This window comes from Limosilactobacillus reuteri subsp. reuteri (assembly GCF_000016825.1).
GTDB classification, from domain to species: Bacteria; Bacillota; Bacilli; order Lactobacillales; family Lactobacillaceae; genus Limosilactobacillus; species Limosilactobacillus reuteri.
Genome location: NC_009513.1, coordinates 1,776,199 through 1,891,541 on the forward strand (window position 1 = coordinate 1,776,199; position 115,343 = coordinate 1,891,541).

At 37.9% G+C, this 115,343-nt stretch carries 121 protein-coding genes, 2 pseudogenes, 1 riboswitch and 1 other annotated feature (2 of these 125 only partly in view); of the genes and pseudogenes, 43 read left to right on the forward strand and 80 right to left on the reverse strand.

Annotation, left to right across the window (positions count from 1 at the left end; translation table 11 throughout):
• From LREU_RS08950 to LREU_RS08990, 9 genes are all read right to left on the reverse strand, one after another.
• Positions 1 to 520: the 5' portion of a cobalt-precorrin-4 methyltransferase gene (locus LREU_RS08950; protein ID WP_003669146.1), read on the reverse strand. 242 nt of this gene lie to the left of the window's left edge; only the first 520 of its 762 coding nucleotides appear in the window; its start codon is at positions 518 to 520; its stop codon lies off the left edge, out of view.
• A 16-nt stretch (positions 521 to 536) separates the two neighbouring features.
• A complete protein-coding gene (locus LREU_RS08955; RefSeq protein ID WP_003669148.1) occupies positions 537 to 1,091 on the reverse strand; it encodes a decarboxylating cobalt-precorrin-6B (C(15))-methyltransferase in 555 nt (184 codons plus the stop codon).
• On the reverse strand, positions 1,084 to 1,686 hold the full coding sequence (locus LREU_RS08960) for a cobalt-precorrin-7 (C(5))-methyltransferase (RefSeq protein WP_003669150.1): 603 nt from the start codon (positions 1,684 to 1,686) through the stop codon (positions 1,084 to 1,086). Before LREU_RS08960 ends, LREU_RS08955 begins: the two co-directional genes overlap by 8 nt.
• Complete coding sequence (gene cbiD, locus LREU_RS08965) at positions 1,683 to 2,834, reverse strand: cobalt-precorrin-5B (C(1))-methyltransferase CbiD (RefSeq protein ID WP_003669151.1); 1,152 nt, start codon at positions 2,832 to 2,834, stop codon at positions 1,683 to 1,685. Before cbiD ends, LREU_RS08960 begins: the two co-directional genes overlap by 4 nt.
• The gene (locus LREU_RS08970) at positions 2,815 to 3,498 is read right to left on the reverse strand and encodes a cobalt-precorrin-8 methylmutase (protein ID WP_011953574.1); all 684 of its coding nucleotides are present in this window, start codon (positions 3,496 to 3,498) and stop codon (positions 2,815 to 2,817) included. Before LREU_RS08970 ends, cbiD begins: the two co-directional genes overlap by 20 nt.
• 5 nt (positions 3,499 to 3,503) lie before the next feature.
• Positions 3,504 to 4,463, reverse strand: coding sequence for an adenosylcobinamide-phosphate synthase CbiB (gene cbiB / locus LREU_RS08975; RefSeq protein ID WP_003669155.1), 960 nt, complete (start codon positions 4,461 to 4,463; stop codon positions 3,504 to 3,506).
• A complete protein-coding gene (locus LREU_RS08980; protein ID WP_003669156.1) occupies positions 4,460 to 5,824 on the reverse strand; it encodes a cobyrinic acid a,c-diamide synthase CobB in 1,365 nt (454 codons plus the stop codon). The genes cbiB and LREU_RS08980 overlap by 4 nt, the downstream gene beginning before the upstream one ends.
• Positions 5,824 to 6,912 carry a threonine-phosphate decarboxylase CobD gene (gene cobD, locus LREU_RS08985; protein WP_011953575.1) on the reverse strand — a complete coding sequence of 363 codons (1,089 nt, stop codon included), beginning with the start codon at positions 6,910 to 6,912 and terminating at the stop codon, positions 5,824 to 5,826. Before cobD ends, LREU_RS08980 begins: the two co-directional genes overlap by 1 nt.
• A 344-nt stretch (positions 6,913 to 7,256) precedes the next feature.
• Positions 7,257 to 8,225 (reverse strand): IS30 family transposase, encoded by a 969-nt coding sequence (locus LREU_RS08990; protein ID WP_003667110.1) that lies wholly within the window; start codon positions 8,223 to 8,225, stop codon positions 7,257 to 7,259.
• Positions 8,226 to 8,353: 128 nt separating this feature from the next.
• Here LREU_RS08990 and LREU_RS08995 point away from each other — a divergent pair, with 128 nt between their 5' ends.
• Positions 8,354 to 8,920, forward strand: coding sequence for a cob(I)yrinic acid a,c-diamide adenosyltransferase (locus LREU_RS08995; protein WP_003669160.1), 567 nt, complete (start codon positions 8,354 to 8,356; stop codon positions 8,918 to 8,920).
• Between the two features lie 47 nt (positions 8,921 to 8,967).
• Here LREU_RS08995 and LREU_RS09000 read toward each other — a convergent pair whose 3' ends face one another.
• A complete protein-coding gene (locus LREU_RS09000; RefSeq protein ID WP_003669162.1) occupies positions 8,968 to 9,810 on the reverse strand; it encodes a GNAT family N-acetyltransferase in 843 nt (280 codons plus the stop codon).
• A gap of 21 nt (positions 9,811 to 9,831) precedes the next feature.
• Positions 9,832 to 10,281: a flavodoxin gene (locus tag LREU_RS09005; RefSeq protein WP_003669164.1), complete on the reverse strand. Its 450-nt coding sequence runs from the start codon at positions 10,279 to 10,281 to the stop codon at positions 9,832 to 9,834.
• Between the two features lie 106 nt (positions 10,282 to 10,387).
• Between LREU_RS09005 and LREU_RS09010 the strand changes: the two genes are divergently transcribed.
• On the forward strand, positions 10,388 to 10,816 hold the full coding sequence (locus LREU_RS09010) for a EutP/PduV family microcompartment system protein (RefSeq protein ID WP_003669166.1): 429 nt from the start codon (positions 10,388 to 10,390) through the stop codon (positions 10,814 to 10,816).
• Here the strand turns inward: LREU_RS09010 and LREU_RS09015 are convergent.
• From LREU_RS09015 to LREU_RS09115, 21 genes are all read right to left on the reverse strand, one after another.
• Positions 10,809 to 11,366 (reverse strand): cadmium resistance transporter, encoded by a 558-nt coding sequence (locus LREU_RS09015; protein WP_003669167.1) that lies wholly within the window; start codon positions 11,364 to 11,366, stop codon positions 10,809 to 10,811. The two genes, LREU_RS09010 and LREU_RS09015, sit on opposite strands and share 8 nt — an antisense overlap.
• Positions 11,363 to 12,007, reverse strand: coding sequence for a histidine phosphatase family protein (locus tag LREU_RS09020; protein WP_003669169.1), 645 nt, complete (start codon positions 12,005 to 12,007; stop codon positions 11,363 to 11,365). Before LREU_RS09020 ends, LREU_RS09015 begins: the two co-directional genes overlap by 4 nt.
• A 96-nt stretch (positions 12,008 to 12,103) precedes the next feature.
• The gene (locus LREU_RS09025; RefSeq protein WP_003669170.1) at positions 12,104 to 12,898 is read right to left on the reverse strand and encodes a tyrosine-protein phosphatase; all 795 of its coding nucleotides are present in this window, start codon (positions 12,896 to 12,898) and stop codon (positions 12,104 to 12,106) included.
• A 72-nt stretch (positions 12,899 to 12,970) separates the two neighbouring features.
• Entirely contained in the window at positions 12,971 to 13,318 is a 348-nt protein-coding gene (locus tag LREU_RS09030; protein WP_003669173.1) for a BMC domain-containing protein, read from the reverse strand.
• A 15-nt stretch (positions 13,319 to 13,333) separates the two neighbouring features.
• A complete protein-coding gene (locus tag LREU_RS09035; RefSeq protein WP_003669174.1) occupies positions 13,334 to 14,518 on the reverse strand; it encodes an acetate/propionate family kinase in 1,185 nt (394 codons plus the stop codon).
• Positions 14,519 to 14,541: 23 nt separating this feature from the next.
• The gene (locus LREU_RS09040) at positions 14,542 to 15,663 is read right to left on the reverse strand and encodes a 1-propanol dehydrogenase PduQ (protein WP_011953576.1); all 1,122 of its coding nucleotides are present in this window, start codon (positions 15,661 to 15,663) and stop codon (positions 14,542 to 14,544) included.
• A 17-nt stretch (positions 15,664 to 15,680) separates the two neighbouring features.
• Positions 15,681 to 17,114: a CoA-acylating propionaldehyde dehydrogenase PduP gene (gene pduP / locus LREU_RS09045; RefSeq protein WP_003669177.1), complete on the reverse strand. Its 1,434-nt coding sequence runs from the start codon at positions 17,112 to 17,114 to the stop codon at positions 15,681 to 15,683.
• Between the two features lie 2 nt (positions 17,115 to 17,116).
• On the reverse strand, positions 17,117 to 17,590 hold the full coding sequence (locus tag LREU_RS09050) for a GlcG/HbpS family heme-binding protein (protein ID WP_003669179.1): 474 nt from the start codon (positions 17,588 to 17,590) through the stop codon (positions 17,117 to 17,119).
• A gap of 2 nt (positions 17,591 to 17,592) precedes the next feature.
• Positions 17,593 to 18,180 carry a cob(I)yrinic acid a,c-diamide adenosyltransferase gene (locus tag LREU_RS09055; protein ID WP_011953577.1) on the reverse strand — a complete coding sequence of 196 codons (588 nt, stop codon included), beginning with the start codon at positions 18,178 to 18,180 and terminating at the stop codon, positions 17,593 to 17,595.
• Positions 18,181 to 18,200: 20 nt separating this feature from the next.
• Positions 18,201 to 18,473, reverse strand: coding sequence for a EutN/CcmL family microcompartment protein (locus LREU_RS09060; RefSeq protein ID WP_003669182.1), 273 nt, complete (start codon positions 18,471 to 18,473; stop codon positions 18,201 to 18,203).
• Entirely contained in the window at positions 18,461 to 18,964 is a 504-nt protein-coding gene (gene pduM / locus LREU_RS09065) for a PduM family microcompartment protein (RefSeq protein WP_003669184.1), read from the reverse strand. Before pduM ends, LREU_RS09060 begins: the two co-directional genes overlap by 13 nt.
• A gap of 31 nt (positions 18,965 to 18,995) precedes the next feature.
• Complete coding sequence (locus LREU_RS09070) at positions 18,996 to 19,640, reverse strand: phosphate propanoyltransferase (RefSeq protein WP_003669186.1); 645 nt, start codon at positions 19,638 to 19,640, stop codon at positions 18,996 to 18,998.
• A 28-nt stretch (positions 19,641 to 19,668) separates the two neighbouring features.
• The gene (locus tag LREU_RS09075) at positions 19,669 to 19,959 is read right to left on the reverse strand and encodes a BMC domain-containing protein (protein WP_003669187.1); all 291 of its coding nucleotides are present in this window, start codon (positions 19,957 to 19,959) and stop codon (positions 19,669 to 19,671) included.
• Between the two features lie 12 nt (positions 19,960 to 19,971).
• Complete coding sequence (locus tag LREU_RS09080) at positions 19,972 to 20,541, reverse strand: BMC domain-containing protein (RefSeq protein WP_003669190.1); 570 nt, start codon at positions 20,539 to 20,541, stop codon at positions 19,972 to 19,974.
• A 7-nt stretch (positions 20,542 to 20,548) separates the two neighbouring features.
• Positions 20,549 to 20,932 (reverse strand): glycerol dehydratase reactivase beta/small subunit family protein, encoded by a 384-nt coding sequence (locus LREU_RS09085; protein ID WP_012390622.1) that lies wholly within the window; start codon positions 20,930 to 20,932, stop codon positions 20,549 to 20,551.
• Positions 20,895 to 22,745 (reverse strand): diol dehydratase reactivase subunit alpha, encoded by a 1,851-nt coding sequence (locus LREU_RS09090; protein ID WP_003669194.1) that lies wholly within the window; start codon positions 22,743 to 22,745, stop codon positions 20,895 to 20,897. The genes LREU_RS09085 and LREU_RS09090 overlap by 38 nt, the downstream gene beginning before the upstream one ends.
• Before the next feature lie 30 nt (positions 22,746 to 22,775).
• The gene (locus tag LREU_RS09095) at positions 22,776 to 23,291 is read right to left on the reverse strand and encodes a diol dehydratase small subunit (protein ID WP_012390623.1); all 516 of its coding nucleotides are present in this window, start codon (positions 23,289 to 23,291) and stop codon (positions 22,776 to 22,778) included.
• A 12-nt stretch (positions 23,292 to 23,303) separates the two neighbouring features.
• Positions 23,304 to 24,014 carry a propanediol/glycerol family dehydratase medium subunit gene (locus tag LREU_RS09100; protein ID WP_003669197.1) on the reverse strand — a complete coding sequence of 237 codons (711 nt, stop codon included), beginning with the start codon at positions 24,012 to 24,014 and terminating at the stop codon, positions 23,304 to 23,306.
• A 17-nt stretch (positions 24,015 to 24,031) separates the two neighbouring features.
• On the reverse strand, positions 24,032 to 25,708 hold the full coding sequence (locus tag LREU_RS09105) for a propanediol/glycerol family dehydratase large subunit (protein ID WP_003669198.1): 1,677 nt from the start codon (positions 25,706 to 25,708) through the stop codon (positions 24,032 to 24,034).
• Between the two features lie 24 nt (positions 25,709 to 25,732).
• Complete coding sequence (gene pduB, locus LREU_RS09110; protein WP_003669200.1) at positions 25,733 to 26,449, reverse strand: propanediol utilization microcompartment protein PduB; 717 nt, start codon at positions 26,447 to 26,449, stop codon at positions 25,733 to 25,735.
• A gap of 97 nt (positions 26,450 to 26,546) precedes the next feature.
• Positions 26,547 to 26,828 (reverse strand): BMC domain-containing protein, encoded by a 282-nt coding sequence (locus LREU_RS09115; RefSeq protein WP_003669201.1) that lies wholly within the window; start codon positions 26,826 to 26,828, stop codon positions 26,547 to 26,549.
• Positions 26,829 to 27,081: 253 nt separating this feature from the next.
• On the opposite strand from LREU_RS09115, the gene LREU_RS09120 reads away from it, so the two are divergent.
• Positions 27,082 to 28,161 (forward strand): helix-turn-helix domain-containing protein, encoded by a 1,080-nt coding sequence (locus tag LREU_RS09120; RefSeq protein WP_003669203.1) that lies wholly within the window; start codon positions 27,082 to 27,084, stop codon positions 28,159 to 28,161.
• Positions 28,162 to 28,201: 40 nt separating this feature from the next.
• On the opposite strand, the gene eutJ is transcribed toward LREU_RS09120, so the two are convergent.
• The 3 genes from eutJ to LREU_RS09135 all read right to left on the reverse strand — a co-directional run bounded on the left by eutJ (position 28,202) and on the right by LREU_RS09135 (position 30,908).
• Complete coding sequence (gene eutJ / locus LREU_RS09125) at positions 28,202 to 29,035, reverse strand: ethanolamine utilization protein EutJ (RefSeq protein WP_003669204.1); 834 nt, start codon at positions 29,033 to 29,035, stop codon at positions 28,202 to 28,204.
• Between the two features lie 84 nt (positions 29,036 to 29,119).
• A complete protein-coding gene (locus LREU_RS09130; RefSeq protein ID WP_003669206.1) occupies positions 29,120 to 29,827 on the reverse strand; it encodes an MIP/aquaporin family protein in 708 nt (235 codons plus the stop codon).
• Between the two features lie 169 nt (positions 29,828 to 29,996).
• Positions 29,997 to 30,908: a hypothetical protein gene (locus LREU_RS09135; protein ID WP_225349843.1), complete on the reverse strand. Its 912-nt coding sequence runs from the start codon at positions 30,906 to 30,908 to the stop codon at positions 29,997 to 29,999.
• Between the two features lie 92 nt (positions 30,909 to 31,000).
• On the opposite strand from LREU_RS09135, the gene LREU_RS09140 reads away from it, so the two are divergent.
• Entirely contained in the window at positions 31,001 to 31,840 is an 840-nt protein-coding gene (locus LREU_RS09140; RefSeq protein WP_003669209.1) for a sugar phosphate isomerase/epimerase family protein, read from the forward strand.
• A gap of 2 nt (positions 31,841 to 31,842) precedes the next feature.
• Positions 31,843 to 32,961: an AI-2E family transporter gene (locus LREU_RS09145; RefSeq protein WP_003669211.1), complete on the forward strand. Its 1,119-nt coding sequence runs from the start codon at positions 31,843 to 31,845 to the stop codon at positions 32,959 to 32,961.
• A gap of 149 nt (positions 32,962 to 33,110) precedes the next feature.
• On the opposite strand, the gene LREU_RS09150 is transcribed toward LREU_RS09145, so the two are convergent.
• The 5 genes from LREU_RS09150 to LREU_RS09170 form a co-directional block, all read right to left on the reverse strand.
• Entirely contained in the window at positions 33,111 to 33,836 is a 726-nt protein-coding gene (locus tag LREU_RS09150; protein WP_003669212.1) for a B3/B4 domain-containing protein, read from the reverse strand.
• 23 nt (positions 33,837 to 33,859) lie between these two features.
• Entirely contained in the window at positions 33,860 to 34,312 is a 453-nt protein-coding gene (locus tag LREU_RS09155; RefSeq protein ID WP_003669214.1) for a MarR family winged helix-turn-helix transcriptional regulator, read from the reverse strand.
• Between the two features lie 67 nt (positions 34,313 to 34,379).
• Entirely contained in the window at positions 34,380 to 34,961 is a 582-nt protein-coding gene (locus tag LREU_RS09160) for a DUF1836 domain-containing protein (protein ID WP_003669215.1), read from the reverse strand.
• Positions 34,924 to 35,448: an NAD(P)H-binding protein gene (locus tag LREU_RS09165; protein ID WP_003669217.1), complete on the reverse strand. Its 525-nt coding sequence runs from the start codon at positions 35,446 to 35,448 to the stop codon at positions 34,924 to 34,926. Before LREU_RS09165 ends, LREU_RS09160 begins: the two co-directional genes overlap by 38 nt.
• Positions 35,449 to 35,465: 17 nt before the next feature.
• Complete coding sequence (locus LREU_RS09170; RefSeq protein WP_003669219.1) at positions 35,466 to 36,329, reverse strand: P-loop NTPase family protein; 864 nt, start codon at positions 36,327 to 36,329, stop codon at positions 35,466 to 35,468.
• A 157-nt stretch (positions 36,330 to 36,486) separates the two neighbouring features.
• On the opposite strand from LREU_RS09170, the gene LREU_RS09175 reads away from it, so the two are divergent.
• A complete protein-coding gene (locus LREU_RS09175) occupies positions 36,487 to 37,830 on the forward strand; it encodes a hemolysin family protein (RefSeq protein ID WP_003669221.1) in 1,344 nt (447 codons plus the stop codon).
• A gap of 111 nt (positions 37,831 to 37,941) precedes the next feature.
• The gene (gene nrdI, locus LREU_RS09180) at positions 37,942 to 38,409 is read left to right on the forward strand and encodes a class Ib ribonucleoside-diphosphate reductase assembly flavoprotein NrdI (protein ID WP_003664939.1); all 468 of its coding nucleotides are present in this window, start codon (positions 37,942 to 37,944) and stop codon (positions 38,407 to 38,409) included.
• Positions 38,410 to 38,458: 49 nt separating this feature from the next.
• On the opposite strand, the gene LREU_RS09185 is transcribed toward nrdI, so the two are convergent.
• Positions 38,459 to 38,884, reverse strand: coding sequence for a VOC family protein (locus tag LREU_RS09185; protein WP_003669223.1), 426 nt, complete (start codon positions 38,882 to 38,884; stop codon positions 38,459 to 38,461).
• Positions 38,885 to 39,050: 166 nt separating this feature from the next.
• Here LREU_RS09185 and LREU_RS09190 point away from each other — a divergent pair, with 166 nt between their 5' ends.
• The 5 genes from LREU_RS09190 (at position 39,051) to LREU_RS09210 (ending at position 46,025) form a co-directional block, all read left to right on the forward strand.
• Entirely contained in the window at positions 39,051 to 40,229 is a 1,179-nt protein-coding gene (locus LREU_RS09190) for a CynX/NimT family MFS transporter (RefSeq protein ID WP_003669225.1), read from the forward strand.
• Positions 40,230 to 40,511: 282 nt separating this feature from the next.
• The gene (gene zwf, locus LREU_RS09195; protein WP_011953580.1) at positions 40,512 to 41,993 is read left to right on the forward strand and encodes a glucose-6-phosphate dehydrogenase; all 1,482 of its coding nucleotides are present in this window, start codon (positions 40,512 to 40,514) and stop codon (positions 41,991 to 41,993) included.
• 143 nt (positions 41,994 to 42,136) lie between these two features.
• A complete protein-coding gene (gene gndA, locus LREU_RS09200) occupies positions 42,137 to 43,573 on the forward strand; it encodes an NADP-dependent phosphogluconate dehydrogenase (RefSeq protein ID WP_011953581.1) in 1,437 nt (478 codons plus the stop codon).
• A gap of 110 nt (positions 43,574 to 43,683) precedes the next feature.
• Entirely contained in the window at positions 43,684 to 43,950 is a 267-nt protein-coding gene (locus tag LREU_RS09205; RefSeq protein ID WP_003669228.1) for a hypothetical protein, read from the forward strand.
• A 122-nt stretch (positions 43,951 to 44,072) separates the two neighbouring features.
• Entirely contained in the window at positions 44,073 to 46,025 is a 1,953-nt protein-coding gene (locus LREU_RS09210; protein WP_003669231.1) for a sugar MFS transporter, read from the forward strand.
• 229 nt (positions 46,026 to 46,254) lie between these two features.
• Here the strand turns inward: LREU_RS09210 and LREU_RS09215 are convergent, their stop codons facing one another.
• Entirely contained in the window at positions 46,255 to 46,719 is a 465-nt protein-coding gene (locus tag LREU_RS09215) for a universal stress protein (RefSeq protein WP_003664953.1), read from the reverse strand.
• 213 nt (positions 46,720 to 46,932) lie between these two features.
• Here LREU_RS09215 and LREU_RS09220 point away from each other — a divergent pair, with 213 nt between their 5' ends.
• Positions 46,933 to 47,403 carry an Lrp/AsnC family transcriptional regulator gene (locus LREU_RS09220; protein WP_003669232.1) on the forward strand — a complete coding sequence of 157 codons (471 nt, stop codon included), beginning with the start codon at positions 46,933 to 46,935 and terminating at the stop codon, positions 47,401 to 47,403.
• Positions 47,404 to 47,451: 48 nt separating this feature from the next.
• On the opposite strand, the gene LREU_RS09225 is transcribed toward LREU_RS09220, so the two are convergent.
• Positions 47,452 to 48,765 (reverse strand): cation:dicarboxylate symporter family transporter, encoded by a 1,314-nt coding sequence (locus LREU_RS09225; RefSeq protein ID WP_003669233.1) that lies wholly within the window; start codon positions 48,763 to 48,765, stop codon positions 47,452 to 47,454.
• Positions 48,766 to 49,014: 249 nt separating this feature from the next.
• Between LREU_RS09225 and LREU_RS09230 the strand changes: the two genes are divergently transcribed.
• Entirely contained in the window at positions 49,015 to 49,641 is a 627-nt protein-coding gene (locus LREU_RS09230) for a DedA family protein (RefSeq protein ID WP_003669234.1), read from the forward strand.
• Between the two features lie 14 nt (positions 49,642 to 49,655).
• Here the strand turns inward: LREU_RS09230 and LREU_RS10690 are convergent.
• The 4 genes and pseudogenes from LREU_RS10690 to LREU_RS09250 form a co-directional block, all read right to left on the reverse strand.
• Positions 49,656 to 50,786: pseudogene (locus LREU_RS10690) on the reverse strand (IS30 family transposase).
• Between the two features lie 199 nt (positions 50,787 to 50,985).
• Positions 50,986 to 51,978: a LacI family DNA-binding transcriptional regulator gene (locus LREU_RS09240; RefSeq protein WP_003669237.1), complete on the reverse strand. Its 993-nt coding sequence runs from the start codon at positions 51,976 to 51,978 to the stop codon at positions 50,986 to 50,988.
• Between the two features lie 37 nt (positions 51,979 to 52,015).
• The gene (locus LREU_RS09245) at positions 52,016 to 53,467 is read right to left on the reverse strand and encodes a UDP-glucose--hexose-1-phosphate uridylyltransferase (RefSeq protein ID WP_003669241.1); all 1,452 of its coding nucleotides are present in this window, start codon (positions 53,465 to 53,467) and stop codon (positions 52,016 to 52,018) included.
• 26 nt (positions 53,468 to 53,493) lie between these two features.
• Positions 53,494 to 54,672 (reverse strand): galactokinase, encoded by a 1,179-nt coding sequence (locus tag LREU_RS09250; RefSeq protein ID WP_011953582.1) that lies wholly within the window; start codon positions 54,670 to 54,672, stop codon positions 53,494 to 53,496.
• A 194-nt stretch (positions 54,673 to 54,866) separates the two neighbouring features.
• Between LREU_RS09250 and LREU_RS09255 the strand changes: the two genes are divergently transcribed.
• Genes LREU_RS09255 through LREU_RS09270 form a run of 4 tightly spaced genes read left to right on the forward strand, consistent with a single transcriptional unit; the run spans position 54,867 to position 57,428 of the window.
• Complete coding sequence (locus LREU_RS09255; RefSeq protein ID WP_003669243.1) at positions 54,867 to 55,835, forward strand: SGNH/GDSL hydrolase family protein; 969 nt, start codon at positions 54,867 to 54,869, stop codon at positions 55,833 to 55,835.
• A gap of 29 nt (positions 55,836 to 55,864) precedes the next feature.
• Positions 55,865 to 56,647 carry a tyrosine-protein phosphatase gene (locus LREU_RS09260; protein ID WP_003669244.1) on the forward strand — a complete coding sequence of 261 codons (783 nt, stop codon included), beginning with the start codon at positions 55,865 to 55,867 and terminating at the stop codon, positions 56,645 to 56,647.
• A 36-nt stretch (positions 56,648 to 56,683) separates the two neighbouring features.
• Positions 56,684 to 57,190 (forward strand): YbhB/YbcL family Raf kinase inhibitor-like protein, encoded by a 507-nt coding sequence (locus LREU_RS09265; RefSeq protein ID WP_003669245.1) that lies wholly within the window; start codon positions 56,684 to 56,686, stop codon positions 57,188 to 57,190.
• Positions 57,191 to 57,203: 13 nt separating this feature from the next.
• Positions 57,204 to 57,428 (forward strand): hypothetical protein, encoded by a 225-nt coding sequence (locus LREU_RS09270; RefSeq protein ID WP_003664967.1) that lies wholly within the window; start codon positions 57,204 to 57,206, stop codon positions 57,426 to 57,428.
• A 195-nt stretch (positions 57,429 to 57,623) separates the two neighbouring features.
• On the opposite strand, the gene LREU_RS09275 is transcribed toward LREU_RS09270, so the two are convergent.
• Together LREU_RS09275 and LREU_RS09280 are read right to left on the reverse strand one after the other, a co-directional pair.
• A complete protein-coding gene (locus LREU_RS09275; RefSeq protein ID WP_003669248.1) occupies positions 57,624 to 57,950 on the reverse strand; it encodes a hypothetical protein in 327 nt (108 codons plus the stop codon).
• Between the two features lie 23 nt (positions 57,951 to 57,973).
• On the reverse strand, positions 57,974 to 59,095 hold the full coding sequence (locus LREU_RS09280) for a hypothetical protein (protein WP_003669249.1): 1,122 nt from the start codon (positions 59,093 to 59,095) through the stop codon (positions 57,974 to 57,976).
• A 106-nt stretch (positions 59,096 to 59,201) separates the two neighbouring features.
• On the opposite strand from LREU_RS09280, the gene greA reads away from it, so the two are divergent.
• Together greA and pnuC are read left to right on the forward strand one after the other, a co-directional pair.
• A complete protein-coding gene (greA, locus tag LREU_RS09285) occupies positions 59,202 to 59,699 on the forward strand; it encodes a transcription elongation factor GreA (RefSeq protein WP_011953583.1) in 498 nt (165 codons plus the stop codon).
• Positions 59,700 to 59,950: 251 nt separating this feature from the next.
• Positions 59,951 to 60,703, forward strand: coding sequence for a nicotinamide riboside transporter PnuC (pnuC, locus tag LREU_RS09290; protein WP_011953584.1), 753 nt, complete (start codon positions 59,951 to 59,953; stop codon positions 60,701 to 60,703).
• Between the two features lie 193 nt (positions 60,704 to 60,896).
• Here pnuC and LREU_RS09295 read toward each other — a convergent pair whose 3' ends face one another.
• Complete coding sequence (locus LREU_RS09295; protein ID WP_003669253.1) at positions 60,897 to 61,739, reverse strand: aldo/keto reductase; 843 nt, start codon at positions 61,737 to 61,739, stop codon at positions 60,897 to 60,899.
• 79 nt (positions 61,740 to 61,818) lie between these two features.
• Here LREU_RS09295 and LREU_RS09300 point away from each other — a divergent pair, with 79 nt between their 5' ends.
• From LREU_RS09300 to cysK, 6 genes are all read left to right on the forward strand, one after another.
• Positions 61,819 to 62,538: a response regulator transcription factor gene (locus LREU_RS09300; RefSeq protein WP_003669254.1), complete on the forward strand. Its 720-nt coding sequence runs from the start codon at positions 61,819 to 61,821 to the stop codon at positions 62,536 to 62,538.
• Positions 62,531 to 63,511: a sensor histidine kinase gene (locus tag LREU_RS09305; RefSeq protein WP_003669255.1), complete on the forward strand. Its 981-nt coding sequence runs from the start codon at positions 62,531 to 62,533 to the stop codon at positions 63,509 to 63,511. The genes LREU_RS09300 and LREU_RS09305 overlap by 8 nt, the downstream gene beginning before the upstream one ends.
• A 112-nt stretch (positions 63,512 to 63,623) precedes the next feature.
• Positions 63,624 to 64,379 carry an ABC transporter ATP-binding protein gene (locus LREU_RS09310; protein ID WP_003669256.1) on the forward strand — a complete coding sequence of 252 codons (756 nt, stop codon included), beginning with the start codon at positions 63,624 to 63,626 and terminating at the stop codon, positions 64,377 to 64,379.
• Positions 64,379 to 66,307 carry an ABC transporter permease gene (locus tag LREU_RS09315; RefSeq protein ID WP_003669258.1) on the forward strand — a complete coding sequence of 643 codons (1,929 nt, stop codon included), beginning with the start codon at positions 64,379 to 64,381 and terminating at the stop codon, positions 66,305 to 66,307. The genes LREU_RS09310 and LREU_RS09315 overlap by 1 nt, the downstream gene beginning before the upstream one ends.
• A gap of 240 nt (positions 66,308 to 66,547) precedes the next feature.
• Positions 66,548 to 67,375 (forward strand): homoserine O-acetyltransferase/O-succinyltransferase family protein, encoded by an 828-nt coding sequence (locus LREU_RS09320; RefSeq protein WP_003669259.1) that lies wholly within the window; start codon positions 66,548 to 66,550, stop codon positions 67,373 to 67,375.
• Positions 67,376 to 67,380: 5 nt separating this feature from the next.
• Complete coding sequence (gene cysK / locus LREU_RS09325) at positions 67,381 to 68,304, forward strand: cysteine synthase A (protein WP_003669261.1); 924 nt, start codon at positions 67,381 to 67,383, stop codon at positions 68,302 to 68,304.
• Positions 68,305 to 68,520: 216 nt separating this feature from the next.
• Here the strand turns inward: cysK and cls are convergent, their stop codons facing one another.
• The 9 genes from cls to LREU_RS09370 all read right to left on the reverse strand — a co-directional run bounded on the left by cls (position 68,521) and on the right by LREU_RS09370 (position 77,970).
• On the reverse strand, positions 68,521 to 70,014 hold the full coding sequence (gene cls / locus LREU_RS09330; RefSeq protein ID WP_003669264.1) for a cardiolipin synthase: 1,494 nt from the start codon (positions 70,012 to 70,014) through the stop codon (positions 68,521 to 68,523).
• Between the two features lie 75 nt (positions 70,015 to 70,089).
• Complete coding sequence (locus LREU_RS09335; protein ID WP_003669266.1) at positions 70,090 to 71,250, reverse strand: MFS transporter; 1,161 nt, start codon at positions 71,248 to 71,250, stop codon at positions 70,090 to 70,092.
• Between the two features lie 101 nt (positions 71,251 to 71,351).
• Positions 71,352 to 71,864 (reverse strand): O-acetyl-ADP-ribose deacetylase, encoded by a 513-nt coding sequence (locus LREU_RS09340; protein WP_003669268.1) that lies wholly within the window; start codon positions 71,862 to 71,864, stop codon positions 71,352 to 71,354.
• Positions 71,861 to 72,481 carry a helix-turn-helix domain-containing protein gene (locus LREU_RS09345; RefSeq protein ID WP_003669269.1) on the reverse strand — a complete coding sequence of 207 codons (621 nt, stop codon included), beginning with the start codon at positions 72,479 to 72,481 and terminating at the stop codon, positions 71,861 to 71,863. Before LREU_RS09345 ends, LREU_RS09340 begins: the two co-directional genes overlap by 4 nt.
• A gap of 143 nt (positions 72,482 to 72,624) precedes the next feature.
• Positions 72,625 to 74,529: a M13 family metallopeptidase gene (locus LREU_RS09350; RefSeq protein ID WP_003669271.1), complete on the reverse strand. Its 1,905-nt coding sequence runs from the start codon at positions 74,527 to 74,529 to the stop codon at positions 72,625 to 72,627.
• Positions 74,530 to 74,602: 73 nt separating this feature from the next.
• The gene (locus LREU_RS09355; protein ID WP_003669272.1) at positions 74,603 to 74,896 is read right to left on the reverse strand and encodes a hypothetical protein; all 294 of its coding nucleotides are present in this window, start codon (positions 74,894 to 74,896) and stop codon (positions 74,603 to 74,605) included.
• A 3-nt stretch (positions 74,897 to 74,899) separates the two neighbouring features.
• Complete coding sequence (locus LREU_RS09360) at positions 74,900 to 76,192, reverse strand: vWA domain-containing protein (RefSeq protein WP_003669273.1); 1,293 nt, start codon at positions 76,190 to 76,192, stop codon at positions 74,900 to 74,902.
• Positions 76,189 to 77,334 carry an AAA family ATPase gene (locus LREU_RS09365; protein ID WP_003669274.1) on the reverse strand — a complete coding sequence of 382 codons (1,146 nt, stop codon included), beginning with the start codon at positions 77,332 to 77,334 and terminating at the stop codon, positions 76,189 to 76,191. Before LREU_RS09365 ends, LREU_RS09360 begins: the two co-directional genes overlap by 4 nt.
• Positions 77,335 to 77,337: 3 nt before the next feature.
• The gene (locus LREU_RS09370) at positions 77,338 to 77,970 is read right to left on the reverse strand and encodes a DNA-3-methyladenine glycosylase (RefSeq protein WP_011953588.1); all 633 of its coding nucleotides are present in this window, start codon (positions 77,968 to 77,970) and stop codon (positions 77,338 to 77,340) included.
• Between the two features lie 62 nt (positions 77,971 to 78,032).
• Here LREU_RS09370 and LREU_RS09375 point away from each other — a divergent pair, with 62 nt between their 5' ends.
• Positions 78,033 to 78,404, forward strand: coding sequence for a DUF488 domain-containing protein (locus tag LREU_RS09375; RefSeq protein WP_003669276.1), 372 nt, complete (start codon positions 78,033 to 78,035; stop codon positions 78,402 to 78,404).
• 291 nt (positions 78,405 to 78,695) lie between these two features.
• Here the strand turns inward: LREU_RS09375 and LREU_RS10495 are convergent, their stop codons facing one another.
• The 4 genes from LREU_RS10495 to LREU_RS09390 are packed head-to-tail and all read right to left on the reverse strand — an operon-like array spanning position 78,696 to position 80,847.
• Positions 78,696 to 78,869: a hypothetical protein gene (locus LREU_RS10495; RefSeq protein ID WP_003669277.1), complete on the reverse strand. Its 174-nt coding sequence runs from the start codon at positions 78,867 to 78,869 to the stop codon at positions 78,696 to 78,698.
• A 2-nt stretch (positions 78,870 to 78,871) separates the two neighbouring features.
• Complete coding sequence (locus LREU_RS09380; protein WP_011953590.1) at positions 78,872 to 79,555, reverse strand: NAD(P)H-dependent oxidoreductase; 684 nt, start codon at positions 79,553 to 79,555, stop codon at positions 78,872 to 78,874.
• A 5-nt stretch (positions 79,556 to 79,560) separates the two neighbouring features.
• Complete coding sequence (locus tag LREU_RS09385; RefSeq protein ID WP_003669279.1) at positions 79,561 to 79,881, reverse strand: DUF7671 family protein; 321 nt, start codon at positions 79,879 to 79,881, stop codon at positions 79,561 to 79,563.
• A 30-nt stretch (positions 79,882 to 79,911) separates the two neighbouring features.
• On the reverse strand, positions 79,912 to 80,847 hold the full coding sequence (locus LREU_RS09390; protein ID WP_353527390.1) for an Lreu_0056 family protein: 936 nt from the start codon (positions 80,845 to 80,847) through the stop codon (positions 79,912 to 79,914).
• Here LREU_RS09390 and LREU_RS10720 point away from each other — a divergent pair.
• Positions 80,774 to 80,926, forward strand: a complete 153-nt coding sequence (locus LREU_RS10720; protein WP_353527391.1) for a hypothetical protein — start codon at positions 80,774 to 80,776, stop codon at positions 80,924 to 80,926. The genes LREU_RS09390 and LREU_RS10720 overlap by 74 nt on opposite strands.
• Positions 80,927 to 80,975: 49 nt before the next feature.
• Here LREU_RS10720 and LREU_RS09395 read toward each other — a convergent pair whose 3' ends face one another.
• Complete coding sequence (locus LREU_RS09395) at positions 80,976 to 81,968, reverse strand: Rpn family recombination-promoting nuclease/putative transposase (RefSeq protein ID WP_003669281.1); 993 nt, start codon at positions 81,966 to 81,968, stop codon at positions 80,976 to 80,978.
• 227 nt (positions 81,969 to 82,195) lie between these two features.
• Here LREU_RS09395 and LREU_RS09400 point away from each other — a divergent pair, with 227 nt between their 5' ends.
• On the forward strand, positions 82,196 to 82,480 hold the full coding sequence (locus LREU_RS09400; RefSeq protein WP_011953591.1) for a hypothetical protein: 285 nt from the start codon (positions 82,196 to 82,198) through the stop codon (positions 82,478 to 82,480).
• A 186-nt stretch (positions 82,481 to 82,666) separates the two neighbouring features.
• On the opposite strand, the gene LREU_RS09405 is transcribed toward LREU_RS09400, so the two are convergent.
• The gene (locus LREU_RS09405; protein ID WP_003669285.1) at positions 82,667 to 83,746 is read right to left on the reverse strand and encodes a DHHA1 domain-containing protein; all 1,080 of its coding nucleotides are present in this window, start codon (positions 83,744 to 83,746) and stop codon (positions 82,667 to 82,669) included.
• Between the two features lie 135 nt (positions 83,747 to 83,881).
• Here LREU_RS09405 and LREU_RS09410 point away from each other — a divergent pair, with 135 nt between their 5' ends.
• Together LREU_RS09410 and brnQ are read left to right on the forward strand one after the other, a co-directional pair.
• Positions 83,882 to 85,117 carry a DUF2325 domain-containing protein gene (locus LREU_RS09410; protein ID WP_003669286.1) on the forward strand — a complete coding sequence of 412 codons (1,236 nt, stop codon included), beginning with the start codon at positions 83,882 to 83,884 and terminating at the stop codon, positions 85,115 to 85,117.
• 63 nt (positions 85,118 to 85,180) lie between these two features.
• Positions 85,181 to 85,420 (forward strand) — a binding site (T-box leader).
• A gap of 51 nt (positions 85,421 to 85,471) precedes the next feature.
• Entirely contained in the window at positions 85,472 to 86,857 is a 1,386-nt protein-coding gene (gene brnQ / locus LREU_RS09415; protein ID WP_003669288.1) for a branched-chain amino acid transport system II carrier protein, read from the forward strand.
• A 72-nt stretch (positions 86,858 to 86,929) separates the two neighbouring features.
• Here the strand turns inward: brnQ and LREU_RS09420 are convergent, their stop codons facing one another.
• The 4 genes from LREU_RS09420 to LREU_RS09440 form a co-directional block, all read right to left on the reverse strand.
• Entirely contained in the window at positions 86,930 to 87,523 is a 594-nt protein-coding gene (locus tag LREU_RS09420) for a glycoside hydrolase family 73 protein (RefSeq protein ID WP_003669289.1), read from the reverse strand.
• Positions 87,524 to 87,599: 76 nt separating this feature from the next.
• On the reverse strand, positions 87,600 to 88,379 hold the full coding sequence (locus LREU_RS09425) for a putative ABC transporter permease (RefSeq protein WP_003669291.1): 780 nt from the start codon (positions 88,377 to 88,379) through the stop codon (positions 87,600 to 87,602).
• 40 nt (positions 88,380 to 88,419) lie between these two features.
• Positions 88,420 to 89,961 carry an ABC-F family ATP-binding cassette domain-containing protein gene (locus LREU_RS09430; protein WP_003669292.1) on the reverse strand — a complete coding sequence of 514 codons (1,542 nt, stop codon included), beginning with the start codon at positions 89,959 to 89,961 and terminating at the stop codon, positions 88,420 to 88,422.
• A gap of 941 nt (positions 89,962 to 90,902) precedes the next feature.
• Entirely contained in the window at positions 90,903 to 91,112 is a 210-nt protein-coding gene (locus LREU_RS09440) for a hypothetical protein (protein WP_003669295.1), read from the reverse strand.
• 284 nt (positions 91,113 to 91,396) lie between these two features.
• Between LREU_RS09440 and LREU_RS09445 the strand changes: the two genes are divergently transcribed.
• Positions 91,397 to 92,293 (forward strand): DUF3278 domain-containing protein, encoded by an 897-nt coding sequence (locus LREU_RS09445; RefSeq protein WP_323058802.1) that lies wholly within the window; start codon positions 91,397 to 91,399, stop codon positions 92,291 to 92,293.
• A gap of 30 nt (positions 92,294 to 92,323) precedes the next feature.
• Positions 92,324 to 92,503 (forward strand): hypothetical protein, encoded by a 180-nt coding sequence (locus tag LREU_RS09450; protein WP_003669298.1) that lies wholly within the window; start codon positions 92,324 to 92,326, stop codon positions 92,501 to 92,503.
• A 69-nt stretch (positions 92,504 to 92,572) separates the two neighbouring features.
• Here the strand turns inward: LREU_RS09450 and LREU_RS09455 are convergent, their stop codons facing one another.
• Positions 92,573 to 92,797: a hypothetical protein gene (locus tag LREU_RS09455; protein ID WP_003669299.1), complete on the reverse strand. Its 225-nt coding sequence runs from the start codon at positions 92,795 to 92,797 to the stop codon at positions 92,573 to 92,575.
• A gap of 397 nt (positions 92,798 to 93,194) precedes the next feature.
• Between LREU_RS09455 and LREU_RS09460 the strand changes: the two genes are divergently transcribed.
• From LREU_RS09460 to LREU_RS09490, 7 genes are all read left to right on the forward strand, one after another.
• Positions 93,195 to 94,187, forward strand: a complete 993-nt coding sequence (locus LREU_RS09460) for a C40 family peptidase (RefSeq protein ID WP_003669301.1) — start codon at positions 93,195 to 93,197, stop codon at positions 94,185 to 94,187.
• Positions 94,188 to 94,561: 374 nt separating this feature from the next.
• The gene (gene trpX / locus LREU_RS09465; protein ID WP_003669303.1) at positions 94,562 to 95,557 is read left to right on the forward strand and encodes a tryptophan ABC transporter substrate-binding protein; all 996 of its coding nucleotides are present in this window, start codon (positions 94,562 to 94,564) and stop codon (positions 95,555 to 95,557) included.
• Positions 95,554 to 96,453 carry an ABC transporter permease gene (locus LREU_RS09470; protein ID WP_003669305.1) on the forward strand — a complete coding sequence of 300 codons (900 nt, stop codon included), beginning with the start codon at positions 95,554 to 95,556 and terminating at the stop codon, positions 96,451 to 96,453. Before trpX ends, LREU_RS09470 begins: the two co-directional genes overlap by 4 nt.
• On the forward strand, positions 96,446 to 97,210 hold the full coding sequence (locus LREU_RS09475) for an ABC transporter ATP-binding protein (protein ID WP_003665035.1): 765 nt from the start codon (positions 96,446 to 96,448) through the stop codon (positions 97,208 to 97,210). The genes LREU_RS09470 and LREU_RS09475 overlap by 8 nt, the downstream gene beginning before the upstream one ends.
• A gap of 67 nt (positions 97,211 to 97,277) precedes the next feature.
• Positions 97,278 to 97,841, forward strand: coding sequence for a cadmium resistance transporter (locus LREU_RS09480; RefSeq protein WP_003669306.1), 564 nt, complete (start codon positions 97,278 to 97,280; stop codon positions 97,839 to 97,841).
• A gap of 47 nt (positions 97,842 to 97,888) precedes the next feature.
• Positions 97,889 to 98,221 carry an ArsR/SmtB family transcription factor gene (locus LREU_RS09485; RefSeq protein ID WP_003669307.1) on the forward strand — a complete coding sequence of 111 codons (333 nt, stop codon included), beginning with the start codon at positions 97,889 to 97,891 and terminating at the stop codon, positions 98,219 to 98,221.
• 228 nt (positions 98,222 to 98,449) lie between these two features.
• Positions 98,450 to 99,772: an MATE family efflux transporter gene (locus LREU_RS09490; protein WP_003669308.1), complete on the forward strand. Its 1,323-nt coding sequence runs from the start codon at positions 98,450 to 98,452 to the stop codon at positions 99,770 to 99,772.
• 70 nt (positions 99,773 to 99,842) lie between these two features.
• Here the strand turns inward: LREU_RS09490 and trxA are convergent, their stop codons facing one another.
• The 3 genes from trxA to LREU_RS09505 are packed head-to-tail and all read right to left on the reverse strand — an operon-like array spanning position 99,843 to position 101,856.
• A complete protein-coding gene (gene trxA, locus LREU_RS09495) occupies positions 99,843 to 100,160 on the reverse strand; it encodes a thioredoxin (protein WP_003669309.1) in 318 nt (105 codons plus the stop codon).
• 1 nt (position 100,161) lies between these two features.
• On the reverse strand, positions 100,162 to 100,917 hold the full coding sequence (locus LREU_RS09500) for a TerC family protein (protein WP_003665044.1): 756 nt from the start codon (positions 100,915 to 100,917) through the stop codon (positions 100,162 to 100,164).
• Positions 100,918 to 100,935: 18 nt separating this feature from the next.
• Positions 100,936 to 101,856, reverse strand: a complete 921-nt coding sequence (locus tag LREU_RS09505; protein ID WP_003669310.1) for an RluA family pseudouridine synthase — start codon at positions 101,854 to 101,856, stop codon at positions 100,936 to 100,938.
• 146 nt (positions 101,857 to 102,002) lie between these two features.
• On the opposite strand from LREU_RS09505, the gene LREU_RS09510 reads away from it, so the two are divergent.
• Positions 102,003 to 102,920, forward strand: coding sequence for a magnesium transporter CorA family protein (locus tag LREU_RS09510; RefSeq protein ID WP_003665048.1), 918 nt, complete (start codon positions 102,003 to 102,005; stop codon positions 102,918 to 102,920).
• Positions 102,921 to 103,098: 178 nt separating this feature from the next.
• Here LREU_RS09510 and LREU_RS09515 read toward each other — a convergent pair whose 3' ends face one another.
• On the reverse strand, positions 103,099 to 104,532 hold the full coding sequence (locus LREU_RS09515) for a C69 family dipeptidase (protein ID WP_003669311.1): 1,434 nt from the start codon (positions 104,530 to 104,532) through the stop codon (positions 103,099 to 103,101).
• 165 nt (positions 104,533 to 104,697) lie between these two features.
• Positions 104,698 to 104,796, forward strand: a riboswitch (purine riboswitch).
• A 104-nt stretch (positions 104,797 to 104,900) separates the two neighbouring features.
• Here LREU_RS09515 and LREU_RS09520 point away from each other — a divergent pair.
• Together LREU_RS09520 and nhaC are read left to right on the forward strand one after the other, a co-directional pair.
• Positions 104,901 to 106,229: a nucleobase:cation symporter-2 family protein gene (locus LREU_RS09520; protein WP_003669313.1), complete on the forward strand. Its 1,329-nt coding sequence runs from the start codon at positions 104,901 to 104,903 to the stop codon at positions 106,227 to 106,229.
• Between the two features lie 311 nt (positions 106,230 to 106,540).
• Positions 106,541 to 107,926: a Na+/H+ antiporter NhaC gene (gene nhaC, locus LREU_RS09525; protein ID WP_003669314.1), complete on the forward strand. Its 1,386-nt coding sequence runs from the start codon at positions 106,541 to 106,543 to the stop codon at positions 107,924 to 107,926.
• A gap of 280 nt (positions 107,927 to 108,206) precedes the next feature.
• Here nhaC and hisS read toward each other — a convergent pair whose 3' ends face one another.
• The 6 genes and pseudogenes from hisS to LREU_RS09555 form a co-directional block, all read right to left on the reverse strand.
• Entirely contained in the window at positions 108,207 to 109,508 is a 1,302-nt protein-coding gene (gene hisS, locus LREU_RS09530) for a histidine--tRNA ligase (protein ID WP_003669315.1), read from the reverse strand.
• 328 nt (positions 109,509 to 109,836) lie between these two features.
• Positions 109,837 to 110,361: a histidine decarboxylase maturation protein HdcB gene (gene hdcB, locus LREU_RS09535; protein WP_003669316.1), complete on the reverse strand. Its 525-nt coding sequence runs from the start codon at positions 110,359 to 110,361 to the stop codon at positions 109,837 to 109,839.
• A gap of 240 nt (positions 110,362 to 110,601) precedes the next feature.
• On the reverse strand, positions 110,602 to 111,537 hold the full coding sequence (hdcA, locus tag LREU_RS09540; protein WP_003669317.1) for a histidine decarboxylase, pyruvoyl type: 936 nt from the start codon (positions 111,535 to 111,537) through the stop codon (positions 110,602 to 110,604).
• A 256-nt stretch (positions 111,538 to 111,793) separates the two neighbouring features.
• A complete protein-coding gene (hdcC, locus tag LREU_RS09545) occupies positions 111,794 to 113,248 on the reverse strand; it encodes a histidine-histamine antiporter (protein WP_011953593.1) in 1,455 nt (484 codons plus the stop codon).
• Positions 113,249 to 113,396: 148 nt separating this feature from the next.
• Positions 113,397 to 114,781: pseudogene (locus LREU_RS09550) on the reverse strand (ISLre2-like element ISLre2 family transposase).
• A gap of 414 nt (positions 114,782 to 115,195) precedes the next feature.
• Positions 115,196 to 115,343 carry the final stretch of a YfcC family protein gene (locus LREU_RS09555; RefSeq protein WP_003669322.1) on the reverse strand. The gene runs 1,406 nt beyond the window's last position, so the window shows 148 of its 1,554 coding nt (coding positions 1,407–1,554); its start codon lies beyond the right edge, outside the window; the stop codon is at positions 115,196 to 115,198.

Sequence of the window (115,343 nt, forward strand, 5' to 3'; positions counted from 1 at the left end):
CAACTTTCTTAATGCCTTGAACAGACAAGAAAATTACCATTGAAGTTTGATGTTGTGCTAACGATTTTAAGGATTCCTTCTCTGGCACAGGTGTCCGTCCTGCCATACGCGTAATAATTACACTCTGCGCTACTTCGGGAACCGTATATTCCACGCCCATGCTTGACGCCGCACCAAGGAATGAACTAACACCAGGAACGCATTGATACTCAATATCCCGTTTTTTCATTTCTTCAATTTGCTCACGAATCGAACCATAAATTGAGAAGTCACCAGTTTGTAATCGTACAACTGACTTCCCCTCTTTTACTGCTTCTTCCATTCGGTCCACAATATCGTCTAGTGTCATTTTGGCACTATCATATTTTTCAGCATCTGCTTTACAGTAATTCAATAGGTCCTTATTAATTAACGATCCAGCATAGATTACAACATCAGCTGCTGCCAATAACTTGTATCCCTTTAACGTAATAAGATCTGTTTCACCCGGACCAGCTCCTACAAAACTAACAATTGCCATAATTAATCAATCCTTTCTATTTTTTAGCATTAACAATAATTGTTGGATTGTTTGGTTTAAAGAAATGTCCTTTCCCTAATTGGTGCCAACGCAATACACCAACCTCAACCATTTCAATTTCCTTGAAGCCAGCTGATGTTAATAACTTTTCGACTTGCATTGCGTTTTCAAACAAAATAAAGTTCAGGACTATTGTTCCGTTAACATTTAAATGTGTACTAGCAAACTTAACGATTCCATCTAATTGCGCTCCACTACCACCAACAAAAATTGCATCATATTTCTGATTAGGAATATCTTGGGGAGCGATTCCCTTGATTAAGTTGATATTATGTAAGTTAAACTTATTAATATTTTGTTTGATAATATCAATCCCGGCATTGTTCATTTCAATCGCTGTTACATTTAAGTTTGGAAACTCGCGAGCTGCTTGAATACTGATACTACCTGTTCCAGCCCCAATATCAAGGAAGGTATTCTTATCATTAAGTTCCAATTTATCAATACTGATTGCTCGAACTTCTGATTTTGTCATCGGAACCTTATTTCTTAAAAATTCATCATCACGCATTTGTAATAATCACCACATTCATTTCATATCTTCGTTGCTCAATCGTTGTTTCATCGTATTGCGTTATTTTTTCATCTGGATAGCTTAGCCGTTCTCCAACATAAATTTTGCGGTGCAATCCCCGCTTTTTAATCTCTTGCCCAATTTCAAATGGTCCTAGTTGCTGGTCAGTAACCATGCCGACTTTAGAATGTTGTAATAAGAAATCGAAATCAGGGGTTCGCCCATGACTACTTGTCAAATAGCAATCATTCATTGACAATTCCAACTGGTGGAACATGTACTGAATAGAACTAATTCCAGGAATAATTTTTATTTTTTGATTATGGATGTTAGCAGTTATCCAAGTTCCAATTCCATACAACAGTGGGTCTCCCGATGCTAATAACACATTATTTTGTTCTGGATGTTCTTCAAAATAAGTCTTCAAGGCCGCTAACCGTGGTAAGGCCATTTTTTTACTAGCAGGAACTGCAGGAATTGTCATTAATTGCCGTTTTGAACCAATCACAATATCGGCTTTAGACAAATATTTTGTCATCCCCTGCAAACGATAATTTTCATTACCAGGACCAATTCCTAATACCACTATCATTGCCACTCATCCTTAATCTCTTGTACTGGTTTACTTGCCGCTAAAAAACCACTTTCTCGTGAAAAAATCACTGCATCAATCTCAATATGTGGTTCTCGATGTGCTAAAAGTTTTTCTGTCCGCTTTTTAATTTTGTCAACAATAATTTGGTAAACATCCTGATAGCCAGCTTGATTAATAAGCTTAATCATAGAAATAGTAGTTAAGCAGTTATTAATTTTTTGCAAAAATTCAGTCGGCACGCCACCCATTAACGCAAGATTTGCAACCATAATCTCTGCTCGTGCATCAGCATCTTTGCTATGAGTTGAGAAAATTCCTGCAGCAACTTTGATCATTTTGCCAAGATCACCAACGATTAAAACTTTATTGAACTTTAATCGTTGTGTTTCATGGAGAACATAACCAACAAAGTTACTCATTTGGACAATCTTGTCATCAGCAATTCCTAGCTCATCTTTAGCAAAATCTTCTCCATAATTTCCCGGTACTAAAACAATTGCTTTATCGCCCCGTTTACGATGAATATTCATTTCAATTGAAATTGAATGTTTCCAACTTGATTCAGACATTGGAGTAACGACCCCACTGGTTCCTAGAATGGAAATTCCACCAACAATTCCAAGTCGCGGGTTGTAGGTTAATTTGGCTATTTTTTCGCCTTCTGGTACAGAAATAACAATATTTGCACCAAGATTAGATCCTAGCTCTTTTCGTGCCGCTTCTTTAATCACTCGCCGCGGTGTAGGGTTAATCGCTGGTATCCCTGGCTTATTCGCTAATCCTTCTTTAGTTACGCGCCCAACTCCTTTTCCACCATCTAAATGAATTTCATCATCAGAACGTAAACTAACTTTGGCAAAGATGAGTGCTCCATCTGTTGCATCTTGATCATCACCACCATCTTTTTTTATGGCGCAACTGGCTGCATTTTTATCAAAGTCAGTTTGCTCAACATCAAAGATTGCAATCTTTCCATTGGCAGCATGAACAGTAACCGTTTCTTGTGGTTCCTGATTCAGCAAAGTCCTAATAGCAGCTACAGTTGCCGCGGTAGCAGTAGTGCCAGTTGTAAAACCCTTTCGTAATTTTCGCCCATTGTAATAAACAAAATTATCCTCAGAGTTATTATTTGGTGTGACGGCCATACTCATCACCTAAATTCTTAATATCCATGTTATACATCACTGCATTAATAAGGGCTGCGGCAAGATTACTCCCGCCTTTTCGCCCTAGAGCAGCAATTGCTGGTATATTTGATTCATATAAAGCTTGCTTACTCTCAGCAGCCTCAACAAAGCCAACTGGAACACCAATTACAGCAGCCACTTTAAGCTGCTCATCATTAACGAGTTCAATGATTTTACAAAGAGCAGTTGGTGCATTTCCAACAATAAATATCTTTTCTCGTGGATCGTTAGCAGCAATTTCAACAGCCGCCATTGAACGAGTAATCCCCTTTTCTTGGGCTAATTGAATTACACGCGGGTCCCGGATTAAGCAATGATAATCAACACCTAATTTATCAAGGCGCCGTTTGTTAATTCCTGATAAAGCCATTGTAGTATCGGTATAGATAACACCATGATTTAATATGACATGTTTTAATTTATTTAATACATCATGCGTAAATTTTAAATTTTTCAAATAATCAAAATCTGCTGTCGTATGAATTGCCCTTTTGATTACTGCTTCTTGTAATGGACTATCAAATTTATAATGCGGATCAATTTTGTCGATCTCTTCTTGAATGATTTGAAAACTTCTATCCGTTATTTTATGAGGTACTGTAATATAGCTTTCTTTTTCCATTTTCTTCACTTCCAAACTATTAAGAATCGTATAAGTTCAAATCCACATAATCCCAGGAATGATGTAAGGTACAACATTGTAATCGTTCTTTTTAAATGCCAATTTGCAGCAATTACAAGATGATCATTACCGATGTAAGGCTTTTTAACCAATTCGCCAAAATAATAATGTGGACCACCTAATTGCAAATGTAAGGCACCTGCAACAACAGCTTCACTAAAAGCACTATTAGGACTTAGATGCTTCTCACAATCACGTTCACCTACAGCAATTGCCTCCCGAGTGTCATCACGTAACAACCAACTGCTAATAATCAGTAGTAACCATGTGATTCGTGCTGGAACATAATTTGCAATGTCATCAATTCGGGCAGATACCTCCCCAAAAGCGCGGAATTTTTCATTCTGATAACCAATCATCGAATCTAAAGTATTTATGGCTTTATACATTATTCCTAAAACTGGACCACCAATTACCAAAAAGAACAGTGGCGCGATTACACCATCACTAGTATTTTCGGCAACTGTTTCAATCGTTGCTTTTGTTACCTCTTCAGCACTTAATTGATTAGTATCACGTCCTACAATCATCCCCACCTGCTGGCGAGCTTTATTTAAATTATTTTGTTGAAGACTTTTCATAATTTTTTCTGCTTCAATTGCCAATTGACGCATAGAGAGGCAAGTATAGCAAAGGTAAGTTCCAACGATCATATAGAGATAATAATTAATTGCCGCAAATCGCATCAATATATATGTAATTAATCCTGACCCACCAACCGTTATTAGCCAAGTCAAAGCGCCAAACCACTTCTTTCTTTTCGTTGAATAGTTTGAACGATTAAATTTCTTAGTTAGGTACGCGATTAAATGACCCATTGCTTTAACTGGATGCGGCCACGAATGAGGGTCACCAAGTAAAAAATCAAAAATGAATGCTAGTATAACCATTATTAGGATATTCATTGCACATCAGCTCCTAAATTATTTAAAAACTGTATGAATAGCTTTGGATTCTGATAAAAATGAACATGTAGATAACTGGCAAAAGTTTTTCTAATCTGATAACCTCCCGACCAAGTATCAACAATTTGGTTATCACGAACCTTTTTCATAAGCAAAACTGGCTTTAATTGCTGATCTAATTGCTTAAACATAGAATGATGAAATTCATGACCAACAATCTTTTGCCCTCTATTCCCTAACATACAATCTACTTGGGTATAAGCTTCACAGTAACCAAATCTTTTAAGTCGCGGTGTCATCTCACTCATACCATCAAAAATTCCTACCATTGGAAATTCATTTTCTCCTTGCTTTAATACCTTGCCAAGATACATTAAGCCACCACACTCTGCATAAATTGGCTTATTTGCTTGCGAAAACTCATAGACTTCTTTCTTTAAGAATTCATTAGCTGCCAATCGGGAGGCAAACTCTTCAGGATATCCGCCACCAAAGTACAAAGCATCTACATCCGGTAAATGATTGTCAGAAATTGGGCTAAATGGAATTAACTCTATGCCTGTTTTTTCAAGAAGGTGAATGTTATCAGCATAATAAAAATTAAATGCTTTATCTTTCGCAATTCCTAGGCGAAGTCTTGTTTTGGGAATATTAAATGGATCAACAACTTTCTCACTAACCGAGGTAGCTAATGATAGTAGTTTTTGCAAATCAACATGGGCCTTTACATCTTCAGCAACCTTAGCAATTTTTTTATCAACATTCGGCAACTCATCATCAGGAACTAACCCTAACTGTCGAGAAGGTAAGCTGATGGTTGAGTCATGAGGTAAATAACCCAAAATTGGGAGATCGAGGTAACGATGAATCGCCCCAGCAATTAGTTTGTAATGATTTTCACTCATCACATTATTAATGATGACTCCCTTTATCGGTACCTTTTTATCAAAGTCAATAAAGCCCTTTAAGATTGCTGCAGCCGATGTCGATGTTGCTCTAGCATTAATAACTAAAATAACTGGGATATTTAATTGTTTAGCAATACTAGCTGTTGAATAAGCATCTTTATCCGTTCCTAAACCATCATAGAGTCCCATAACGCCTTCAATAATTCCTAAATCAATATTTTCCGTATTAGCAGTAAAAAGATAGTTCAAAACTTGTGGATCAGGTACAAGATAGTTATCAAGATTTCGAGTTGGACGATTAGTTATTCTTGTATGAAATTTTGTATCGACGTAGTCTGGACCAACTTTATACGATTGAATTGTATATTTTTCATTCAAAGCTTTTAAAATGCCTAAAACAGCAGTAGTTTTTCCAGACCCACTTGTTACACCAGCAATTAGAACTTTTTTCATTACAGCTCACGTCCTAACACTTGTTTTAATGTCTTGACTAATAGAATATTATCTTGTGGGCCCTTAACTGCCACTCGATAGTATTGTCGGCCCAGCCCAGCGTAATCATCACATTGGCGAATCAAAATACGGTGACGAATAAGCTTTTCTCTTAATTCCAAATCATTGCTTTTAAATAAAAAGAAGTTAGTAGCACTTGGAAAAACCTTTATTTCAGGTATTGCTTGTAACGCTTGATATAGTGCAGGTTGCTGAATATTTAACCAATCATGAGTTAATTTAATATATTTTTTTGCTCTAAACATATTTTGACCAAAAACATCCGCAATCCCATTTACCGACCAAGTGTTTTCTTGAACTTTAAGTAAAGTCTTTAATTTTTTATTTTTTGTAATACAATATCCCAATCTTAATCCTGGAATTGCAAAAAATTTAGTAGCCGCCCGGATAATATAAACACGGTCGTCAGCTTCAAGTTCATTAATAAGACTTTCTTGTTCGTTAACAGTTAGGTCAATAAAGGCTTCATCCAAGATCAAAAGGCGATGATGTTGATTACAAAAGTTAACTAAGTTCCGAAGATCTTTTAGTGCTATTATTTGACCAGTTGGATTGTTAGGACTTGCTAAACAAATAATTGTAATTTCACGATGCGCTTTTAGTTGTTCAATCATCGCCTGTACATCACATGAAAAATTATTTTTTTCGTATAATTGATAATGGTGAACTTTTATTCCAACACGCTTAAAAAGTCGCTCATATTCACCAAACGTAGGCGCTAGGACTAACGCATCCGTTGCCTTTTCTGCTCGAATTGTCTCATCCAAGACTTCCGATGCTCCATTACCGACAAACACATCATCACTATTGACATTAAAATGATTAGCGATTGCTGCTTTCAATTCTGGATACTCTGGATTTGGATAGACTTCAATATTAGCAAATGATTGAACTAATACGTTCCATAAATCTGACGGAAACCCCAGAGGATTAATATTTGCACTAAAGTCTTTAACCTCTTCAATAGGAATATTCAATTGAGTAGCAACTTGCTCGATATTCCCACCATGATGAATATTATTTTTCAAAAAATCACCTACTAAAATCAAAGAAAACGTTTTCTAACTTTTTCACCTATAAAATTACGATGTTTAACTTGATAGTTCAATACTTAACAACGCATAAGACGAATAAGCGATATTAGTGTTTGAATATGTAAAAAAAACATTAACTATCTTTTCTTGCAGTCCTTATTTTGGTGTTTTTTTGTTATATTATTTGTATTTTTTTATAATTTCGCTTTTCAATTAGTATTCAGTTCTTGTAATAGTGATTTCTTTGCTGGATTTTGAAAAAATTAGTATTATTTAATAGATTATGATGAAAGCGTTATTATAATCTGCCTTTTTAAGACCCGAAATGTCAATTTAAATTAGAAAAAAGTTGAAAGCTGTTCTTCTGTGACATAACTCATGAATACTTCTAGTGGTGTACGATAATTAAGAGACTTTCGTGGGATATTGTTGCGACGGTGCATTAGCTGAGTGACTAGTTCGTTTGGTAAATGGCGAAAATCTAGCTTTTTGCTAAGACCGTCACGACGCAAGATGCCGTTATTATTTTCGTTTAACCCTCGTTGATTGGGAGCACCGACTTCCGCAAAATAGGTATGAAGATCATACTTATTGGCTATCTCTCGCCATCCAGCAAATTCTTTCCCATTATCAAAAGTAATTGATTTAACAAAGTGACGTGGCAGTTTAGCGAGCCATTGGTCAAGCTGGCAATTCACTGCTTCGTCTGTTTTATGATGAATATTAAGGACAATCATTACTTTGGATTGTCGCTCTACTAGCGTCATTACCGCTCCGCGGTGAGCTTTACCTTGAACTGTATCAGCTTCAAAGTGTCCAAATTCATGTTGGTAATGCGGAAAATCACGATATCGTTGATAGATACTGCGTCCTAATTGGCCAGCTTTACCACGATGTTCCACATAGCCATTGGGATGGCGTTTTCCTTTCATCGGTAGCTGTTTAACGGAAAAGCCATACTGATTGCGGGCAAACATGCGATAGAGGGTGCGCATACTGCAACTAATCGGGTGTTCATGACGACCAATAATAGTATCAGGAGTCCAACCAGCCTTGATTTGTGCATGGATATAGTTAACCTCGATAGTTGGCAGTTGGGTCTGCTTCCGACCACAACGACGTTTATGACGCTGATAAGTCTGAAGATATTGGTCGATGGTTTTACCGTTATTGAGGAAACGATAAACACGATAGATGGTTTCTTGACTACGTTGAAGTAATTTAGCGGCCCGATAAGCTTTAGTGCCTTGATACCAAAAATCAGCTATGAGAGTTAATTCGCGTGTGGTAAGATGTTTATAGGTCATTTGTGATTGCCTTTCTTTTGATTAGGGATACTCAAAAGTCTATCACAAATGGCTTTTTATTTTTTCTAACTTAATTTTACAAACAGCGAGATAAAATAAAGCAAAATAATTGAGAGGACAGATAAGCAGTGAAGATTTATACAAAAAATGGTGATAAAGGGCAAACTAGGATTATCGGCAAACAAATTCTCTATAAAAATGATCCACGGGTCGCAGCATATGGTGAAGTTGATGAATTAAATTCTTGGGTTGGTTATACAAAATCTTTAATTAATTCGCATACTCAAGTACTATCCAATGAATTAGAGGAAATCCAACAGTTATTGTTTGATTGTGGCCATGATTTAGCAACGCCAGCAGATGATGAACGTCATTCTTTTAAATTTAAACAAGAACAACCAACAGTTTGGCTAGAAGAAAAAATCGATAATTATACTCAGGTTGTTCCAGCAGTAAAGAAGTTTATTCTTCCTGGCGGCACTCAGCTAGCATCTGCTCTTCATGTAGCACGAACTATTACTCGACGCGCTGAACGTCAAATTGTTCAATTAATGCGTGAGGAACAAATTAATCAAGATGTGCTAATTTTTATTAACCGTCTTTCAGATTATTTTTTTGCAGCAGCTCGGTATGCTAACTACTTAGAACAACAACCAGATATGTTATATAGAAACAGTAAAGACGTTTTCCGCTAAAGGTATTTATACAAAAAAGAACCGAGATTTTTTCATCTCGGTTCTTTTTATGGTTCTACAATATTATTGAATTGTGGACGAGTTTCAAGATAACTTTTAGCGAATGGGCAGTTAGCTTTTAACTTACTATCAGCTCCTTCAACCAGCCACATTAGTAAGGTCATAATCTCATTTGCTAATCCCTGACCACGATATTTCTCATTAACTTGAACTTCTTCAATTGCAATAATCTTATTTTTTAGATTTCTTAACTCAATTGTTGCAATTTTCTCGCCATCATCATTTAGTAAAGCTAGTTCTCCAGGTTGATAACTAAACTTATAAGTCATATCGACACACGATTGATGTGACAAGCTACTCTCATTGATAAATTGCTCAAAACTCTTAATATCATCTCGTAATCTTTTAGCTAATTTTGGATCATGATTATCACCATTTTTAAAGACTGATTGAACATTACTAATTGCAATCGTACAATTCATTACTTTCATTCCAAGGTAGCGGAGCACTTGATGAAGATGGGCATTCGCTATTATTCCACCTTTTTCTCCAGCTGAATCAGTAATCACCAAAACAGGTTTTCCTACCAAATGTTGATTTGGCGAAGGAACAGAGAGAATATCTAGTGCATTCTTTAATCCACCAGGTAACGAATAATTGTATTCCTGCGTCACTATTAATAACGCATCAACACTATCAACTGCTTTACGAAAAGCGTTCCATTCAATTGGCGTATTTTGATGTTCAAAATCAGGATTGTAAAATGGCAACATGGAATATTTCAGTTCCACAAATTGTAAGTTACTTGGTAATGAAGTAAAATACTCCGCAATTTTTCTACTATAAGAATTGACACTTAGACTACCAATTAATACGCCAACCTTTACCATTTTATCATCCCTTCTCTATATTTACTTTGAGGCAGTTTTTACTAACCCTTCTGCAAACTTGTTCAAACGCTCTATATCTTCTTCATATGGTTCAAGATCAATTTTTACTTTTTCTGCTCCTGACGTGGCACCAGCTTTCTTGAAGGCATCATCAAAATGATCCACAGTCGTATTGAAATACTCTCCATAAAATTTATCACCGGAACCAGCAACGCCATAGACTTTGCCAGTTAAATCTGTTGATTGTAAATCATCATAAAAATCAAGCCCTTCTTCTGGCATTGCCCCCTCATCATATGTATAAGCACAAACAACTAAAATGTCAGCCTTCATAAAATCTGCTACATCAGTTTGTGATATCTCAGACTCTGTCACTTTAACATTTAAATTAGTCAAACTATCACATACAATGTTTGCTACTTCCTCATTATTACCAGTCATCGTGGCATAAACTACATGTGCTGTTAGCATCTATAATTCCTCACTAATCTTTTTTTATCTATGGCTATGTGTAACCGCTTTTATTATAATACAGATAAATAGTATATTTTTGTAGAATTGGTGGAGGTATTTAATTATGAAACGAACTATGTTTATCGGAGCAATAGCATGTGGTAAAACAACCCTTACTCAACGATTAGAAAATCAACAAATTAAATATAATAAAACACAAGCAATTGAATTTTCATCAAATATTATTGACACACCAGGAGAATATATGGAGCATCATAATATGATGAGCACGTTACGTGTAACCTCGATGGATGCTGATATAGTTGTTTTATTACAAAGTGCGGTTGACAAACGACTTGTTTTCCCGGCTGGCTTCTGTTCAATGTTTTCGAAACCTACTTTAGGTGTAGTTACAAAGATTGATCTTGTAAAAGACCCTGCCGACATTGAATATTCCAAGAATCTTCTGTTAAGCGCTGGGGTAAAGAAGGTAATTCCTGTTTCGGCAGTTGAAAATATTAATATCGATAAATTAGTTGCTGAACTTAATTAAAAATTCTAATAAGGTGATTAATTAAATGACTATTCCAAATAATATATAAACCCGCTAAAACATAAACAATTTTGCTTCCAAAATTACCATATTTTTCCAACAAATATGCCACAGGTTTTATTAAAACAAATTGTTTTCCTAATAGAATTAATAGGACTGAACAAATTTCAAAAATTATTCCTACGTATATAATCTGACTCCAACTAAGGTTAACCACCAATGGAATATAAACAGCAAGATTATCTCCACCAAGGCTTAAACAAAACAGAAGTAATGAGAGAAAACTTGTATTAGTTGTCTTTTTTTCGTCATCCTGTTCAAAAAGCGCTATAAAGATTAAAATAATGCCCATAAATCCTGTAATCCAATCTGGAAATAGAAATGCTAGCCCTTTTCCTAAAATTACCCCAAAGATCCATAAAATAAGCGTTGCTACTCCAAAGCCAATAATCGGTAACCGGTAATTATAGTTTCGTAAAAGAAATAATAGTGCAATAAACGTATCAATATTAAGTCCCACAAATATCAAAAGAATTGTAATAAGACTCATAATATCATCGTCCCTATGAACGGTCGATTATAATAACATATTCGTTGCTGCTTTAATGCCGGATTCAATTGGATCTTACTAATACTTAGATTATTGGGATTTTTGAATGAAGTCCCATCAATATTCTCAAGACACAACGAAATGATATTTTTTATTATCCAGCCATGTGTAATTATTAAAATATTTTGTTGTGGATACTTATAAGAAGTATCCAATAAAAATGACCATATTCGTGCACGAGCATGTTCAAAGTTTTCGCCTTGATTTATCAAAATTGAATGTGGTCGCACGTCATTCGTTTCAACATCAAAATACATCGAATACTGTTGCTTTAATTTACTAATATCTGCCCCATTCCATTTACCGTAAGATATTTCTGCTAGACGTTCATCAACCTGCAACTTAATATTAGTCGTAGCACAAATTATTTGCCCCGTTTTTACTGCTCGCCTTAACGGACTTGTATAGACATAATCAATTTGATTATTATCAAACAATTTTTGATAATTCGCTGCTTCCAGCATTCCCTGTTTGGTCAGACTTGTTAATCTATCATTTAATGTACCTTGGATATAATTTAATCGATTAGCATAGGTTTCCCCGTGACGAATTAAAAAAAAGTTGTCATTATTACCATCCACCTATAAGAATTATGTATGTTAAAGAGGCTATTCAATTCTAGCCTCTTTTTTAGCCATTATTATATCAATGGCTTTTAATTTTTACTAAGCCTAAATTCACTTTGTCAGATATAAGTATCTTAGTTGTTCAACCATTGAATCACTGATTTGTAACACATCTTTTAAGTAAGAGGTCATTCCACCATATTTATTATTAATAAGAGAGATTGCTTGATCATAATAACACCTATTTGCTGTTGAAAGATCGTAAATTGAGTGAAGATAATTATCACCTAGGTTATTTTTTATAGCATAACGTAATCGTTCTTTTATCCTTTTTGTTGATGCTTTATTAGTTAAAATATAATCTTGATAAATTATATCTACTGGAACTTGTAGAAGACTTAGTAAATAAATTGCTCCTAAACCAGTACGGTCTTTCCCCGCAGAGCAATGAAATAAAACACCACCCTGCGCTGAATGTAGGCATAATTTTTTAATAAAGGTGTGAAATGCTTCTTGTGCTTTCTCATCAGTGACAAATTGACAATATACTTCCATCATGCGATTAAAACCCGCTTGTGGATCCTTTGAAAAACTTTTTCGTGCTTCAGCAATACTAATATTACTTTCAGTAAGGTCATTCTCAAAGACCGGTATCCGAATATAATTCATCAATGATGTTAATTGGTCGGGATAAAAAGCTACTTCGGAAGTTGAACGAAAGTCAATAATTGTCCTAATACCATATCCATAAAGTTTTCTTTGCTCATTATGTGTAAAATAGGAGAGATGCGCAGAACGAACAAGATTATTCCATTTCAGACTTTCGCCATCAATAGTTCTATAACCACCAAGATCTCGAAAATTAAATCCATTTTCAAACGCTAGAATTCGCTGATGATTCGCCATATTGCATCTCCCTCCTTTCTAAAAAGTGTATTCATCTACTACACGTTAGCGTAAATGAATACACTTCTAATGTTATGTTCGTGTAATTTCAGGAACATCAAACCCCAGTAACGTTTGTAGCTTATCAACCACATGACGCAAAGCTGATTCAATTTCAGAAACTTCTCCCACAATTACAACCGAGCCACTAAATCGATCAATGAACCCTAGAGTAACATTACTCGACTTTGTAGCAATATCCCCAGCGATAATTGAGGCTTCACTTGGCGTTATTGTCAAAATACCAAGCGCATTTTTAGGAGTTTGTATCCCTAATTTCTCATAAATGTCTGGCGTAGGGTTAGCAACGATATGTGCTAATGTTACCTGTTTACCCGGAACATATTCTTGAATTGTCCGTTTGATATCCTGCCTAGCCATAGTATCATCCCCATTTTATTGCTGAGTTACATTCATTACATCACGGGCAATAATTATTTCTTCGTTAGTTGGAATAACAGCTATTTTAACCTTACTATCAGGTGCTTCAATGCTTAGCTCATTATTTTTATTTTTCTCTTCGTCAATTTTGACTCCAAGATAGTCTAAATTCTTACAGATCTGACTTCTAATATAAGCAGCATGTTCACCAATTCCGGCTGTAAATACTAATGTATCCAATCCATCAAGATCCGTTGTATATGCTCCAATATATTGTTGAATTGAATGTACAAATACATCTAAAGCTAATTGTGCCCGTTCGTTACCGTTTTTAGCCGCACTTTCAATCTCACGTTCATCATTAGAAATCCCAGATAAGCCTTTAAGCCCTGAGTCTTCATTCATTATTCGACGCATTTCATGTGAATCAATATTGAGTTCTTCTTCAAGAAAAGGAATAATTTCTGGATCAATATCTCCACATCGCGTTCCCATCACTACACCTGCTAACGGAGTAAAGCCCATTGAAGAGTTAACCGACTTTCCATCTAAGATCGCCGAAACGCTTGATCCATTTCCCAAATGACACGTGATCATACGACGAGTCTTTTCTTTACCAAAAAGTTCACGCGCTTTTTCTGACACATACTGATGTGAAGGGGCATGGAACCCGTAGCGCCTAATTTGATACTTTTCATAAAACTCATATGGCAAAGCATACATATAAGCTTTCTTAGGGATTGTATGATGAAATGAATTATCGAAAGTAACTACTTCCTTGGCATCTGGAAGAAACTTTTCAAAGGCTTTTATCCCTGCTAGTCCATTTGGATTATGCAGAGGTGATAACACCTTCAATTCATCAATCCGTTTTTCAACTTCTGGAGTGACTGCCACTGCATGAGTATAGTAACTTCCGCCATGAGAAATCCGGTGACCAACACCATAAATTTCTGACTTATCCTTAACAACCCCACTAGACATTAAAACATCAATAATATGGTCAATTGCCTCTGAGTGGTTTTTTAAAGGGATTTGTCTTGTCTCGTTAGTTTTATCAGTTTTATATGAAAGCTGACTTGTCGAAGAACCAAGATTTTCAGCAGAACCACTAATTAATAGTTTCTCCTCTGGCATCAAGTAAAGTTTGAACTTAATTGATGAACTACCAGAATTAATTGCAAGTATTTTTTTTGACATCAAATCACTCCAAATAAACTAAATTAACGAATTATTGCTTCGTAAACCATCTTCAGATCATTATCTGAAGGAACAACTGGATTGCCAGGGAATGTTGCATCTTTCTTCGCATTTGCAACAACAGTATCAGCTAATTCTTCAGCTTTAGCAGGATCAACACCGAATGCTTGAAGAGTCATTGGACAATTCATTTGTCGTGCCATTTCCCTAATTTTAGCAATTAGTCGCTTTACTGCAAGACGATCGCCTACTCCAGGAGCAGCAATTCCAGCTTTCTTAGCAGCAATTGCAAACTTATGCAATGCCTCTTCACTATGTTCAGCATTATATGCGATAACATATGGCAAGAGCATTGTATTTGCTAAACCATGGGGAACGTGGAAATTAGCTCCCAATTGATGCGCAATTGAGTGGCAAATCCCTAATCCAGCAATATTAAATGCAGTTCCGGCAATATTTGATGCTTCATGAACAATCTTACGAGCATCCACATTATCGCCGTGACGATAACACTCAACTAAATGTTTAATAACGGCATCAATTGCTTCTTCTGATAATGCAACTGTGAATAAATTTGCATCCTTAGCAACCAAAGATTCAAGTGCATGTGTTAAAACATCCATTCCTGAATATGCAGTTACACTCTTAGGAGCAGTCATAACTAGTTTAGGATCTAGTAAAGCACAATCAGGTGTCAAATAATCTTCCAAAATAGGAATTTTACGATGTTCTTTCGTATCAGAAATAACCGCAGTATTCGTAACTTCTGAACCAGTACCACTCGTTGTTGGAATAGCAATATATTCATTGATCTTGCACTTGCCCAACTTTTCACCAAAGAAACGAATTCCCTTACCAGTATCCAAAGCTGATCCGCCACCGATACCAATCACAATTGTTGGTTTAAGTTTAAGGAATTGTTGAACCCCTTCCATAATCTTATCTAGTGGAGGATCGGGGACAACATCAGAGAAAATTTCACACTTATTATTATCCTTAATGTGACTCTCAATTTCTTTTAAGGTATCACTACCAGGCAAGAAAGAATCACAGACTAATAAAATACGTTCATTATTAAGTGTCTCTAGTTCTTTCAAACTATCTGTTCCCGAATAAATCCGGGTTGGCATACTATATTTTTCCATTGGAATTATGCCTCCCATTAATACCAGTTACGTACTGAGAATCCTTGTGGTGAGTTCAAACGAACCCGACGAGTAAATGTTCGTGCAGTACATGTTCCTTCACCAGTTGGCGTAGCAATTGTTAATGCTGAAGCACCTGAGTGAGCTCCATTATCTGCAACACCTGTACCAACATAGGATGGGCCATTAACAACAAAGATTGAACATTGCATCCGGTGAGCAGCATTATTAATATGCTTAAGGTTATTGGAATGAATAGTAGCTGTGTGATGGTTACCTTTTTCAACTTCAACAGCAGTCTTCAAAACATCATCAAATGTTGGACAAGAAACAACTGGTAAAATTGGCATTAACATTTCAGTCATTACTAATGGATGTTCCTTAGGAAGTTCACAAATAATTTCAACTGGGTGGCCTGTGTAAGGAATATTAGCTTGGTCTAAGATATAAGTTGCATCCTTACCAACAAATTTACGATCAGGAGCACCATTTTCTTGGATACACATATCAGCTAATTTATCGGCTTGTTCACGGTTAACTACAAAGGCACCTTCATCTTGCATCTTACGAATTAATTCATCTTTAATGCTACTTTCTGCAACTACTTCCTTTTCAGCAGTACATAAAATATCATTATCAAATGAAGCAGATGTAATGATATTATGAGCAGCTAAATCAATATCAGCAGTAGCATCAACCATTGCAGGAGGATTACCAGGACCAGCACCAACCGCTTTCTTACCACTGGTCATTGCTTGGTGAACAACAGCTGGGCCACCAGTTACTGCTAACATTGCAATGTCGGGGTGCTTCATCATTTGTTGAACTGATTCAATTGTTGGTGTTTCAATACTTACAACTAAATTATGAAGGCCTGTTGCATCTGCAATAAAATCGTTCATCTTTTCAATTGTCCAGCGAGTAACATTCTTTGCGCCAGGGTGAGCACCAAAGTAAAGAGTATTACCACCGGCAAGCATCATGATCGCATTAGCAATTACAGTTTCTGAAGGGTTTGTACTTGGGCCAACCGCACCAATAACACCATATGGTAACCGTTCATACATAACCATCCCACCGTCACCGTTTTCTACAACTGGTTCAAGAATCTCGGGACCAGGAGTGTTGTACAAGGCATTGTTTAACTTAGCAATTTTGGCCTCTACTGTTCCCATTCCTGTTTCTTCTTTGATATCTTTAGCCATTTTTTCAATATATGGGCGGAATCCTTCCTTAATGGCATCAATCACTTGTTGGCGAACAGCAATTGGCTTATCCCGATATATTTCTTGAGCAGCTTTTGCAGCAGCAATTGCATCATTGACATTAGTGAAAATTCCGCGATGACCATTATCAGTAGTAGCTGCAACGTTTGCACTTGAAGAGCTGGCATTATCTAGTTCTTCGGCAAGAATTTTGCGTACAGCACTTTCAATATCATTAATCTGCATATCTACTTACTCTCCTTCAAAAATTCTGCAACAGCAGCTTCACAAATTGATTGATCTTCTTCAACCAATCCACCACTAACACCAATCGCTCCAATAATTTCATCGTTAATCTTCAATGGAATACCACCTGCAAAAGATGCTAACTTACCATCAAGCATTGTTTCCATTTGATATAATCCGGCACCTGGTTGGATATCCTTACTAATATCCTTGGTAGGTTCCTTCATTGCTAATGCTGACCATGCCTTTTTAGGAGCTAAAGTACAACTTACTAAATTAGCATTTGGCATATGGTAGCTCATTTGCAATACTTGATCAGCTTTCATAATAGCAATTGTTACTCCAACACCCAATTCATTAGCACGAGCTACAGCCGCATCGATTACTTTTTCCATTTTGTGCCGATCAAATAGATTTTTAGAAGCATTATTCTTGATTACGTTTTCAACAATCTTACTAATTTGTTCCTCGTTCATTCTTAACGCACATCCTTTTCTTCTTGATAACGTTTGTAAATTTTTAACACGTCATCAGTTACACTATTTAATAAATCTTCATAGTCTTCATCACGCGCTACAATATATAAAAAATCCGACAAACGATTAATATATCTTTCTAGCTCTGGACGAAATTTTACATTCTTTGATAGCCGCACAAATAGTCGCTCTGCACGACGACAGATTGTTCGACAAATATGAAGTTGTGCACCCGCAGTACTCGAACCAGGTAAGATAAAACTATGAACAGGTGGCAGTTTTGATGTATATTCATCAATAACCTTTTCAAGTTTTCGAGTATCTTCATCAGTAATAATCTTACTTTTATCAGTAAAATACTGCCGTTTTTCTGTCGCTATCTCACCTTGAAGGAAAAACATTTTATATTCGATCTCTTGTAAAAGCTTCTTATTACGTTTACTTTCACAGAATTTATCTGCCAAACTAATATTAGCGTTTAATTCATCAAAAGTTCCATAAGTTTCAACTCGTAATGAATCCTTAGGTACCCTCGTTCCATCGAATAAACTTGTTTCTCCCTTGTCACCACCTTTTGTGTAAATAGCCATTTTGATGCCTCCAATGCACACTACTTATCAAAACGGTCAATTATTCCAACTATCGTACAGTCATTAACGTCCCTTACTTGATCCTCATCACGCTCTTTATCAGCACGTCTTGCACCAGCACCACGAACTATTAATACATTATCACCAATCCCAGCATTTACTGTATCAGCGGCAACTTGTTCAAATCGAACTGGTTGTTGGTCGGAATTAATCTGTTGAACTATCATTAGTTTCTTTCCAACTAAGGATGGATCCTTTTGGGTTGCAACAACACTACCTACTACTCTCGCCATATACAATTTTCTTCAGTCCTAATCTTTATTTTAATTTTTTTATAGTTACAGATATCAAGTGCTTCATCTGTAATATGTTGCTTTTGATATCTAACAAGAATCGATTTATCTGGTTTAGCAGCTATCTCTTCTCTGGTAATAATCCGATTATAACTGGCAATTACTGGCGATTCGTTATTTACAACAAACAAGATCGGCCAGTCCAAAATCATCATCCGTGGAATAAAATTAACCATCTGTTCATTAATTAAAAAGTAAAATTTAACATCATAGCTAATTCCTTCTAACACCCATTTAACCCAAGCGTTAGTCTTTTCCATTGAATATAAGTCCGTTATTAACTCAATCGAAATATCTTTTAGAATAACTTTTCCGTTTCTCAAAAAAATCTGTTCACTAGGCGGGGCAACTTGATGATTAAAAGTAACTTCAACGCTCGTATGCTTTCGTTCTTCTAATCGTTGCATAACCTGTTGTACTAGGTTATCCATCTATTCACCCCCTTATTAGTTTCTCAAAAAGTTAGTTTTTCTTCTTGATAATAACTTTTCCGAAAGAATTATTACCTAGTCCGACATTAGCTGCATTGGCTTCATCAGTATCAATATGCATTTCAAGGACAAAGTCTTCACGAGGGCGAGCAACTACGTCATCAAAAATGGTTTTACGTCCACCATCGCCATCTACTTCAACCTGCATTGAATCACCGAGCTTTACGCCAAAGCGCTTGGCATCTTCTAAACTCATGTGGATGTGTCGCTTTGCAACAATTACACCTTGAATTTCAATTTCCGCATATGGTGACCGAACCTTAATTGAAGGGGTGCCATCAAGATCACCAGACATTCTAATTGGAGCATCAATTCCTAGTGTAAAGTTTTCTGAACGGGCAATTTCTACCTGTGAGTGTGAACGGTATGGCCCCATTAGACGAACATGTTCAATGGTGCCTTTGGGCCCGATCAGATCAACAGTTTGCTTTGCAGCAAAGTCCGCATGTTGACGAAGTTTCTTTAGCATTTCAATCTTTTGACCAGGGAATAGCTTTTGAAAGTCTTCTTCCGTCAAATGTACATGGTGATTTGAAACACCAATTGGAACTAGGTTAGGATTAAGTGTTTCTCTAACAATCGTCCGGATAAGTGTTCTTAAATGTTCTTCATCCATACGTAATCTTCCTTTTTATTAAAATTTTCTATTCAGCGTCTGAATCTGATCCACCTGGTAAAATCTTTTCAACTTCTTCATGTGGACGAGGAATTACGTAAGACGATACAACTTCGCCGACACCTTCAGCAGCTTGTACACCAGCATCAACGGCAGCCTTTACAGCACCAACATCACCACGAATCATAACAGTTACCAATCCACTACCAATCTTTTCTTGGCCAGTTAATGTTACATTAGCAGCCTTTACCATTTGATCAGCAGCTTCAATAGATGCAACTAATCCGCGTGTTTCAATCATTCCTAAAGCGTTATTCATAGTTATTTCCTCCTACTTTTTCTTTAATTCATTGTAATGGATACACTTCTTATGCGGTTCTCCTAATTTCCGTGGACATTTTGGATCTCCACACATATTGCATGTGACTTCATTATCATTAGAGTTGGTATCTTGTTTATCATTAGACGAATCCGAAGCTTCGATTTCATCTTTGCCCTCTAATGATCGCTCAGTTTGAACACTAGGTTCAGCAGAATTTTCACTATTCTGTACTATCTCTTCTTTAATTGAAGATGGTTCAGCAACCTTTTCCTTTTCAGCAATATTTTGCTGCTTTTCTGGATTTGGTTGCAATAAATCTGTTTTGCCCAAGGAGTTCAACCCTATTGCTGGACGCCCTATTATCGCTGACGTTACATATACATCAGGTAAATAGTCTTTTACAGCTTGAACCGCAACAGTTATAGCTGATAGTTCACCAGAAACTTGTAAGGTGACCCATCCATTACCTTTCGTATTTTGAATACTACTAAGTTCAACATCTGCAGTTTTTAGCATCCTGTCAGCAGCCACAATAGCGCCAGATAATCCATTACATTCTACATAGCCCAAAGACTTCATAATTAAATCACCTGTTTGCCATTTCCTTAAAAGGGATTCCTTTTACTAATCTCGCTGCATTTGCTCCTAAAATTCGTAATTGCTTTTTATCATTGATTGTCATATCAAATAAAGGCTGATTTTCTTTTAAGTTCTTATAGTGAACAATAAAATGATCTCCTTCAAAAGCAATTCCTACAGATAGCCTTGATGCAAGAGCTGATTGGTATGCTCTTTCAACAGTATCATTTATATTGATTTTACGAACTGAGACTGGGATCTGTTCTTCTTCAATTCCATAAAAAAGTGGCTTGACACTATCTGGAATCGTTATTCCATTTTCTAGTCCGACGACAATCGAGGGACGTTGTGAATCATCGTTGTTCATAACGCTTCCTTCTTTCTTCGCCATACCTTAAAATCAATCCAGTTGCAACGGCATTTCGTGGTCCTTCAACTCCACGAACATTTCCTCGACCAGCAACTAAATTAAAGTGTGCTAATTCATCTGTAACAAGTTGTGGAATTTCAAAGTCTAAGGCTGAACCACCGACAATTACAACAAACGGAATATCACGAATATTTCCAGTTGGACTAACATACTTAAGTGCCCGTAAAGCGTTCGTAACAAATACTCGTTTCTTTGCACTTTGACGCACTAATTTAATTTTTTCAATGCTTGGATTCCCAGTTACTGGTTCGTATCCATCTGGTTTAATTACTACAACTTTGGCAAACAGTGATGATGGAAGCGGATCTTTAAAGAATTGAACCGAACCATCCTCATGTCGAATTTGAAAAAGGTTTTCTACCTTTGCTAATGGGTAGCGTTTGATGTCTTCTGCAAGATGAATATCATTCAATCCTAATTCAGAATTAATAATCATCGTTACCATATCACCAGCACCAGCTAAGTGAATTGCAACTGTATTATTTTCTTTATTAATGATTGAAGCATCTGTTGAGCCAGCACCTAAATCAAGGATTGCGATTGGCTTATCTGTTCCTGGAGTTGTTAATGCTCCACGAATTGCAGATTCAACTTCAGCACCACCAATTTCAACCTTTGTATTAAATTCTTTTTCAATAAGTTTAGCAATAACTTCCATTTGAAGATGATCTGACTTAACCATTGCTGCGATCCCAACTGCTGATTCATTTGAGAATTCACCAGCTAGACCGCCTCGAACTTCAACTGGTACTTGAGTATCAACAGCAAGTAAATCTTGAATAGCAATTTCATCATTTTTCTTTCCTGTAAGATCTGCCATTGTTTGACGAACATTTTCCAACATTCCTCCAACATTGGTTCCAGACTCACCAGTTATATTGTTAATATGGCGGAAACTAGAAACCTTTTTCATAATGGCGTCAGCACCTTCAGAAACTCCAACTTCTTCTTTTCCAGTATCACCATTAATTATGATTTTACCTGCTGGAATTACTCGCGCTTTAACATCCCCAGCTGGAGTCTTAATAACAACAGCCGAACGATTTCCAATAAGCGCTCGAGAAACTGGAACAATATTCTTAGTCTCTTCTGGAGTTAGTCCAAATAAGGTAGCGATACCATACGGGTTTGAAAGTTGTGAAATTACTTGTCCAGGGCCAGCAACTTCTACAGCTGCCAGCATATTTAACGGAACTTTGTCAATCATAGCAACTTCATCGACAATCGGAATTTTATGATTTAACCGATTATCAACTAAAACACCATCATCGTTTCTTAGAATTGCTGCTGTTATTTTATAACCAGAGGCAACATAAGCATTGATAAGTTTAGCAACGTCTTCAAAATCAATATCCTTAGGAACTACAACAATATAATTTTTGCTTTTATCAGTTTTCTTTAAGAGATCAAGCAAACGAACTGTTATCCCAGCCCCTGTTCCTATACCACCTGGTGTATTAGGATTATGCCCAATCATTGTTGATTCTGTTACAACTGTTTCTGTAATAGTTTCCATTGCAACATCACCAATTACTGGCGTGGCTTCATTGATTCGAATTAAATCAATATCATCGATTGTCAGATTAGATTTATTCAGAACTTGAGTAATTGAATCCCTAATTCCAACTAGATTCTGCTTAGTACCTTTAATCCCAGTAGTAGGAGCAATACCAGAGTTAATAAAGTGAACTTGCCCACTATCGCTTACATCTGCCAATGCAACTTCAGTGGAAGAATTCCCAATATCAACACCAATTACTTTTTCAGTTGCCATACATAAAACTCCCTACTCTGACTAAAAAGCTTAGTTATCGCCCTTTAGCTTCTTACGACTTTCATAATAATCAGCAGCTTCTTCAAACCATGCTGCGCAAACATTAGCGTCATACTTGTCCCGTAATTCCTTTGCAATGTTCAATAATTCTTGCTTAGTTGAACGGAAAGGACGCAATGCATCATACATTTCAAGAACCCGTTCGTCAGGTACTCGTGTTAATTCTGCAGCTCGTTGAAGATTCTTTTGAATAGCTGGACGGCCAGCATTAGCTGCAATTTCACCTTGAAGTTTCAATGCTTCTGGTGTAATCCGTAATTCCTTAGGATCAACTTGATTATTTACTACTTTTTGTAAATTGATGTCATCAAGATTGTGTCCTTTTGGTGTTTTTACTAAATCACGGTGCTTTTGATAAAGTGGGTAATCATCTGCTGTCATTTCCTTACTAGTACTTGCAGTTGAAGTACCTGTAGAGCTATTAGCAGATGAACTGTTTCCCATCTGAGCCATGATCTTTGCTACTAAATCATCAACTTCACTCATCATTCTGCCTCCTTAATCAAACGTAACCTTAATTTCTTCTTCAGGCTTACCAACAACAACTTGGTGAGTTTCACGAATATGCATAATTGCTGAAATAGCTTGATAGTGAATACGAGCAAGTTGATCGTTTTTAGCTGGAACTGGTTCTGGAGATTCACCCTTAGCATACATAGCGGCATTCTTACCAATTGCACGATAAGTTTCGGGAGTAAGTACTGGCGCTTGTGGGAATAACTCAAGGTTACCAAGAGGGTCTTGATCCTTTTGGTGAATAACTGTCGTCCCTTTTGATTGGATACCAATAGCAATTCCTGAACCAGAAAGGTGATCACCTTGGACAGCACAGAATGCTACATCTGAACTCCGGTAAACTTTAACTACCCGCGCCTTAAGCCCTTCTTCTTCAATACCAGCAATAACTTGACGAAGCACTTCTTTATGAGGAATACCAGTTTCTGTCTTATCAAGAACAGTTGCGAATGCAGGACCGACTGCAATTACAACTTCATCCTTAGAATATCCAGGTTTTGCTTCTCCAACTGGTTGGAACCAGTCAAGTTTCTTTTCTGGAACAGCTTTACTATTTGGTTGTTGCACCTCTTGAGTTGCTGTTGCAGTACTATCATTACTTTTATCAAAGTCAATCTTAGTATCGATTTGATTAGTTTCGCTTAAAACTTCTTTAACGATTTTACGTAATAAGTTTTCATCAATATCAGCCATAACAGATTACCTCCTCTCTACAGTTCCAAATGTTCTGGATCAAGGGCGAATGGTAAGTCTTTAATCCGATCCCATTCTTCCTTGTCTTCATATAGACGGTATCCAGTACCTGGTCCTTGATAATCATTTCCGTCGTTAACAGCAGAAGTGACGTTCCAATCTTTATCAAAAATAGAAGATGTTTGAAGGTAATCACCAACAACTTTTTGTTTTTGAAGGTTCAAAATTGCTTCAGCGACATCTTTAAATCCGTGGTTGTACAATGCCTTGATAATATCAATAGCAGTAATTCCACGATCCATCATATCTTGAGCAGCCTTCATATCTGCAACCATATCCCGCTTTGGCATGTCATCATGGGTGTTAGCATACGTTGCTGCTTCGACCTCTTCATCAGTAATCTTTGGTAATCCAAGATCTTCAAATACTGCTTGAAGGGCTTTAGCGGCCTTATTACGTGCCTTAATAATGGTTTCTTCCTTAACAGGGTGAATACCATAATATTGACCCAAGTCACGTTCCATAACATACATATCATCGTAGTCCATAGCATCAGTGTTTGAACCAGCGAAGGTATTATCGTAGTTAGGAGTTGATGAGTAACCAGAGTTAATATAATCAGTACCGGCAATAAATTGACCAATAAACCGTTCAGTCCGCCGCATATCGGAGTGTGAGTATGCTTGGTCACAACCAGAAGCACATTCGATGTCACACATCATACATAACAAGTTTTCACCGAGAACTTCACGAATACCATTAGGAACAGCACCAGGAATTTCAATACAACTTACGGCACCATTTTGAAGTCCTTGAACACCTGAAGCCTTAGTAAGTAAAATACAACGCGCTTCAAGGTAAAGCATTGACTTACCTTCTGGATAACCCATCAAAACTTCTGAACCGGCACCTGAAGTAAATCGCATCTTCAAACCACGTGATGCATAACAAGATGCCAAGAAGCCTTTAGACCATGGAGTATCATCACCATCGGTAAATACACGATCAGTACCGTAAACTGAAATGGTTTCAGCATATGCGGTAAAACCACGCATACCTAATTGCAATTCAGTAGCTTCTTCAACAGAACATTGTGTCAATACACCAGGGCGACCTGTTTGTGCACCAATTAAAATTGAAATAGCATTGAATGGTGCATAACGTGCCACAGCTGTCGTGGTTTCTTGTTCTGGAAATCCACGAAGAGCGGCATCAGCAGCATCAGCAGCAATTTGAACTGGGTTATCAACAGTATTGGTAACGTGACACTGGTTGTCAGGCTTACGACGTGGGCGCATCTTCTTGACAGCCATAATCATTTCACCAAAATCAAGCTTACTGATGATCTCTTCAGCCTTAGCAGGAGTCAAAGCTGATGTAATTTCAATAATTTCATCACGAGAAACATTAGGATCAACAAGCATCCGTGCAATCTTGGTAGAATCCATATTCATAACTTTTTCAACGTTGTCAATATTGATTCCATACTTAGCAATGTACAAGTCAATCAAATCAAAATCTTCGAGCTTTTTACCATCCATCTCTACGATCTTGCCATTTTCAACTTTTACACTAGGCTTAGGGTCATTAGGCCCCATCATTGCAACGAAACCTTCTTCTGGCCATTCTTTAACAAATGTATCTTGATGAATTGGCCGTTTTTCTAGTTCTTCAAATCGTTTTTGACGTTTCATAATAAAGTAGTCCTCCTTCTAGATCTACTTAATGTATGATGGGAAATCATTAACTGGTTCTTCACCAAACTGTGACAATAACTTTAATCCTACTTCACGTCCAGCCATAACAGCTTGACGAACAGCTCCTGAGTCACCGGTAATAGTTAGGCAACCTTCGTTAGAGAAACTTGTACCATGACTTGGTGAAGTAAAGTTAAGCGGTTCAACACCAGCAGTCTTTAAAGCCTTATCTCCCATCACGACACCAATCCCGGAAGGACAACCACAAATCAACCCAAATGCTTTCCCTTCAACTGCACCTAATCCAAGATGTGCAGCACCTGCAGCACGAGCTGTAAATTGTAATTCAAGGTGACCCGCTTTGGCGTTATAAACGTCACCAAATGTACGATGAAGATTATCAAGTGCAACCCGAATAGCTTGGCGTGCATCTGCAGGATCATCACCACCGATGATAATTAAACATCCATGGCCTCCTCCACCTTTAGTATCACGTGGCCATTCAACATCAATACATTCCATGTTAGTAGCCTTAATTCCTTCATCCATTGCCATAATTTGTGGACCAGCACCAGTACGATCACTCAAAATACCTAAAGTCTTGTATTGTTTTGTAACGTGTAATTTATCTAATAGTTGTTGATCAACTCTCGGAATTACCATTCCAATGGTATCTCCAATTTCGCTAGCACCAACAAATTCTGGAACAGTACTAGTAGAATTCAGAAAATCATTCATTATTTTTCCTCCTGACTATAAAAGCTCTTAACAATAAAGCTCTTAATACAGATTTCTGTACCTAGCCGTCTGTATAAGGGCTTTAATTTTTTATCAATTATTCTCCATGATGCGGTAAGAGCTTATCAACTTCAGATTGAGGACGAGGAATTACGTAACTCGAAACAACTTCTCCAATATTTTCGGCAGCTTGTACTCCGGCATCAACTGAAGCCTTAACAGCTCCAACATCACCACGAACCATTACTGTGACTAATCCATGACCAATCTTTTCTTGACCAATTAATTTAACATTAGCAGCTTTTACCATTGCATCAGCAGCTTCAATTGAAGCTACAAGTCCTTCGGTTTCAATTAAACCAAGTGCTTCTTGTCCCATAAGAATGCCTCCTAAGTATAAAAACAAATAGCGATAATGAGAAATCGCTTACAATTTGGTACATGTTAATTTTATAACATGATATTTATGATATATTATCTTAAAAAATGTATGATACTTAAAAAGAACAATAATTTATTATTATGTATCACAAAATTTACAGGAAAGCGTTTTTATGTGTAAATGTATGCTAATATATAGAGGTAAACGGCATCTTTCTTAAAAAATTTGGTAAAAAGTAGGCGAAATTCAAATGTACGAATATTCTTCAAAATTCTTGAATGACATTCAAAAGGTAACAAAAACATTTCAGGAAATAACCAATAATAATATAATTTTCACAAGCATTACCGGAGCAATTGTTGATTGCAACACCCTTCTTTTTGACTCAAATATTTCACTTGAACATTTACGAAAACTCGATTTTAAAAATTACTTTGTTTTTCCACTAGTTATAAGCTCATCTTTAAGTGGTTTCTTTGTTCTTGATGAATCACATATAGAATCAGACGCTATTGATTTATGTAGTAAATATATTGAAATTTCTTGCAAAAATTTTATTGACAGTTCCAATGACTGCATAGCTGTCCTTACCCCATTCGAGGCTCCTAAGCTAAGTTCACTAATCAAAGTCCTTAATGGGATTTTGAATATTTCTGGAGATGATTCAATAGCTAACGTTACTAATCCTCCTATTCTTAATAACAGAAATGATGGTACTCTAAGTGATATTGAAAAAAATATAACCATGGCGCTTAAATACATTAATTCCAATTTAGAAAAATCGCTTACTTTAGAAAACGTTTCTCAAAGGATTTATCTCTCACCATCATACTTAAGTCGAATCTTTAAAAATTATTTTAATGACAATTTTATTAACTATATAAATCTACAAAAAATTGCACTTGCTCAAGAAAAATTAATTTTTTCAAATACACCAATTAATAAATTGGCTCATCAAGTTGGTTTTTCACAGACAAGTTACTTTACTAAAATTTTCAAGCAAAAAGTAGGAATGACACCATCAAAGTATCGAAAATATAATTCCGCAATAAAGAAAATCTATACTATTCCAAGAGATTTACAATGGCGCTCAAATAAGTCCGTTTATGAAATCTCAAAAGATTTTTTCAATAAAAATGATATTTCCTTTAAAGCCCGTGATTTAAATGGGTATCCATATATCTATTCAATAAATGATCTGAATGATGTTAGTAATAAAGCAGGTTGGGTCTATACAGTAGATTGTTCTCAACCTATTATTCCAGCTAGTGAGATTAATGTATTTGATCGTTCAGTAATTCAATGGATTTATACTGAAAAAATTATTTAAAATTAAAAAGAGGTTGGGGGTGCCCAGCCTCTTATTTATTCTAATCATCAAACATTGCAATCCCTAGTGGCGTAACAAATTGAGGATAAAGCGGTTTATAAACTTTACGCTTTAAATCTTTACTAAAGGTTGTTGTAAATTCAGTAAAGTTAGTTGCACCTCCCACCACTATTACTGGATCAATAATTTCTACTCCCATATTTTGAACAATTGCTGCCATTTTCTCAACTACAGGTTTAATAACAGCATATACTTCAGATTCTTTATTCTTGTTACGCTTTAATTTTTCTGCTTCATCATTTTTTATTTTATATCTTCCTCCAAGAACAAGCGTCATATGAAATCCGCCTGTTGCTTCATCAATAACATGGATGAGCTTGTTATCTTTAAAAATACTAATCCCAGTTGTTCCTCCTCCAATATCTACAACTGTACCATTTGACAATCTTAAGAACTTCGCAGCTGCTGTCGGTTCATCTTCAACACCTGTACAAAGCAAGCCTGTCTCTTCGATAACATTAGCAACCACTTTGGCACTCTTCTCTCCTGTCTTCGGTGGAATAGCACCACATGCCGTTTTAAGTTCACGTCCTAATACTTTCTCAGCTTTTTCTTTTAAGCGTCTTAAAATATTAACTGATTCCATGAAATTAACTACAATACCATCTTGAACTGCATGGTCATATTCATACGCTCCGTATACAATCTTATCTTTGGAATCCAGCACTGTTAAAACAATTGAAGAAGTTCCTAAATCTACACCGACCTTTAGCTTTTCATCAGCCGTAACTTTACGTAAAGGCTTATCCCCATTAACAATCTCGGAAAATTTTTTTAATTGTTCATTACTACTTTTTAAAAATTCTTTTTTCATTAATTTTCTCCTACGAGATATTTCATATTTTATTTAAACTAAATAAAGAGGCTATATTAATTAGCCTCCTTTTCTCTAGGTTCACTAAACTAGTGCCGTTTGTAAAGCACAAGCAAGAAGGCCCCCAACAATTGGGCCACACATTGGAACCCATGCATACCACCATTCTGAAACACCCTTATTAGGAATTGGCAAAATAGTATATGCTAAACGTGGTGACCAATCACGAGCTGGGTTTAATGCAAAGCCAGTAGTTGTCCCGAGACATGTACCAACAACTGCAATAACCATTCCTACGATAAATGGCTTCAATCCCTGTGTAAAGTTGCCAAGATTTAATAAGATGAAAATAAATGCAAAGGTCGCAATCACTTCTGAGAAAAAGTTAAAAATTGGACTATTTATCGCTGGACGAGTAGCAAAAATACCAACATTATTTCCTTCTTCTTCATTTGGGGTTGCTTTAAATTGTGGATAGAATTGAATAATTACTAATACTGCACCAACAAACGCACCAAGAAATTGACCAAGTAAGTAAGGTATAACGTTACTCCATGGGAATAAGCCAAAAATAGCAAAAGGAATTGTTACAGCGGGATTTAAGTGCCCTAATGAACCCAGAAATCCTGCAACATAAACTCCCATTGTAACTGCTAAGCCCCATGAAATACAGATAAACCACCAGCCACTTTGTTTCCCATATGTTTTATTCAAACTATTACCAGCACAACATCCTGCTCCTAATAGGATTAAAACCATGGTGCCAAAAAATTCGCCAATAAATCCATGCATGTCTAAACACCAACCTTTTTATATTATTCCCAAATTGTATGCGTTTTCTATACATATAATGCTAACACATTAATTATGTATTTTATTGTCTTTATTGGATTAACTGTTCAATAACGGCAATATTTTACAAATTAATACACAAAAAAATCATGTTCCTTACCAGAAATTATTAGCTTTTCTTTAAAAGAAAACCTAGCCCTAAGAAAATAATCACCAAGAAAATCCCACAGTAAATATATCTTTGCGGATGTCCTTTTACGTGTCCGTACCGATAATCATTATTATAACGTTGCATGGCCCCTATTATTAATCCACTAATTCCATTTATTGTTGGACTAAGCGCAAAGGACGCCGACACTCCACTTATTTCATTATTAATAAAGCTAAAAATAATAAAAAGGACTCCACTCATCACCGTTGAAATTATCGTTGCAAGATTAATTCCAACTAACAGTTCATAGATAATACTGTTATTAGCTGGAACCTTAACAAGTATTCTTGGCATCTCTTGCCAACTTCTTGCAATAAAGAAGATGAGTAAAATGCAATCACCAATAATAAACGGTAAAGTCCAACCATTATGTAATTCTAAACTTGGCGGAGTTACAATCCCTGCAGCGCATAGAACTACTATTGGCCAATACATCGAAGCAAATTTTCGGCGTGATTGCGGTCGTTCCAGGAGAGCAAAAAATTGTCCCAAAAGAGCTTGTAAGAAATTTAAAACGATAAATATCATGACCCATATATTTAAGTAGCTAGGAATTAATACTACTTTAGGCTGTCCCCAAGCTAAGACAATCGAAATAATTAAAACAATAGCTAATAACAAAGCCCTTGGTGCATAAGGGGACAGATTTCGATATTTTTCTGCTCGTTGACAAATTAGTATCAGATTATAAATATTCATCACTAAAATGACAGCTGAAACCAGTAAAACAGAGTCCTGCAACTGATTTGGGGATGGGGGTTGTCCACCTAAAATAATATATGCTGACATTGTACAAAGCCATCCCACTGTCCACATCAATGGAATAGTTGGTGTCAAGATTAATGGCTGACGCGGCAACCATTGTTCCATGTGAAACACCTCCTCAATATGGTATCTTACCATAAGAAATTGCTCAAAATCTGGTAAGATAAATAGTAGTTAGTTTTAGGAGGTAAATTTTTATGTTTTTACCACAATTAGGATTAAAAGGAAGCAGTCAACTAGACCAAATTAATGATCGCCTACAATATAATCCTATTGCTTATGAATTTTATACTGATGCTGATGATTTTACTGATGAAGGCTACCAACGCCTCTATGATGCAATTCAATACGTTAAAGATGCTGGAATTAAAAATATTATTCTACATCACCCAATGAAGTTTCAGGATCATCATTCAGAAGTAGTGGCTCCGGAAAAACAGTACCCCGACCTATACCGCTTTATCGAATTTACAACTGAAAAGCTCCTTTATTTAGCCGATGACCTTGATGTTCAAGTTTTGGTCCACGGTGGTTATGCCGGTCCTGAATCACGTTACTTTGTTTCACTTTATCCCAGTGTAGAAGCTGCCCGAGATGCTGTCTATCAGCGATTGGACTATTTTGCAGATGCTGGTGGAGAGCATATCATGTTTGAAAATTCAATTGCACCAGTCTTTGCTTACGGCGATCCTCTTCAAGAAGATGAAATTCTTGCACATAATTATCGACTTGCCTTTGATACCTCCCATTGTTTTATTGAGCTTCATGGGAATAACCAGAAATTAACAGCATCCCTAGAACACCTAAAAGATCGTATCGTTCACTATCACCTAGTTGATTCAATGGGCAAAACTCATGATAGTCTTACTCTCGGCACCGGTAAAATCGACTGGGCTAACGTTTTACCTCACTTAAATCCAGCTGCTACTAGTATTTATGAAATTAACTTACACGATCAAAATAATTGTTGTGAACAAATTGACAGTCATAACTATTTAGTTAAACTTTACCAAAAGCTTAATAATAGAGGAGTTTAATCGTGAAGCAATATATTAATCGCCGTCATATTTCTTTAGTATTAGCCCTATTTGTCCTCTACTTAGCAATCACCTATTGGGAAATTGTCGCTAAATTTATCCAAACAATTTTTTCTGCAACCGTGCCGCTTTTAATAGGAGCAATCCTTGCCTATATTGTTAACTTACTATTAAAACAATATGAACACCTCTACCTATCTTTGTTCAAGAAACCAAGTGCGCAAAAATTCAAGCGGCCGGTTGGGATAATGATGTCTTACTTAACAATCATCCTAATAATCGCCGTCGTTTTTGCCCTGGTAATTCCTGAACTTATTACGTGTGTAAAACTGCTTATTGCAAATCACAGTCACATTATTAACCATTTTATCGATTACTTTGAACATAGCAGTGATTTTAAAGGCTTCATCAATAGCTTTGATGCTAGTAAAATTCAATGGGATAAAATTGGTAAATATCTTACGTCTGGCGTTGGTGGGACTTTCCGGACGGTTATTTCAACAGCCTCATCTGTATTTTCGGCTGCCACAACCGCAATTATTGCGTTTTTCTTTTCAATCTACCTCTTGATTTATAAAGAAATGTTGCAACGCCAGTTTACTAAATTACTTTCAACATACTTTAGCCGATACCAGACGCAAATAATTAGAGTTCTGAAAGTTTTTGATGAAAGTTACAGTAACTATATTATTGGGCAATGTAAAGATGCTGCTATTCTTGGAATCTCGTGTTTTATCGGAATGACGATCTTACGAATGCCTTATGCCTCCATGATCGGAGTTGTAACTGCATTTGGTGCTTTAATCCCAATCATCGGCGCCATCCTTGGGGCTAGTGTCGGAGTAATTATCATCTTTGCCGTTTCTCCACTTCAAGCTGGCATTTTCTTGATCTTTATTATTCTCCTTCAACAGTTAGATAACCGCATTACCTATCCACTAGTTGTCGGAAGATCAATTGGGCTACCAAGTGTATGGGTATTTGCCGCGGTTATTATTGGTGGGGGAATTTCCGGAATTCTTGGAATGATGTTCACCGTTCCTTTATTTGCAGCCCTTTATAAATTGTTAAGTGCTGATGCAAGAAACAGAATAACAATTCAAAAAGGGACTGTGACATAAGTTAAGTTACTTTCATAAAAAGCAAATACGCAGTACAATAATGGCCTCCAACGTCCGGCAAAACCGAATATTGGAGGCCTATTATTGCTTGCGGGGGCTCGAAAACGAAGTCACAAGTGACTTCTGTCTCGCTCCCATTTTTTCATTTTTTATAAATTATCTGGAACCTCTGCAACAGGCTGATCTTTAGTCAGGCGATAAACTTGTGATGCATTTACACCAAAGTACTGGTTAATTAGCTTGCTCAATTCTTCCATTGCTTCATTAGCACGTTCAATTTGTTCTGGATTAATTGCTTCCATAACTGCAACTACATTTTGAGAATCTTCTGTCAACATTGTTCGTTGAGCTTCACGCCAGTTTAAACAACGACAAACAGCTCCTTCATCGTCATAATAAATAACTTCGCCCTCCAAAGCAGGTTCATCTTCTTCAGCACCAACTGGCCGAAATGCTTCGCCGCCTTTTGCAACACCCAAATGAAGGTCGCCAGCAATCTTATTTCGGTCTTCAATGCCTACTGGAACACCGTAGCTCAAGGAAATACTATTGTAGACATCAACAAGAGGTTCAATTGGTTCAAATTTCCGTCCTTGATTGGCACGCTTCAATAAGGCCTCAATTGATGAGCGCGCACCTTTCTTTTTCTTAAACTGTTGAAATGCTTGACGCCATTGATCAACAACTGGATTCAAACGAAAAGTTTCATTAGTTAAAAACTTATCAGCCTCATGAGTAGCATTTGCTAATAGCTTCTTCCGTTCATCATAGTTGTTATCAGTATCATGGTTATCAATGCCATTTGCAAATAAGATGTTTACTTGTGCATCTGGAAAAAGTTCCCAAAAACTTGGATCAATCGTCACTTGCTTCATAAAAATAATCTCCTCTTTATAAATTAGTATTGACGTTTGCCCCCATGCTTTACGGTATCCCAATCACCATCAATATTTTTCCGGATACGAACTAGATAATCATGAACCTGTTGAGCCTCTTTTTCCGAGAAGCCTTTCAATGCCTCCCTATTTGAAAATTGGTTTTCACGAATAATAAAAGGATAAATCTCTTTCCCCTTTTGAGTAACATAAAGTCGTTTAATTTTCTTATTCGTCGGATCACTTTTTCTTTCAATAAAGCCGTTTTTTTCAAGCTTTTTAACAGCACGGGCAATCGTTGTTCGGTCTACTTTTATCAAGTTTGATAATTGTTCTGAAATAATTCCTGGATGCTCATAAATACGAACAACATATAGGTATTGACCACGTGCTAAATCGATTTGCTTGAACTCAATATTGGCAATCGAATCGAGGGCTCGATCAATCATCCCTATTTCACGTAAAATATCAATCATTGATAAAAATTCTCCTTGTCTACAATATTAAAACGTTTTTGTTGTAATTGCAACAAAAAATTCAAAGCTAATTATTTTCCAACGGCGCAGGCTGAGCAACTTTTTGCATTGCTGTTAATAATTGAGCAGCATCCATTCGCGATAATACTGACTTCAATGCTAAAGTCATTAATCGATCATTTTGTGGATTAATCACATTAGTACTTGGAATTTCTTCTCCCGCTAAAAGTGCATTTAAGATTTCGACAAAGCGGTCATAAGCAGCTTGCGGGTAAGAATTCATAGTAACTTGAGCAATTCCTGCACGGATATCATCTAGTGAAAAATTTGATTTTAATAATCCAATAAGTAAAAGATCTACTAATTGGTTAACAGCATACTTTTTCTTGATCGGTGCTTGAATAACTTTCTTTTTTACATAATTATTTACCATTGATTTTGTAAGTGGTTCAATTCCCAAATGGTTCAATTGTTCATTTACAATTGCCACCACCTGGTCAACATACAAACCTAGTGTAGGTAATTCTTTCCATCGTGGAAATCGCACCCGTGCTAAATTATTTTGCCATCGTTGATATTCTTCTAATTTATCCATATCACAACCTGCTTTCTTATGGGGCAATTCCAATCGATTGATTCCGAAAATCATCGGTAGTAACTGCTTGTTCAATTATCTGTGCTACTTGTCCTAATCCAATCTCTTTGCCTTCTAAAGCATCCCCTTCACTAACAACCTTAAGCGAAGTTTCTTCATTAGTAATTGGCAAAGCTCTAATAATAGTATATGGTAACTCAAATTCATCAATCATTTTAACCGCATATTGATGAGCAAGGACAGCCTGAGTTGCCTGTTGTCCATACCATTCCTGTAGTTGCTGATTGGTCGCATCATCTGCTGTTCCTGCAATCGAAAGCATTACTATTTTTGATGGTAAAAACAGGGAACGATCGATCAATTCAGCTAACTCTTGCACTTCATCATCTACATACTCATTAACAGTAGGAAGCCAACACAACACATCCCCACGTTGAATTTCAAATTTAAAACTAGTGAGCGCAACCGCTTCTGGAACCCTTTTGATAATAGTTGGTACTAGAGCGTCATGCCGGTGACTAATAAAAACTATCCGACCCATCACAACCTCCAAATCTATTAGTAAGCCATCAATTCATCTTCAATCGTTGCATCTTCAATTCTGACGTCAGTAATGGTGCTTTGCTCTAGTAATGGCAATAATGTTTGAATATTTCCAGTGAAAAGAAAACGGGTCTCATTACCTGCTTCTTCCAACATGTGCGCCCCTAGCTTTACTGCATTGTCGATTGGGAAACCAGTTCCCATTACTGTCACAGTACAATCTACTCCATCATTCATCGATAAATCACGTGCAGAAGTCAAATGACTGCCATTAAAGTAATAAAGAGTATGAGCAAACCGCATCAATGTTGAAATATTTTTACTTGTGAAAAGCACTAAGGCATCGACCTTTTGAGCATAGTCTTTAACAAGGTGACCAATCATTTGCCGTTTATCTTCCTCCAAGCCGTCAAAGGCATCACTCAAAATAACGATTGGACATTGCCAAGTAAGGAGGAGGGCTATCCGTAGTTCTAGTTGTTGAGCATCACTTAATGCAGCAATCATTTGATCAGGTTCAAATTTTAATGATTTAAGCATTTGGAGTGCTTGTTCTGGCTTTAAAGCATTTTTATGATGACGTAACGCGTGGTCAACAGCTTTCTCCACTGTTTTTCCTTTTAAAACCACATCATCAATTCGGCCGATTTCATTTTTGCTTTGACGCTTATACTTTTTGAATGGGACCCCGTTAATTGTTACATCCCCATTTAAAATTTTTCCACGGACAGATAATAAATCTTCTAATGCAGCTGCTGCACCTGTATCATTACTGCAAATTCCGATTACTTGTGGTGACTTTAGTTCTAATGAAACGTTATCTAATTGGTCTCCTGATTTAGCATCATAGACTAAATCATTAATTGTAATACTACTCACTATATAACCTCTTTTCCTAAGCTATCTACCTTTACTAATCTTATCATTTTTTAGGTAATGAACGAAATAAACATGTCCTTCTTTTTAACATGCTTTAATTTATAACACCTTATTTGAATGGTAGAATAATATACATAAATTGTACTTACCAATCGAAATGAGGAATGTTATTTTGAATGAGGGCCAACTATTCACAAATTTTATAATTATCATCATTACGTTTATCTTTGCAGCATTCTTTGTAGCAGCCGAGTTCGCCTTAGTGCAAGCACGGGTAACGGCCCTAGAAGAAATGCAAGCAAAGCGCGATAAACCATCTGCGAAAATAACCCGTGCAATCAAAATGGTCACCAATCTAACGGAATATCTTTCGACCACTCAAGTAGGGGTTTCAATTTGTGGAATTATCCTCGGTTGGGTCGGCGAAGGAACAATTGAAGAGCTCTTAACTGATGCTCTCTCGCTGCCAAGCTGGTCACTAAACAATAGTGTCATCCATGTTATAAGTGCCATCGTGGGAGTTCTTCTTCTAACATATTTTGAAGTGGTCTTAACCGAAATCGTACCTAAAAACATCAGTATTGATATTCCAATTAAGACCCTGATGTTTGTTACCACCCCACTGCACTATTTTCACATTACTTTTTATCCTTTCGTCTGGTTGCTCAATAGTTCTGCCAACGGAATTGTCAAAATGTTAGGTATGAAGCCAGCCGATGAGAGTCAAGACGTCCTTTCGCAAAGTGAGATTATTAGCCTATCTCGAAACGCTGTCAAAGGTGGTGAGCTTGAACACAATGACTTGCTATATATGGAACGAGCCTTTGACTTTAACGATAAGGTTGCTAAAGATATTATGATCGATCGCACGCAATTAACAGTTATTGATATCAATAAAACCGTAAATGACGCGATTAAACTATATCTTAAGACGAAATATAGCCGCTTACCGGTAGTTGCTGATAATGATAAGGATAAGATTTTAGGTTATGTTTTTAACTATGACTTAATTCGGCAAAAACAAATTAACGGAGATGTATCCTTAGCCAAAGTTCTCCGCCATATGCCTACTACTCCTGAGACTACCCCAATTACCGAAGTTCTTAAGTTAATGATTAGTACCCGGGTGCCGATGGTCGTCGTTGTTGATGAGTATGGGGGTACTAGCGGAATTATTACTGACAAGGACATTTATGAAGAATTATTTGGAACGGTGAGAGACGAGATCGACAATGTTTCAGATAACATGATTTCTAAGATTGGTGAAAATCAATACCGGGTTGATGGAAAAACGACCATTTATGACTTTGAACGCTTCTTCCATGTTGAACTTAAAGATTCTGAAGATAGCGATGTGGTTACTTTGTCAGGATATGTGTTAGATAATTATCATAATATTCATGAAGGAGAAACGATCAAACTAGCCAACCTTGATTTAAAAATTCAAGATTATCGCCATTCATATATCGATAGCTTTATCGTTACTACTTTATCAAAGTAAAATTTTACATTTTGGCAACAATAAGAAGATTATCCTTTTATTTAATCCTTAATTCTACTAAAATAATTTTATAATATTAAAACAAATCTAAACTAGAAGGAAGAAATTCACATGGCACCAATGAATATTATTTATATTTCGCTTGAGGGAAATACCCGTTCCTTCTTAACGCGGATGCAGGGATATGCTAAACAACAGCACAGTATTAGCGAAGATCGTCCACTTCTTGAATTAAAAGAAGTTAGCGACCAAACTCTTCCTGCCGATGAGACAGAACCCTTCTTTGCTTTCGTGCCCACATATTTAAATGGGGGTAACGGGATCGATTCTGGTTTCACTGAAATTATGACAAATGCATTAGGTGAATACATTGCCTACAACGATAATGCCAAACAATGTGTCGGCGTAGTAGGCAGTGGTAATAAGAATTTTAACGAGCAATATTGCTTAACCGCTCGTAAATATGCGCGAGATTTTGACGCACCATTTCTTGCAGATTATGAATTACGGGGCACTTCACAAGATATTGAGCGAATTTATACTATCTTGGCCAAACGGTGGAGCGAAATTAACGCCTAACTTCTAAAATAAAAGCGACTTGGATTGAATTTTCCAAGTCGCTTTTATTTTAGCCTTGTTTATTAGCACTTATCAACCACGTTATCCCATACTTATCCACAATCTGTCCCATTACATTATTTAGGACCCAATCACCAAATGGTACCGTCACACGTTGATTGTCTGATTTTGCCAAACGATTAAACAAATCACGTGCTTTATCTTCCTCTTCTTCAAAATCAAGTAAAATTGAAATTAGCGTAGATGTTTGAGGATTGCCCATCGTTGCATCTGCACAAATAATTTTTTGACCAGCAATCATAAATTCACCACGCATTGTTGTCTGGTCTAATTGATCAACTGGTAATCCAAGACTTTCCGCCTGCTCTTTTGTCAGAGCCTCGTGATATGTAATTTGAGCGCTGAAGTCCTGTTCATAATAAGCCATTGCTTCCTTCGCATTCTCAAATGTTAGGTATGGGTATATAGCCGTCATAGTGTTCCTCCAAAAATATTCATTGTTGATTATATATTTTGAATCGCTTTCCGTCAAACTAGCTTCCAATTGGATTAGCCACTTCTAACCGGATATTAATCATAACGAGGGACCTATTATGATATAATTGTCTAGTCTATTATCAAGCTAATCTTATGATGAAAGGATGAATTTTTTGGAAAAAATTAAAAAGCATAGCCCACTTCTAATTCTCGGACTATTTTTCCTTGGAGTTTGTATGCGTATGCCGATTACAGCAATACCATCTGTCATTAAAGACATTGCACAAACTTTTAACGTTGAAACTACTAGCTTAGGAATTTTAACAACTATTCCACTCCTTTGTTTCGGATTACTATCATCAGTAGTTTCAGCACTCGCTCAACGAATTGGTAATGAATTAACGATTGAGTTAGCAATGATTTTAATGTTTATTGGTTCCTATTTACGAATTTTAAATTTCTCATCGTTAATGATCGGAACAATATTAGTCGGGGCTGCCATCACTTGTATTAACGTCTTATTACCTGCAATTATTTCTGATAAGTTGCCAAATCGAATTGGTAGTGTAACAGGGATGTATAATGTCGCAATGACTTTATTTGCTGCAATTGGAGCTTACGCAATTACTCCAATTACCCACGCTACTAGTTGGCAAACTGCTGTTATCATTATTAGTATCGTTGCTTTAATTGCTGTAATTATCTGGGTACCAAACTTACGCTATAATCAACGCGCCACTAACGAAAGCAGTTCTAATGATCGCGGAACTAACATGTGGAAAAATGCAAACGCATGGTGGTTGCTCTTATTCTTCGGAGGACAATGTTTCGTCTTCTATAGTATCGTTGCCTGGTTGCCTACAATTGCCATGGATGCCGGATTAAGCAGCGATAATGCAAGTTTAGTTGCTGGATTATTACAGTTATTGTCAATGCCATTTGCCTTTGCAATCCCCGTAATTGCCACTAAGATGAAGAATCGGCAACCAATTATGCTATTTGCGGGAATCATTTCTTTAATTGGAACTGGAATGATGTTCTTCCCAGTAAATTCCCTTGTTTACTATATATTCGTTGCCCTATTTCTTGGTGCCGGTACAACTACTACTTTCGTTCTTGCAATGACTTTGTTCGGACTAAAGACCAAGAGTTCCACTGATACCCGAAACCTTTCTGGGATGGTCCAATCAGTAGGATATTTAATTTCTGCATTAGGTCCTATCGTTGTCGGGAACCTTTATTCACAAACACATAATTGGTTTGCAAGTTTAATCGTGATTGCTATTGCTGCTATCTTCTTTACAGTCTGTGGTGTAATAGCAGAACGTAAACAATTTATTTAAGATAATTTTTCAAAGCTGCGGAATTTTTCCCAGCTTTTTTAGTTAGTTTTGTTTTCATAAGCTATAATTACAAATTTCTTTTAAAAGTTTTTTGATCTAGACCATTAATTGATAAGCGCTTGCCAAAGGCTAATCAATAAGCCATTTATCGATGATGGTCCATTTCAACTTTCTAAGAGATCTTCTCAGAAAACGTTTCCTTTGATAGTGCAGATTGCGCTTTAAGAGTATATAATTGTCACGGTATAAGAATTTTCTGAAATTTCAGAAGGAGTGAACATTTTGGCTACAGAAAATAAGGCTGTCATTACATTATTTGGTGCGACTGGTGACCTTGCAAAGCGTAAACTTTATACTGCTTTGTTCAAGTTATATCAAAAGGGTTACCTAGCTGACCATTTTGCATTACTAGGAACTTCCCGTCGTCCATTAACTGACGAAGAATTCCAACAAATCGTTCGTGAATCTATTAGTAACATTCCAGAAACTGAGAATGGCCAAGCAGAAGCATTCTCAAAGCACTTTTTCTACAAGTCACATGATGTTACTAAACCAGAACATTACGAAATCCTTAAGCAACGCCTTGCTGAATTAGATGAACAATTTGGCGCTGAAGGCAACCGTCTCTTCTACATGTCAATGGCACCACAATTCTTCGGTACTATTGCCTTGAATTTGAAGAAGCAAGGATTATTAACTGACAATGGTTTTAACCGTCTTGTTATTGAAAAGCCATTTGGTCGTGACTTTGAATCTGCCAAGAAGCTTAACGATGAATTATCACAAACATTTAGTGAAAATCAAATTTTCCGGATTGACCACTACCTTGGTAAGGAAATGGTTCAAAACATTCAAGCATTACGTTTTGGTAACACCATGATTGAATCACTCTGGAATAATCGTTACATTGACAACATCCAAGTAACTTTAAGTGAAAAGCTTGGGGTTGAAGAACGTGCTGGTTACTATGACCAATCTGGTGCATTACGTGATATGGTGCAAAACCACATCATGCAAATTGTTGCCCAATTAGCAATGGAACAACCTGTTGCATTTACTGATGCTGATGTTCGAGTTGAAAAGATTAAGGCTCTTCGTAGTCTTCGCCTCTACACGCCATCAGAAGCAGCTGCTAACTTTGTCCGTGGACAATACGATGCTGGTGATGGAACTAACGCTTACCGTCATGAAGATGGTGTTGATCCAGAATCTGGTACTGAAACCTTTGTTGCTGCTAAGTTAATGTTTGATAACTATCGTTGGTCTGGTGTACCATTCTACGTTCGAACTGGTAAGAAGTTAGCAGACAAGTTTACTCGTATTGATGTTGTCTTCAAGAAGCCATTAATCGATATCTTTGCTAACCCACGTTCTGAAAGTGACCAATCTCTTAACTCAAACGTATTAACTATTTTTGTTGAACCTAACTCAGGTTTTGCAATCCAATTAAATGCTAAGCGCGCGGGTCAAGGCTTCACAACAGAACCTGTTGATTTACGCTTCTTGCAAAGTGATTCTGATAAGAAGGAATCTCCAGAACCATATGAACGTCTTTTCCATGATGCACTTGAAGGTAACCACACAAACTTTGCCTCATGGGCTGAAATTGCTTATGCCTGGAAGTTCGTCGATGTTATCCGTAAACTTTGGGATATTGAAAAGCCTCAATTCCCTAACTACACTCCTGGTTCCATGGGTCCAGCAGCTTCTGACGAACTCTTGGCTCGTGATGGACGTAAGTGGGTTTATCGTTTAAATCATTAGTTACTACAAGTAATTTATAGCATTCTTGCTGTAAATTACTTTTTTATAATAAAAATTGATGTTTAGCGTTTGCACTATCTTTAATTTTTGTTATAATCGAGGTTGTGAATTATATTACATAAGTATTGAGGAGAGTGACTTTAATGTCTGATCAAAAAGCACAAATTGGTGTTGTTGGTTTAGCTGTTATGGGTAAGAACCTTGCACTAAACATCGAAAGTCGTGGCTTCACGGTTGGTGTATACAACCGTCACCGTAACCGTACTGACGATATGATGCGTGACCACAGCGATAAGAAGTTAGTACCTAGCTACACTGTTAAGGAATTTGTAGACTCACTAGAAAAGCCTCGTCGGATTCTTATGATGGTTAAGGCCGGTAAGCCAACTGATGCTCTTATCGACGAATTATTGCCATTACTTGACAAGGGTGATGTTTTAATCGATGGTGGTAACACTAACTTCCACGATACTATGGCTCGTAACGCTAAGTTAGACAAGTCTGGTATCAACTTCATCGGAATGGGTGTTTCCGGTGGTGAATTAGGTGCCCTTCACGGTCCTTCACTTATGCCAGGTGGTCAAAAAGAAGCTTATGACTTAGTTGCTCCAATCCTTACTAAGATTGCTGCTAAGGCTGAAGAAGATGGCAAGCCATGTGTTGCTTACATTGGACCAAACGGTGCTGGTCACTATGTTAAGATGGTTCACAACGGTATCGAATACGGTGATGAAGAATTAATCGACGAAAGTTACAACATCATGCGTAACGTATTAAAGATGCCTGTTGATGACATTGCTAAGACTTTTGCTGAATGGAACAAGGGTGAATTAAGCAGTTACCTTGTTGACATTACTGCTGATATCCTTACTCGTAAGGATGACCTTGGTGACGACAAGAGCAAGCCTATTGTTGACATGATCCTTGACCGTGGTGCTAACAAGGGTACTGGTAAGTGGAGTTCAATGACTGCCCTTGATGGTGGTGCTCCTCAATCAGTTATTACAGAAGCTGTTTACGCTCGTTACATTTCAATGATGAAGGACGAACGTGTACAAGCAAGCAAGGAATTGCCTGTTGAAACTGAAGCTATTTCAATCGATGACAAGAAGGAAATGATTGAAAAAGTACGTCAAGCTCTTTACTTCGGTAAGCTTATGAGTTACGCACAAGGTTTCGAACAAATGCGGATCGACTCCGAACATTACGACTGGAACCTTAAGTATGGTGAATTAGCTCAAATCTGGCGTGCAGGATGCATTATTCGTGCACAATTCTTACAAAACATTACTGATGCCTTCACTAAGAACCCAGACTTGAAGAACTTGCTTCTTGATGATTACTTCAAGGATATTGCTAAGAAGTACCAAAAGGCAACTCGTGACGTTGTTGCTCTTGCTGTTAAGGCTGGTATTCCTGTTCCTTCACTTAGCGCTGCTATTAGTTACTACGACTCATACCGTTCAGAAGTGCTTCCTGCTAACTTGCTTCAAGCTCAACGTGACTACTTCGGTGCTCACACTTACGAACGTACTGACCGTCCTGGTAACTTCCACTACAGCTGGTACGAAGAACAATAATCAAATAAACTTTGATTTAACGACTGAGATCCATTCTCGGTCGTTTTTTTATTTTGAATTTCTTAACAAGAAAATAGAAATGTGGTTTGATTAGCATAGAGGTGATTATCATGAATAAAACATTTATGAGCGGCTATTACCAAGGGGTCATCGAAACAGCCCCTGCTACCCTTTCAGCCGCTAAAACAGAACAGTTAGCAATTACAATGACAATTCTCCATTTACGCCATGCCGGAATAAACATTACATCAATCCACGATTTTCTTGTCAGGGATCTTCATGCAAATGAACGCCTTGTAAATAAATATATTAATTTAAATGCTGATGAGTTAGAAACTATTCAAGCCCAAGTTATGGCAATCGCTTTCAATCAATAATTATTTTGATATTACTTCCTTTTTCGTAAAACTTTACTAAAATTGCATTGACTTTTTCTATGAAAACGCTTACTATTATTCGTGTAAGATATTATATGTTGTTGTAGAAAAGGGGAGTTAACATGGATACAAAAATTGATACTGTAAAAAGTAAACAGCATGTTGCCCGTTCCCGTTTTGCCTATTCAATGGGAGCCTTCGGGCATGATGTCTTTTATGCTTTACTTTCAACGTATTTCATTATGTATGTTACTGGACACTTATTCAATTCTAGTAACAAAGCATTCAACAATCACATGGTTCTATGGGTTACATCAATTATCGCTGTATTACGAATTGTGGAGTTGCTAGTTGACCCATTAATTGGGAACGCAATTGATCGTACTAACACACGTTGGGGTAAATTTAAGCCGTGGGTTGTCGGTGGTGGAATCATTTCAGCAATTATTTTAGCTATCTTATTCACACCAATGGGCGGTTTAAGCCTTTCTAATCCTTACCTATACCTATTGATCTTTGCTATTTTATATATCATTATGGATATCTTCTATTCATTTAATGATGTTGCCTTTTGGTCAATGATTCCTGCGCTATCATTCGATTCCCATGAACGTGATAAAATAGCTACTTTTGCGCGGGTTGGTTCTACTGTTGGAGGAAATATTGTTGGTTTTGTTATTATGCCAATGGTTTTATTCTTCTCGGCAAATCAAAATGGCGGTACCGGTGATGATCGTGGTTGGTTTATTTTTGCCGCAATTGCCGCTGCTGTTGCTGCTATTACTGCTGTTGGTGTCGGGCTTGGTACTCATGAAGAAAAGTCATTGCTTCGTGAAAACAAAGAACAAACTAAACTAAAAGACGTTTATAAAATTCTTGTCAAAAATGACCAATTATTCGCTATAGCTCTCTCATACCTATTCTATACAACAGGAATTACATTAGTTAACAGTATGGAGCTTTACTACTTTACTTATATTTTAGGTGATTCAAGGGCTTTCTCTATTCTAGGTGGATTAAACACTGTTATTGGTGTTATTTCCGTTCTTACTTTCCCTCTCTTTACTGGTAAAATTAGTCGGCGTAAATTATTTTACGGTTCAGTTTCATTACTTTTCCTCGGCTTATTAATCTTTGCATTTGCTGGTAAATCACTCATTTTAGTTTTAGTTGGTGCAGAATTATTCTTCATTCCACAACCATTAGTATTTTTAGTTGTTTTAATGACTATTACTGATTCTGTTGAATATGGTCAACTAAAATTAGGACATCGTGACGAATCACTTACATTATCAGTTCGTCCACTGCTAGATAAGTTCGCTGGTGCTGTTTCTGGATGGATTATTGGACCAACTACTATTATTGCTGGAATGACTGCTGGTGCGACTGCAGCAACAGTTACTGCTGCAGGTGCTGCTAAGTTTAAGCTAGTAATGTTCCTAGCCCCTGCTATCTTGATCCTCATTAGTATATTTATCTTTGCAAAAAAGGTTAAACTTGATGAAAAGATGCACGCTAAGATCGTTGCTGAACTTGAAAAGACTTGGGGAGATCACCTTGAAGATGCTGACAGCGACAACCCACAAACAGCATCTGTTTCCACCCCACAACCTGGTGTTACTGATATTACATCACCAGTTGCCGGTACACTTGTTAACTTAAAGGACGTTAACGATGAAAACTTTGCTTCTGGTAACATGGGTAAAGGATTCGCCATTAAACCATCTGATGGTAAAGTAATCGCTCCATTTAGCGGAACAGTACGAGCAACCTTCTCTACTCGTCACGCAATCGGGCTTGAATCCGACAATGGTATTATGTTACTGATCCACGTTGGTATTGATACCGTTAAGCTTCGTGGTACTGGATTCATTAGTTACTTTGATAAGGATCAACACTTTGATAAAGGTGATGAATTAATGGAATTCTGGGATCCAGCAATCAAGAAAGCTGGACTTGATGATACTGTTATGGTAACAGTTACTAACAGTAAAGACTTCGATATTAAATTATTGAAGGATGCTGGTGAAAAGGTAACTACTACTGATATCGTCATGGAAGTTACTAAAAAGTAATTAAATATCTTCTCTGTTAAAAAAGGAACTGCTCTGATTCGAGCGGTTCCTTTTATTCTAAACTAGGTTAAAGTTACGACATTAGCAAACGAACACTAAATCGTAAAATAATTCTACCAAGGAAACTCGCTTAGTAATTTCATCTGCCACGATAACACACCCTTCATTTTTATAAAAAAAGAGTTAATGGTATTATCTACCACTAACCCTCATCGATAATATTTAATGACTATTTAACCTGATCTACATCAGTCCGAACAACCAGCACATCAACAGGCGCATTCCGCTTTACGTATGACGTAACTGAACCCATTACGGCTCGTTGTATCCGTGATAATCCACTAGCACCGATAATAATCATGTCGTTGTGGTGGTCACGAGGGAAGTCAAACGAAATAATTGTCTTTGGATTACCAAGACGAATGTGGATATCAAGATTATCAAAGCCATCCTTATCCTTGGCATTTTTCAACAATTCATCAAGGTATTGCTTTGATTTATCAACTAATTGATAGGCAATACTTCCATCTGACATACCAGCAAAGTTATAAGCCATTGCTCGTGTATCGATTACATTTAAAATATCTATATGGGCACCATTACGCTTTGCGATTGCAATTGCGCGGTGCAATGCAAATTCTGATTCCTGAGAACCATCAACTGGAACTAGGATGTTTTGATATTCTTGATCCATAGGTTTGAACCTCCAAACAAACAAGTGATATATTTACTTAAATTATACCATTTTTTTGAAGAATAAAGAGAAGGAAACCAGAATAATACTGACTTCAGATAAAATTCAATTAATTCAAAATTTCCTAAAATTTATACTATACATTAATCTTTAATTAGAGTAATCTTAATATATCCAATATACCTTTAATACTTGAAAGTGAGGCCGCATCTTATGGACAAGATCGATAGGAAGATTATTAATCTTCTTCAAAAAAACGCCCGTGCTTCTTTGAAAGAACTCTCTAAAGAATGTTTCATTTCATCACCAGCAATTGCGGCGCGAATCAATAAGCTTGAACGAAATGGGATTATTACTGGCTACCATACAAGTGTTAACATGGAAAAAATTAACTTCCATGTTAAAGCTTTTATTCAGGTACAACTTGAGCCTCGCCAAAAGCAAGAATTTTACCCTTACATTCAACAAATCCCCAACGTGATTGAATGTAACTGTGTAACTGGTGATTATTCAGAAATTATGGAAGTTGTTTTCCCTTCTACTACCGATTTAGATGACTTCATCAATACGATTCAACAACGTTTTGGAAAGACAAGTACACAAATCGTATTTAGTACAAGCGTGGAGCACCGGGGAGTTAAGTTAGCATCAGCAAAAGATACTGCCGATTCAGAAGAAGTATAAATATAAAAGCGAAGGTGAGTACTTTTCCCATCTTCGCTTTTATATTTATTATTCGACTTCAGCATCAGTTTCTGTCGGTGTCTTTTCTTTTCCGTAATTATCTAAATATGCATTATATTTTTCTCGGTCAAGGGCACCTTCAGATTCACCGATAACCAGCGTAGCGATTGAATTACCAACCACGTTTACGGCAGTTCGTCCCATATCAACAAAACGATCAATTCCGGCAATGAAAGTCAGGCCAGCCATCGGAACACCAATCGTGGAAACACTAGCAAGCAATACAACAAAGGAGGCCCCTGGAACCCCAGCCATCCCCTTGCTAGTAATCATTAAAACTACTAACAACGTGATTTGGTGAGAAAGACTAAGGTGGAGACCATATGCTTGTGCTAAGAAGATCGCTGCTAATGATTGATAAATTGCAGATCCATCAAGGTTAAAAGTATAACCAGTTGGGATAACAAAAGCTGTAATCCCCTTGCTTACCCCCATCTCGTGCGTCTTTTTCATCAAGCGAGGCAACGTAACTTCTGAACTAGCAGTAGTAAATGCCAAGACAATCTCATCAAGAATCGCGCGCATCGTCTTCCAATAACGTAAATGGAAAATGTGAGCAGTAATACCGAGGACAACGATAATAAAAATTAGCATTGTCACATACGCGATTAAAATAAACAATCCTAATGGCAACAGAGCGCTAATACCCATTTCGGCGATTGTCATTCCAATTAAACCAAAGACCCCAATTGGCGCAAACTTCATGACCCAATTAGTAACTTTGAACATAACTTCTGAAACTGCATTTAATACATTAATTAAAATTTTAGCCTTTTCCCCAACAGCTGCAATCCCTAATCCAAAGAGAACAGAGAACAGGATAACAGGCATCATGTCACCATCAGACATGGATTTAAAAATATTCGTTGGAATAATCGACAAAATTAATGGCCAAAATCCGCTATTATGTTCTGCGGATTTTGCGGTGGACATATATTGCGAAATATCAGTTGCATGAAGTTTATGAATATCAATAAACGACCCCGGATGAGTAATGTTAGCCATTACGATCCCTAAAATCAACGCAATCGTGGTTAAAACTTCAAAATAAATTAATGTTTTTCCACCAATCCGACCTAACTTTTTAATATCACCAATATTAGCAATTCCGACAGTCAAGCAAGAAACAACAATTGGCATTACGATCATTTGAATCAGCCGGATAAAGATTGTTCCTAAGCTCTGCATAACAGTGATGGCACTCTTATTTTGATAGAAAATTAATCCACAAATAATACCAAGGGCCAGCCCAATCATAATTTGCCAGCCCATACTGAGGCGCCCGAAACGATATCGCTTCACTTTATATCAATCTCCCTTATGTAGTCTTATTATACTTTAGCACATTTTTAGTAAGATTTTAGCAATTTTTAAGATTTTATTTAATTAAATCCGAACACTTTTTGCTCTCTTCAGGTATTTTATTCACTTCAATATAATAATCCTAATTTATAATTCGTAATTTTCACTAAAGAAAAATAAGACCGCTACTAAGTATTTCTCTAATATGATAGAGTGTTTAGAGAATATTTAATTGAACAGGAGTAATTTATGAACGCTTGGATAACGGAATTTATTAATCAGTTTGGTTATTTTGCAATTGCCTTACTAATTGCCCTTGAAAATGTCTTTCCACCGCTACCATCCGAAATTATCCTTACAATGAGCGGATTCATGACGACCACCACTTCATTATCAATTATTGGTGTAATTATCGCCGCAACAATTGGTTCGCTTATCGGGGCACTTATCTTATATGCCCTTGGTCGCCAGTTAACTGTTAAACGTCTCGAACGTCTTCTTAGTCATCGCTTATTTAAACTTCTAGGCTTTCATCAAGATGATGCTAAAAAAGCAGTCGATTGGTTTAATAAACATGGGACAGGTGGCATTCTCTATGGCCGCTGCATTCCCGTTATCCGCAGTTTAATCTCTATTCCTGCTGGGATCGCGCAAACTTCATTAGGGAAATTCTGCCTTCTCACTACGATCGGAAGCGCAATTTGGAATACACTGCTTGTCGTTCTCGGCGCTTGGGTCGGCCAATCGTGGAATAAAATTGTCATAATCTTTAATGATTATACAACCGTTGCTATCATCATTATGGCGATCGTTGGTTTATACTTTGCTTATCGGTGGTATCAAAAAAGAATAAAAAAACCTAAATTTCAAGAATAAGTTAGCCACTGGACTCAAATAAATAATACTGACCAATTGATTATTGGTTGATGGAGCTGTGATATCTCTTGGTAGAAGGCCTTACGATAGATATCCATTGACGAATGTCCATTAAACATAGCTCGTGGATAGTGATTCATCCAATCATTAGTTGCTATGATCTGAGCACTACTATAGTTATTTATAGCTTCACCTTTGGTAATTTCCTTGCGGAGAAACCGGTTATTGATCTCATTGGATCCACGTTCCCAAGGGGAATACGGATCAGCATAGAAAACATGATCGTGAACTTGTGTTAACTCACTAAATTCTGAACTGTTGTCAGAGGTTATTGTCTTAAAGATGCGATAGTAAGCATCTGTGCCCATTTTCTGGCGTAAATTTATAAAGAACTGATTTACTGCATGCGCAGTTTTACCAGCAATTTTACTCGTGATATTAACTCGTGAAGGGCGATCAGTCATTACTAGTACAACACTGTCATTACCGTTTTTCTGTCCCTGAACTGTATCTAGTTCCCAATGGCCAATTTCGGACCGTTGGTCCGCAGTTTAAGGTCGTTGAGCAATATTAGGCCCTAAGCACCTTTTAGCTTGCGGATGAGTTCGATGATGCTTACGTTTAGGTTTTTCAAAGAGGTCTAAATTGGACGTACGAAGCACACCCTCATTAATCCATTGATATAAAGTTACAACCGACTTTGGGATCAGGGTGCCATCATTCATTAAATCTCGAGCCTTATAAATAACCGCTTGTGGGGAGTAATGGTGGTCGTCAAACTCACCAAGCATTAGCTGATCAGCTAATCGTAAAAATTGCTTTGAAGAATAATATAAGCGACGACGACCAGAATGGCGGTGATGTTCAAGATATGTGGCCTGACCAGCTTCATAACTATAGATGTAGTAAGAATATTCGTAAATCTTACCATTAGATTTTTGACGACGAAGTTGGCGGACCGTACCACGGTTGAGCTCGTTATTAACTGTTTGATGATTAACTCCTAATTGGCGACCAATTGCGCGATTGGAAAGTCCTTGCGACTTTAAAGTCGCAATCATCACACGTTCTTCTTTAGTAAAATGAGCATTCTTTTTATGAGTAGTCAATAAACTAGTAGACATGGTATCATTTAAGTACGTCATTTGACGGACATCCGTTCATATAGGTTTGGTTCACTTAATATGATACCTGATGTCACGCCGAGTGGCGTTTTTTATTTACCACCAACTGGGTGGCTAACTTCATTCTATAATCCACCAGAATAAAAAAATAAAATGATTCAGTTTTTATTGGTAAAGGGTTCTAGCACCATTACTATTAAAACTGAATCATTTTTATATGCTATCGGGTTGTTTGCCGTTTGATCAAGTGAGTTCCGACAACTGTCTTACATGGATCATTATTGGGATTCTGCAGCCGTTTAATCATCATATCAACTGCGGCATGCGCCATTTCATCAGTGGCAACATGTACTGTTGACATACTTGGATAAACATACTTAACTATTGCCGTATCGTTAAAACTAATCAGAGCGATTCGATTCGGAACGTTAATTTTGGCTTCTTGAATCGCTTTAAGCGCGCCAACTGCCATCGGATCATTTGCTACAAAGATTCCATGCGGCATACGGTCACCAAGCGTCGCAATTGCCTTTTTCATCGCGTTATATCCTGACATCGAGGTGTAGTTGCCAGCAAATATAAATTCTGGATGATAAAGGTTTTGTTGACGTAAGTTACTTTCAAAATAGAATCGCCGCAAATCAGGAACAATTTGTTGGTCCGTTGTCTTTTCAGTTCCTGCCAACATACCAATATCGTTAATTCCTTCGCTAACAAATTCTGAAATAACTGACCGCACTGCATTTTCAAAGTCCGGTACTAAGCAATCGTAACCGGCAGCCAAACTATCGTAATCAACAAACACAATATTAGAAGTTACTAACCGCAATGCTTGAACTTGCGAATCACTAAATTTTCCAATCGCGATGATGCCCGTAACATCGCGAGGAATTTCTTCCATATTATTTTGATAAACCGGAACCGTCTGTAGTCCCTGTTGTTGAGCTGCTCGTTCGATTCCCATCCGAATCGCCATGTAATACAAATCATCCAATTCCTGCGTAAGAGAATACCATTGAACAACAGCTACTCGTTGTACTTGGTTATTGCGTGCTCGCTTATGCTTAGTATAGTTAAACTCTTCGGCAGTGGCTAACACTCGCTGACGTGTCTTTTCATTTACAGAAAGCGTCACATCATTATTTAAAATTCGCGATACAGTCGCAATAGAGACCCCTGCTTTATCCGCGATATCATGTAATGTTACTGCCATACTGCTTCAGCGCCCCTTTCTTCATTTTAGGTTAAAACTATTTTAAGGCATCAACGAATCGTTGCCAACCTTCATTTCCAGCTGCATCATCCTTAAAGACTCCCGCATTTTCTAGAACATTGGCAAAGACATTAGCAAGCTCTTGTTCCATAACCTCATCGACATTATCCGCGGTGATATTAATCCCTGACTGAACTTCTTTTGCCCATGGAAGATGACTATCTGCAATCTTATTTTCAGCACCAAGCCAAAACTTCTTAACTTCATTTAATTCATCTTTGAGCCGCGCTGGTAAAATTGCTCGGCCCATCACTTCAATCAAACCAATATTTTCCTTTTTAATGTGCCATAGTTTTTCATGGGGGTGGAAGATTCCAAGCGGATATTCATCATTAGTATTATTATCCCGCAAAACTAAATCAAGAACAAACTTATCGTCCTCCCGATGTATGATAGGGGTAACAGTATGGTGCCGCGTCTGTCCATCAAAAGCTTTAATGCCAAGACTTTCATCACTATATTGATCCCATACCTTAATAATATGTGTACCAAGATCTATTAGTTGCTCAGTATCTGTACTAGTTAAACGAATATCGCTCATTGGCCAGTTAACAATTCCCGCATCAACAGCTGGATATTCAGCAAAGTGTAATTCTTTCTTAATGGAGGCTTTCATCATTGGGAAAATATGCTTCCCACCTTGATAGTGCTCATGAGCAAGCATCGAACCACCAACAATTGGTAAATCAGCATTACTTCCAACAAAATAGTCTGGGAATTGCTTTTCGATTTCAACCAAGTTAATTAAAGTTTGCCGATTGATCTTCATTGGTTCGTGCTTACTATCGAGGAAGATACAGTGTTCGTGGAAGTAAGCATATGGTGAATACTGGAATCCCCATTGTTGTCCACCTACTGTTATCCGAATAATACGGTGGTTGCTTCGTGCTGCTTGTCCAAGGCGTCCCCTGTAACCCTCATTTTCCATGCAAAGGGCACATTGTGGGTACTTCTTGGCGGTATCATGAGCAGCTGCTGCAATTGCTTTGGGATCCTTTTCCGGCTTTGAAAGATTGATGGTAATTTCAAGATTGCCGTACTTAGTTGGTTTATCAAAGACAACATTCTTTTTGATAGCAGCTACTTTAACATAGTCGTTGCTGGTACATAGGTTATAGAACCAATCAGTCGCGGTTGATGGAGATTGTTGGTACTTTTCCCAGAACTTATGATTGACTACTGATGGCGTTGGGGTCATCAAGTCATAAAGCTGATCGTTTAAAATTTCTTTAGCAGTTTGACCATCATCAATTTTGCCGCGTTTAACAGCTAGATCAACGAGTTGGTTAACAACTGGTTCATCATCTTTAGCTTCAACATCTTCATCACCAACAAAGCCCCGAATCTTGTTTAAAACATAGATTCGGTCGAGTGGTTCATAAGTTCCACTAGCAATCACTTGGTCAGCAAACTTTTCCATTAACTTCATTTTCTCATTCCCCCACTAAAATACTATTAAAGCTTATGTGGTCCATCAACAACTTCAGCATCATAGAAACTGGCATCGTAACCAATCTTGTCCCGGTAGATCTTTCCAACATTCTTTTTGAAGTTTTCTGCTTCTGACTTCTTAACAATGGCAATCGCACTGCCGGCAAATCCACCGCCGACCATTCGAGCACCAAGGCAGCCTGGTTGATTCCATGCGTTTTCTGCTAAGGTGTCAAGCTCTTTACCAGTCACTTCATAATCATATTTAAGTGATACATGAGAAGCATTGATCAGACGGCCTAATTCTTCAAGATCGCCCTTTTCCATTGCATCAATGGCTTTCTTTGTCCGTTCATTTTCACTAACTGCATGACGGGCACGACGAATCAGTGTGTCATCATCAATTAAGTAAGTGTATTGATCAAATGTATCGGAGTCTAATTCCCCAAGTTTGTTAATATCAAGCTTCTTGTTAAGACGTTTAACTGCTTCTTCGCATTCTTGGACCCGTTCGTTGTATTTGGAACCAGCTAAGGAGTGGTTCTTATTAGTACTCATGATAATGATTTCATAATCGCCAAGTTCAAGCGGCAGATACTTATATTCAAGAGTGTTGCAGTCAAGATAAATTGCGTTATTTTCTTTACCCATTCCGACAGCAAATTGGTCCATGATTCCGGAATTAAGACCAACGAAATCATTTTCAGTCTTTTGGCCAAGTTTAACTAATTCAATTTCATCAATATCAAGATTAAATTCATCCTTCAAGATATTTCCCATCAACATTTCAATTGATGCTGATGACGATAAGCCTGAACCATAAGGAAGAAAACCGTGGATGTATAAGTTAAATCCGTGATCAATCTTGAAGCCCCGTTGCTTTAGATAAACCAACATCCCCTTAAAGTAGTTAACCCACTTTTCATCTTTAGCATTTTGCGGTTCTGTATCATTAATGTCAAAAGTAATAATCTTACTATCTTCTTCTTTTGCCGAATTAGCTGAGTAAATGGCTACTGTTGTATCTTCACGCGGACCATATACCCCATAGGTTCCAATACTGATCGCACATGGAAAAACATGGCCGCCATTATAATCAGTATGTTCCCCGATTACATTAATTCGGCCTGGTGAAAAGAATACATCCTTACCCGGTTCTTTAAACACGTCTTGGTATTCAGCTAAAAATTGTTGCTTATCCATCAGCATAACCTCCATACATCAAACAAACATTAGTAAACTTTTACTAAATACAATTTACTACTTTTTAACCACCTCGTCAATAAGCGCTTACAAATAATTCAGCGCAACAAAGAAAACGATTACACAGAGCCAGAGTTGATATACACGATCCATCTTTTAATGCTACACTAGTTATAAATAATTGGAGGATTCAAATGAAGAAATATCAACCAACCGATCTAATTAAATTTGCTTCACGTACTGGACGCTGGACCGTTAAAAAGATTAATAATATGCCCACCTTATACACCACTAACCTTGGCAGCTACCTTCGTTTTAAGGTTTCAAATGCTAAAAAATGTCAAATTTCTGTTTTGCCAAATCAAAATTCCCTATCTCCTAGCCAAGTGTTTGCTTTTCGAATTGATGGCGGAAAGTGGCAACGGGCACAAGCTAGCTTAGAAAAAATTGATATTCCACTTGATTCGACATTACATACTATCGAAATAATGGCAGCCGGTAATACCGATATTGACGAAGTATGGCAAGGTAATGAAGGCTTTGCAATTAAAAATATTTATCTCGATACCGGCGAAATTATGGCAGCCCCGCAGCGTCCTGTGGTCAACTTTATCGGTGATTCAATCACAGCCGGTTGTTGGGTAGTTGGCAATCACCCTGCCGTTGACTACCGACCAGAAACTAACTATGCGGGAATCTGTGCAGACCTGCTTGACGTCGATAGTGTTCGAATAGCCTACTCTGCTGGAGGAGTGCTAAGATCTGCTACTGGCGGGGTACCAACTGCCGATGCCTTTTTAGGAAAAATTGATGCTCAAACATCATGGACGCCTAATCATCCTGATCTCAATGTGATTAATTTAGGTGTTAATGACCGTCGATTCCCCCTAGCTCAATTTATTGCCGCTTTCGATCTTTTTATCCAACAAGTTAAGCTAACCTTTCCCCATTCTCCTTTAGCTATTATGATTCCTTTTAGTCAGACTTTTGCTTCTGAAATTCGAAAAATCGCTACTAAACATGCCTGTTCGATAATTGAAACCAAAACTTGGCACCATAGTTTCACTGATGGGCTCCATCCTGATCAAGCGGGCGCTATTACTGAAGGAAAAATGCTTGCACAAGCTTTACAACCGCTTTTACCTCAATTCAGTGTACAATAGTAGTAAGAGTTAATACGAGGAGGATTCTCATGGCTAACCAACGCTTACTTCCAATAAAGAATGGCTATAATTTTCGTGATCTTGGAGGTTATCCCACAGCAGATGGGCATCAAATCAAATGGCATCGGCTTATTCGTACAGGCTCACTTGCTCGTTTAGATCAAACTGATCTCACTGTTTTAGATAATATTCCTATTTCTCTAGATATCGACCTCCGCGCTCCCGATGAAGTAAAGAAAGACCCTGATCGAGTGCCTTCCCAAGCAAAGTATTATCATTTACCTGTTTTTGAAGCCGATGAAACAGATGCCTCGCATAGTGATGAAGAAATCGCCGCGCAGATGCAACAGCCAGGAAACGGTTATCACCATATGATTGATGTTTATCACCGAATGACCACGGCTGCTTCAGCCAAGCAAGCTTACCAGAAATTATTTAATCTCTTATTGAATAATGAACATGGTGCCTTGTTATTTCATTGTACTGCTGGTAAAGATCGGACAGGGATGGCTGCTTATCTTATCCTCAGTGCCCTCGGGGTTGAGCAAAAGATTATTATGGAAGATTACCTGCTAACGAATACTGTTACTCAAGAGTTTCGTAATCACTGGTTGCAAGACATGCGTAATCACGGCGCTAGCGAGGCACTAGTGACAAACCGGGCAGCCCTTGCCTCAGTAGCTCCTGATTACCTAAATACAGCAATCAAAAGCATTACCCAAAATTACGGAAACGTTAATCAATATCTTAATAATTACCTTGATATTACGCCTACCGAAATAAAAGATTTACGAAAATTGTATTTAGATTAGGCTCGATTATAATATGTCTTATAAGGAGGAATTTTTATGCAAATCTCAGTACCATTAATTAATGGGATGTTAGCAGATGAATATGGTAAATATGCGCCAGCAGCTGATATGCTAGCTGACCATCCAATCAAGTCATTTCCAATTAAAATTACCGACGCACCAGCAGATACAAAGACATTTGCACTCGTCTTTATTGATTATGACTCAACACCTGTCTGTGGTTTTACTTGGATCCACTGGTTAGCCGCCAACATTCCAGCAACGTTAACAGATATCCCTGCAAATGCTAGTCGAGAATTAGCAGACAAATTTGTTCAAGGAAATAATAGCAATGCCGGCTCGTTGGTTAATGGAAACCCATTGATTACTAGTGGTTATGTGGGTCCACAACCTCCCGACAAAATTCACGATTATACTTTAATGGTGTTTGCGTTAGACGATACTCTACCCTTAAAAAATAAATACTGGCTTAATGACTTCATCCACGCAGCCAAGGGTCATATTCTAGCAAAAGCACAAATTGATTTGCCAAGTCGTGCATGAGGAGGAACTTATAATGGAAACAAGAATTTTCTTTAATCCAGGCGATTCAGTCGCTAATATTCATGACTATAATGAAGCTGTTCGGAAGGGACAAATTTTTAAACAAGCACGTCATAATGACGAACTTGTCATCGCTAAAGATCCTAACGATAAAGAATACGCAATTTTTTACGCTAAGGATGCCTTACCAGCTGAACACGAAAAATCAAAGCCCTACGAAATTAAAAATCGTCTTTAAAATAGAAAATGAGGTTGGAAAAATAATCCAGCCTCTTTACTAGTTTAAAGTATAACCTGCCAAAACGCAGTAGCTGGCTGGATTCTGAACGTTGATAAATCAACGTCCAGAACACCTAGCCATCCTTGCGGGGGTGGGACTAAAAACTCGCAAGCGAGTTTAGTCCCACTCCCATTTTCTATTTCGATAAAAATCTTAACGACCACCAACAATTTTGGCTGTCGCATTTTCAAGCCGTTCAATTAATGAATCAGCATCGTTCTTAAAGTCATCAACAAATGAGCTTGATTGTGGTTGAATGCGTCCTACTTCATCACCCATAATATCCGTAACGACTAGGTCATCCCCATCCCACTTCACATCATCGTAATGACCTTCAAGGGCTTCATCAAAAAATGCTTGGAGTATATCCCGAACAGCATTTTGAATAACAGCCTTTTCGTCAACTTGCTCACCACGTACTTGATGTTGAGCCAGCTGCATTGCTACTTCTTCCATATTTTCTGGAATTTCAACGCTCATTATGGATTCCTCCTCTAAAAAAATTAATGGCGACGTAATTTCCGCCGAGCCTTTTTACTAAACTTGATTCCTTGAAGGGACTTCTTTTTCCGCTTTAATTGTGAATCAACTTGGTTATCACTACGCTTAGCCACTTGTTGCTTTTGTTGCATTTCGCGCTGACGCTTGAGCAGACGCTTACGTTCATATTCACCCCATGGATTCAATAGGCCACGCATAAAGTCAGCAACTTCCTGCTTATGGTCATCCATCCACGCTTCGGCCACATCTACATCATCAGTATCGATACCATTACTATTGATGAATGATAAAACTAATTGGGTTTCCCGCTCATCACGATTTAATGAGGCAAGCATGTCTTCTGATGGTTGCATATTAGCAATTGCCTTTAAGCCCAACTTGTATTGATCCATGTTGATATAATCATTTTGCTTCAAGTATTCAAACAAGGCCTGCGCGCTCGGTACGATGTTGTGAATCTGCTTAATTGAAATATGTGGATCTAATGGCATCATCATGCCTAATACGCGTTGCAAGTTGCTGAAAGTCCATTGACCTGGATATTCATTACATTCTTGAACCATTAATTCCAAGAACTCTTGCACAACATAGTTCAACTCAACATCATCTAATTCAAGATTATTGAATTGGGAAGCCGACTTAATAGCTTGTTGCACGTTTGCTAATAAATCCTTGAACTTCTCCGGTGTCCATGTAATTTCTTTTTTAGCAGGACTTGCTTGAACCGGGGTTGCTTCTGCTTCGTCATTTTCCGCATCCCCATGTAATTGTGCCCATGTCTTATGTGCTTTCCGACACTCGTTCATCTTTGCCCGTTGTTCTTCCATTGCTTTTACAACTTCCGCAAGATTTTCAACTTTCAAAAATTCTTGATAAGCTCGCAAAACTGGAACAACCGCAATTCCAAATTGATTAGTTAGTGCTGGATCAGCGATGAATTCCCCGACCATGACCGCTTTTACTGCTTCTGGTGTCCAAGTAGTATCGGTCAAATGCTGATCATTTGCCATCTGGTTATTAAAACGCGTCAAAATATCCTGTGCATGCTTTTGCTGATTAGCAGATAACTGATGATAGTTGGACGAAGTAAGAAACTGGTCAATATGTTGTTCTTGTTCGTTCATTATCTATATATCCTCCGTCTCCAAATTGAATTTTCCTTTCTATCATATCATAATTATATCTAGTAAATATAACAAGATTGCTAATGTACAAGGAGAAACTATACCAATGCAACGAAAAAAGATCCAGGAAGCAATGAAAAATGTCTATTTTCAAAAAATGACTGCAAATGGCTATCATGAAATTGAAGAACAAATTGCAAAATTACAACAGCAAAGACCCGCAAAAATTGAACAATTAAAAGCAGCCCGTGCGCTTGGTGACTTATCTGAAAATACAGAATATAGTACTGCTAAGCGTGAATTACGTCACCTTGAGAGTAGGCTTCGGTACCTTAATAAACAACTTCAGTATGCTGAAATTGTGACCCCCAAGAATGATCACACTATTGATTTAGGGACAACCGTGACAATTGAATTTGAAGATGACCATGAACAAGAAACTTATCATATTGTGGGAAAGCAGGAAGCTGATCTTGCCAAACAAAAAATCTCCTTTGATTCTCCCCTTGGTCAAGCCATTCTTCACCAAACAGCTGGGACCACTGTAACCGTTGAAGCGCCGCAATCTTCATATAAAGTTAAAATTGTTAAAGTTGAATTATAGTGTTGATAAGTCATTCGATGTTCCGTAATCGGCTAAAGGAAATTTTTAAATTTATTATTTTCAACGATAGGGTTAATTTCCCGCCCTTTAATTAATCTAAGCGACTGATTAAATAAACTTTTGGGTATTGCATCCCTGATTTTGACTCGGTATACTATTAAACGTTGCTTTTTTTGCATCCACAATATCTTGTGTTACTAGCCGGCAGTAACCACAAAATTGCACAACATATAGTAGAGGGAGTTATATTAATGATTAGCGATTATTTTAAATTTCTTGCCCACCAATTAAAGGGCTGGCCACAACAAAATTATTACCTATTCTTTTTCAGTCTTGGATGCCAGGTAATGACTTTAGTTAGTGCTCCAATAACGTGGGTAACTGTCATTACATTTATTGGAACCACGCTTGGGGTACTTTGCGTTTTAGCAATTAATGCTGCTAAGTCGGTAAATGGTTTCTTAGGTATTTTATCAGCATTATGTTTCATCATTGCTGGTTTTAGTGCTAAAAATTATTTAAGTATTGCCGAACAAATCGCCTATGTTATTACCCTCGATTTACCAGTATTACTTTCCGCAAACTGGAATGTTAACATGGCATCAAAGATCCGTAAATTCAATGCTCGTTCATGGACGGTTGCCATCATTGCAACAATTATTGTCTATTTCGTTTCTGGTTATTTAATCGGTCATCTTACTGACGATCCACGACCATGGATTGATGCAATCAGCTTTTCCATCAGTCTGTCCGCTGGTGTTATTTGCTTCTTACGTTTTAACAACCAATATTTCTGGTGGCTTGCATCTGGTCTTGCGCAACTAGTACTCTGGTTTGTTTCTTACAAGCAAGGATCTGCCACTTTAGCAATGGCCGTTAACAGCTCAATTTACCTTATTAATGATGTTCTCGCCTTTACCATTTCACCATGGTACAACGAACGTGAACGTCAACGTCTCAGTAAGGAAGAAGCAGCCTATGCCAAAGAATTGGGCTTAGAATAAATCTAAAAACAGGACTGTGACATAAGTTAAGTTACTTTCATAAAAAGCAAATACGCAGTACAACAATGGCCTCTAACGTCCGGTAACACCGAACGTTAGAGGCCTATTGTTGCTTGCGGGGGCTCCCAGAGGCTAGCTTCGCGTCGAAAAACGAAGTCACGAGTGACTTCTGTCTCGCTCCCTGTTTTTGTGTTTAATATTGTTTATTGTATTCATAAACTAATTCTGGTTCACGACCAGTACGATGATAAGCATTTAATGCATCTATCTGTGCCATTTCTTGGGCGTTAAGTTCAAAATCGTAAATATCAGCGTTTTGGGCAATTCGCTCTTCATGAACTGACTTGGGAATAAAAGAAACACCATTCTGGAAATGCCACCGCAGTATAATTTGCGCGATGGATTTATTATGAGCAGCAGCAATATCTTTTAATACTGGTTCATTGAGAACTGCTCCTCGCCCTAATGGACTCCAGGCTTGCGTTACTATTTGATGTTGACGATTAAATTCTAATAGTGGTTTTTGTGTTAATAGCGGATGCAACTCAATTTGATCAACAACCGGCATTTCATTTGCTTGGGTTGCTAAATATTGAAGATGAATCATTTGGTAGTTGCTTACACCAATTGACCTAGTAAGTCCTTCTTTTTTCATTTCTTCAAAAGCTCGCCAGGTATCAAAAAATGATCGTTCAATTGGCCAGTGAACAAGTAACAAATCAACGTAATCCATTTGTAATTTATGTAAGGATTCTTTGACAGATTCAATGGCCGTATCGTAACCTTGATTTTCTTCTGCCACTTTAGTTGTTACAAAAATATTATCGCGTGGAATGGCCAATTGCTTAAAAGCCATCCCCACTTCTTGCTCATTTCCGTATAACTGAGCCGTATCAAAAAGCCGGTACCCATCTTCGTATGCCTTTTTGACTGCTTGATTCATTGTCGCTTGGCCATCTACCTTATAAAGGCCAAAACCTTCTTGAGGCATTTCGTTTCCATCGGCAAGGGTTAATAGGTTGTCCTTAATATCCATTAAAAATCACGTCCTTTCCTTATCTTTAATCAGTAACTGAGGATTGTCAATATCGAAATTTTCCTTTCTGAACAAACTAATGTATGATGAGTTTAAATCTATTTACGGGGAAACAATTATGGCTAAAATATTTATCGTTGAAGATAATCCTGATATTATTCATTCCACAACTCAAGAATTAAATAAATGGCAACACGATGTCATCACAGTTAACAACTGGCAAAACATTGCAAATGAAATTCTTGCTACAAACCCAGATCTGGTCTTATTTGATATTACCCTTCCAACGTTCGATGGCTTTTATTGGATTCAAGAGGTTCGCAAACATAGTCAAGTGCCGATTATAGTTATTTCTGCAGCTGAAATTGATACCAATGTCATGCATGCAGTGGCCGCGGGTGCAGATGATTATATTATGAAGCCATTTGCGATGACAGTGCTTTTAGCTAAAATTCAAGCTTTGTTACGGCGAAATAAGCAGACGGCTGATGCAGAAGAAATAATGTGGGATCATAATTCATTCAATCCCCTTACTAATATTCTTACAAACGAAAACGGTACTGCCCAGCTCACTCCAACTGAAGGCTCTATGCTCCAAGTTTTACTCAGTCACCGTAATAAAACCGTTTCTAAGGAGCAATTACTTCAATGGTTATGGCAAGGTGGCAAATACCTTAATGAGAACACCCTTAACGTTAATATTAGTCGGTTAAGAACTAAGCTAAGCACAATTGGTTTACGGCAATGTATTCACACAGAACGTGGCCTTGGCTATCGATTGGTGGAAAACAATGAATAAACGTTATTTCAAATTATTCTGGCGCTCAATCCTTTTTCCTACTATTGGATATCTTTTTCTCTTAGGGCTGATTGGGCTTTTAGTAATCTTATATAATCTCCCAACTGTTTTTTGGGGCGATGTGATTCGCTTTTCTCTTCCCTTTTTTATAGTGTGGCTTATCGGTAGTGGTGCAATTAAATATTATCGATTGCGCCATTTAAATATTTCTCAGCTCGATAAATTCACTCCTACCAATATGACTGAGGGAAAACTTGTTGAACTATTGCAAGATGAACAAGCAAAAAACATTGACACAATCCGTCAGTTACAAGCAACTCAACACGAACAGCTTGACCACCTTGAATTATTTACTCATGAAATTAAAAACTATTTAACAAGTCTTAATGCCGCGGCAGAAAATTCACCAACTGTCGCAAGTCCAGAAGTAAAAAAGAATATCCACCAAGCTAACTATTATCTCAATTTGTTGTTAAATGACGAACGACTAGCAATTAATAATCATGATTACGATTTTCAATGGATTGATATTGCCAACTTAATCAATAATATTTTGCAACAAAATTCTGCGGCCTTCATTCATAAACAATTGATTCCAGAATTAACCGGCTTGGACGGAATTAAGGTTCTCACTGATCGTAAATGGTTGCTGTTCTGCATTGAACAACTACTTTCAAATGCAATTAAATACTCAGCTCCTAATAGTACAATCAATATTTCCTGGGAAATGAATTCTTTGCGGATCGCTGACCATGGATGCGGTATCTCAATGAATGATCTTCCGCGAATCTTTGATAATGGTTTTACCGGGAAAAACGGGCACCAAACAACTGCTGCTACTGGGATGGGACTGTACCTTGTTAAAAAAGTCACTGAGCACTTAAATTTCAAGGTTAGCATCTCATCAGTTCAATCTAAGGGAACAACAGCTATTCTATCTTTCTTACCAGATAATATCAGATCATCAAACTAATTCTTACAAAACTGTAAGGTTCTGTACACTTCCGTAAGTAGGAAGTTGCACAGAACCTTTTTATAATTAAGACATAATCAAAATTAGTTCTCTACCAGAAAGGAAAATTACTATGACATTATTAAACCTTCAACACGTTCAACGCGTCTATAATCCTAACTCCGCTAATCCAGTAATGGCCTTAAAAGATATTACCTTTAAAGTTGAAGAGGGGGAGTATGTTGCAATTATGGGAGAATCTGGTGCTGGTAAAAGTACCTTATTAAATATAATTGCAACCTTAGAACAAGCAACCAACGGACAGGCAATCCTTAATGGTCAAGATCTCCGGCAGCTTTCCAAAGACGATGCAGCTCGTTATCGGCGGGAACACCTCGGCTTTGTTTTCCAGCATTTCAACTTACTTGATAGTCTCTCAAATCGCGACAACGTCTACTTACCACTTGTTCTAGCAAAAGCTCCGGTAGCAACAATGGAAGAACGGATCAAGCCCTTAATTGATCGCTTACGTATTAATAAAATTATTGATCGTTTTCCCAGTGAAATTTCTGGAGGCCAGCAACAGCGAATTGCGATTGCACGGGCGTTAATTACCCACCCAGACCTCCTTCTCGCAGACGAACCTACTGGAGCTTTAGATTCAAACACCAGTAACGAAATTCTTGAACTCTTTGATGAAGTTAATGCTAACGGTCAAACAATTATTATGGTTACGCACAGTGCCGCTGCTGCTAGTCATGCTAAACGCACACTCTTCATTAAGGATGGTCGAATCTATCATGAACTCTATCGTGGTGACCTTTCACTTAAAGACTACCAACAACAAATTAGTCAGACAATGATGACCTTAACGAATGGCGGTGAATAATGATGCTCTTTTTCAAACTGATTAATTCAAGTTTTAAGCGTAATCTTAAAGCTTACATCCCTTACCTCATATCAATGACAATGCTAGTCGCCATTAACTATATTTTTAAGGCAGTTGAAATTAATCGCAGCCTTAAAGATTTACCAAGCGCGGCAGTTACTAAAGCATTAATGCAAACAGGGTCAACTTTTATTATCCTGGTAACACTTGCGTTTATGATCTACGTCAATCGTTTCTTATGGCAACAGCGTCAACAAGAAATGGGCCTTTATAGTATGCTGGGGATGACGAGACGTAACTTACAAGTGCTAACAGTCATTGAAAAGTGCTATCTTTTAGTAATTAGCCTTTTTCTCGGGACTTTATTTGGGATTATTTTTGATCGACTCGCTTTTCTTGGCTTTGCTCATCTCTTGCAAATCGATCATTTATCTCAACCTTGGATTGAATGGGGCGCGGTGATAAATACAATCGTCATCATTGGCGGCTTTTTCTTAATTTTAATGGTCATTGATCTGATCAAACTATTCCGGCTAAATCCAAACGAATTATGGCATCCCCAACAAACTAAAATCGCGCGTCATGGTAAGTTCTTTACTTTTGCCGGTCTTTTGGGTGTTGCAGTCCTTGCCTACGCCTATTATCTTACAATTACAGTTAAACCGCGGATGTCTGCTTTAACAACATTCATGACTGCGGTCTTCTTAGTTGTGATTGGAACGTACCTCATTTTTATTGCTGGTAGCATTATTGTCCTTAAACTCCTGCAAAAAAATAAAGGATATTACTATCGCCCTCGCCACTTTATCGCGGTTTCCGGAATGTTACAACGGATGGAACAAAATGGCGCTAGTCTTGCAACGATTTGTTTACTCTGTAGCTCTGTCCTTGTAATTTTATTTACATCTTTAACTATGTATGCCGGCATTAATGATACGGTCAATTCTTATGCCCCACGCGACCTTACAATTATCACCTCGCAGAAACTTACTGCACAACAAGAATCGACCATCAATTCTGTTGCCAAAAAACACCATGCTCAACTTAATAAGCCTGTTACCTTTACAACGAGCGCTCCGCAATACGGCTACTGGGAAAATAATCATTTCATCAACCAGGGTGATTTACAGGATATGACTAATCAAACTACCAATACGGTCATTACCATGTCGACAGCAACTTATAATCGGATTGCGGATAAACATGTTAAATTAGCAGCAAATAAGGCTTTGATTTATTCCCCTGCTAAAGAACATCGTGGTACTTTACAGATTGGTTCGCAAAAATACCAAGCTACTCCTATCCATGACTTTAACTACTACTTTAATCCAAGTCACGCTATTTATTCACCAATTTTTATAATCACAAATAAACTTCCGGCAAACACTACCACAATTAACTTCACAGGAATTAATTATCGCTTAAACGGCAGTAAGAAAGCTCATCTTAACTTTGAAAATGATCTTCAAGCCCAGCTTCACTTGCCAAACCAAGCATATTCTTCCCGGACAAACCTTCGTAGTCAATTGACCAGTCTCTATGGCGGAATCGTCTTTTTAGGAATTCTCATTAGCTTTGCCCTAGGAATCACGACAACTGTTGTAATTTACTTTAAACAAATTACTGAGGGTTATGAAGATCAATATCGCTTTAAGACTATGCAGCAAGTTGGTTTAAGTGAGAAAGAAACAACCAAGAGTATTCATAGTCAAGTATTGATGGTCTTCATGTTGCCAGTAGTTGGTGCAATAATTAATCTTTGCTTTGCGATTCCTGCAATTCGACAAATTCTAATTCAATTTAATTTCTATAATGTTCGATTGATGGCGATAATAGCCGTATCAATCACTCTTGTCCTCCTATGCCTTTACTTTGCTATTTATGGACTTACTACCAGAATGTACCGAAAAATCGTTGCACAAGGTTAAATACTATAAATTGACATTTCTTATTTTAACGGTTACACTTTAATTACTATAAATAAGTACGGCCGATAAATGAGGAGATGTCGTTCATGATTCTTATTAACACCACCATCATAGAAAAACTTACAAGCTGTTGCTAAACTACTCACGACAGATTAGACTGCCCTTATTTAGGCGTGATTAATCTATGTTATTGTTTAGTGACAGTTTTTAGTTTGATTTAAATTATATCGAGGTGATTTCATGACGGCCGATCCATTAAGAATAGGAATTCTTAACTTAATGCATGACAAAGTAGATACTCAACTGCGATTTACAAAAGTACTTTCTGAGGGACCCTACAATGTTGATGTACAATACTTTTACCCTCAAACACACTATACTTCTCGCCCTGTCCCTGACCTTGTTCAAAAGATTTCCCAACCTTTAGATTTAAAACAAGTTGCCACAATGGATGCTTTTATTATCACCGGCGCCCCAATCGAACAACTTACATTTGAAGAAATTACGTATCTTGATGAGATTCATCAACTGATTGACGTATTAGTTGCCAATAATATTCCGCAACTTTACGTGTGCTGGGGAGCGATGGCGGCGGCTAACTACCTTTATGATATTCCCAAATTTCAATTACCTGAAAAAATTTTTGGAGTCTTCCACAATTATTTGCGCGCGCAAGACCCCCTCTTAAAAGGATTACCTGATGGGTTTCTTGCTCCCCATGCTCGTTATGCCGAACTCGATATTGACAAGATTATGGAAGATTCACGATTAGTTATTAATGCTGTGACCAAAAATAACTTCTTATTCTCGTTCCGCGCTCGAGAAAAGAACCAATACTTTCTTTTCTCCCATCTTGAATACGGAAAGGATGCCCTTTTAAAGGAATACTTACGAGAACGGAATGCTAATCCCGGCGTTGAGTATATTAAGCCGCAAAACTACTTTCGCGATCCGCTTCATATGAAAGATCCCGAATTCAGCTGGGAAACTACCCAACGAGTGTTCTTTGATAATTGGCTTCATTCAGTTGCGGACCACATAGCTACACAACAATTTGTAAAGGAGTAATTAATATGACGAAAATCACAAATTCAATCGTAAATTTAATCGGTAACACTCCGATTGTTAAGTTAAATCGCGTTGTTCCTGAAGATGCAGCAGACGTCTATGTAAAACTTGAATTCTTTAATCCTGGTGGTTCAATTAAGGATCGGATTGCCCTTGCCATGATTGAAGAAGCTGAAAAAGCTGGTAAATTACAAGCAGGTGGCACCATTGTCGAACCAACCTCTGGAAACACTGGGGTTGGTTTAGCAATGGTTGCCGCTGCCAAGGGATACCATCTTGTCATCACCATGCCAGAAACAATGAGTGTTGAACGCCGGAAACTCATGCAAGGTTATGGAGCCGAACTTATTCTTACTCCCGGTGCCGACGGAATGAAGGGTGCAATTGCAAAAGCAGAAGAACTCGTTAAAGAAAAAGGCTACTTTATGCCAATGCAATTTGACAATCCAGCAAATCCAGCAATTCACGAAAAAACTACAGGAAAAGAAATTCTTGACGCATTTGGCGATGATATTCCTGACGCATTTGTTGCTGGGGTTGGTACTGGAGGAACACTTACTGGGGTTGGTCATGCATTGAAAAAAGCTAATCCTAATGTTCAGGTTTATGCTCTTGAACCAGCAGAATCTCCAGTATTAAAAGAAGGAAAAGGTGGCAAGCACAAAATTCAAGGGATCAGTGCTGGCTTTATCCCGAAAGTTCTTGATAATGATGTTTATGACGGAATCCTCGAAGTTAAGAGTGATGACGCAATTGCGATGGCACGTGAAGTCGGTCATCAAGAAGGAATTCTTGTTGGTATCTCAGCTGGTGCTAATATCAAAGGTGCGATTGAAGTTGCCAAAAAGCTTGGTAAGGGTAAGCAAGTTATTACTGTTGCTCCTGATGGCGGTGACCGTTACCTTTCAACAGAATTATTTAATTACTAAAAATTAAAAAGGAAAGAGACTAAGATATTTTTAATCTCTTTCCTTTTTTCTATTGACCGCGACCTTACGTCATTAGCTACACTTAATAATTTGATGACTTCTGATCAATGTAATGTTTCACTACAGTGTAATAAGCACTGTTATATTGAAGAATATTATTAATGAAAAATGACCAAGAGCACATAAAATTCTGCTTCTTGGTCATTTTTCGATTCTTTATAAAATTGGTGAAAGTAAGCGAGAAAAGTATTGCTTGAATTTCCGCCACTTTGATTGATTAGCAAAATACTCAGGAGTAAGTAAAGTACTCTTTTTCATATCATTTTCAAAGTCTTTCTTTAACTGCGCTGTTAGTTTTTCATTGTACGCAAATGCATTGACTTCAAAATTAAGTCTAAAACTACGGTAATCCATATTTGCCGAACCAACAGAAGCAATGTTGCTCCCACTAACCATCGTCTTTGAATGAATAAAGCCATTATCGTACTTGTAAACTTTTACCCCATTGTTCACTAAGTATTTAGCATAATATTCCGTTGCCCGATAAACAAATGGATGATCAGGCATGCATGGGATCATAATTCGGACGTCAATTCCACTTCTTGCGGCAATTACTAATGCTTCCAGCACTGAATCTTCTGGAATAAGGTATGGTGATTGAATATAAACATATTTTCGCGCTGAGCTAATAATTGATTCATATCCCCGTCGAATCGAATAATTTTCATTATCCGGTCCAGAAGATACGATTTGCATTGGAACCTCATCTGGATCGCCATCTGGTGCAACCAGTTCAAAATTCTTAAATTCTTTTTCAAGGTCAATTTTCTTTTTATGAGTTTTCCGACAAGTTGTATTCCAGTCCATCGCAAACCGCACCGTCATCATCATCGTTGCTTGTCCGACGACACGAAGATGGGTATCACGCCAATAACCAAACTTCGGATCTTCGCCAAGGTATTGATCACCGATATTGAATCCACCAATATAACCAATCTTGCCATCGATAATAGCTAGTTTACGGTGAAGATGGTAGTTTAACCGTGGCGTTTGAAAATAAGCTTTGGCAGCGGCAATAAATGCTTGCGCTTCTCCACCCAACTCTTCTAAATGCTTAAAAAATTTGAAAGTAGTTCCATGAGACCCACTTAAGTCATAGAGAACGCGGACTTTTACTCCTCGGGCAGCTGCATCTTCTAAGGCTGCCAACACCCGCTTCCCTAGATTATCAGCATAAAAGGAATAGTATTCAATATATACATGATCAGTTGCATGATTTATATCATCAATTAACTTATCAAACTTCTTTTTCCCATCAATAAATACGTGAACTTTATTATTAAAGGTTACTACTGAATCATTCAAACTCAAAAAAAGGTTAACCAACTGGCGATCGCGTGACAACCGGCTCCCTTTTGGCATTAACTCATGCTCTTCACTTAGCTTTCGTTGCTTTTCAAGATATTTGGTCCGTAATTGTTTTTGCTCATCTTGAATACTAAATATCTCATCATGGGATAATTGTCGTCCCACAAAAAGATATAGGATAAATCCAACTACTGGCAAAATAGTTAAGACTAATAGCCAAGCCCAAGTTGATGCAATATCCCGACGACTACGAAAAACGGTCCATACTGCAAAAGCAATGTTAATTAACCATAGGACTTCAATAATGCGGCGAACAACATCCCATGTCCAAACAATATCCATAATTTAATAATCTCCCTAGTAGTATTACTGATTCATTATAGCCATTATTTGCTTACTTTTCAGCAGGTTCAGAGATTATTTTCGATAAAAACGACGAAGGGCAAAAGATAAGCCGATCGCTAAAAGTCCGTACACTGCACCTACATAGCCAAGCATCGTTAAATTAGCAAAGTTAACAGTCGTCGAAGCAGTGAAGGATCCAAGTGAAATTCCAACATTAGCGAAAATCGAAATTAATGATGTTGCTAAAGCTAATGACTGCGGATATTCTTTTTCTGCCACACTAATAAATACCAGTTGGATAGTTGTTCCATATATAATTACAACGACACAAAGAGCTGCTAGAACAAGCATTCCTGTAATCTTATTTCCTAATGCAATCCCAAGAACAAGACTTAAGATTGTCATGAGAATAAAGACAATCGGCAGTTTCTGAACCCCATTGTGACTCGCAACGATTCCAGCAATTTCGTTACCAATAATACTCATTACCCCTAAAAGAAGCAGCAACCAATTTAGACTAGTTAAGCTAAAGCCCATCACAGTAGTAATTAGCGGCCGAACATAAGTATAGAAAGTATACTGGAGGCTTAAAACAGCCACCGTGATTCCAATTCCTAATAAAACACGGTGATCTTTTAATAACGCTAACTGTTCTAAAATGCTCCCTTTAACTTGAGGTGTATCACGAGGAGTAAGCCAGGCTAACAACGCAAACACAATTAATGTTAATCCCGAAATGATCCAAAAACTATCATGCCAGGAAAGTAACGTTGCGATGGTTGTACCAAGAGGAACCCCAATGACCGACGCAATACTAAAACCTGCGCCGACCCACGCTAGAACCATTGGCCGCTTGTCCATTGGGGTAATTATACTAACTAGCAAGTTAATTAATGAAATAATGGTTCCAGCAACAGCGGCAGTAATAATTCGCGCAAATAGGAGCCAGCCAAGTGTTGGTGCCATCGCAGTTAAAGTATTACCAATAAAAAAGACGGTCATTAATAGCATAAGAAGCTTATAGCGATTCCAATTGCTAGTTAAGGTAGTAATAATTGGCGTACTAATCGCATAGACTCCTGCAAAAGCTGTCACCAAAAAACCAACTGTGGAAAGTGGAACATGATAACTCCGTGCAATATCTGATAAAACGCCCACAACCATAAACTCATTACATCCCAGCATAAATGCAACAAGAATAAAAGTGAACGATCGCAATTTAGCGTGCTTCACAATAAACCTCCTTTTTAAAACAAAAAATTTTCTGGAAAAAGTCAATCCAGAAAATTATAAACGTTTAACAATTAATTTCCAATAGTTTTGAACTATTTAGCTTAATAAAGTTGTGATTGATAAGCAGCAAAGGTTTTATCATCAAAGCAAACCATCGTTACTTGATCAACACAATTGGCAGTAGGGAGAAAATCTTTAATTGTTTTAATCGCAATTTTTGCTGCCCTTTCAAGCGGGAAAGCATATACCCCTGTACTGATTGAAGTAAAGGCAACCGTCCGACATAAATGTTTATCAGCCAACAGCAAACTATTGTGATAAGAATTGGCTAACAATTGATCTTCACCATTATCACCACCATGCCAAATTGGTCCAGGCGTGTGAATAATGAATTTGGCTGGCAAGTTAAAACCGCCAGTTATCCGTGCTTCTCCAGTTGGACATCCATGAAATTTTTCACAGGCACCATATAACGCTGGGCCAGCTGCTCGATGAATCGCACCATCTACACCTCCGCCACCCATTAAAGTTGTATTAGCGGCATTAACGATTGCATCAACTTTTATTTTGGTAATATCTCCTTTGATTGCGCTAATTACTGACAATAAAATCAACCCTTTCGCTTTTTAAACTGTGGATATAGCCAGACAGTGCAAGTTAAACATAATGCTACCAATATATTTCCTGTTAATGCACCACAGATATATCCAATTCCATTGTCATTTATTGGAACATTGATTGGAAATGTTAACCTTACTTCTAATAATGTTATTATCAGCCACGTTATCCAAAATCCAGGCTTATTTTTTATTTTAGACCAATCAGCATAACTGACTAATATTATAAGACTAGAAACAATAATAAAAGAAATAATCGTAAATAGCGGTTTTGGTAAGTAATTACTTAAAAAAGGTAAAATTGGTTTTAATACTATAACTACAGCGCCAATAATATTCAAAAAATAACAAAGAACAAAAATTTTATCTACTCGTTTATTCATAGTGTGCTCTTCTTTATAGTTATTTATCATCTCATGATCCTCCCGTAATAAATCATCCAAACTAACATGGTAGAGATCACTTATTTGAACCAACATAAAAATATCAGGATAACTCCGACCATTTTCCCAACTAGAAATTGTTTTACGCGAGATCAATAATCGTTCTGCGACATCCTGCTGAGTCCATTCTTTTTGACGACGATATAATTTCATTTTATCGGCAAATTTCAATAAGTTCTCCTACCTTCAATTAAATTTATTTCCCGGGAAATTAACTATGCTTAAACTTTACCGAAGAAGACGATATTTGTCACGCTAAGAATCATAGCAAACAAAAAGGCTGGAGAAACTTCCAACCTTCTGTAAATCTTAAATTACCAAATATGAACCCGATCTTCTGGCGCCCGGTACATTTCATTCCCAGGCTTAATGTCAAATGCTGTGTAGAAGTCATCGAGATTTTCTGCTTGAATATTAGCACGTAATTTTTGCGGTGCATGAACATCAATTGAAAGCAGTAATTGCATGTACTGTTCCGTTGCCTTCATTCGCCAAATAGTTGCCCAGTTAATAAAGAATTCTTGGGCATTGAAGTCCGCTTCAGTTTTTGCTGCTTCAAGTGCACAACTGAGGCCTCCTGCATCGGCAATATTTTCAGAAACCGTGAGCTTCCCGTTTACCTTTTGACCAGCAAATGGGATCCCATCAAATTCTTCAATCATCTTTTGAGCTAATTGCTTAAAGTGTGCAGAATCTTCATCTGTCCACCAGTTATTAAGATTTCCAAACTCATCAAATAATGACCCGTTGTTGTCAAAGGCGTGAGAAATTTCATGGGCGATTACTGCGCCAATTCCACCATAATTTTGGCTGCTGCTTTGTTTCAACGAGTAGAACGGTGCCTGTAGGATTGCCGCTGGGAATACAATGATATTCTTAAATGGGTGGTAGTAAGCATTGACTGTGGCCGCACTCATTTCCCACCGCATCCGATCAACAGGTTTATTCCAACGACTGAATAATTCTTTATTAGCCGTCACTGTTAATTGATTTAAGTTTGCAATCAAAGATTCCTCTTCATCAACCTTAAATTGATCATAAAGAGCAGGAATCTTATCTGGATACCCAACTTGAATGCCCAGTTTATCAAGCTTGAGGATAGCCTTATCACGGGTATCCTTACTAAGCCATTGATTATTGGTCAAGCGTCCCTTATAGACTTTAATCATTTGCTCAACCATATGGTGCACGTCTGCCTTGGCTTGCGGTCCAAAGTACTTCTTCCCATAATAATCCCCAGCTACTTGGCTAAACATGTCACGTGCTAGATAGAACGCAAATTTACGCTGACTAACTGGTTTCTTGCTTCCAGAAAGTGCTCGACCATAACGTCCATTGATTTCACGCATTTCATCATCAAGGTAACTAGCATTTTCGCGAATAACACGAATTAATGCCCAGTTTTTAAAGAGCTCAAAGTTACCTTGTAAGATCTTATTCAGGGCCTTAAAATATTCTGGTTCTGTCACAATTACCTTTTCCGGTTCTTCCCCAACTAACTGCTTAATTATTGCCGCAATATCAAGTTGGTCAGTCGCACTGGCTAGTTCTGCAACCGTTTGTGGATTATACATCTTACTATAATCAGCCGCTTCTTCAGCACTCTTTACATTTGGCGCAAGAAGGGCATCGAATTTGATTGCATCATCAATAATCTTTTTTGCTTCTTCTTTGCTATACCCCAGCTTATCCATCAAGGCTTCCACCATTGAAGACCACAATTGGAGTAATTGATCGTGCTGAGCCTTCTTTTCTGCTTCATAGTAGCTCTTATCAGGCAAAATAAGCGATGGTGATGAGGCAAATAAAGCATAAACAGTCGCATTCTTCATATCAGCGTCAATATCAAAACTAATCGGTGAAGGCATCCCTGCTAAAATCCAGTTCTTCCATTGAGATTGGTAATCTTCATATGAATTAAGATTTTCTACACTTGCTAACATCCGTTTAAGCGGTTGCGGGCCAACCTTCTTACGCCAATCAAACTTTTTAGCGAGGCGATATAGCTTAATCATCTCATTAAACCGCGAATCATCAGACTTTTCCTTCCCCGTTGCATAGGCATCAAAGTCATACATCAGCTGCTTGTCAATCTCATCAACGAGGTCATTGAAGCCCCCAGTAGCTGGCTTATCATCAGGAATCTTCGCCGTCTTTAGCCATTCCCCGTTTACTGCTTCGTATAAGTCGTCTTTAATTAATTCGTTATTCACTGCCATGTGCAGGGCCTCCTTAAAAGGTTACATTACTTACTATTATACTATGCCTACTATAAATTCACGTAAATTTGCTTCAATCTAAAAAAGGACTTAATAAAGTTTTCCGGGCACTTTCTGAAAACCATGAGTCATGTTGCATCATTAATTGATTTACTTCCTGGTAACTGCTTAAGTCAACCTTGCCCTTAATCAATCCAGCAATTTGGAGCTGCCGAGCAAATTGAACATCTGCGGACTGGAGAACATTGCGAAAGATCGGCTGCTCATCTGGATCCCACCGTTTATTAAGAAGACCAATTGCTCGCTCATATTCCTTGCTATGGGTAAGTACCTTTTGCATGGCTTGTGGATTTAAAATTGTCGTCATCAATTATCCCCTCATTTCTAATACTCTTCCCGGTGGCTCTTTTACTGATAATTGATTAGCCTTTGTCATCATTAGCCAATAAACATTTTGATAATGATAATTATTGATTCGTTCCTCTCCCCACCCATCAGTAATAATGATAATTATGCGATTTCGTTTAGTTAGGTGGTGCAGATGGAGATAGTCAAAAACACATTGAAAACTTGTACCCCCGCCACCAGTTCGTCTAAAATCAAGTTTTTTACCATCATGTAGTTTTTGCTTGGCAGTCACCCGGGCATCAAACGAGTAAACGTTAGCTGTCAGTTTCGTTTTCTTAAGCATCTTTTCAAGCGTCGTTAGTGTTTGAACGATTTCTTGATCGGTGACTGATCCGGAATTATCAACAAAAATGTCAACAGCCGGATCCAATCTCGTAACTTTGCCAGGCAAATCCATTCGCAATGGTTGCCGGCGATTAAAGCGAGCATGCGAATTAACTTGTCCTCGTGCAATCAACCCAAACTGATGCCTAAGAACCTGCCGCCAATCAACTATTTTGGTTTGGTGCGCTTTTTGCAACTGTGCTTTTACATTTCCTGGTAATAAACCGCGATCTCGTTGCGGGGTTTGCTTCCAAGAACGATTCAAAATCCGCTTAATATTCGCTAAGCGTACGACCTGATTGCTGACCTGTTGACTTGTCTTAGGTTCCTGCCAGCCGTTATGAGTATCGGCTGTTTTAACCTCATCTGCCGTTGCATTTTCCTTTTGTTTGCTGCCATTCAAATTAAGGCCTGGCTGATGTAGTTTTTCTTGTTGTTCAGCAGGCAGCTGTTCTAATATATTGAGATAATCCTGCGAATCTAATTTTGGCATTAGCTTTTGACGAAGAACCTTTTCCAATTGGCTAAGGGTTACTGTTCCCTGGGGTGACTCAGTTAAATACTGGTTTACCGCTACATCGGTTGCAATCTGGACTAAATCTTGATGAGGATAAGAAGCATAACGTAATGGATGCATCCAGATAAGGTGAAGGGCTTCATGTTCTAATAAGCTTTGAAGTTCATCATTACGAACGTGCACTAACTTTTCTGGATTAATAACCAGTACAAGGTGATTGTCTTCCCACCTCAATCCCATCATTGCGGGTAACTGTAAATCATTCTCTCGTGGAAGTTGTAATAACACTTCTCCGAAAAGGCGCTGTTTTTGAAGGATGCTAATAATTGCCTTCCTAATCTGTTGTGCGGACGTTACATGATTATCGCTTCCGTCATTTTGATGTAACCGTGCCAGGAAGTCACCTAAACTCATCGATTATCACCACGCGTCGCAACCTCCGCAAAATATTGATAAAGTTGCGCTACAGAGCCTTGGGGATGTTTGATGGCTTGTTCATACATTGCTTGCAAGAGGTCAATGAAATCTTCACCAACTGTTTGAACAATCGCATACTGACCATCCTCACTAACTAATTGGAGATACTTAATAAATAGAGCTGCCTCTTCTTCAGATGCCAACTTAGGACTGAGCCATGACCGTAATACTTGAATTTTGGTTGCTTCATCAGCATTTTCAAACTGCTCCTTGCCATTTTTAGCATCTTTCAAGATCGCTACTGTAAGCTCTTGACCCTGTGCAAGGACAAACTGAGCAAAGGCCACCCCTACTTCGTCACCTAAGTCACCACTAAATATATCTGCAGCAAGTTCTTTTTGCATTTTCTGATCTAACGCCTGTAATTGATCAAGATTGCGGGAAACTCTTTCCCAAGCACGTGGCGTGGGAGCCAAATCTTCATTGTTCGGATCAATAACTAATAATTGTTCAGGGTATTGCGTAAGATAGGCGGAAACAAGGTCATTAATTCCAGCGGTCTTGGCCCATTTTAACCATTCAGCCGTCGAACTCGTCATTACTAAACGAACTGTCCGATCTTTAATTGCAGCATCCCCAGTCGCAACACCATATTCACGATCGGTAAAACCTGTCATCGTAGAATCGGGATTCTCCGCAATAATGATCCGCACTGTGGAAGGCAACCGCAAAGAATTAATCTTTCGTTGAAGGACAAGGTTCATTAGTTCACTTTGAACAGCTTGCGTTCCGCGATTAAATTCATCTAAAAACCAAATAATTGATTGATTAGGATGGGCTTCGGCATACTTAATAATGCTGACCAAAGTTTCAGAGTAACCAAATTTCACATTTGCAAGGCGACCGTAATTTTTCGTTTCAACAAAGGATTCGCTGGTCAAGGGAGGAACCGGAATTGCAAGGTCTCCTTTTTCACTTAAGCTGACAACCGTAGTAAATAATGCCGCATTCAGATTAGCAGCAATTTCACGAACTAAAGCAGATTTACCGATGCCCGCATCCCCGACAATATTCGGAACATTACCCGCATCAAGAACAACAGGAACTGCCGTTAATAGTTGTTGATAAGTTAGCGCCATTATTTACCCCTTCCAGCCATGACATTCCAGATCCATGTCTTGTTTTTTCACGTTTGATACATAGGGATTGCCTTTTACATAAAAGCGGCGTGGACTTAACCCGTCCTTTCCCTTTAAATTAACTCCAATCCGCGCAGAAATAGCTATTTCTCCAGGAATTTTATAATTATGTAAATCAACCGTTAGTGGACTTGTTTCCATTGGCTGCCCGTCTAAGTCTCGTGAATGAATTCCAAGAGCTTGTACTAATTTACCGGGACCGTTAGTAATATTTACCCCTGACATGTGCCGATTTTCGATCATTTTATCGATGTTTAGCGCCGGTTCTATTCCGCGAAGTAAAATTCCTTGAGGTTCTTCTGCATCCTGAACCACAATATCAAAACAATAATGTCCACGGATTTGGTATAGGTAGATATTCCCGGGCATCCCATACAAAGATTCCGAGTAGCCAGTGCGTCGTCCGTTAAAAGCATGCGATGCAGAATCTTTTTCTCCTAAATATGCTTCTGTTTCAACAATATAACCACCAATGATTCCACTTTTAGTTTGGTATTTTACTAGTTTCCCTAAAAGATCCTTCGCAATTTCGACTGTGGGCCGTCCAGTAAAAAATTGTTGATATTTTGTTAGCATATTTATTTTCCTCCTAAAAAGAACTATCCTAAACATAACACTAATTAAAGGAGATTGGCATGATGGAACTAAAAATTGAACGAATCTATACTAAACCTGTTGATTTAGATGGTTATCGTATCCTCGTTGACCGCATTTGGCCACGCGGGATTTCAAAAGAAAATGCACATCTTGATAAGTGGCTCAAAGAAGTCGGACCCAGTACTGAGCTTCGGAAATGGTTTGGTCATGATGTGGCTCGCTATCCAGAATTCAAAGAACGTTATCTAGCAGAATTAACCAACAATCCTGTTTACTATAATTCATTAAAGGCAATTGTCCAAAGTCAGTTGCCAAGCCAAAACGTTATTCTCCTTTACGGGGCAAAAGATGAAGAACATAATCAAGCAGTTATTCTTGCTGACAAGCTTCGAAAAGATTTACAACTAATATAAATCAATAATTTTGTATTTTTTAGGAATAATTTGTTTTATAATAAAATATGAGGATTTTATTCATAATTCTCTATTACCCATTGTTTCACTGATCTAGTTATATAAAAACCTTTTGAAGGTAGCGCTATCTCAAAGGTTTTTTATAAGCTTTTTTAGTGACCTTTTCTAATCGTGCAATTAGAATTACGGGTATCAATAACCCCCTAGTTTCATTTTGAAACAATTATCTGATAAGGTGGAAGTCTATTATTGAAGTGGTAGGTAGACTTCTGCTTTATATTTTTAAATCAATTATTTATCAGCCCAACTACGACCATCAAGCTCACCAGCGGCATTGACTAGGCGTTGTGCTTGTTTAAGCATTAACTGATCTAACGCCCGGTAAAAAGCTTGATCTTCATATGTTGGGCTATTTTTCATTAATTTTGTTAGTTCTTCATGTGCCCATTGTTGATTCTCATTCATTTTTAGTCATCCTCTTTTTCTCGTAGCCAGCCGATAGAAGTGTGTAAATCATCTAGCTCTTCTTGTTGGTCTTGTAAAAGTGCCAATAATTGTTCTAATTTAGCTTGTTGAAGAAGATCTGACTCTTGAGCAATTTTAACGTTAAGGTGGTCAATAAACCATTGCGTCTGATCGCTAAAATGCAAGAATTTATCTAAGGTCAAATATTGCTGATAGTGGATAAATAATAACTGTCGCTCTTCTTCACTCTGTTGGGCAAATTGATAGATCGGTAATGGTGGTAAATACTTCATCTCCATTGCGTGCGCTAAAGCCTGATATGGTCGTAAAATTTCAGCAATTGTATATCCTTGACTGGCGCCTGGTTGAAAGGCAGAGGCAGAATGAGCAACCGTCGTAACAATCCCCAATTCACGGCCTTTTAGCAAATAGCTACTTGTAAGTTGTGAATTCCATACCTCATCAAGCCATTGCTTTAAGATTGCTGGCGCACTATACCAATACAGCGGAAATTGAAAAATAATTCGGGTTGCTGATTTAAGTAATTCCTGCTCTTGAGAAATATCAAAAGGTGTTTTTAATTCATGCCACATAACGTTATTTTCATTATCAGCGGCTGCCTTTAAAAACGATTCAGTCGATGAATTTGCAAGTTGAGGGTGCGCCACTATCACCAGTGTTTTCATCAATTTCACTCCTTTAATTCTACAAGACCTTGTTTCAGTACATCTTCTGTAACATCGACAGTTAAAAATCGTTGCAGCGGCGTTTCACTATGACGATCCTTAAAAGCCATTGGTTCTGCTTTTAGAATTACAACAGTCAAGTTATTTTCCGTCAGCATTAACTGACCTGGATGATTAAATTTTCCCTTAGTATGTTTTCCAGTCCGCCAAGTATGTAATTTTGCCTCGCCATTTTGGTCAAACTTTAACTGGTACTTTCCACTAGCATCTGTTTCCACGGGAATTCCGGTAAACTTTTGAACATCATACTTATCTTTTTTACTCATAATATATCCTTCTTAATAATTAATCTAATTTTACAGTTCCGCTTTTAATTGGTCCGCATAGGTATTAACCTCATCCTGTTGGTCTTCACTTGTGTAGTAATTATTTATCAAATTCGTAACAGTGGTATGCGTAGTAGTCATTGGTGCCCCTGCCACACTTTGATTTTCAGTTGGTTCAATCATTTTAATTGTGACATCATTGCCTTTACGTTTAAACCAAATATAGCTAGTCGGATCCCCTTGTGTTGTTACATATTGATAATCCGCAACTTCACCATAACCATAATGTGTTCCATAATACATTTCACCATTTTGAACTCCTGCCTTAAACCAATCAGGGTTCTTTAACAATGCAACTAATGTTCCTAGCTGCTGAGTAGTTAATCCATCCTTATCCGTAATTGTAACTTTACCACGCATATCAATAATTTGGGTATTTTTTGCCACTTTCAAAACACGGTTAACTTCCCCATGAGTTTTGGCATACGTCACCATTTCAGCGAGTGTTACTCCTGTTTTGCGAATACCGTTACTACTGTTCGCATAGTAAACCTTATTCCCGACGATTGTATAGTAGGTTGAATTTAAACGATCGCCATCTTCATCACTTGCGGAAGTTAATTTAATCGTGTATAAAACTTTGGCGTCCTTAGGATAAGTCTTAGTAGAAGGTCCCTCTCCCCAAGGCACTGCCTCTTTATCATAAATCTTAACCGTTGCTCCCTGATTGTTATTTTCCATATCAGCAGAATAGTCGTAATCATTCGCTCCTGGCATATGCGCATCCCGATAATACAACACAAGCGCAGCAATCTGCTCAGGCGTTAATCGTTCAGCGTTTAGTGCTGCATCATCCCTTGTTTGTTGTGTACTCGATAAAGAACTAGTCACACTGCTTGTTGATCCATTAGTACTTGAGGATGTTCTTCCACAAGCCACCATGACCATCATCGTCAATGAAAGCATCAAAATTAGTGCTATTTTTCTCATAAAGATACTCCCCACAGATCTTATACTTAGAGCCTTATTATACCTTAATCTTTAGGAGTTACCTAAAAAGCCTCCATGATTGATTTGGAGACTTCCTTCTCATTTTATTCAGCAAAATAATCCTTAATTTTCTTGTCTGACAAGTTAAACTTTTCTTTTATTTCTTTTCTGATTGTTGTTTCATCAATATTCAGCTCTCTCATTGCCAAAATAGATGTTTTAATTATTGTCTGCTGATTTTCGTGTAGTTTTTGTTCTCTTTCTTGAATTAGCTGTTCTTTTTCTTTAAGTCGATCCTGACCTTCTTTAATTTCACGTTTACCTTTCTGGAGCTCTCGTTTTCCCTTTTGAAGCTCTCGTTTTCCTTCTAGAAGTTCACGTTTGCCATCCCGTATCTTACGTTCACCCTCACGAATCTTTTTCTCGCGCATTTCTTGATCCATTTCATATACTGAACGTCGCATGTATTCCGACCTCCATTTCCGATTCCGCTTTACAACTGCTATTCTCTCCTTTAATTTTACGACAAGCGGATCGGTTGCTTCAACTTTTCGTTGGGCAATCATATCTAAAAACGCCTGCATCTTAGGATCAACATCGTGACGCAAGGAAGGGACGTTAAATAAGATATCGGTTTGTCCGTCTTCTATAATTTGTTCGGGAATTTCATCAATATGCTTATGTAATACATAACGTTGCTGGCCAAGCTGGAATGGATCAAAATTGCAGAAGAAAATCACATAGGAATCATCAGCTTGTTCATATGGCTGTCCTTTATCATAAGCCTCCATTGAGCTGGCAGTTTGATAATAACGAATTCGTTTAGCGATATTGTGGTGGTCAGCTACTTGCATCTCAATATCATAATGGTTACCTTGTTCGTCGGTCGTATAGATGTCAAAACGCACTGCCTTAGCATCAGGAGCGACAGCAAACTCTTGCTGATTATTAGGCAACTTAATCTTTTTAATATGCAAGTCCGGTAAGATCCGACGTAAAACTTCTAAACAAATATCATAATCAAGCATCACCTTATTGAAGATATAGTCATCGGCTAAGCCTGCCATCTCCCACTTTTTACGCAAGAATTCATTCATCCTTATGACCCTCCTGTTAGATAGTTCTATAAAGATATATACGTAAAAGACAAGGATTTGCACTTTTTTACTCAATATTTTTCCAATGTATCATTAATGCATATTAATAATGCTTTATCTTTTGGCTATGGATAAGATTCGACTATAATAGAGAGTGAAAAGTAAATCTTCTTTATTAGGTATTATCTATGGTATGTGTAGATAGGATGTTGAAAGGAAGTAATACTATGTTCGACGTTATCTTTTGGATTCTTGCAATCTGGTTTGTAGTAAACGTTGTATGGATGTGGTTTGCCCTTAACAATCAAATTCTACAAAAGACATTCGCATGGATTAATGTATGTGCTATCGTAATTGGTTTTTGGGTATACTACGGCATGACACACGACGGCAACGTACTTAATGGCTGGTTCCTTACAATGAATTGGGTCAACATTGCAATTGCTGCTATCCAATTCTACTTTGGTTATCGTGAAAATAACGTTACCCACAACGGTCACACAACCGCATGATTGATTTACTTTTCAATTACAGGGCTATGGCTTAGGGTCATGGTTCTTTTTAGTAAAAAAGAAGAGAGTGTGGAAAAAACTTCAGTTTTTTCCACACTCTCTTCTCAATTTTCCGGCTTGATGACTTAAACTATTTAAATTCTAAAACATATAAAAGCAATTTATTACTATACACTGAAAATACACTTACTTCTTCCCAAACAAAGCTGCCATCTTTGCTGCTACTTCGGGATCAAGATTATCGGCAAGCGTACTTTCATTTGATTTTTGTTCATTTTGCTGATTGGTGATCGTCTGCTTAAGGTCATCAATGACTGCTTGTTCACCAACTTCAATCGGATTAACCGTTAATCGGCCACCTGCTGCATCAGCATGACCGCCACCATTAAAGTATTTTTCAGCAAATTTAGCCACATCTAACTTTCCGTTGCTTCGAAGCGACACGCTAACCGGACTGACTACCAAGGCCGCGTCGACTTCTGGATGTTGCACTAATAATTCGTGGGCAATTTCAGATTTATAGTCACTTGCATATACGACCCCAAACTTATGATCATCGATATCTGTAATTAAAACATCTTTCAAATGGCTCTTAAGGTACTTTGCCCGCCGTTCGTTTAGGGTCCGAATCAACAACCGATTTTCTTCCTGATATTGTTGCCAACTGGTATTAAAAACATTTTGGACAAACTCTTCCGAATCTTGGAGGGGGTAAAACCAAAAGAGCTGATCAAGATTATCGGCATCAATTCGTTCCTGCTCATTCATTTCTGGATCATTTTGCCAATCCCAAGTATCATATGCCCGAATCAATTCCACAAGATAAGCAAGATCTTTTTGCCGTTGCTCATCAACCTTCGCAAAAGACGATTGTTGTTTTAACCAATCCCATACCAAGCTTGTGGCACTTGGGTTAACTGTTGGATCAGCAGGTACGATACTATTGGCCGCATACTTTTGTCGTAGTTCTGCTTCACTTTCATGATGATCAAAGACAAGCCAATGATTAGCGAAACGTTCATTCAATAACTTAAATGAATAATCACTATCTGGCGTCATATCCATGATGTAAACATCTGTAAATCGCCCTACTTCTGCTGTTTGCATCCATCGACTTAATTCTTCATCGATTCGTCCAGCGCCACAGTTTGTCATATCAAACTCTGTGTCTTCAAACATTACTGGTTGTAGTGTTTTTAATAATAATGGAGCCCCGAATCCATCTAAATCATTGTGGGAAAATAATTTTATTAACCGTTGTGCCATTTTCGATCCTCGCAATTCTGATTTTGTTTCTTATTATACCGTAGAAAATCGGCTAAACCACACTTAATTACTGACATCACGCTAACGAACTGCTATCATTGAAATTAGTAACTTATTTTAAGAAAGGAAAACAATATGGAAGTTTATGATTATCGTCAAGAATTGATTGACCTCTTAAATAATACCGCTGATGATCCACAAAGCTTACTGCAGACACAGCGGAGTCTTACCACCATTCTTAATATTTTAAATCATTATCAGGAAAGCAAACCCGTTAAACAAAATGCACCTCGGTTTGTTCAACGCAAAGTTCAATCATCAAACGAGTTGCCTCCGCAAGCACGCAAAACATTGAAGTCACTGCTTACCGGTCCAGCTAATGATGAAGAAAAGTCAACATCAATAACAAGCTCCGCTACATCTTCTTCAGTTGAAGCACCAAAAGAAATCACCGAAGAAGAACGCCTAGCAGCCGACAACCGCTACTTAGTACACCGGAAATTAAGCGGTGCCGAGATTAATCACCGTTACTACCCGGAAGTAATTCTGCATGCATTACCATTTCCTGTTGAAGATGGGGACATTGCCCAACTCGATTATGAGCAAAAGGTCCGTGGCCTTCCAGTTATTCGGCGGATCACCGGTGACCATCTTAGCGATTACACTCCTGAAAAAGTCAATGTGATTGAATATGGTGAATTGAAACGCGTGCCCGGTTCTGATGTCCTTCAACTGAGTAAAACAATTAAGGGAAATTCAATCGTGGATGAAGCGCCAGAGAATACTATTGTAATTGATCCTTTTAAGTACCCGGGCCGCGATATTAAGCCTGGAATGGTTATTGATTTTGCCTACTATGATCGAGGAAATGGCCTAACTGATGCCAAAGATGGCGCCATTCGCTGGATTCATGAAAAGCAAGATTATGATACAACCAAGCAACCAGCTAAACCAAAAGTTGTTAAAAAGCCTGCTAATCCTCGTCATGATTATGAAAAGAAACTTGATTATGACCTTCACCAACGAAAGGTACTTGTTATTACCGGAATCCGCAGCAAGGTTAAAGGTCTTAAACCAGTCGTCGATAAACACCACGGTCTGTTCCGCGGATTAGACGCGTCTGCAGAAGAAAAAGTTTCCAGCAGTAAATTAAAACGTGAAATTCGGGATGCGGACTTTGTGATTGTCTGCATCGATGCAATTCACCATCGGATTAGTCAACTCGCCAATCATCACGCTAAACGTTATGAGAAGCCACTCGCCATTGCAAATGTTACTTCTAATACTGCTGTTGAGCGAGCCATTGCCCGGGCATTAAATGGTGATCCTGCATACGCCGAAAGCAGCGAAGATTTGAAAAATTATAAATAATTTTTAATTTACTGTTGACTTTTATGAGAAATAGGTTAATATTAATGACAACAATTTAATTATTCGATCGCAATGAGAAAGAAGAGTATGTTAGACGATAGCTTCAGCGAGTCTCGTTTGGTGTGAGGAGACAGTTTTAACTCTAACTGAAAATCACTTTCGAGTCTACAGCTTAAATACCAGTAAGCTGTAGTGGTTACACCCATTATCGTGTCAGCGTATCGCCATTATGGCCGTACGTGTGAGGTATTGTTAGCAATAGCAGTACAATGATAGGGTGGTACCACGCTCAGCGTCCCTTAGCCAGTTTGGCTAAGGGACTTTTTTGTTGGGATCAGATTAGGAGGAGAAAACATGCAAGATTTAACATCGCGCAAGTTAACATTCAAAAACTATTTAGTTGTTGCATCATTGCTTTTCGGTTTATTCTTTGGGGCCGGAAACTTGATTTTCCCGTTACACCTTGGTCAATTAGCTGGTAGTCATTGGGGACCAGCTGCAGTTGGCTTTCTGATTACTGGAGTTCTTTTACCACTTCTATCAGTTCTCGCCGTTGCTGTTACGCGTGCAGAAGGAGTCTTTGATATCGGTCGTCCGCTTGGCGTTGGTTTTGCCTTAGTATTCATGGTTCTTATCCACGCTACGATCGGTCCATTATTCGGTACCCCACGAACTGCCACTGTCTCATTCACAGTTGGGCTTGCCCCATTCGTTGATAAACAATATCAATCCCTTGCCTTGCTATTATTCTCAGCATTATTCTTCGGGGCGGCCTTCCTCTTCTCATACCGGGAAAATGACATCCTAGCTAATATCGGAAAAGTATTAAATCCCGTCTTCTTAGCCCTTTTATTCCTTGTCTTTGTTGTCGGTTTCGCTCGTCCGCTTGGTAACCCTGCTACTGCACCTACAACTAGTGCTTATGTTCACGGTGCACTCACTAACGGATTCCTTGAAGGGTACAACACTATGGATGCTCTTGCTGGTCTTGCGTTTGGGGTTACAGTTGTTACTGCCGTTCGTTCAATGGGCCAACGTACTGAAAAGGATGTCTCCAAGGTTGTTGCTAAAGCCGGTGTCCTCTCAATGGGTGCCGTTGCTTTTATCTACTTATTACTAATCCTTCTTGGCGCAATGTCTCTTGGTCGTTTCAAAGTTTCCCCAGATGGTGGAGTTGCCTTTAACCAATTAGTTAATGCTTATGCCGGTGCATTCGGACAAGTTGTACTAGCATTCTTGTTAACTGTCACTTGTTTAACGACGGCTGTTGGTTTAGTTGCTGCTTTTGCTCAAGACTTCCATAAGCACTTTCCAAAGGTTAGCTACCATGCATGGCTTGCTCTCAGTTGCCTTGCCTCTTTCCTTACTGCTAATTTTGGCTTAGACCAAATCATTGCTTGGTCAACACCAATGTTAATGTTCCTTTACCCATTATCAATGGTGCTTATCCTTTTATCTGTGACATCACCACTCTTTAACCGTGATGGCGTTGTCTACTTCTTCGTGGTCCTTTTCACCGTTGTACCAGCTCTCGGTGATATGGTTGTTGCTTTCCCAGCGGTTGTTAGCCAAAGTTCATTTGGTTTATCTGTTGCTGCTTTGCGAAATAACTTACCACTTGCAAGTATGGGATTATCCTGGCTTGTTCCAGCACTTGTCGGCTTAGTCCTTGGTCTCTTAGTTCACTGGTACCGTCATCAACGGGTTGCTTCCACCAGTATGCAAAGTGAAGTACATTAATAAGTGTTTTATAGGTTAAAAAAGCGTGAGAAATAGCTCATTACAAGAGTCGTTTCTCACGCTTTTAAATTATTATTTAACATTATCGTATTGGGCAAGATTAAACTTCTTAATCGCATAGATCAGCTTGCTGGCATAATCTGGATCGGTTGCGTAACCATTCCGCTGTAATTCGTAAGCTGCCTGTTGATAAGTTTTTGCTGTTTGTACTCCATGGAAACGTGCATGATTATCAACCGTTCCATTTACAATGAGCAATGTGTGCGCATTAATTGAATCAGCCCAGCTATTGTAAACTGTAAAGTATTGTTTTACTTGAACATTTTTACCACGAATATTTTCGGTAGTATACATTTGCACCTTTTCGTCGTCACTATTAGCCTTGATTCCAAATAAGTTATTGTATTTATTTGCTAACCGGCTCCGACCCCAGTTCGATTCAAGTCCTGCTTGTGCAATCGTAATGCTAGCCGGGATATGATATTTCTTCTGTTCACGTTGAGCAGCTGGTGCAATCTGACGAACAAATTCATTGACGGTTATATCTGTTGGGTGGGTCTCACGTTGAATTTGGGGAGATTCGTGGATAATAATCGCCACAATCCCAAATAAAATAATCAAAAACGCAAGCACACTTCCACAAATGATTTTTGTTTCTTTTTTCAAGATGTGTCTTTCCTTTTTATGAATTTGACGCTATTATAACCACTTCACCATAAGAAAGCGAGAATTTACAATAATCTTATTTACTTTTAAGATCATTTTTATAGTTATTAAAGTATTTACTATCAGTCATCTTCATCTTAGGGAAGCTCTTGATTAGCCGGCGATGATTCCAGCTTAGTTGCTTGCCAGCTCCCTCTTTGTTTAGATATTGAGCAAAGTGCCGTTGCCAATCTTGAAGGCGATCTTTAATTGCCAATTTATCCTTAGGAGCTGCTTTTTCAAGTCGATCCAGCAGTTTCTTTCTGTACGCGGCTGCTCGTTCATCCCATTGCTGAGTTGTAATATGGAATTTTTCCACACTAATAACGCTGAGGATAGTGTCAGTTCCCATCACGAGGACGATAATTAGGGCAAGCATCCCGTGAGTCCATGATTCTTCCCAGTTAATAATCCGCTGAATAAATGGCTGAACAAACTTAACCAGCAATACAACGCCAATCCCCCAGAAAAATGAAATTTGGGGAGCAACTCTTCCTTGAATGTTTCCTTTTAGATGCGAATAGTCCCATAACTTCATATGAAAAAGTTTTTCGAGCAGCCAACTCGCTACATACTCAAAGATCGAAGCCACAATAAACCCTACTACGAATAGCAGAAAAATATTATTTTGGAACGGATAGGTAGTAATCAAAATCGTCGTAACGGCAAATCCATATACTGGACAATAAGGGCCAAATAAGAATCCCCGGTAGGCAAAATGATGGTCCTTAATTGAACAGTAACAGGTTTCCCATAACCAGCCAATAAATGAATAGGTAAAAAATAAGACAATGATTTCAGGAAGTGAATAGGGCACTCGTTTCCCCTCCTTTTTGAATTCATTGTCTCATATATTTCTATTTCAAGCTAAGTTTTTCAACGTTCAGGATCTTATCAAGCCATCCTTCAAAGAATCCTTGTTCGTGACTAACTAAAATTAAATTTCCCGGGAAATCTTGCAGGGCTTTCTTCAACCCTTCCTTAGTTTCGTCGTCCAGGTGATTTGTCGGTTCGTCCATGATGAGGAAATTACATGGGGTTAATTCAAGGATCGCCAACTTAACTTTCGTCTGCTCTCCCCCAGACAAAAGGTTCATTTCCTTCATCGTGTTGGCGGCGTTGATTCCGGCACGCGCAAGTTTTGTCCGAATCGTCCGTGGCTGCATCGTTGGGAACATATTTTGAATTGTTTGCAGTGGTGTAAGGGTTGGGTCATCCCACTCCAAATCTTGATCAAAGTAATTTATCCGGGCGGATGGGGAGAAAGTTGCTTTTCCGTCCAACGCTGGAATTTTCTTTAAAATCGATTTGATCAAAGTCGACTTACCAACCCCGTTAAATCCAGTGAATAATAATTTTTCACCCATTGTCATTGAGAAAGTTACCGGTGCCAGTAGTGGTCGGTTATAACCAACTGATAATTTTTCTACCCGCAACGCATTCGCTGATCCAGTATTTTCATATGGAAAATGGAAAGTTGCTTTTAGATTATCTTCAGGTGGATCAATTTTCTTCATTCGCGCAAGCATCTTTTCCCGTGACTTAGCCATAGTCGATTTTGAACCAGCTTTGTTTTTCCGAATAAACCGTTGCGCCTTTTCAATGACTACTTGCTGCTTCTCATATTCCCGCTCTTGGGCTTCCTTGCGCTCTTCCTTTTGCCGCATTGCTTGTTGGAAGCTTCCCCGGTACTTAGTGATTTTACCAAATGATACATCACAAATAGTATTCGTGACTTGTTCAAGGAAATCATAGTCGTGAGAGATGATCATTGCGGCACCATCAAAATCATTAAGATAGTCGATTAACCATTCAATGTGGGCTGTATCAAGGTAGTTTGTCGGTTCGTCTAGTAAGATGACATCTGGATTCTCCAATAGCATCTTGGCAAGGATAATCTTTGACCGCTGTCCCCCACTCATCTCAGAAATAACATGATCCTTACCAATATCAGTTAATCCCAAACCGTTCATTACCCGCTCTACTTCCGTTTCAATTTCATAGAAGTTATTAGCATCGAGTTTTTCTTGAATTCGGCCTGCTTTGGTGAGGAGCTCATCATCCATCTTTTCTGCATAATCCGCATAAAGCTTATTCATCTGGTCATTAAGTTGATAAAGTTCCGTGAAAGCAGTATGAAGGAAGTCAATCAAGGTCATCCCCGCTGGAATATCAACGTACTGGTCTAAGTATCCAATCTTGACTCCTTTTTGCCATTTGATAGTGCCATCGACTGGGAGGGTTTTCCCGATCAAGATTTTAATCAAGGTACTCTTCCCGGCACCATTTTGCCCGACAATCCCCATATGTTCGTGCTTTTCTAGTTGAAAGCTGGCATCCTCATAGAGCTTTTTATCGGCATAGCTCATCGTCAGTCCTTCAACATCTAATACTGCCATTATATTCTCTCCTCTTTTTCTTACTTATTACGAGCTAAAACTGCTATCCATACTATCATATTTTAGGCACGAGCTTCAATTTATTGGGATAATTCCAGCAAGTAAGTTATTTTCTACTGCTCATGCAAAACCAAAAATTTCCAAGGCAGAAGTTATGATTCCGATAATAAGTTAATAAAACACTATATATGAAAATAAAGATATGTACATTACATACTGGTGGTATTAGAGCCAAAGTTAAATTAACAAACTCATAAGATAAAACATTAACTGATATATATAAGCTAACGTAGAAAAGTAACAATACTATTTTATCATCTTGCAAATCAGACTAATCAATTTTTTCATGTCCCAGATCTGTGGTAGTTCTTTTACTTCTCTTTTGATACTATTAAATAAATCACTAAAGAGGAGTAACCTCATGAACTTCGACAATAACTCAGTAGTAACAATTGGCTCAGCACTAAACTGTTTATTTCTCATTGGCTTAATTGTATTTGATAAGTATTGGGACAATGTATCAGGATGGGTATTTTACTCGTACATTTTGTTTATGATAATCAACGCCATCATATTAATTGTTTATGCTGCAAAAAGCAAAAAATAGGATCCATTTGTAATAATTGACCCAATTTGCACAGCTGCATAGTTTCTTTCCTATTGCTACCGATTTCAAAACGACAGCTGAAAATACTTGATTAATCTTATCATAAGCTGTTAAAGTAATTTAGCATTTCAGCAGAATTAAACCAGCGTCTGTCCTTGTGGCGGGCGTTTTTTGTTTAGGCTTATTATTACTTATCCATACTGGTATAGCAGGGTGCTAAAGGAGCGCTCTTTTTATTTCTAAAGTTAAAGAAGTACATACCTATATAAAAAACATCTTAGATTTCTTCATCCAAGATGTTTTCAATTATGCTATTAAATTTATCTTAAACATACTATGGCCAAAAAAGCATCGAAAGAACAAAAATACCAAAACAAAAGTAAAGGATAGCTAATCCCTTATGGTGTTTATCAACTGAAGCATCATTGTCACCAAATATATTTCCCGCAACAAACCGATAGAATTTCTTGTTTCGGCGATATATTCCCCAGCCAAACCAAAAGAAGAAAATTCCTACACCCCAGATTAATATGGTAGTTGCCAATTTAACTCACCTTCTAATTTACTTGGATCGGGTAAATCTAATTCTGTATATACTTTTTATATTCCTACGATGTGAATCATTAAATAATGTTAGTGCATATTTAAATAAGTTGTTTTTTTAGTTTTATTCTATTATTCATGGTAAAAACTTAACTAATAAAATAATCCATAACCAAGCAAATTGTTTCACAATGAATTATACTTTCAAGTACCTACTTGCGTTATAAAAAGAATTTTCTAAAATTTAAAGAAAGTTAGAAATTAGGAGATAAGATTTATCTACGAATAGACAAAGGAGAAGAAATATTAGATTCTATACTTCTTACCTGCAAAAAGTATGAGATTTCTTCAGCAACTTTTTATGGATTAGAGGCATGTGGCAAAGCTGTAATTGGGACATATATTCCTGAAAAGCATGATTTTTTACTTCATACCAAAGAAGGTATGTTAGAACTTGTGAGCTTGATGGGTAAAAACACAGAAATTCACGCTCATGCCATGTTTTCCTATTTCGATTCTGAGAGTAATGATATTAAGTATTTTGGGAGGAACATACAGATGAAAGAAACAATCAGCACCAAAATCATTAAGTGGTTTTACGGTATTCATGGACCATTAGATGAATATCGCCGCAATGAACTCAATCGAATCGGTAATAATATTGCCATATTTTTATTATCAATAAATCTATTATTAAGTTTTATTGCTAGCCTTTTAATGCTTAATACTAATAATTCTGAACTTACTCTTGATATCGTAGTAAGCGTCCTACTATTAACTGTTTTCGCTTCTTCAGGCTATATTCTATATGAAACTAAACGACATCATTTAACAGAAATTGATGTTGAAGCCAAACAGGAGGGCAAAACTAAACAAAAATTTATTAAAAGAGCTATTGTCCTAGGAATTTATTTTGCCTTCATAATATATGGATTAACAATACTTATAGATTGGCTGCCTAATAGAGGAGCACTAATTCCATTACTTACAGAATCTTCTACAATTAGTAGTGCTATTTTCAGCGGCATTGTCTACGGAATATTGATGGGTACTTGGGAAATACATCAAATTAAAAGCGATCCTAATGACAAAAAGGTAACTCAAAATCACTTACATCAAAAATATTGGTTAGTTTTATTTATTATTATCGTTATTACTAGTCTTCTGTTAATGCATAAGTAATCATATTTACAAAAAAAGGAAGGCAACATTATGAAACCCAATAATAAACTTATAAGAGAATGCTCCAAAGTTGAATACATCACTTTCAATGACAAAACTCGAAAGGCAGTAGTTCGTGCGTATGCTGAAGAAAAAGGAATTATTCCAGATACTGCAAAAACCTTTGATAATACTGATGACGCAATGAGGGAGCTTTTCAATGACAAATAATAATTGAAAAGTTAGTTTTGACCGTCAATTTCAACTTGATATTGATTTTGACTAACACATTTCTCGATTTCATTTTAGTTGTTTTCTCAATTTTAAATATTTATCAATTGAGCGCCCTAATTCAAACACAGAGCCTATAAACAAAAAATTAATAATTGCTTTTAACCAGCTCCATGGAATCATATTTCTTAAACAAAATCCAGCAATTGTTAGTATTATCAAAGATGAATAAATGTAAAAATCGCTTCTAAGCTCTTTTATTTCCTTTTGAATCTTATCATTAGATTTCGTCATAATAGTTCCTTTCTCAGGAAGAATAATTGTATCTAGTCATAATACCATATGCCAATGTAGATACCTTAACAATATCTCCTTAATTTATAAGGAATAAAAAATTTGATCGAATTGATTTTAGTTAAAGAAAAACAACCTAAGATTAATTCCCAACCACTTTTGCTATACGCCGCAGTCACAGCGCTTTGTCGCGTATAGAGAATTTTTATTCCAATAATTTGAGGAGAAAATTATTACAGCAATTTAACAATTATGTAACAACCGTCACCCTTAAGAGATTTTTCATATCTTCTTCACAATATCATCATATAGTAAAAGAGTGCACAAATTAGTTGCATGCATAAAAGAAAAATAAATAATAATTCAGGAGTGAATAATTATCGCTAAGAAAAAAACAATGTCAAAAGTCCTTGCTGCTGCCTTAGGTGCTGCTGGTGCATTAGCTGTTGCTAACACCGCAAGTGCTGATACACAAGTTCAAGTACAATCAGGAGATACAGTATGGGGATTTGCTCAACAATACGCTACTACTGTTGATTCAATTTCTACTGCTAACCAATTAGCTGACCCTAACGTAATTTACGTTGGTCAACAATTAGTTATCCCATCTTCTGCTATCAGTACTGCTTCTGCTGCCGCAACTGTTGCTGCACCTACTGCAACTGATAACGCTACTGCTAGTCAAGCAGCCGTTGAAACTACTGAAACAACCGCTGCATCAACTACGCCAGCTGTTTCTACCACAAACGCAAGCAACGTAGCCGACCAAGCACAACCAACAACCGTCGTATCTGCTTCTGATAACAATACTGCTGCTCAAGTTAGTGTTGCATCCCAAGCTCCAGCCCAAGTAAGTGCTGCTTCTGCTACTATTAGCGTTGCTCAAACTAGTGCTGCAAATACTAACAACAACGTTACTACTTTAGCGGCTACTACTAACACTGCAGCGCCAACACAAACTACATACGCTGCTACTGAAGCAGTCGCTACTCCACAAAGCAACACTACTGTTCAAAGTACTGCTGCTGGTCAAGGTAATGGTTCTACTGCTAATGCGGTTGCCGTTGCTCAAGCACAAATTGGTACTCCATATGTTTGGGGTGGTAACCAACCAGGCGGATTTGACTGCTCAGGATTAGTTCAATATGCATATGGTCTTGGTTCAAACTACCGGACTACTTACCAACAAACTAACCTTGGTACCCACCAATACGATATCCAAAACGCTCAAAGTGGTGACCTTTACTTCTGGGGTCCAGATAGTGCTCCTTACCACGTTGCAATCGCTACTGGTAATGGTGGTTACATCCAAGCTCCTACACCAGGTCAAAACGTTCAAACTGGTAATATCAACTACTACACTCCTAGCTTCTACATCAGCATGAACTAGGATACGAGTAGTATAATTATTGAGTAAGATAGAGGATTTTCTTCTACCTTACTCTTTTTTCTTAGCAAATTTTAATAATTATATTGACAGCTTTATTATCATTGGTTATACTTAACAACAATCAATTATGTAGGGAGTAAGTATAATGAACGTATATCAAACTATCAACGTTAATATTCGTTGGCAAAGCCGGTAATTCAGGTTGTTTCGTCATGGATGCGACCTGAAGAACAGATTGCATCTGTGCCGGCTGAGTTTGATGTTCATTTCAGTCCGCATGGATCCACATGCGGACTTTTATTTTGCCTTTCAAAAAGCGAGGGTCCGTCATGTGGGCTCTCGTTTTTTTATTATTTTGTGAGGTGAGATTTTAGATGAAAAGAATGTATAGTTTAATTGCAATTATTATCGCTTTCCTTTGTTTCGCATTTTTTAGGGAAAACAATGGGTTCGTAACTAAGCAACGAATTCCAAAAGTTGGTGTATTAACCTTAATGCACCACCCAGCGTTAGATGAAATTTACAAAGGATATGTTGATGAATTAGCAAAGGAAGGTTACCACAACGGTAAGAATATCAAGATTGAGTATCAAAACGCGAATGGTGACCAAAGTAATCTTAAAACAATGGCTTCAAAACTCGTTGATGATAACTCAACTGTTCTTTTTGGAATTACGACCCCTGCTGCTCAAGCATTAGCTAATTCTACTACCAAAACACCAATTGTACTTGGTGCTGTTACCGATCCAAAAGCAGCGGGACTAGTTAAAAATAATCAACACCCTGGCGGCAATATCACCGGAGTATCTGACCAAGCACCAATTCGCGAACAACTCAATTTGATCAAGCAATTCATGCCGCGAATGAAAACACTGGGAGTCATCTACACTTCAAGTGATGCTTCAGCAGTAGCCGGTTACCACCAAATCAAGCGTGAATGTCGTAAGATGAATATTAACTTAAAGGCTTATTCAATTGCCAACAGTAACGACTTAAACCAGGTTTCCGAACAAATGCTTAGCCAGGTTGATGCAGTAATTGTACCAACAGATAATACGATCGCTGGGGCAATGCAAACCTTAGTTAAGAATGCCGATGCCGCTAACAAACCAGTCTTCCCAGCAACTGACACAATGGTTAAGCAAGGTGGCGTTGCAACTTACAGTGTTAACCAACGCGCTCTAGGTGTCCAAGGTGCAAAGATGACGGTCGCAATCCTCAAAGGCAAGTCAAAGCCAGCTGATACCCCAATTAAATACATGAAGCATGGGACTCCTGTTCTCAACATTAAACAGGCTCGAAAACTTAATTTACAAATTCCCGCTCAATTTGAAAAGGATGCAGAAACGAAAGGAGAGGTTTACAAATGAATCTAATCGTATCATCAATCGGTCAAGGACTATTATGGGCTTTACTTGGTCTTGGTCTTTACCTGACTTTTAGAATTCTTGATTTTGCTGATATGACTGTTGAAGGGACTTTCCCTCTTGGGGCTGCCAGTGCTGTCGCTGCAATCACACATGGCATTAATCCCTTTCTGGCAACTTTAATTGCGATTGGGGCGGGAATGCTCGCTGGTTTGATCACTGGATTGCTCTACACTAAAGGAAAAATCCCAAGTTTATTAGCCGGAATTCTAACTATGACCGCCGCCTACTCCGTTAACCTCCGTATTATGGGTAAATCAAATGTTTCGTTGCTTGGTCAAAAGACTCTCTTTAGCGGCGAATTCATGCGAAGTCTACCCCAATACTTTGATAGTGTCTTCTTGGGAATAGTTACGATTGCGATTATTACCGTAATCCTGGTTTTCTTCCTTTCAACTGACTATGGGCAGGCTTTTATCGCAACTGGTGATAATCCTGTGATGGCAAAATCATTTGGGATTCATACCGACACAATGGTCATCATCGGTCTAATGGTATCAAATGGGATCGTTGGACTTTGTGGTGCGTTGATTGCTCAAAATAATGGATACGCTGATATTAATATGGGGATTGGAACGATTGTTATCGCCCTTGCCTCAATCATTATTGGTGAAGTATCCTTTGGTGAATTAACGCTTAACCAGCGACTTGTCGCCGTTACTCTTGGTAGTATCATTTACCGAATCATCTTACTTGCCGTCCTCCAACTTGGTTTCTCTGCCAACGACCTCAACCTTATCTCCTCAGTTGTCCTTGCAATCTGCATGATGTTACCACAACTTGAAGAACGTATTCACCTTAAAAAGCCAATTTTGAAAGGAGTCCGGCCTCATGAATAAACCTATTTTGGAATTACAGGGCGTCAAAACCATCGTTAATAAGGGCACATCTAGTGAAACCACTATTCTTAAGGGCTTAAACCTTAAAATCAACGAGGGAGACTTCATTACGATCGTTGGAACAAATGGTGCTGGTAAATCGACCCTTTTTAATGTCATTGGTGGAAACCTACACGCTGACGAAGGAAAAATTTTACATAATGGACAAGATATTACCAATACGACAGAAGAACAGCGAACAGCTTTCTTATCCCGTGTTTTTCAGGATCCGAAACTGGGAACGGCTGCACGAATGACAGTTGCTGAAAACATGCTATTAGCAACTAAACGTGGTGAACGTCGCCATCTTATTCCCCGGAAGCTCAAAAGTAATATGGACCGTTTCACCAAGCTAGCTGCAACAATGAATAACGGTCTTGAGAATCGCATGAATACAGCTACTGGCGCCCTTTCCGGGGGACAACGGCAAGCATTAAGCTTTTTAATGGCAACAATCAAACGACCTGACGTTATTTTGCTGGATGAACACACCGCTGCTCTTGATCCTCATACAAGTTTAAATCTATTACACGCTACTAATGAACGGATCACTAAAGATCATTTAACTGCCCTAATGATTACCCATAACCTTGAAGATGCCTTAGAGTATGGAAATCGTCTAATCGTGCTTAAAGATGGTGAAATCAAAGCAGATTTTAATGCAGAGCAACGAAAATCGCTTACCCCTGAGAAACTTTATACTTATTTTGAAGGATAGTTTGACTATATATCAAATTCGATATATATATTAAGTATATCGAATTTGATATATAGGAGACCTAATTATGAATTGGTGGATTATTTTTATCACATTTCTTGCCGTAAACCTCGATTTCTTTTTCATCTTAATCTTTTTACTCGAAAGGTATAACCTTCGTGATGTAATCATTGGCTATCTTGGTGCCCTTCTTGTTCTGGTTACCATCAGCTTTTTACTAGGAAAAACTCTCGCCATTTTCCTCCCTGAATGGATTTTAGGAATACTAGGGATCCTGCCAATTTACATGGCTCTGCACGACAACGATGAAGACCCAACTCATGCAGAAAAGCACGGTCCAATTATTACCACCTTAATAACCTATCTGGCAGTTTGCGCTGGTTGTAACCTCTCAATTTTCTTACCAATTTTAACGAATCTTACCTTCCAGCAATTTACTCAGGCACTTCTTTTTATCGCAGTCCTTTCAATTGCGATCGTGATTCTCATTAAGGGAATTGGTAATATTCCACTAATTAAGCAAGCAATGCAACGTTATAGTGAAACCTTAATGAAGGTTATTTACATTGGAGTTGGTTGTTATGTTTTTTGGGACAGTGGATTAATTACCCACCTTATTCACCTTCTTTAGTTTAGTATAATAATTACTAAACCGATTAAAAGGAGGAGCAGCAACCATTGTCTTCCATACAAGCCTTTATTGATGAAGCTGCTAAAATTTATAAAGTTCTAAGCAATAGTACGCGTTTAAACATCTTGTATTATCTTCGGCACTATGACGGTGAAGCTGATGTTAAAACAATCGTTAATGATCTTTATCTTGCGCAACCAATCGTCTCAAAACAGCTCGGTATTTTATATCGTTACCAGTTAGTCAGTCGCCATAAAGAAGGGACACGCGTTTACTATGCTTTAGATGATCCTCATGTTATTGAAATGATTGATGACATGCTAAAACACGTTAAACACGAAATAAAGGGCGAACCACATCCCCGAAATTTATATAAATAAAGAGTGAACAGGAAACAACTATTAACGATATTCCCTATTCACTCTTTTTGTTATTGATTATTTTTCACTCTTTCGTTTTCCAGAACCAAAGAGACTAGCAAAGGCAGTTACAAGATCTAAACCAATAATTTTGGACTTTTGCATAAAAAGTTAATAAAATAATCAGTCTTTCACTTTGTATTCTGAGTAGCGTAAAATGGTTAGCAGATTGTTAAAAGGAGATTTAAAATGGACGAGCTATTTGAACATTCTTCAATCAAGCGGGCATACTTTACGCTGGCCTTACCTGTTGTATTAAGCATGGCTGTAACCTTGATTTATAACATGGTTGATACTTTTTTCGTGGCCAAAACTGGGAATCCCAATTTAGTTGCCGGTGTTTCTCAGGGAGCACCAATTTTTACGTTAATGATTGCTCTTGGGGATATCTTTGGCCTTGGCGGTAGCTCAGTTATTTCCCGCTTATTCGGTGAGCACCGTGATAAATTAGCACGTTTTGTCAGTGGCTATTGCTTCTATGCACCGATTATTTGTGGAATCATCGTAACTGCAATAATGATTATCTTTCAAACACCAATTTTACATTTATTGGGTGCTTCTCCTGCCACTTGGAAATATGCACGTGAATATTACTTGGTGATCGCTTGGGGTGCGGTTTTCATCATTTTTGGCCTTTCACCAACTAATATTTTACGAACAGAAGGGCTAGCCATTCAGTCGATGATCGCTAGTATGGTAGGGACTGGAATTAATATTGTCTTAAATCCGATCTTTATTTTCACGTGTGGGCTCGGCGCTGCTGGTTCCGCACTAGCTACTGTAACAAGTGCTGTTATTGGCGATATTTTAATGATTTATTATTTGCGAACAAAGAGTAAAAAGCTGACGACTTCAATTCATGAAACAAAAATCGGCTGGAAACTCCAATTTGAAATCTACGCTATCGGAATCCCGGCCTCGGTTACTAACATTATGGCAACGTTTGCGGTTGCGTTAACTAATCGTTACTTGATTGTTCATGGCGCGGATAGTGTAGCTGCCATGGGGATTGCGATGAAAGCAAATATGATCATTAATATGGTAATGGTTGGTTTTGCATTCGGCGCGCAACCCTTGATCGGATACGTATATGGCGCTAAAGATGAGCAACGGTTTAATAAAGTTGTTAAATTTGATATTCAAGTTGTTGCTAGTCTTGCCTTTATGCTCACTATTATTCTTTTCATTTTTGCTCCCCAGGTTATTCGCATTTTCATGAATGATCCCCAAATAGTAAAAGAAGGTGCCTTGATGCTTCGCTGGCTATCAGTTTCGACTACTCTTGCTGGTATCATTCTTGTTTTTACAACCATGTTCCAATCAATGGGAAAAGCAACGCCTGCATTTTGGCTCTCATTCTGTCGTCAGGGATTGATTTTCGGGGTAGTGATTAGTACTTCCGCAAAATTATTTGGTTATACTGGAATCATTGCTGCTCAGGCTATTTCTGATTGTTTAACCTTTATCCTGGCACTTATTTTCTTCTATTGTTATCGCCCACGTTTTAAATAAAATAGATTTAGACATACAAAAAAGGCCTCTCCCGTTTAAATTTTTCAAACGTTAGAAGCCTTTTATTAGTTTATTCAGTTATTTTTCGTTCAAAGTAATGAGCCAGTTTAGCCTCTGGATAATATCCAGTTACCTTTTCTTTCGCCTGTCCATCCTTAAAAAGGACCAGACTTGGGACGCTCATTACTTTATACCGTTGTGCAATTTCTTGATTTCCATCAACATTCATCCGCACAAACTTGATTTTATCACCGTATTGCTTTTCTAGATTTTGCATAGCTGGTTCCATCATTTTACATGGACCACACCATGGTGCCCAAAAATCAACAACCGTCATTGAGCCTTGAACATCCTTATCAAAGGTCTCAGCTGTTGCATCAATTGCCATTTTATTCTACCTTCTTTTTCTGTGATCTACGTATAAAGTGAATAATAATCGTTACCGCAAAAACAAGCAAGATAAAACTACCGAAAATCCCTGATGGAATCTCGATATCAATTGCAGGGATCGTTAAGAAGAGCTTAATAGCAATCACAAAGATTAAGATATATGCCATCGGTTCTAACTCAGGAACTTTGCGCATCAGTTTCATAATAACTTCAGCAATTCCTCGCATACATGCAATCCCAATCAAGCCACCGATTAAAACAATAACTGGATTATTTGAGACGGCTAACGATGCTAAAACAGAATCAATAGAGAAAATAATATCCATAAATTCAATCTGTAAAACAACTGTCCAAAAAAGCTTACGCCCAGTTAAACGTGTTTTACCTTCACGAGTCTTTCGCATTGCTCGTTTACCAAAGAATTTATTATGAAAGTAACGATATACAAGGTAAATTAAGTAAGCCGCTCCAATAACCTTGATTTCCCAAAAGTTAATTAGATAAACACCGATCCCGATAATTAAGAAGCGAAAAATGTAAGAACCCCATATCCCGTAGAAAAGCGATTCTTCTTGTTCCTTTAATGTCGGTAATACTCGTGTCTGAGCCGCTAACACAACAGCATTATCAACTGACAGTAAACATTCAATCATAACCAACGAAAAAATGATTAACCAATCCTGTCCTGATGTAACGACTGTTGCCCAGTTATGTGGATCAAAAAATGGTCCATACAACTTCTCTAAAAGTGACAATTAATGTCCTCCCTTAATTTAAATTTGCTTTTTAGCTAAGTTATATTTTACCAAATAATTTTTAAAATACGATGGTAATGGCGCACTAATATTTAAAGATTTCATTACGAAAGGTAATATGAGTTTTTGCGACACACCATGAAGCAGCATCCCTTCTGTTGACGAAGGATTATAAAGCGGATCACCAACAATCGGATGGCCACTATGCGCCAAATGAACCCTAAGTTGGTGCGTACGGCCAGTTGCTAAGCGAAGTTTCACTAAGGAACGTTCATGATTACTTGCCAATGTTTCATAATATGTCAAGGCTGGCTGCGCGTTTTGCCCGTTCACTTGATGAAGATGGGGATTTACTGGATTACGTCCAATTGCCCAATCGAGCTTTCCACTCTGGGCCATTTCACCCTCCACTACTGCCAAATATTGTCGGTGGATTTGCCCATCACTAATTAATCGGTTAAGGATTGGAACAACAATTGGATTCTTAGCAACAATTACTGCTCCACTCGTTTGTAAGTCTATCCGATGGACCATATAAGCATTATTTTGACTATGCGCTAAATAGCCTGCAACATCATTCATTAATGTCCCTGTTTCGCCATGGTAATTAGGGTGAGTTTTTTGTCCCCGCGGTTTATTTACTACTAACAAATCGCGATTCTCATAAAGGACCTCTAAATGTGATTGCGAAGACGGAATATAATCATTTGCGGTGGGGGTCCGAATTTCATCACCACAAAATAATAATTGAATATTATCATTTTTCTCCACAATCTCATTCATGGATCGATAGTTGCCATTAACAAGCACTGTCCGCCTAATCCGCAAATAGTGAATTAGCCGATTAGGAAGCAGCCATTGATCATGAAGTAACTTGCGTAATGGTTTCGGCACCTGGTTATCAGCTAACTTTTCATGAATCTGCCACCGATATTTCATTTTACTCACCTCTCTTTCGCCTAAATTCTGATAAGATTATTTTACTGTATTTCCCAGGAAATATTTAGAATATTTTTAAGTCTGTTTACTTTTATCCGATAATAGCGTTGAATAGAGTATGAGTAAATTTAAGGGGATGGGTACTGATGTTAACAACAGAACAAATTAATGATCATAGCAAATGGATAAGTATATTCGAACCTCTCCCCCATGAACGATTAGATTTAATTGAAAAATATGAGGTTACTCAAGAATTACTTGATTACGCAATTGACCCCTACGAAAAAGCCCGGGTTGAAATTGACCCAGATGCAGGAGTCACATTATTAATTTTCGATGTCTATGTGCCAACTCATGCTGTGACAGCTCCACAGACTGCACCAATTGGCATCATGCTAACCGCTAATAATATTATTACTTTTACAAATGCAAAAACGAACTTTGTAAATGGAATCATTGCCAATCAGCTACAGTTATTAAAGAAGCATGGTGAAAATGACGACAAATTAAACTTAGTCTTCCCAGTTCTTTATCGACTTTCAACTGACTATTTTGGCCCCCTTCGTCGTGCAGACCAACAGCGACAAGAAATTCAACAAAATCTTCAACGACGAACGGGACGCCAAGCTATTACCCAATTTATGGAGATTGAAACTGGGTTAGTTTACATTCTTACCTCACTTAAAGGGAATGTGTCTCTACTTGAAGAATTTAAACGTCGCTTTGGTAACCATATTACTACAAAGCAATATAATGACCTTGATGATGTAATTGTCGAAGCACAGCAAGGTCTAGAAATGGCCCAGATGACTTCAGATGTTTCTGCCCGTGTCTCTAATGCTTATAGCAAGGTTCTTGATAGTGACCTAAACCAAACGATGAAATACCTCACCATTTATTCAATTGTTCTTTCAATTCCAACAATTGTATCTGGTTTTTACGGTGAAAACGTCAAATTACCCCTCGCAAATGGGACGTATTCATGGGTTTTTACAATCTTCATTACTATTGTCTTAATGTTGGCATGTGTCATCTTTCTTATTAATCGTCATTGGTGGAAATAAAAAAATAGAGGCTGAGACAACAACCTCTTTATTTATACGAACTTTATTTAAGATATCGTGGAAATTAACCACAAGGCTCGAGGCTAAGTCCGAACGATAATCAGCCCGTGCCGTGCTAATCACCGTTCTATCCTTAGCCCACCGCCTTGTCGAGAAGGTTAATTTCCACTCACTATTTTTATAAGTTATCGCCACGTTCAAACTGGAACTTAGAATTCAACAATGCTTCATGCAAAAGCTGGTTAATCAGTTCATGTGTTTCGTTCAGAATGTGATTAGCAGTTTTCATATTTTGTTCAGTTAGATAGTTAATTAAATTAGCTGAATTTTGAATCTGAGCTGTTTTTGTAATTATGTCCACTCGTCCTACGCCATAGCTTTGACACCGATCTCGGAAATCATTTACTTCATTGATAAATTCATGATAGCGTGGTTCTACAATCACTTCTAACAATTTATTTAACCAATAAGCACTCTTATCCGGCTGAGCATCATCAGTAGCATACTTATATTTTGCCGGAGTATCACTAATATTTGTAAAGAACGGAACATAAGGGCTATAGCAATAAAAGCCAAAATTAATCCATTGAATAGCAGCATATTGTGCTGGGACGTCATTCCGAATTTGCAAAATACATGAACTTTGATTACGATCAAGTGCAATTGAACGGAATTTTCGCTGTTCCGCTGGTGTTCCAGAAGCATAAGTTCCCATTGGATCATAAGGAGTACCGTTATAATGAGATGAGAGGAAGTACTCTACATCCTCAATGGCAATTTTCTTTTCTGCATGTTGAATAAATGGAATTTTTTGGCTGGTAGGCTCCTGTTTTAAGGATGGAGTAAAGAGCTTTTGACCATACCAAGAACGAGGGGTGTTGTAGTAGGCATCTGCCTCATCCTGTGTGCCAAAAATATTTCGGAAATTAAACGTTTGTGGATCAGGATTTAAATGATATTTTTCAACAAAATCTTTAATTTGCGGCGCATACATGAAGCTATCGTGATCGTTAAAGTCGACCTCTTCGATACACATAATATTTGGTGCAATTGCATAAGCATCATCAGGAATCCGTTGGGCAACCCATTGATGGCCACCACCGGTCTCAAGATACCAAACTTCATCCTTATCGCTAAAGGCAATCCCATTGCTTTCACCAGTACCGTACTTTTCAATTAATGATCCAAGCCGTTGAACACCTTCACGGGCAGACTTAATAAATGGTAGGACAAGATAAACCATTGAATCTTCATTAATTCCGTTTTCTACTAACGGATCATGACCAAGCACCCTGGCATTTGTCATTTCGGTTTCTGTCGCACTCATTGCAACATTATATTCATTAATGCCTTGCTCATCCCAGCGTCCTTCATCAAGCACGCCATTGGGAGTTGCCGTATAACGGCATCCCTGTCCCTTCATCTCAACAGTTAACCCATTATATTTTGAAACATAATGTTCACCGGTGTAATCCTTGGCAGGAAATACTTTGAATGTCTTAGGATTGACTCCATCTTCAGCATCCTCATCACGTGCAATAATTGTTGAGCCATCAATCGTAGCATTCTTTCCAACAAGCATTGCCGTACAACTACTCATTAGCTTTTGCATAATATACGCTTCCTTCCACAGTAGTTACTGTACTTTCTAATAATACCACTATCTGGAATTAACCGGATCATAAGAAAAAAAGCTGAACGTTAGTCATACAAATCAATCTAAAATATCACTAATACCGAACAAAGCATTGAAAATGTTCGGTATTAGTGATAGGATAACTACATCAAATAAATAGCCTATATAATACCGAAATATGGTCGGTTAGTCTCTACCTAAAGCCGTAAACTTTAGACTATAAGCGCTTCTTAAAAACTGACACTGTCTGTTTTTAACTTAAAGCTTTTAAAAATCGGTAGAGGGGCTGAATTTTTCAGTCTCTTATTTTTATTTAGGCGTGTTAATTTTTGGGGAGGTATATTTTGAAAGAACCTGTTTCATCTATTCAAGCACCTAGTCGTCATACTAAAATTGATTTCACTCGTCAATGGCAAAATTTTGTCCTTGGTTTCCAGCACTTACTTGCAATGTATTCTGGGGACGTTCTTGTTCCGTTATTAATTGGACATTACTTACACTTCTCCACGCTTCAAATGACTTACCTAGTCTCGATCGATATTTTCATGTGTGGTGTCGCAACCCTCTTACAATTAAAGCGAACACCATTAACTGGGATTGGTTTGCCAGTTGTCCTCGGGTGTGCAGTTCAAGCTGTTACTCCCCTCGAAACAATTGGTGGAAAGTTAGGAATCACTTATATGTATGGGGCCATTATTGCTGCCGGGATTTTTGTTTTCCTAATTGCTGGCTTTTTTGCCCGCTTAAAGAAGTTTTTTCCACCGGTCGTTACTGGATCTTTAATAACTATTATTGGATTTACCCTTGTTCCAGTAGGTTTTCAAGACTTAGGAGGAGGTACGCCAACTGCTGCTTCATTTGGTGATCCCGCTAACCTCCTTATCGGCTTTCTAACAATTGCTATCATTCTATTATTCAATGCCTTTGCTCGTGGCTTTATGAAGTCAATTGCTATTTTATTAGGAATTTTAATTTCTTCTTTCATTGCGGGCGCATTAGGCTTTGTCTCTCTTAAACCGGTTAGTGAAGCTGCTTGGTTCCACGCTCCGCAATTATTCTTCTTTGGCGTGCCACGTTTTGATATGAGTGCCATGATCACAATGATTCTTGTTTCGCTCACGACAATGATTGAGTCAACCGGTGTTTTCTTTGCCCTCAGCGACATTACTGGCCGGCAATTAACAACCACCGACTTAGAACGTGGATACCGTGCTGAAGGGATTGCTGCAATTTTAGGCGGACTTTTTAATACCTTCCCTTATTCTACTTTTTCTGAAAATGTGGGTGTTCTTAAAATGTCCGGAGTGAAAAGCCGCCAACCCGTTTACTATGCCGCCTTTTTACTCTTATTACTTGGTCTTTTACCTAAAGTCGGCGCCCTCGCAACGGTTATTCCAGAACCTGTCCTTGGGGGTGCAATGATTGTGATGTTTGGAATGGTCGGTGTTCAAGGAGTTCAAATTCTCCATAAAGTTGATTTCTCTAACAATGCCAACCTTCTTACTGCATCTGTTTCAATTGGACTAGGATTAGGGATTACCATGTATCCGCAACTGTTCCAGCATATGCCAACTGAATTTCAAATCATCCTGGGTAACGGGATTGTCGTCACCAGTCTTTCGGCCGTTCTTCTTAATCTGTTATTTAATCATCGGTGGGCTAATCATGATTAATTCTCATTCTTTTTTAATTTAGTTGTTGACATTCAAATCTCAGCACGATATTATAATTTCAACAATTATCGTTTCAGTAGAACCTTCGTTGGGCGTAAGAGAGCCGGTGGTTAGGTGCGAACCGGTCAGGCGGAGTGTTTCGAATTATCACGTGATCTGAATTGTCCGGCCATATTCAGTGCCGTTACCACCTGATATGAGTGCGCATAAAATCAAGATGCGTAGGTGGGTGGTACCGCGATTAAAATAATCGTCCCGTTGATACTTTTATCAACGGGACTTTTTTATTTCTTTTCTAAGGAGGAACAACGATGAAGAGTATTCGTTTTAAAGAGGCAGTAACCCTCTTACTTATCATGCTAATAATTTTAGGGACTGCCGTGATTAAGTTTGGCTTGTCACCACAGATCCCCGTCCTATTTGTCATAGCTTTACTTATTTTTTGGGTCAAGTTTCGTGGTGCTAGTTGGGACGAGATTCATAAAGGTATCCAAGAAGGAATCGCTACCGCAATCATCCCCATCTTTATCTTTATCCTTATTGGTGCATTAATTGCCGTTTGGATTCAAGCTGGAGTCATCCCTACAATTATGATTGTCGGCTTCAAACTGATTAGCAGTCAATTTTTTGTCCCATCAACATTCATTGTCTGTTCTTTAGTCGGTCTATCCATTGGTAGTGGTTTTACAACTATTTCGACAATCGGAATTGCCTTATTTGGAATGGGAGTTGCACTTAATGCTAATCCTGCGCTAGTAGCGGGTGCGATCATTTCGGGAGCTGTTTTTGGTGATAAAATGTCGCCGCTCTCTGATTCAACTAATCTTGCCTCTGCAATCGCAGGCAGTGACCTTTTCGCCCATATCAAGAATATGATGTGGTCAACGATTCCTTCTTTTATCGTTTCGCTAATTCTATTCTGGTTCTTTGGTAATTCCAGTTCCCATATGAGCGCCGGTAAGATCGCCCACACAATGGCTATCCTTAATCAACAATTTACGATTTCATGGTGGGCCCTATTACCAATCGCCTTAATGTTTATCTGTGCATGGCGCCACATTCCAGCCATCCCAACCTTATTTATCAATATCATCGTTACAGTAGTCATGATCTTCTTCCAAAAGCCAGGAACCTCTCTTCAATCCCTCGCTAAATTAATTAGTGATGGCTTCGTTGCTCACACTAGCGATGCAACTGTTAATACGCTGCTTACCCGTGGTGGGATTAGCAGTATGATGGGAACAGTTTCCCTGATCATCGTTACCCTTTCGCTTGGGGGAATTTTGATGAAGTTTAACATTGTTCAGTCAGCAATGAAGCCGCTTGTTGACCACCTTCATAAGCCTGGTAGCCTTATTACTGTTACAATTCTTTCGGGTATTGGAATCAATCTTTTTGTTGGGGAGCAATACCTTTCCGTTATTCTTCCAGGTAAGGCATTTAAGGGTGCGTTTGATAAAATGGGTCTTTCACCATTAGCCCTTAGTCGTGTCCTTGAAGATGGTGGAAGTGTTATTAACTACTTAATCCCATGGGGAGTTGCCGGATCATTCGCCGCCTCAACCCTTGGTGTACCAGTCCTTCACTTCCTACCATTTGCTTTCTTTAGTCTGTTTTCACCAGTTTTCTCAATTTTAAGTGGAGTTACTGGAATTGGTTTGAAGTGGCAAAAAGGAAAGCAATTAAAAGGAGCGTAACAAAAGTCATTCATAAGCTTGTAGTCACGATGCACATTTTAGATATGAACTTCATCTGTTCGCCTCCTGCGGATAATTGAAGCCCATTATACTGTGAACTATTAATTCTCTTTTAGGTGGTATTATTATAAACACTTATTCATACAACGTGTTATTTTTTATTACCACTAACTTCTACACTAAACGAAATACAGAATATAAAAAGAGTGACAACTAAGTGTCCGTCTTAGTTACCACTCTTTTTTCGTACATTTATTTCATTGCTATTGTATAAATGTAATTACTTTAAGTACTTTTCTGGATTGCCTAAGAGTTCATCAATAGAAACTTTCTTACCTTCTTCACTGCTGTCCGATTCAGTGAAGTTTAATTCAATTTCTTTTGATAATATTTCCTTATCACCAATAACGGCAAAGTACCTACTGTTTCGTCGACTTGCTTCTTTAATCTGAGTTCCAACCTTTAATCCTTGGTAGTCTTTATCGACTTTAATTCCCATGGTGCGAAGTGGCTCCATTAATTCAAAAGCAAAATTATCTGCTTTCTCACCTACCGTAACAAAGAATAAGTCAAGACCTGGTTGTGGAATGAAGCTCTTATTTTCCTCTCTTAATAAGAGGAGGAGACGTTCAACCCCAATTCCATATCCAATACCACCTTCATCAGGTCCACCGATTTGCGAAATCAATCCATTGTAACGACCTCCACCACAAATTGTCGTATAGCCGCCACCAAATACTGGTGAATTAGACATGATTTCAAAAATAGTGTGAGTATAGTAATCTAATCCCCGAACCATTTCATTATCAACAACGTAGTCAACATTAAATTTATCAAGGATTTTTTTAACAGAATCAAAGTACTTGGCAGAATAACCACTCAATGAATCAAGAATTGAAGGAGCATTTGCTACGATCTTCTTATCTGTTTCATCTTTACTATCAAGGACACGTAATGGGTTTTTGTAGAGACGTTCCTTAGAATCATCACTAAGTTCATCATAATGGGGTTTTAGATAATCAATTAAAGCTTGACGATAGTTATCTCGGGTTTCTTTATCCCCAAGGGTGTTAATAGCAACACGTAATTCCGTAATGCCAAGTCGCTTAAAGAACATCAATGCTTCTAAAATAACTTCAGCATCAATTTGCGGAGATTCACTATTTAATGCTTCACAACCAATTTGAGTGAATTGCCGTTGACGTCCTGATTCTGGTCTCTCATAGCGGAACATTGGTCCCATATAGTAAACCTTATACGGCTTAGGGTATTCCGGCCCAAATAACTTATTTTGAACATATGCTCGAACCACTCCAGCTGTTCCTTCTGGTCTTAAAGCTACATGCCGTTCACCCTTATCATGGAAATCATACATTTGCTTCTCTACAATATCAGAGGTATCACCAACATTTCTCGCAAAGACATTATAATCTTCAAACATTGGTGTCCGAATTTCTGAATAACCAAATTCTGCAAATGTATTGCGTGCAATATTTTCGACTTTTTGCCATAGTTCACTTTCGCCAGGCAAAATATCAACCGTCCCACGTGGACGTTGATAATTAACTTTAGCTTTTGCCATATCTAAAACCTACCTTTTTAACCTCAAAAGGCTCCTTAACAAGTTTTTAGCTTGTTGAGGAGCCTATTATTACTACCTTAATTTACACTCACCCTAAGGTAAAGTGTTCCACCGGGTAAATGGTATAACCACCCGCCGGGGTAATAACGCTCCCCATCACGAAATATTTTAATATTCACAAGTAAAATGTGAATTGAAGATGTTTCTCAAATCAATAAAAGACTTAGTCGACTAATCTTTTGAAGAACAAAATATTAATAATTAATATATGCTCTTAACCTAAATGATAAACAATATCATGAATTTGTCAATATCGTTTTATCAACTTTTATTTCCCAGCTTTAGGGTAGACTGGGTTCGCATCATCATATTCGTAATGACTAATGTGTCCATCTTGCATCCAACGTCTTAAGCGATCAATTTCTTCTGCATGATCAGGGTCCAACAACTGTGGAAATTCTCCACGAATAGTATTATCGTAACCAGCATGATTGATTTCTTTAGGCTTAATGTCTTGAATAAAATCAAAAGCACGGCCATAAACAATATCATTTAATTTAAGATCACTAAAATCATAAAATTTGATAATCACCTTACCGTGAGGCGTTCCCTTGACGAATTCAACCTTCTTTACACTATCCTTTTTATATAGTGTCATCTCACCATTAGCATATCTATAGAAGTTGTGAATTGAAGTCATTAAAATTTCTTTTCCGTCCTGGCCATCATTTACTATAATTTGTGATATCCGATCTTGCAGTTTTTTTAATGTCCTCTTAAATACATCGGTAACCAATGTATTAGGAATGACTTTATTAATCCGTTGCATGTTTATACTATAATTATCTGTCATAACTTAACACAACCTAACCTATAAGAAGAGACTGGGACGTAGGTCTTTTAACTGTTAAAAAGACTTACATCGTGGTACACAAACAGCTTCAATCATTCGTGAACGTCGAACGATTGAAGCCTATTTATGCATTGCAAATGCGTTTCTACAAAGTCATGATCGACTTTTGCTCCACATCCACCTACCTTATAAAGGCCCTAATATTTTTGGAAGGGAATTAAAAACTGTAATTAATTTATATTAGTACTTAATAGCGCCGTTAGCAGTTAACGACTTATATCCCATCTTATCGAGCCACTTAGGCATTGTTAAGTTTTCCATAATATCCATGTCAGTATCTGGTGTTAAGATTGAACCGCCTGGGATAGAATCAACCGGCATTGAAACGTAAGGTGCTACGGTAATTGCATTACCAATTTGACCTGGTTCCATCATTGCATGAGCAAAGCCGATCCATGAACCCTTGAATGAGGTATTAGCATCTTGACCACACTCAGCAATTGACTTAGCAATTGCCTTACGACGACCCTTAAGGTATTCAATTAATTCATCTTCATTAGGTGTTTCCCATACACCAGCATCTTCAATAAACATACTCGAATCTTTTGCAGGATCCTTAGCGAATGAAAGAGCAATGGCTGACCATACACCATATCCTTGACCCGGTTTCATGTCTGAATCATTCATTGGACGTTCTGCAGTAACACCCTTATTAGCACAAACAATGAATGAACCTGGAGCTGGATAGTGACGACGGTTATCGTTAGTGCCAAAGTATTCAACTAAGGAATCTTGTAATGGTTTAGCATCATAGATTGGAAGTTCACTACCATCCCATTGCTTTACAGTAAACAGTGGTTCAGCAGTATCAACTTCTGGATTTCTCAAAAGATCATACCCAATGCAATGACCTTGAGGACCAGTAAAAGATGATGCAGTGGTCATGTTAATCTGACCAATGTAAGCATTCTTAGTTTCTGCACGGTCATAAGAAACAATTCCATCTAAAACTTCATCATCTGTTTTGTCACGAACACCAGCATCAACCTTCAAACCAGTTACATAACCATTACCAATATTACCTGGTTCCATGTAACCACGACTCCATTGCTTATATGGACTAATTGCAATACGGTCAACGCCAAGTTTATGAAGCTTTGTATCTAATTCGGACATAATTAGACCTCCATTAATAAAAAAGCAAAAGTTACAAAACAATAGCAATGAACGAAAGCGCTTCCTATTCCTTACAATCCCCAGTATATATATATATATATGTCAATAGGAAACGGTAAATTTTTCTAAAAATTTTAAAATTAAAATAGATGATTATATAAAAAACGCCAAAGACTAATCTTTGACGCTTTTTTCTGGTCATATATTGTTTTTTTAATTAATTAAGCACACAAAATGTTATTTTTAGTTAATATATTTAGTGAATTAATGCATAAATCCCATAAATTGCAACTAATACAATTACAATTGCAAAAATCAATTCGCCCTTGGTAAATATCTTCTTTCCATGTTGATGACGTGCCCACATATATAGCGGAATACCGACAGCATAGAAAATAAATGAAATTAATGTATATTTAATATTTGCCGAGTATGCCATAAATAAAATATAGAGGAACGCTAAGACACCAATTGCCATTCCTGCTCCACGCCGGTGCTTGGTATCCGTAGGGAAATCCCCATGTTCTTTACGGCTTATTTTAATCAAGTACATCGATGAGAGTAAGTATGGTGGGACAGTCATAACTCCAACAATTGTTAAGAGCATTTGGTATGCACTCTCATCAAAGTGAGCAATCAAAATAATAATTTCGATAACAATTGTGGCGATAATAATTGAAAATACTGGCTCACCAGTCTTTGATACCTTAGCAAAAGCCCGAGGGAATGATCCATCTTCCGCAGCCGCATGTTGTGGCAATTCGGCTAGCATTTGAATCCAAGAAATCCAACTTGCGAAAACAGCAACTAACAATGCAATTGCGATGACATCACGCCCAATATTATTATGCCAAACATTAGTCAAAATGTAAGCAGTTGACGGTGAGGTCATCTTGGCTAATTGTCCATAAGAGTATGCACCTAGCGAAAGCATACCAACTAGTGCGTACATTACCAAACAAACAACAAAACCAATAACAGTTGCTGGTGCAACTTGCTTAACGTTTTTTGCCTTACCAGACATAACAACGGCACCTTCAATACCACCAAAGAGCCACAAAGTTACCATCATTGTGTTCATAACTTGATGCATTACACTACCCATTGGTTTATCACTAAGCGAGGGAACACTGTGAGTAGCGCTCATATTAGTGGTAAAAGTGTGAACGTTAAAGTGAAAGAGTACGGAAACAAGAAAGACTACTACAACTGCTAACATAATCGCAGTAGCAATTTTTTGCACTGTACTAGAAACTTCTACCCCGCGAAGAACCAGAGCAGTAATTGCCCAAGTAATAATTGAGGCCCCAATAACTGATGGCCAGTTATTACCACCGGTAAATGTACCTGGGAAGAAATAATCTAATGTACTCATTACTAAAACAGCATAAGCCGCATTAGCTGCACATTCACAAACAAAATACGCCCACGCACTAAAGAATCCGGTAAATGAGCCAAATCCAACCTGCGCATATTTATATAGTCCAGCGGTTAAATCTGGCTTAACATCACTCAAAATAACAAACATTTCAGCAATGAACCAGATCCCAATACCAGTAATGATCCAGGAGATAATCTGAGCGGTAACCCCCGCTTCCATTGACATATTCTTCGGCAAGTCAAAAACTCCTGAACCAACCATTGCACTAACACATAGCGCAATTAAACCAACAAGTCCTAGCTTTTCAGCTTGGGGTTTATTATCGGCCATTTTGTACACATCCCTTACGTTATATTTGTAAGGAATAGGAATATGCACAATGTCCACGTTCAATATAGCACTTGCATTTTAATTATTCAACAGCAGAATGGTTGCCGTATCTGTCAAGTTTTCATAGGTAGCCTTTAAATATACAGTTTTAGTGGGTTAGTGCCTTAAAAAGTTGTCCCATTGGTCTACTTGTGGCCGTGTTAATCGGAATTATTCCTTGTACTGCTCCAATTGACGGCTTTGTCGGTGCCTTTCTTAGAAACTCTCCAGTTCGAATATGCATTTCCTGTAATAGGCTGGTTTGAGCCACTCGAGGAAGAACTGTTAATTGTTCTAGGATTGTATTTAAACTAGCTTGCAGTTCACCATTCATTCGGGCTTCAATTAAACCAATCATGGCTTTAGCCCCCTGCTTAGTCCATGACTTGCCCTGTTTCTTCATCCGGTAAGTAAAAGCCCGGTGAGAACTTTCGACTGAACCAATTAAATGAATATCCTTAAATCCACGCATTTGTGGTGAGAGGATATACCGCCAATTTCGCTGTAGATACTTTCTTAAACGCATTAGGTCGTCTGCTTGTTTTTCCGTTAGGTTTTGTGATTCTCATAAGTATCTAAAATTATTGTTAGCTCTGCTTGATCATGATGACGAACGGCTTTAATTGCTCGCATGGCTAATTCGTTGTGCCGCCCTAAAGTATGTTCAATTTTCTGTAAACAATGATAGCGGTCGAGAAAGTATTCACCATGTGCACCTTGAGGAACTAGACTTAATAGCTTAGCTGGTTCGTAACCTGGGCCAGCGTCACTGGCCAAAAAGATCGTTTGACCGGCAAGCTTATAATGGCGGTCTAAATAATCACTTAGTCGTGCTTCAAGCCGTCCTTGGTGCCCAACACTGAGAAAGTCATGCCGATTAATGATTTGATTAGCTACTCGCTCATAAACCCGATAATGGTGCACAAGAGTCAGCTGACCTGCTTCTTTTTTACCTTTAATCATAAAGGCATCACCCTCAATAGTTAAATTTTTAGGCATATGGCGAGGGGTAGCTTGGTGTTCTTTTGCTTGAGTTTGTTTAGCTACCTGATTTCCTAACTCATGCACGGCGTGCATTACCGAATCGGCAGTAATTCCGCTGTCAAATACAAGGTTCAAAATGTCGGCAGTATTGCGCATTGTAGTTGTTTGGACAATCTTAGCCATCATCATTAAGTAGTGTGGCGATAAACGACGACGTGGTTTAATTTTTAATTGTTGGTCTAAGTAAAATTCACGTTTCTTTGTCCCAGCCTGATAATACCGTCGTTGAAAAGTCACCGGGCCAAAGATAAAATTAAGCGTCCGTGGCTGTTTATTGATTACTTGATAGTTCGCTGGAGCTTGGGACTTTAAGCTTTGATCTAAGCTTTCCAAAAAGTTTTGCATGATTACTTGTCCTAACTCCAATACCCCTTTTAAAATAATCTGTTCAGCTTCAAATAAACTGCCTGATTTCACCAAATTCTGCTCGATTTCTGTTAAAATATCCATGAGGAAAGACCTGCCTTTGCTTAGTATTCGACACACTAAAGGCTACTGGTCTTTTCTTTTTTTGTAAATAAGTAAATTGGTCTACAAAAAAGATTTCCACGACCAGATGAATTATTCATCCAACCTATGAAAATCTTACACTAACATGGTTGCCCTTACATTTTAGAGAATTGGGATGCATGGATTTCTAATCATATAACCACCCTTACAATAGAAAGTGGGGAATTAACTATTAGTTCTCTGTTTTAAATATAAAAATCCGAACTATAATTTTCATATTTCACGAAATTATAGTTCGGATTTTCCTTCCTAAATAGCTTTAGGAATCTTTTTATTTACTACTTTTATCATAACAATCTAAACAACATAAAAGTCTTTGGTAACTAATAAATACCAAAGCTTTTCACTATCTTATTATCCTGCAATTAATACTTCTGTTACCAACAATCCACCACCAAAGATTAAAACAAAGACAACTACCGGCCACACGAACCGCAGCCAATGGGAATATCGCATATCAAGCATTTGCAAAGTTGCCATTACTAATCCAGTCGGTGCTAAG

What these genes read in the sequence shown, in the direction of transcription:
- LREU_RS08955 (WP_003669148.1), bottom strand. Translation starts at nt 1,091, where the DNA reads ATGCGTGATGATGAATTTTTAAGAAATAAGGTTCCGATGACAAAATCA.
- LREU_RS08960 (WP_003669150.1), bottom strand. Translation starts at nt 1,686, where the DNA reads ATGATAGTGGTATTAGGAATTGGTCCTGGTAATGAAAATTATCGTTTG.
- cbiD (WP_003669151.1), bottom strand. Translation starts at nt 2,834, where the DNA reads ATGGCCGTCACACCAAATAATAACTCTGAGGATAATTTTGTTTATTAC.
- LREU_RS08970 (WP_011953574.1), bottom strand. Translation starts at nt 3,498, where the DNA reads ATGGAAAAAGAAAGCTATATTACAGTACCTCATAAAATAACGGATAGA.
- cbiB (WP_003669155.1), bottom strand. Translation starts at nt 4,463, where the DNA reads ATGAATATCCTAATAATGGTTATACTAGCATTCATTTTTGATTTTTTA.
- LREU_RS08980 (WP_003669156.1), bottom strand. Translation starts at nt 5,824, where the DNA reads ATGAAAAAAGTTCTAATTGCTGGTGTAACAAGTGGGTCTGGAAAAACT.
- LREU_RS08990 (WP_003667110.1), bottom strand. Translation starts at nt 8,225, where the DNA reads ATGACCTATAAACATCTTACCACACGCGAATTAACTCTCATAGCTGAT.
- LREU_RS09000 (WP_003669162.1), bottom strand. Translation starts at nt 9,810, where the DNA reads ATGGTAAAGGTTGGCGTATTAATTGGTAGTCTAAGTGTCAATTCTTAT.
- LREU_RS09005 (WP_003669164.1), bottom strand. Translation starts at nt 10,281, where the DNA reads ATGCTAACAGCACATGTAGTTTATGCCACGATGACTGGTAATAATGAG.
- LREU_RS09010 (WP_003669166.1), top strand. Translation starts at nt 10,388, where the DNA reads ATGAAACGAACTATGTTTATCGGAGCAATAGCATGTGGTAAAACAACC.
- LREU_RS09015 (WP_003669167.1), bottom strand. Translation starts at nt 11,366, where the DNA reads ATGAGTCTTATTACAATTCTTTTGATATTTGTGGGACTTAATATTGAT.
- LREU_RS09025 (WP_003669170.1), bottom strand. Translation starts at nt 12,898, where the DNA reads ATGGCGAATCATCAGCGAATTCTAGCGTTTGAAAATGGATTTAATTTT.
- LREU_RS09030 (WP_003669173.1), bottom strand. Translation starts at nt 13,318, where the DNA reads ATGGCTAGGCAGGATATCAAACGGACAATTCAAGAATATGTTCCGGGT.
- LREU_RS09035 (WP_003669174.1), bottom strand. Translation starts at nt 14,518, where the DNA reads ATGTCAAAAAAAATACTTGCAATTAATTCTGGTAGTTCATCAATTAAG.
- LREU_RS09040 (WP_011953576.1), bottom strand. Translation starts at nt 15,663, where the DNA reads ATGGAAAAATATAGTATGCCAACCCGGATTTATTCGGGAACAGATAGT.
- pduP (WP_003669177.1), bottom strand. Translation starts at nt 17,114, where the DNA reads ATGCAGATTAATGATATTGAAAGTGCTGTACGCAAAATTCTTGCCGAA.
- LREU_RS09050 (WP_003669179.1), bottom strand. Translation starts at nt 17,590, where the DNA reads ATGAACGAGGAACAAATTAGTAAGATTGTTGAAAACGTAATCAAGAAT.
- LREU_RS09055 (WP_011953577.1), bottom strand. Translation starts at nt 18,180, where the DNA reads ATGGCTATTTACACAAAAGGTGGTGACAAGGGAGAAACAAGTTTATTC.
- LREU_RS09060 (WP_003669182.1), bottom strand. Translation starts at nt 18,473, where the DNA reads ATGGCGAGAGTAGTAGGTAGTGTTGTTGCAACCCAAAAGGATCCATCC.
- pduM (WP_003669184.1), bottom strand. Translation starts at nt 18,964, where the DNA reads ATGGATAACCTAGTACAACAGGTTATGCAACGATTAGAAGAACGAAAG.
- LREU_RS09070 (WP_003669186.1), bottom strand. Translation starts at nt 19,640, where the DNA reads ATGGATGAAGAACATTTAAGAACACTTATCCGGACGATTGTTAGAGAA.
- LREU_RS09075 (WP_003669187.1), bottom strand. Translation starts at nt 19,959, where the DNA reads ATGAATAACGCTTTAGGAATGATTGAAACACGCGGATTAGTTGCATCT.
- LREU_RS09080 (WP_003669190.1), bottom strand. Translation starts at nt 20,541, where the DNA reads ATGAAGTCTTTGGGCTATGTAGAATGTAATGGATTATCTGGCGCTATT.
- LREU_RS09085 (WP_012390622.1), bottom strand. Translation starts at nt 20,932, where the DNA reads ATGGCGAAGAAAGAAGGAAGCGTTATGAACAACGATGATTCACAACGT.
- LREU_RS09090 (WP_003669194.1), bottom strand. Translation starts at nt 22,745, where the DNA reads ATGGCAACTGAAAAAGTAATTGGTGTTGATATTGGGAATTCTTCCACT.
- LREU_RS09095 (WP_012390623.1), bottom strand. Translation starts at nt 23,291, where the DNA reads ATGAGTGAAGTTGATGATTTAGTAGCAAAGATCATGGCTCAGATGGGA.
- LREU_RS09100 (WP_003669197.1), bottom strand. Translation starts at nt 24,014, where the DNA reads ATGGCTGATATTGATGAAAACTTATTACGTAAAATCGTTAAAGAAGTT.
- LREU_RS09105 (WP_003669198.1), bottom strand. Translation starts at nt 25,708, where the DNA reads ATGAAACGTCAAAAACGATTTGAAGAACTAGAAAAACGGCCAATTCAT.
- pduB (WP_003669200.1), bottom strand. Translation starts at nt 26,449, where the DNA reads ATGAATGATTTTCTGAATTCTACTAGTACTGTTCCAGAATTTGTTGGT.
- LREU_RS09115 (WP_003669201.1), bottom strand. Translation starts at nt 26,828, where the DNA reads ATGGGACAAGAAGCACTTGGTTTAATTGAAACCGAAGGACTTGTAGCT.
- LREU_RS09120 (WP_003669203.1), top strand. Translation starts at nt 27,082, where the DNA reads ATGTACGAATATTCTTCAAAATTCTTGAATGACATTCAAAAGGTAACA.
- eutJ (WP_003669204.1), bottom strand. Translation starts at nt 29,035, where the DNA reads ATGAAAAAAGAATTTTTAAAAAGTAGTAATGAACAATTAAAAAAATTT.
- LREU_RS09130 (WP_003669206.1), bottom strand. Translation starts at nt 29,827, where the DNA reads ATGCATGGATTTATTGGCGAATTTTTTGGCACCATGGTTTTAATCCTA.
- LREU_RS09135 (WP_225349843.1), bottom strand. Translation starts at nt 30,908, where the DNA reads ATGGAACAATGGTTGCCGCGTCAGCCATTAATCTTGACACCAACTATT.
- LREU_RS09140 (WP_003669209.1), top strand. Translation starts at nt 31,001, where the DNA reads ATGTTTTTACCACAATTAGGATTAAAAGGAAGCAGTCAACTAGACCAA.
- LREU_RS09150 (WP_003669212.1), bottom strand. Translation starts at nt 33,836, where the DNA reads ATGAAGCAAGTGACGATTGATCCAAGTTTTTGGGAACTTTTTCCAGAT.
- LREU_RS09155 (WP_003669214.1), bottom strand. Translation starts at nt 34,312, where the DNA reads ATGATTGATATTTTACGTGAAATAGGGATGATTGATCGAGCCCTCGAT.
- LREU_RS09160 (WP_003669215.1), bottom strand. Translation starts at nt 34,961, where the DNA reads ATGATTTTCGGAATCAATCGATTGGAATTGCCCCATAAGAAAGCAGGT.
- LREU_RS09165 (WP_003669217.1), bottom strand. Translation starts at nt 35,448, where the DNA reads ATGGGTCGGATAGTTTTTATTAGTCACCGGCATGACGCTCTAGTACCA.
- LREU_RS09175 (WP_003669221.1), top strand. Translation starts at nt 36,487, where the DNA reads ATGAGGAATGTTATTTTGAATGAGGGCCAACTATTCACAAATTTTATA.
- nrdI (WP_003664939.1), top strand. Translation starts at nt 37,942, where the DNA reads ATGGCACCAATGAATATTATTTATATTTCGCTTGAGGGAAATACCCGT.
- LREU_RS09185 (WP_003669223.1), bottom strand. Translation starts at nt 38,884, where the DNA reads ATGACGGCTATATACCCATACCTAACATTTGAGAATGCGAAGGAAGCA.
- LREU_RS09190 (WP_003669225.1), top strand. Translation starts at nt 39,051, where the DNA reads ATGAATTTTTTGGAAAAAATTAAAAAGCATAGCCCACTTCTAATTCTC.
- gndA (WP_011953581.1), top strand. Translation starts at nt 42,137, where the DNA reads ATGTCTGATCAAAAAGCACAAATTGGTGTTGTTGGTTTAGCTGTTATG.
- LREU_RS09205 (WP_003669228.1), top strand. Translation starts at nt 43,684, where the DNA reads ATGAATAAAACATTTATGAGCGGCTATTACCAAGGGGTCATCGAAACA.
- LREU_RS09210 (WP_003669231.1), top strand. Translation starts at nt 44,073, where the DNA reads ATGGATACAAAAATTGATACTGTAAAAAGTAAACAGCATGTTGCCCGT.
- LREU_RS09215 (WP_003664953.1), bottom strand. Translation starts at nt 46,719, where the DNA reads ATGGATCAAGAATATCAAAACATCCTAGTTCCAGTTGATGGTTCTCAG.
- LREU_RS09220 (WP_003669232.1), top strand. Translation starts at nt 46,933, where the DNA reads ATGGACAAGATCGATAGGAAGATTATTAATCTTCTTCAAAAAAACGCC.
- LREU_RS09230 (WP_003669234.1), top strand. Translation starts at nt 49,015, where the DNA reads ATGAACGCTTGGATAACGGAATTTATTAATCAGTTTGGTTATTTTGCA.
- LREU_RS09240 (WP_003669237.1), bottom strand. Translation starts at nt 51,978, where the DNA reads ATGGCAGTAACATTACATGATATCGCGGATAAAGCAGGGGTCTCTATT.
- LREU_RS09245 (WP_003669241.1), bottom strand. Translation starts at nt 53,467, where the DNA reads ATGAAGTTAATGGAAAAGTTTGCTGACCAAGTGATTGCTAGTGGAACT.
- LREU_RS09250 (WP_011953582.1), bottom strand. Translation starts at nt 54,672, where the DNA reads ATGGATAAGCAACAATTTTTAGCTGAATACCAAGACGTGTTTAAAGAA.
- LREU_RS09255 (WP_003669243.1), top strand. Translation starts at nt 54,867, where the DNA reads ATGAAGAAATATCAACCAACCGATCTAATTAAATTTGCTTCACGTACT.
- LREU_RS09260 (WP_003669244.1), top strand. Translation starts at nt 55,865, where the DNA reads ATGGCTAACCAACGCTTACTTCCAATAAAGAATGGCTATAATTTTCGT.
- LREU_RS09265 (WP_003669245.1), top strand. Translation starts at nt 56,684, where the DNA reads ATGCAAATCTCAGTACCATTAATTAATGGGATGTTAGCAGATGAATAT.
- LREU_RS09270 (WP_003664967.1), top strand. Translation starts at nt 57,204, where the DNA reads ATGGAAACAAGAATTTTCTTTAATCCAGGCGATTCAGTCGCTAATATT.
- LREU_RS09275 (WP_003669248.1), bottom strand. Translation starts at nt 57,950, where the DNA reads ATGAGCGTTGAAATTCCAGAAAATATGGAAGAAGTAGCAATGCAGCTG.
- LREU_RS09280 (WP_003669249.1), bottom strand. Translation starts at nt 59,095, where the DNA reads ATGAACGAACAAGAACAACATATTGACCAGTTTCTTACTTCGTCCAAC.
- greA (WP_011953583.1), top strand. Translation starts at nt 59,202, where the DNA reads ATGCAACGAAAAAAGATCCAGGAAGCAATGAAAAATGTCTATTTTCAA.
- pnuC (WP_011953584.1), top strand. Translation starts at nt 59,951, where the DNA reads ATGATTAGCGATTATTTTAAATTTCTTGCCCACCAATTAAAGGGCTGG.
- LREU_RS09295 (WP_003669253.1), bottom strand. Translation starts at nt 61,739, where the DNA reads ATGGATATTAAGGACAACCTATTAACCCTTGCCGATGGAAACGAAATG.
- LREU_RS09300 (WP_003669254.1), top strand. Translation starts at nt 61,819, where the DNA reads ATGTATGATGAGTTTAAATCTATTTACGGGGAAACAATTATGGCTAAA.
- LREU_RS09305 (WP_003669255.1), top strand. Translation starts at nt 62,531, where the DNA reads ATGAATAAACGTTATTTCAAATTATTCTGGCGCTCAATCCTTTTTCCT.
- LREU_RS09310 (WP_003669256.1), top strand. Translation starts at nt 63,624, where the DNA reads ATGACATTATTAAACCTTCAACACGTTCAACGCGTCTATAATCCTAAC.
- LREU_RS09315 (WP_003669258.1), top strand. Translation starts at nt 64,379, where the DNA reads ATGATGCTCTTTTTCAAACTGATTAATTCAAGTTTTAAGCGTAATCTT.
- LREU_RS09320 (WP_003669259.1), top strand. Translation starts at nt 66,548, where the DNA reads ATGACGGCCGATCCATTAAGAATAGGAATTCTTAACTTAATGCATGAC.
- cysK (WP_003669261.1), top strand. Translation starts at nt 67,381, where the DNA reads ATGACGAAAATCACAAATTCAATCGTAAATTTAATCGGTAACACTCCG.
- cls (WP_003669264.1), bottom strand. Translation starts at nt 70,014, where the DNA reads ATGGATATTGTTTGGACATGGGATGTTGTTCGCCGCATTATTGAAGTC.
- LREU_RS09350 (WP_003669271.1), bottom strand. Translation starts at nt 74,529, where the DNA reads ATGGCAGTGAATAACGAATTAATTAAAGACGACTTATACGAAGCAGTA.
- LREU_RS09355 (WP_003669272.1), bottom strand. Translation starts at nt 74,896, where the DNA reads ATGACGACAATTTTAAATCCACAAGCCATGCAAAAGGTACTTACCCAT.
- LREU_RS09360 (WP_003669273.1), bottom strand. Translation starts at nt 76,192, where the DNA reads ATGAGTTTAGGTGACTTCCTGGCACGGTTACATCAAAATGACGGAAGC.
- LREU_RS09365 (WP_003669274.1), bottom strand. Translation starts at nt 77,334, where the DNA reads ATGGCGCTAACTTATCAACAACTATTAACGGCAGTTCCTGTTGTTCTT.
- LREU_RS09370 (WP_011953588.1), bottom strand. Translation starts at nt 77,970, where the DNA reads ATGCTAACAAAATATCAACAATTTTTTACTGGACGGCCCACAGTCGAA.
- LREU_RS09375 (WP_003669276.1), top strand. Translation starts at nt 78,033, where the DNA reads ATGGAACTAAAAATTGAACGAATCTATACTAAACCTGTTGATTTAGAT.
- LREU_RS10495 (WP_003669277.1), bottom strand. Translation starts at nt 78,869, where the DNA reads ATGAATGAGAATCAACAATGGGCACATGAAGAACTAACAAAATTAATG.
- LREU_RS09380 (WP_011953590.1), bottom strand. Translation starts at nt 79,555, where the DNA reads ATGAAAACACTGGTGATAGTGGCGCACCCTCAACTTGCAAATTCATCG.
- LREU_RS09385 (WP_003669279.1), bottom strand. Translation starts at nt 79,881, where the DNA reads ATGAGTAAAAAAGATAAGTATGATGTTCAAAAGTTTACCGGAATTCCC.
- LREU_RS09390 (WP_353527390.1), bottom strand. Translation starts at nt 80,847, where the DNA reads ATGCTTTCATTGACGATGATGGTCATGGTGGCTTGTGGAAGAACATCC.
- LREU_RS09395 (WP_003669281.1), bottom strand. Translation starts at nt 81,968, where the DNA reads ATGAATGAATTCTTGCGTAAAAAGTGGGAGATGGCAGGCTTAGCCGAT.
- LREU_RS09400 (WP_011953591.1), top strand. Translation starts at nt 82,196, where the DNA reads ATGTTCGACGTTATCTTTTGGATTCTTGCAATCTGGTTTGTAGTAAAC.
- LREU_RS09405 (WP_003669285.1), bottom strand. Translation starts at nt 83,746, where the DNA reads ATGGCACAACGGTTAATAAAATTATTTTCCCACAATGATTTAGATGGA.
- LREU_RS09410 (WP_003669286.1), top strand. Translation starts at nt 83,882, where the DNA reads ATGGAAGTTTATGATTATCGTCAAGAATTGATTGACCTCTTAAATAAT.
- brnQ (WP_003669288.1), top strand. Translation starts at nt 85,472, where the DNA reads ATGCAAGATTTAACATCGCGCAAGTTAACATTCAAAAACTATTTAGTT.
- LREU_RS09430 (WP_003669292.1), bottom strand. Translation starts at nt 89,961, where the DNA reads ATGGCAGTATTAGATGTTGAAGGACTGACGATGAGCTATGCCGATAAA.
- LREU_RS09450 (WP_003669298.1), top strand. Translation starts at nt 92,324, where the DNA reads ATGAAACCCAATAATAAACTTATAAGAGAATGCTCCAAAGTTGAATAC.
- LREU_RS09455 (WP_003669299.1), bottom strand. Translation starts at nt 92,797, where the DNA reads ATGACGAAATCTAATGATAAGATTCAAAAGGAAATAAAAGAGCTTAGA.
- LREU_RS09460 (WP_003669301.1), top strand. Translation starts at nt 93,195, where the DNA reads ATGTCAAAAGTCCTTGCTGCTGCCTTAGGTGCTGCTGGTGCATTAGCT.
- trpX (WP_003669303.1), top strand. Translation starts at nt 94,562, where the DNA reads ATGAAAAGAATGTATAGTTTAATTGCAATTATTATCGCTTTCCTTTGT.
- LREU_RS09470 (WP_003669305.1), top strand. Translation starts at nt 95,554, where the DNA reads ATGAATCTAATCGTATCATCAATCGGTCAAGGACTATTATGGGCTTTA.
- LREU_RS09475 (WP_003665035.1), top strand. Translation starts at nt 96,446, where the DNA reads ATGAATAAACCTATTTTGGAATTACAGGGCGTCAAAACCATCGTTAAT.
- LREU_RS09480 (WP_003669306.1), top strand. Translation starts at nt 97,278, where the DNA reads ATGAATTGGTGGATTATTTTTATCACATTTCTTGCCGTAAACCTCGAT.
- LREU_RS09490 (WP_003669308.1), top strand. Translation starts at nt 98,450, where the DNA reads ATGGACGAGCTATTTGAACATTCTTCAATCAAGCGGGCATACTTTACG.
- trxA (WP_003669309.1), bottom strand. Translation starts at nt 100,160, where the DNA reads ATGGCAATTGATGCAACAGCTGAGACCTTTGATAAGGATGTTCAAGGC.
- LREU_RS09505 (WP_003669310.1), bottom strand. Translation starts at nt 101,856, where the DNA reads ATGAAATATCGGTGGCAGATTCATGAAAAGTTAGCTGATAACCAGGTG.
- LREU_RS09510 (WP_003665048.1), top strand. Translation starts at nt 102,003, where the DNA reads ATGTTAACAACAGAACAAATTAATGATCATAGCAAATGGATAAGTATA.
- LREU_RS09515 (WP_003669311.1), bottom strand. Translation starts at nt 104,532, where the DNA reads ATGCAAAAGCTAATGAGTAGTTGTACGGCAATGCTTGTTGGAAAGAAT.
- nhaC (WP_003669314.1), top strand. Translation starts at nt 106,541, where the DNA reads ATGAAGAGTATTCGTTTTAAAGAGGCAGTAACCCTCTTACTTATCATG.
- hisS (WP_003669315.1), bottom strand. Translation starts at nt 109,508, where the DNA reads ATGGCAAAAGCTAAAGTTAATTATCAACGTCCACGTGGGACGGTTGAT.
- hdcB (WP_003669316.1), bottom strand. Translation starts at nt 110,361, where the DNA reads ATGACAGATAATTATAGTATAAACATGCAACGGATTAATAAAGTCATT.
- hdcA (WP_003669317.1), bottom strand. Translation starts at nt 111,537, where the DNA reads ATGTCCGAATTAGATACAAAGCTTCATAAACTTGGCGTTGACCGTATT.
- hdcC (WP_011953593.1), bottom strand. Translation starts at nt 113,248, where the DNA reads ATGGCCGATAATAAACCCCAAGCTGAAAAGCTAGGACTTGTTGGTTTA.